Source organism: Myxococcus sp. CA040A (assembly GCF_013336725.1).
Lineage (GTDB): Bacteria > Myxococcota > Myxococcia > Myxococcales > Myxococcaceae > Myxococcus > Myxococcus llanfairpwllgwyngyllgogerychwyrndrobwllllantysiliogogogochensis.
Map to the genome: position 1 here is coordinate 57,672 of NZ_JABUMR010000006.1, position 115,343 is coordinate 173,014.

The following is a 115,343-nucleotide window of genomic DNA, read 5'->3' on the forward strand; positions in this document are numbered from 1 at the left end:
GCCCTCCTGGGACACGAGCTTCACCGTCACGTCCTTCTTCTTCGGCGTGAACAGGCGCGCCAGGAAGGTGTCCGGCTGGCGCAGCACGCCGCGGAACTTCACCTCGTGGCCCGGCTTGTAGATGGGCCGGTCGCTGTAGATGAACACGTCCGGCGCCACCGCCAGCGTGGAGTAGAAGTCCGTGTCGACAATCGCCGTGTCGGCGCCCACCGACGCGGTGGCGATGATGCGCGGCTCCGTCACGTCCAGCCGCACCTCGCCCTTGGCGTCCGTCTTCCCCGCGGGGCCCTTGCCCTTGGGCAGGTACACCTGCACCTGCGCGCCCACCGCCGGCTTCTGGTCCTTGCCGGCCACGCGCACCAGCACCTCGCCATCCGTCTGCTTCAGCTGCACCGTCAAGTCACTGACGACGAGCACCACCTGGCCCTCGACGAGCCCCTGCACCAACTGGAGGACGTAGGTGCCGGCCGGCAGCGGCGCCAGCAGCACGCGGCGCTCCTGGAAGCCGTAGCCACCGCTCGAGTTGAAGCCGGGCACGTTGAAGTCGCGCTCGGCGCCACCCAGGTCCAGGTTGAGCCACTGGCTGCGAGTCACGGTGAAGCCCGGCGGCACGCCCACCAGCTTCTTGGCGCCCTCGGCCACCTTGGCCAACGGCTCGTTGGAGCCGGGCACGTTGGGCGCGGGCGGCAGGACGGTCAGCATGTCCTCGCGGAAGCTCTGGTTGAGCCCGTCGAGCAACCACCGGCCCGGCAGGCCCACCGCGTTGACGCCGCGGCTGAGCGCGCGGCCCGGGTTGTTCATCGTCGGCGGCGTCTGGTACGCGCGCCGCAGGTCACCCTGGGCGCGGATGAACGCATCCACGTTGTCGGGCTTGAGGACGCGCAGCTCCACCGGCCCCTTGTCCTCGAAGGCCACGTCCACCGCCACCGGCTCGCCGCTGCCATACGAGCGCGGCACGGTGATGTAGAGCGGCTTGGCCATCGCCACGCCGGACAGCGCCACCGCCGTCAGTACCGCGAGTCGAGCTACCATCCTCATGACCCGAAACCTCCAGGAACCAGCGAATCGCCCTGCACGGTGCCGCGCAGGCCCAGGTACGGCAGCGACTCCAGGTCGCGCCGCGCCGCTTCGATTTCAGGGGGCGCCGCCTTCGGAATCGGCGCGTTGCGCCCCACTCGGGACTCGGACAGGAAACCGTCCATGGTGAGGCCGCTGAGCAGCCGTCCCAGATTCACCCCGAAGGCCAACGAGCCCGGCTCACGCAGCCCCGCCAGCACCGGCCCCGGCGCGGCGAGCATGCTCGGCTTGCTGCCCGCGCACGACATGCGCAGCGCGTTCAGCTCCGCCTCGCTCGACGCCAGCACCACGTGGTTGCACAGCGTGGCCTGCTGCAGCCTGCTCGACCCTCCGGAGAAGAAGCCCTCCAGCGCGGTCCCATCCTCGGGCCGACCCCACAGCACCGCCACCTCCTGAGGCAGCGCCGAGTCCCCGCGCGGCGTCCACACCACCGCCACCTGCCGCGTGCGCGTCGCCCCCTCGCCGCCCGACTTCCAGAACGCCTTCAGCGTCTCCGCCGACAGCGTCTCCGGCAGCTTCAGCTGCATGGCCAGCAGCACCGGCGTCTCCTCCGGCACCAGCTTCAGCAGCTCGTCGGACAGCGCCGCCTTGTCCAGGCGCACGGTGCCCTCCATCAGCTCGCCGGCGATGCCCCGGCCCACCAGGCGGTCACCCTCCACGCCGAACTGGAGGCGCGTGTCCGGCGACAGCCCCAGCACGTGCGCGAACAGCTGCGCGTCGCGGCCGAACGACTCGGGCTGGAAACCCAGCTCCACGTCGACGTTGTCCTCGGCGCTCAGCTCCGGCACCTCGGCGCACAGGCCCTGGAGCACCGCGACGGGGTGGCGCGCCATGACCAGACGGTCCGGCGTCTTGCCCGCCCACAGCGTCTGCTCCGCCACCAGCCAGCGCTTCAGCTCCAGCCCCTCGGCGACGGCGGTGGGCGTGCCACCCGGGCACGTCTTCGCCGTGAGGGTGCCTCGGCTCGCCACCGCGTCCAGCGCGTTGAAGGCCGCCGTCGCGGACTTCGTCGCCTTGGGAACGATGAACGCGGGCGTGCTCGCGCGCGCATCACCGGCGAACCACGCCACGCGGAACGGCGTGTTGCCCACGCGACCCACCAGCAGGTCCAGCACCGCGCCCTTGAAGTCGCCCTTCAGGTCCTCGCCCGTGGAGCCGAAGAACGCGGCCCAGCCGCCCACGAAGCCCTGCCCCAGCGGCTGCGACAGCTGCGAGCGCAGCCACGCGTTGCGCGCCAGCGCGTCACGCACCTTGGGCGGGTGGTGCACATCCAACCAGACGGCCTGGGGAGCGACGGTACCGGGCACCTCCAGCTCCGCGGTGGTCGGCTCCGGCAATCCCTCCACCTGCGCAGCCGCGACAGGGTTCGTGCTCGCGCCGCTCATCAGCGGAGTGCTGGGGCCCTCGTCACCGCCGGAGGACGAGCTGGAGCGACGGCCGAGGACAAAGGCCCCCGCCACCGCCGCGCCCACGACGACAACGCCCACACCAATCAACAGGCCCTTGGGAGGACCGCCGCGACCAGGCGGTGGGCTCGCCGGAGGCGGCGTGCCCGGGGAAGGGCTCGACGGAGATGTCATGGCATCCACTCCTTGAAACGAAAGAAGCCGAGGAAGGCGCCGTTGGTGGGCACCGGACGCCACTCTCGTGGCGCCTCGTCGGCGAGGTTGTGGAGGAGCCCGGTGCGCACCGCGGCGCCCTTCTCCCCCGGATGGTAGACGACTCGCGCGGGTGCATGGGCCCGGTCCTCCGGGCGCACCACCAGCATGAGATGGAAGTTGGGACCTGAGTCCTGCTCCTGGCGGAACGCGAGCACATCACCGGTGCGCACCGCGTCGCGCGTGGCCTCGTCACGGCCCAGGAACACCAGGCTGTGGTGCAACAAAGTCTCCGCGTCCGCGAAGTCGGAGGGCTTGCCCCGCGCGTCCGTCCACAGCGGCGTGGCGAGGCGCTCCGGAGCGATGCGCTTGTAGGCGGTGCGGAAGGCGAAGCGGATGAGGCCCGCGCAGTCGCGCTGGTCCGGGTGCCACAAGGCGTCCTGCTGCTTCAGCTGCGCGAGCGCGACCTGGGCCACCTGCCGGCGCAGCAGCACGTCGCGCGACTCGGGCGCGGGCGCGGCGGCCTCCAACAGCAGGAGCAGGGACAGGGCGAGCATGGCGGTGGACAAGGGCGCGTCAGGCAGCGCGCGTCAGTAGTCGCCCTCGCCGCCGCCGTCGCCATTCGTCTGGAGTTCCTTGAGGGCCGCGTCCAGGTTCGTGGGCCAGCCCTTGCGCGTGGGCTTCGGGTCCTGCGAGGGGACGTAGACCTCCGCCTGGCCGTCGCCGAGGACATTCACCCAGGCGAGCACGCGCGTGGTGCCGGGCGTGGCCAGGGGGATGCGCACCATGCGGCGGACCTCGTTCGGCGTGCCCTCGAAGAGCGCGAGGTTGAGCGTGGCCAGGGTGTGGGCCTTGTCGCCGCTGGGCCAGTAGTTGGTCGCCACCAGGTACACGCCCTTGGGCGGCGCGCGGTGGATGTAGAGGTAAGGGCCATACGCGGGCTGGTCGAAGTCACCGCCCTGCGAGTTGAGGAAGAAGGTGCCGCCGGACGGGCTGGAGGTGTCCGCCCAGTACACGTGGGCCATGGAGGAGACCGCGAGCTGGCCGTCCTTCTCGCTGGTGTCGGTGGGCTCGTAGACGTGCAGGTCCGTGTACACGCCGTCGGTGTCGCTGGTGAGGATGACCTTGAACGGGACGGGCGGCACCTGCGCGTAGCTGGTGGCCTGGGTGCGCGCGGTGCCGGCCTGATTCGTGGCCATCACCGTGACGACGTTCTTCCCGCTGGCCGCGGGGAACTTGCGGCTGAAGCGCCCGTTGAAGGTGCGCATCAGGTAGCGGTCGCCGTTGAGGGACACGACGATGGGGTCGATGGAGGGGTCGCTGACGGTGCCCTCGATGAGCAGCATCCGGTCCACCGTCCAACCGCCGGAAGGCGCGCTGAGGCGCACGGTGGGAAGCACCTTGCCCTTGCCGATGGGCACGCCTTGCTGGCGCGGGTTGGCTGCGGGCGGAGTCTGCGACAGGAGCAGGGCGAGGATGACGGGAAGCATCGCGCGTCCTTGAAAGGGAAAGGGGTCCGACAAAGGCGTCGGAGATGGGCACACTGCGCCCGCTGCACCTTCCATTTCAAGTCGCCTGCCAATCGTCAATAGGGGCGGAACCCCGTGGAATCACGGCCACGCGCGTCACCAGGCGCGGGCCTGGGGACACGTGGCTGGGGCCAGCACGAGGCCCTTCTGCCGCACCAGGAGTCCCGGCAGACTCACGCGCCACGACAGGGGGAGCGGCGAACATGATTCAAGGGCTCGATCACATCCAGCTCGCGATGCCCCGAGGCGAGGAGGCAAGAGGCCGTGTTTTCTACGGCGACCTGCTCGGGCTGCGAGAGATTCCCAAACCCCCAGAACTCGCGAAGCGGGGCGGGCTCTGGTTCGAGCTGCCGGACGGGCGGGGGCTTCATCTCGGCGTGGAGGAGCCGTTCATCCCGGCGAAGAAGGCGCACCCGGCCTTCCGCGTGGCGACGCTGGATGCGCTGGCCTCGCGCATGTACGAGGCGAAGCGTCCGGTGACGTGGGACTTCGCGGTGCCGGGGGTGCGGCGGTTCCACGGCGAGGACCCGTTCGGGAACCGGCTGGAGTTCCAGGAGCAGCCGAGCGAGCACAAGCTGACGGAGGACGAGGTGCTCGCGGTGCTGTACGCGCTGGAGCAGGGTGAGGTCACGATATCGACACGGCAGCTCCAGCTCGTGGAGGATTCCGGAGGTGGCGACACGCCGATTCTCTGCTCCAACGGGTGGTGCTTCGTCATCTTCAACGACTCGTGCGAGTGGGACTACATCTCGCGCGTCACCGCGCCGGATGGACGCTGGCTGACGTACGAAGACATCGCCGGTGGACCGGGCGAGCCCGTGCCCATGCCTCGGCTCGAGGACTACCGGCCTCCGCCGGACATCGCGATGGACGTGTGGGGATTGCCTTCGTGAGGGTGTGCGTCGCCCAGGTACGGAGCGTCAGGAAGGAGAGTCCGTCACGGGCCGCATGAGGTCAGCCCTCGACAACAACTCGCGCACTGTCTCAGCCAAAGCCACATGCTCTGGGTTGGACGCGGTGAAGCGCTCAGGGGTGAGGATCACCAACGTGCCCTTGCCTTCGACCTGCTCAATGCGCACCGGAGCAGGCAGCGGAGGCACCGTCCCACGTCGCAGGGACACGTACGTGACCCAACCGACGAACGTCCCGGTCCTGAGTTCTGCTTCGAGCAACTCGCGATGTTCCCACGACGTAGCGAGCGCCCAGTCCGCATCCCAGGCCGAGGCCATGCCGCGCACCACTTCCGTCAGCACAGATGCCGAAAGCACTCGCTCCGCGTTCGCTCCACGCTTGGGGAGCATCATCACGCACGAGTTGGGAATGGCTTCCGAGAAAGCCCCACAGGTGAGCCGCAGTTCCGCACTGTCCGCCCCCTCGCCACCGTTGCCGAACCAGAAGTTGAAGCCCAGTTGCTCGATGACCGGGCCTCCCCGTTCGCGGTTGACGCCTCGCCGGAACTCCTCGGCGAGGGCAGGCACATCGGGCGGCATCAGGGGGTACTTGCGCGCATCCTTGAGCGATTGAGTCGGTTTGTACCAATCAGCCAGGAACGAATCACAGGTGGCCAGATGGGTGAGGAGGTCCGCGGTGCGCGTGGCACACTCTTCCGGCGTTTCCCTGCGCGGTCCCCAGTACGCACCTGCATAGTAGGCTTCGGTTGCTGGCTTCTTCGCCACGATGCGCTCCACCTAGTTCACCGGAGTGTGGAGGATCTTTATGCCCTCGACACCCGCCCCGTCCAAGAGCCTTCGGATGGCTTTCGCGGCATCGGATTCGGCCACGTGCCACTCAATCCGGAAACCCATGCCACGGACCTTGTCGATTTGGCGCTGGGCTTGTTCCACAAGCTGACGGGCTCCCGAGTTCTTGAACCACCGCTTCGGGTCAAGGTCTTCAAAAAACTTCGCGTAGCCGGGCCCCTTCGCTTCTTGGAGCACTCCTTCTTTGAAGCCGTCGAACTTCACGCCGCCCGCCTTCGTGCTAGTGCCGCCAACCCAATAAGCATCATCAGCGGAATGCCCCGTGATTTGTTCCTGGTAGCTCCGAGCGCGTGCCTTCATGGACTCGCCAGCGGGTGCCCATTGCCCTGGCCCTTTAGGCTGCGTTCCCTCCTCCGCCGACGTGCTCGCTCGATGAAGGATGATGGCGGCACCAGGGCCGCCGCCCAGCACCGCCGCCGCTCGTCCCACTGGCACCGCTATCCGCTCGAGGGTCAGCGCCCCCTGTGCGGACAAGGTCAGCACCGGCACCGTGGCTTCGGCCCCCGCCAGCGCTCCGGTCACCGTGCGCGTCGTCGCCACGGCGGTGCCCGTCGTGAGCAGGAGGTTCGTGGCCAGCTCCGCCACCGCCTGAACCTGTTCGCCCCGCGTCATGTACCGGAAGCGCTCGAAGTATTCCGGTGATGACTGGATGAGCGCTGCCACGCCAGCGGGCAGGTGCTTGAGTGAGGCAATACTGTCCAGCGGGTAGGTGAAGAAGTGGCCGAGGGAGAGCGCCAGCTTCACGAACGCCATCTCGGCCCCATCCAGCGTGCGGCCCACGTAGTCCGCGTCGTCATGAACCTCCGCCAAGAGACGCCCATCCACCTCCCGCAGCTCGTCATCCAGCAACCTGAAGACACCCGTGCGCCCGTCATAGAAGCGGCCCAGCTCGAAGCCGTGCGCGCGGAAGGCGCCGTCCTTCCATTGGACAGGCGCGACTCGCTGTTGCGTCGCCCCACTGCGCACCCACGCAAGGCAGCCGTCAGGACGAAGTACCGCCAGAGGCGTGAAGCGCCCCACTCGACGCACCAACTCGGCGCGCGACACCTCGCCCCCCTTCAGCACCTCACGCAGCAAGTGCCCCACCGCGAGACGCGAGGGAAACTGTCCCAGCGTGACGGGCTTCCTCAACAGCCCTCTCAGCAGTCGCGCCGCCAGTGATGGGGTGAGCGGGCCTCCTGGAATCGGACGCTCGTCCCGTGCCTCGAACCCTGCATTCGTGAGCAGCGACTCCCACGCGTCCGCCTGAGAAGCCGCGCCCATGGAGGCAAGCGGCGAGCCACGGTACGTGAGTTCTCCACTCCCACGTGTGGTGGCCACTCGCTGCGCGTGGTTCAGAGTCCTCCCCCTGCTCGACGCGGAGGTGCCCGCCCCACACCCCGTGGTGATGGCCAGCAGCACGACTCCCAACAACCGCACGTCAGCGCGCATGGCCCATCCCAGTCTCATCGAGGCGAGGCTCTTCGACCGTGGGACTCATTCCTCCATGAGGATGAGCCACGGCGGCCTCAAGCTATCGCCAGCCCACGCCAAGCTGAACGACACGACAGGTCTGGTGCGCTCCAAGACCACGCCCACGCTCGACGTTCCCGGCGGAAACCAATGCCAACGCTCGACGTGTGGAGGGCTCCCTCATCCGAGCCATCTGACCCGAACCCCCTAGCGCTCCGCCGCCCGCGTGCTGGGGCTTCGCGACGACGAGCCCTGGGCCCGAATTGCATCCGAAGTGTCGGCGCCTACCTTTCCCGCACAACGCACAGACATGCCCAGGGGGGATGAAATGGCTTCGACAGAGACCGTGCAGACGAGGGAGGCCCCGAGGACAGGGTGGGGCAGCGAGACCCAGGCGGAACCAGGCCTGCTCATCGAGGACCATGCGCTCCTGGGCGACCTGTACACCGCCGCGCTCGTGGCCAAGGACGGCTCCATCGACTTTCTCTGCCTCCCGGACTTCGACTCGGACGCGTGCTTCACCTCGCTCCTGGGAACCGCCGACAACGGGCGGTGGAAGGTGGCTCCGACGTCACTCGTGCGCGAGGTGAAACGCCGCTACCGCGGCAAGACGCTCATCGTCGAAACGGAGCTCGTGACGGACGAAGGCGCGGTGCGACTCGTGGACTTCATGCCCATCCGGAAGGGCAGCCCGCACCTGGTGCGCCAGGTGGAAGGAATCCGAGGCACCGTGAAGATGCGCTCCGATCTGCGTCCCCGTTTCGGCAACGGCTACACCGTGCCCCTGGTCAGCAAGCGAGACGGTGCCTCCGCGGCCGTCGCCGGCCCGGATGCCCTCTACCTGCGAGGCGGAGCCGGTGAGGCGCCCCCGCCGTTCGAATCGGAGTTCACGGTTCGCGCCGGCCAGCGGATTTCCTTCGTGCTCTCCTGGGGCCGCCCCTACAGCGACATCCCCGACGTGCTGGACGCGGAGGCCGCCCTGCGGGAGACGCAGGCCTTCTGGGAGGACTGGGCCTCGAAGATTCGCCTGCCCGCGAAGTACCAGGACGAGGTCATCCGCTCCCTCATCACCCTCAAGGCATGCAGCTTCCAACCCACGGGTGCGCTCGTCGCCGCGCCCACCTTCGGACTCCCGGAGACTCCAGGCGGAGAGCGCAACTGGGACTATCGCTTCTGCTGGATTCGCGACGCGGTCCTGACGCTGAACGCGCTCATGCTCGGCAACCTCACCGACGAGGCGGAGGCCTTCGGCAACTGGCTGGTGAACGCCATTGGAGGCGCCCCGACCCAGCTGCAAATCATGTACGGCATCCGGGGCGAGCGCCGCCTCACCGAAGTCTCGCTGGACTGGCTGAGCGGTTACGAAGGGGCTCGCCCCGTGCGCATCGGCAACGGAGCCTATTCGCAGTTCCAGCTCGACATCCTCGGCGAGTTCGCCGGCGTGCTCTACCTCCACGCGAAGCTGAAGGGCACCTTGCCGGAGCGCGCCCGGAAGGCCCTCAAGAGCGTCGCGACGCGCGTCTCCGAGGTCTGGACACATCCGGACCATGGCATCTGGGAGATGCGCGGGCCGAAGCACGACTTCACCGCCTCCAAGGTGTCGGCGTGGACTGCCGTGGACCGCTGGGTGCGAGTGATTGAGGAGTACGGCTTGAGCGAGGACAAGGCGCCGTGGGTGAAGCTGCGGCAGACCATCTTCGACGAGGTGTGCAGCAAGGGCTACGACGCCAAACGCAACACTTTCACCCAGTACTACGGCTCGAAGGGAGTGGATGCGAGCCTGCTCTTCATCCCCCTCACCGGCTTCCTCCCGGCGGACGACCCTCGCGTCGTGGGAACGGTGCTCGCCATCGAGCAGGAGCTGATGCCGGACGGGCTGGTGCTGCGCTACCTCACGGAGGACAGCGTCGACGGGCTCGAGGGCGAGGAGGGCGCGTTCCTCGCATGCTCCTTCTGGCTCGCGAACACCTACCACCTCATGGGCCGGACCGAGGACGCCCAGCGGTTCTTCGACAAGCTCGTGAAGCTCAGCAACGACGTGGGCCTGCTCGCCGAGGAGTACCTGCCCAAGGAGCGCAGGTTGTTCGGCAACTTCCCCCAGGCGTTCAGCCACCTGGCGCTCGTGAACTGCGCCTACCTCCTGGCCACGGGACACACACCCCCGATGCATTCGTAGACGGGAGGGTGAGGGAATGATCGACCCGTTCGTCATCATCGGCGCCTCGGGAGACCTGACGGCGCGACTGCTCCTCCCCGCCGTGGCGGAGCTCGTCGAGCAGCAGAAGACTCCCGAAGGGCTGACCCTCACCGGGGTCGACCGGATGGACTGGACCGAGGAGCAGTTCCGCGAGCGCATGCGCGAGGCCCTGGACGCGCATGCGACGCGCGCCTCCGCGCGGACTCGCACGGAGGTCCTCCGCCGCCTGCGCTACCGGCGAGCGGATGCCACGCGCGGCGAGGACCTCCGGCGCGCGCTTGGCGGCATCCACCCGTCGGTCCTCGCCTACCTCGCCCTGCCCGCGCATCTGTTCGAGCCGGTGCTCACGGCCCTCTCCGAGGCGAGCCTCCCGAAAGGCAGCGTGGTGGCGGTCGAGAAGCCCTTCGGCGTCGACCTCGCCTCCGCCCAACGCCTCAATGAACTGCTGCGGCTGCGCTTCCCCGACACCCTGGTCTTCCGCATCGACCACTTCCTGTCGGATGAACTGGTCCAGCGCGTCTTCGCCCTGCGGTTCGGCAACCGCGTGCTCGAGTCCATCTGGAATCAGCAACACATCGAGCGGGTGACCATCACCTGGGACGAGCCGCTCACCGTCGAGGGCCGTGCGTCGTATTACGACCGCGCCGGAGCGCTCCGGGACATGATTCAGAACCACCTCCTGGAGGTACTGGCGCTGGTCGCGATGGAGCAGCCCGCCCGCTCCGACGAGCGCTCCATCCGGGACGCCCGCGCCGCCGTGCTCCGGACGATTCCGACCATGACCGCGGAGCAGGTGCGCCAGCGCAGCGTCCGCGCCCGGTACGTGGACGGCGACATCGATGGACACAAGGTTCCCGCCTACGCCCGGGAGCGGGGAGTCGAGGCCTCGCGCGAGACGGAGACCTTCGCGGAGCTCACGCTCGAACTGGCGAGCTGGCGCTGGGCGGGCGTGCCCTTCGTCCTGCGTACGGGCAAGGCGCTGGCCCAGTCACACGCCGAGGTGGCGGTGTACTTCCGCTTCGAGCCGGACCACGCCTACCGAGGCCAGCCTGGTGGCCAGAACGTGCTGCGCATCGGCCTGTCGGAGCCCTACGTCCGCCTCGCGGTGAACATCAACGGGCCGGAGCTGACGCTGGTCACCCAGGACCTGGAGCTGCGGTCGCATGCCACCGGACGGCTCGCGTACTCGAACCTGCTGCTCGACATGTTGAGAGCACAGCCCATGCTCACCCTCCGGGACGACGAGGTGGAGGAGGCGTGGCGAATCGTCGAGCCGGTGCTCGCGGGCTGGCGGCGAGGTGAAGTCCCCCTGCGCGAGTATCCGGCGGGAAGCGCGGGGCCCTCCGGTCGCTGAACAGTGATGCCAGACGGGAGTGCCGCGCGCTCGAACGTCCCCTTGACGGTAGGGAAACCCCTCATAGCTTGTCGTCGGAGCAAGGGGGCGGACATCATGAGATGGCCAAGGGGGGCCACCACCGCGCTGCGATGGTGGGGGCTGGCGGCGTGGGCTCCGCGTCCAGCGCACGCGTCGCTTCTCAGCGGCGACGCGATGGACACCGCGGCGGAGGTGTTCAGCTGGATTGTCATCATCATCGGCCCGGTGATTCTCATCTCCGGGTTCTGGCTGCTCCACATCCTCCCGGAAAAAATCGCGGAGAAGCGCCATCACCCGCAGCTGGATGCCATCAAGACCCTGTGCCTGCTGTCGCTGTTCTTCGGCGGGCTCCTGTGGCCGCTGGCATGGCTCTGGGCCTACTCCAAGCCGTCCCTGTACAAGCTGGCCTACGGGCATGACCGGGTCCCTCCTCCGCACGGCCCCGACGCCGACGAGGCCGCGCTTCCGGCCCCCCCAGGCGCACCCTCCGAAGGACCGTCCCCCGACGAGAGAGGGGAGCCGCACTGATGGAACTGCTGCTGCTCCTCGTCTACGCGGGCGTCGTCTGGCTGATCTTCTTCAAGCTCAAGCTGCTGCCGTGGAACTTCGTCTCCCAGGTCATCGTCATCACCCTGCCCATCATCGGCATCACGGTGCTCATCCTGCTGGCCAACGTGTACGCGCCGTCCTCGTCGGACGCGCGGGTGATGAACTACGTCGTGCAGGTCGTCCCGCGGATCTCCGGACGCGTCATCGAGGTGCCCGTCCAGCCCAACAGCGCGGTGAAGAAGGGGGACGTGCTCTTCCGTATCGACCCTGAGTCCACGCAATTGGAGGTGAATGGGCTGAAGGCCAGGGTGCGGGAGCTGGACGCGAAGGTCGCGGGTGCTCGCGCCATCGAGAAGCAGCTGTCACTGGAACGCAAGACGGCCCAGGGCAGAAGGGCCTCCGTCGCGGCCCGGCTGGACCTGGCCCGGCGGCGCGTGCGGCAACACAAGGTCCTCGCCTCCAATGGCTCCGGCACTCAGTTCGACTTGCAGCAGGTGGAGACAGAGGTCCGCAACCTGGAGGGTGAGCTGGCCGCGGCGAACGCCGCCGTGGGGCAGGTCACCCAGAGGCTCGAGGCGCGGACGGTGGACGGCACGCTCGTGGAGCTCGCCCAGGCCGAAGCCGGACAGCAGCAGGCGCTCGCCTCGCTGGCGGATGCGGAGTGGCGCCTCCGGGAGACCGTGACGTACGCGCCCGCGGATGGAACGGTGGTGAACCTCCAGCTTCGCGCGGGCTCCTACGCGGCGGCGCTGCCCATCTCGCCTGTCATGAGCTTCGTGGAGGACGAGCAGAACGTGGTCGCCTACTTCCATCAGAACGAGCTGCACCAGGTCCAGCCGGGCGACGAGGCGGAGGTCACGCTCCAGGCGTTCCCGAACCGCGTCATCAAGTGCCACGTCAAATCCGTGGTCTGGGCGACCGGACAGGGGCAGCTGCCCACCTCGGGGGTGTTGCCCGAGACGGGCGGGGAAGCCCTGCCTCCCGGACGCTACGCCGTCACCCTCACGGTCGAGAAGTCAGAGGAGAACGAGATCCTCCCGGCGGGAGCGCGCGGCCACGCCGCCATCTACACCCAGTCGTTCCACCCGGTGCACGTGCTGCGCAAGGTGATTCTCCGGGTGGGCACCAAGCTGGACTGGCTGATTCTCAAGCTGCACTGAGGAAGGGTGGAGCATGTTCGAGCGCCGGCGGTGGGGATGGCTCCGGGCCTGGACGGTGCTCGTCGTGGGCGGGGGCGTCTGCGGCTGCCCCACACGCGCTCCGCCGCGAGGACCCGAGGTCGTCAAACAGGCACTCCCTCACACCTCGCTCGCCACCGCGTGGTCGTCGGCGGGCGCACCGGAGGGCGGCATCCAGGACGGGTGGCTGGCGACGTTCCAGGACGAACAGCTCCAGGCGCTGGTCGCCGAGGCGCTCGGACACAACCCGGACCTCCGCTCCGCCTCGGCGCGGGTGGACCAGGCGTCGGCGATGCTCGGCGTCGCCCGCGCGGGGCTGCTTCCCACGGTCGACCTGCAGGGGAAGGAATCCATCGGGTTTGGCCAGGGGCTGGAGGGTGTGCTGCGCGGCATCGAAATCTCCGCCGGCTGGGAGGTCGACCTGTGGGGCAAGCTCCGCTATCGCCGCAACGCGGCCCGGGAGACGCTGGCCGCGGCAGAGGCCGAGTTCGAGTTCGCCCGGCAGTCCCTCGCGGCGACCCTGGCCAAGGGCTGGCTGCTGGCCACCGAAGCCCACCTCCTGCAAGGCATCGCCGTCGAGCGGGTCAGGATGGGAGAGGAGCTGGTCCAGCTCACCACCACGCGGCTGCAGGTCGGCGTCATCAGTGAACACGAGCTGGCGCTGGCGCAGGCGAACCTGGACTCGTACCGCGACACCGTGAAGCAGTTGGAGCTGACGCGGGTGCAGGCGGTGCGCGCGGTGGAGCTGCTCGCGGGGCGCTATCCCTCGGGGACCCTGGAGCCCAGGGGCACCCTGGTCGAGCTGCCCGGCCCGGTGCCCGCGGGCATTCCCGCCTCGGTGCTCGAGCGGAGGCCGGACCTGATGGCCGCAGAGCGCCGCGTGGCCGCCGCGTTCAACCACGTGCAGGAGGCCAAGGCCGCGCGGCTTCCCTCGCTGCGCCTCACGGGCGCCGTGGGCCTGGTCGACAGCGACGTGGTGGTGCTGAAGGAGACGCTCACCAATCCCACGGGCGGCGTGGCGGCGGGATTGCTCGCGCCCCTCTTCCACGGCGGGGCCCTGGCGGCGCAGGTGCGCGCGCGGACGGCGGAGCAGGAGGCGGCGCTCGGCGCGTACGCGTCCGCGGCCCTGCGCGCCACGAACGAGGTGGAGAACGCGCTGACGAGCGCGCGCGTGCTCGGCGAGCGTCGCGTCATCCTGGAGCGGGCCGTCGCCGAGCACGCGCGCGCGTTGGAGCTCCTGAATGTCGACTACCGCGTCGGGAAGGTCGACCTGCTCGCGCTGCTCCAGCAGACCCTCCTCGCGGACGCGGCGCGAGTCGCCCTGCTGCGCGTGCGCAGCGAGCAGTTGATTCAGCGCATCAACCTCCACCTCGCCCTGGGCGGCGGCTTCTCCGTCCCGGCCGAGCCCAAGCCCGACGCGAAGTAGCGCGCGTGACATCCGGTAGCGACGGACTGTTCCTGTCGCGTCGAACAGTGGCAGGTGCCGCGGTTCACTCGGAAGGGGTGGGTGTCCGGAGCCGCGTGCTGTAACGTGTCCAGCCCAGACACACCACCCCGCGGTCTCTCTGAGCCTTCGATGCCAACCCTGATTCCCGCTCCCATGCGCGTGACAGCCGTGGGCAACAAACCGAAGCTCATTCATGAGTTCGTCGGCCGGGCCACCACCAAGACCTCCGACGTCAGCGTCGCCCACATGAACAGTCCGGGCGGCTGGGAGGAGCCGGGCCAGAAGCCCGAGTTCAAGGAAATCACCCTCGTCCTCGCCGGCGTCCTGCGCGTCGAGCACAAGGGCGGGTTCCTCGACGTGCGCGGCGGACAGGCCGTCATCTGCGAGCCGGGCGAGTGGGTCCGCTACAGCACCCCCGAGCCCGAGGGTGCCGAGTACGTCGCCATCTGTCTGCCCGCGTTCTCCCCGGGCACCGTCCACCGCGACGCGTAACGCGCCTTCAGCGCGCGTTCACCATCGTCACGAAGAACTCGCGCAGCGCGCGGAACAGCCGCTGCGTCACCCGCTCGTACCAGGCCTGGTCCTCGTCGGACTCGAAGAACTCGTCGTTCCACGAGCCCATGCCGCCAAAGACATCCGCCACCGAGCACGCCATCAGCCCCCTCAGCCGTTCCTCGGACGAGGGGAACACCTGGAACAGCGTCACGAGCGAGAAGCGCCGCTCGAACGCGTCGCACGCCCGCTCTCCCAGCCCCACGCTCCGCAGCGCCTCGCGCACCGCGGCCAGCCGCTCCGGCGCGGCGTCACGCAACTGGAAACCGGTGTTCTCCAGGATGAAGCGCGCCAGTCCAAAGGCCTCGGCGAAGGGCGAGCCCTTGCGCGTGGCGAACTCCTCCGCGTCCTTCAGGCTCGACAGCAGCTCCGCCCGCGTGTTCGTCGTCGCGCGCGGCGACAGGAGCGGCGAGCGCGCCACCTTCAGCGCGTTGAACAGGTACATCTGGTAGCGCGAGTCATTGGGCACCAGCCGCAGTCGCTCCCGCTCCGGAATCAACCCGGGGTCCTTCGCCTGCTGCTCCTTCGTGTACCCCTGCGCCCGCACGCGCTCGCGCAATGGCTCCGGAATGATGAGCTCCGCGCCACGCGCCTTGCAGGTCATCTGGAGCTCCTCCATCAGATTGCCGGAGGGAATCCCATGCACCGCCGCCGGCTCCGCCGTGGCCAGCAACTCCTTCAGCGACTGGGAGGTGTATGGCGTCGCATCCGGCGCGGTGAACCGGTTGAGGTTCTCCGCCGCGCGCGCCCAGACCTCCTCCGCGAAGGGCTGCGCCTCCACCAGCGCCACGAAGTCCCGCCCGAAGTCATCGCCCGACAGGTACACCCGCTCGTCCGACGGGACGAACTCCGCCAGTCGCTCCGGCGGCAAGAGGCTCCGCTCGAAGTCGTCCGGGTCCAGCGTCTGGAAGAAGGGGCGGAAGTCCTCGGAGAGCACCATCGCGCCGCCGTGGCGGAGCACCGTGGACTGGAGCTCCTTGAGCAGGTCCCCGCCAATCAAATCGAACAGCGCCGCCCCCTCGCGCGAGCACAGGTAGTCCGCCACCTGTGACGCCGACACGGCGGGACGCTGGTTCATCGTATTGGAGTCGGTGATGACAAGTGAGAGTGCCTCCAGCACGCGCTCCGCGTTCGGCTGGGCCCGCGCGAAGTCCACGAACTGCCGGGGAGTGATGAGCGAGGAGCTGCTGAAGACAACCTCCAGTTGGTAGAGGGTGTTGCCCTGCTTCGTGCGCACGTCCAGCACCAGGGCCTCCGAGTTGACGAAGGCCGCGGCCACGTGGTCCGGCAGCTCACCGGGCCCCAGGCCCCCCAGGTCCATGGCGCGGACGCTCACCAGCTCCTCGCCATCCAGCACTTCGCGCCACGCCTCCAGCGGCAGCTCGCGTCCCTCTCGCGTGCGCGCCCCCACCGAGTACGTCCCTGGCACCTCCAGGAGCCGCAGCGTCCACCCCGACCCCAGGTTCGTCTCCAACCGCGTCAGGACGTCCAGCCACTGCTCGCGCTCCACGCGAAGCAACGAGACAGTCAACGCCAGCACCAGGTCATCCAGCTTCATGCACGTCCTCTCACCGGGCCCTGGGCCCTGCCCGCGCGTCCCTCCGGTCGCGCGCGCCGTCCGTCCGCCAGGGTTATCCCATGCGCAACGCCCGGCGGGCGCTCCTCTTCCTGCTATTGTCCATCGCCCTCACCTCCGCCCGCGCCGAGGAGTCCACGTCCCAGGATTTTTCCCGGGGCGCGCGGGACACGCGTCCAGCTCACGCCCCAGGACGCGGTGAAGGAAGCGGCGACGCTGCCCGAGCCCTGGAACACCCTGCCGTGCGGGCTGACGAAGTCGTCCATGGCGGGGTGGCAGTGGACCGGCGGAGAGGAAGAGGCGATGCGCTCCATCGCCGTGCGAGGCGTGGAGCTGGCCGCGCGGACGAGGGGACTCCTCCCTTCGGTCGAGGGCGGCTTCGAGCACACCTTCCCCTCACGCAAGGAGGCCGAGCACATGCGGGTGGCGGTGGAGCCCGGCGCGAAGGCCTCGCTCCGCCGCGTGCGTTGAAGCGCGGTGACTATCCCTGGCGGCGGCGCGTCAGCCGCGTCTCCACCGCGCGGTCCTCGCGGCCCTCGGGCCAGATGTTGAAGGACTCCAGGACCACGGTGTCCGCGTCCGGCTGGTGAATCACCGTGCGCCAGCCCCAGCGCTGCTTCTGCGTGACGCCCTGCTCGTCGCACATGCTCGCCGTGTAGCTTCCGAGCATCGACACGCGTCCGTCGTCCCGAGGCGCGCCGGTGGAGACCATCATGTTCGCGCTCATGTGGAAGCTGTCCACCCAGGCCGCGGTGTAGTGCTCCTCCGTGCGGTCGAAGCCGAGGATGAACTGGCCCGCGTGCGGCTTGCCCATCGCCGTGGAGTGGTAGTCGATGCGCACGAAGCGCCCGCCGAGCAACGGCTCGATGCTCGCGTGGGTGCGCGACTCCTCGGGCGCACCGGACGGGTCGAACCATGTGCGCGTCAGGCCCTCCCAGGCGCCCACCATTCCGGTCAACACCCGGTGCTCCGCGCCCGGGTCGAAGTCCGCCGTGGGCGCGTTCGTCGCATTCCAGTCCTGGCTCATGCCCTCTTCGTAGCCCCGAGCCTCGTCATCGTCACCACAAAGACTCGTGACGCATGCCATCATCGGCACCCCACGGGAGCCCACGCCTGAGCACACTCGCCACGACCCTCTCCGCGCTGATTGCCGGTCTGCTCGAACAGTTCGCCGCCGAGGGCATCCCCGTCCCCAGTCCGCCGCCCCTCCCTGCTTCACCCGAGGAGGCCGCGGCGGCCCTGTTCTCCATCGCCGCGCGGACGCGCACCCTCGTCTTCTCCGTGTGGGCCGACGCCGACGGGGACGACCTCACGGCTGGCGCCTCGTTCTTCACCGTCCGCGCCGATGCACCCGGGCATCAGGGCATGCTCGGACAAGACCGGCTGCCCGTGCGTCAGCCCTTCGCTCCCGCGCTGCATGCGTCGCTGAGCGAGGCCCTCCACACCCTGTCCCAACGAGGCCAGGACGAGGCGCGCCCCGCGCGTGGCACCGTGGCGTATCCGCCCAGCGCGGAGGACCCGGACGTCCTCTTCTGGGTGACGTTCCAGGAGGGCCCTGTCGCCCCCAGCGTCACCGTCTACGCCCGGGACCGTCAGCTCCGCGACGCGCAGCCTCCCTTCACCTCGCTGGGTATGAAGCCCTCGGAGGCCGCGTTCCTCACGGAGCGCTTCCTGCGGCTCGATACGCTGTTCCAGGGACAGCCGGTGGTGTTCTCCGGCGCGCGCGGCACCGGGCGAAGCACGTCCCTCCACGCGGCGATGGAAGCACTGCCTGACTTCACCAACGTCCTCGTCGCGCTGGAGCAACCGCGCGCCGTGGATGCGCGGCTCGGGATGGTGAAGGTGGGTGACACCGCGCCGCTCGCGCAGGTGGTCCGCGCGTTCCTCCGGCAGGACCCGGACGTGATTCTGGCGGACGAGCCTCGCGGCCCGCAGGACCTCCAGGTGCTCATCAACTCCGCGCTCACCGGCCACGCCACCGCCTTCGTCCTCGAGGCCGAGAGTCCCGAGGCCGTCCTCGCGAAACTCCACGAAGCCCTGCCCGAGGTCCCCGTCACGCCGCTCATCGTCCACCACGTGCTGGACGCGGCCACCGGCAAGCCCGTCCGCACGCTGCACACCGTCACGCGGGACGACTCGGGACGAAGCCACGCCGGGGCGTGGGCACCTCCCGCCGTGGCCGAGGACTGAAGCCCGAGCGTCTTGGCGCGACGCACGCGCGTCTTCCGCGAACGCGGGCCCTGCATCCTGGCGGGGACACCCGTCCTCTCGGGCCCCTCGTACATGCCTTGCTTCGCGGACCCAGGTCGTCACCGGGCGCGGCACCGTCATCCACTACATGGAAGTGAAGGTGAATGACGCGCAGTGCTCGAAAGCCCAGCGCAATGCCCAGGAGTTCGTCGAGGACCGCCTCAAGAACGCGCTCAACGGTCAGTACGGCATCCCCGCCCAGCAAGGCGCGCAGACCATCGAGCAGGCAATGGGACGAGGCGCGGACTTCGAGCTCCATCTCATCCGGGTGTCCATGCCCCGCAACGGCACCTTGGAGTACCAGCAGGGCAACCCCATCACCGCCACGTGCTACCCCTGGGGCGAAACCGGCGGACGCGGCGGGCAGCCTGTCGTCATCCTCCAGCGCTGCGACAGCATCACCTACATGGACAGCGCCTGGATTGGTGACACCGGGGAGCGCATCGCCCACGACTTCCTCAAGCACCTCGGCTTCGACGTCCGGGGCGCGGTGCAGAACAACACGGGCAATGGCGTGGACCTGGCCGCCAGGCGCTCCTGCACGCCGACGAGCCCCCGGTGGGCCTTCTTCGAGGTGAAGGCCAGCACCGTGAAGTTCCAGACGGCGCTGGAGCACCCCGAGCATCCCCACCCCCCTCTTCGTGGGCTTCTCCAACACCACCTCCGGGTCGACATTCAGCGTCCCCAAGGTCTCCGTGCAGACGCTCGTCCCGCACCCCTTTGGCGGGCGCTATGACAACCAGCACAGTTGCTTCGTCCTGAACTGTGACTGCCGTCAGTTCGTCGCCGCCTCCGGTGATGCGAGGCAGTGCCGGAGCTGCGGCCACCCTCACGGGTCCTGAAGTGAGGTCTGGTGGACACGTTCCTCATGGAACGCGCATGAATCGGGCAGGAATTCAGCACTGTCGCCTGGCGCCCTGGGGCAGGTCCCCTTCACCGCGACGAGGACCGGCACTACCCACGTGTCAGGTGGATGGGGCCTCCCGCTAGACTGTCGTTCCAAGCGGGAGGAAAGGGGGTTGGGACATGCCGGACGAAAGTCCGAAGGACGGCCACGCCGAGGCGCCGCTTTTCGCCTCCGTCGCCCACGCGCGCTCACGCCGTGTCGCGGACAACTCACGCACCTTCTGGGTGGTGCCGCTCGCGGTGGCCATCCACGTGCTCGCGCTCGTGGGCCTGGACACCCTCTGGCACGGCTCTACCCTCGTGCCCCGGCTCGTCACGAAAGACGAGGACATGCTCGTCCTGCGCCTGCTCGCCGCGCCTCCGCCGCCGCCCCCCGCTCCCGCCGCCAGCACGCCGTCCACGCCGCGTCAGGCCTCCGCGCGACGCGCACGCCCCTTGTCGAAGCCCCACCCGTCGAAGGCCTTCACCCGGTCCTCGGAGCCTCGGCCGCTCCCGGCTCCCGAGGCGCCACCTCCGCATGAGACAGCCGACGCGAAGTCCGCGAACGAGGCCCGCGCCACGGCCACGCCCGGCGGAGTCTCCGGTGGCGTGGCGGGCGGGGTCATCGGCGGCGTGGTGAACAGCGTCCTCGCCGCGAGCAGCGCGGGGCTGCTCCCCGTCGCGCAGCCGCCCCCCTCCCGCGAGGAGCGCAACGCCTGGGAGGAGGAGTACTTCGAGGTGATGTTCCGCGACCGCTTCGAGAACGTGCGCTACCCGCACCAGGCCGCGATGGCCGGAATCGAAGGCCGCTTCTCGCTGCGCATCACCGTCGGAGCCCGGGGCCAACTGCTCGAGCTGTCCGTCGTGGGGCACTGCCCCCACTCCGTCCTGTGCGACGCGGCCCAGGCGGCGGTGCGTGACGCGGCCCCCTTCCCGCCTCCGCCCGCCGCGCTTGGCCCTCGCGTCACGGTGGAGCTGCCCTTCAACTACCACCTGCGCTGACGCGAGCCTCCTCCACCGACTCCAGCGCCCGGCACGCCCGCCAGCGAGACAGGCTCCACTCCGGCCAGGACACGTCCTCGCACACGTCCACATAGTGCTGTTTCAGATGCGCCACCCCCTCGAGCTTCCCCGAGGAGAGCCCACGCACCAGCTCCGGCACGGCATCCCCGGAGAGCGAGTGCAGATACTCGCTATCCACCGAGGACCCCGGCTCCCCTCGCGTGAGGTTGAGCCGGACGATGAGCGCGTCGGGGTTGATGACATTCACGGCCAGCACCGCGCCCAGCGCCGTGACGAAGGCGCCCACGGCGAAGCGCTCCGGTCGCCACCAGAGCGTCACGCCGCGCCACGCGAGCACCACGCCCAGCGCGAACATGAAGACATGGGTGAACAGGCGCAGGCGCGTGTAGCCGAACGCGTCCTCGTACAGCGTCATGCGCTGCACCGCCGAGGCGACGATGACCAGCGTCAGCGCCACCATGATGGAGGCCCCCGCCTGGAAGACCGTCCTGGCCAGCGGTGACTCGCGGCGGGTCCACCGCGCCAGCGCCATGACCAGCCCCAGCGTCAGCATGGACACGACCATCAGCTCGAAGAAGCCCCGGCGCGCGTACTCCGCATACGAGTACCCGGGCGCCGGAGACGACGCGTCGCCGATGAAGAGGTACGCCACCTGGAAGCCCGCGAAGGCGAAGAACAGCGCGTCCACCGCGAGGATGAGCGTCAGCGCCTCCGTGAGCCCCAGCCGTGGCGACGCGGGCGCCACCTCCGCCTCTCCCGCCTCGCTCCCCGTGCGCCGCCGCAGCGCGTGCCCCAGCGCGCTCGCGGCCAGGCCCGCGCAGAGGAACACGCCCATCCCCTTGATGAGCGAGGCGCCCAGCAGCGCGCCCACGTCCACGCTCCACACCCGCTGCACGGCCGAGGCGAACATCGCGTCCGCGGACGACAGCAGCATGGCGAACACCGCCAGCACCGGCACTGCGAGCAGCACGCCCCTCGCGAAGGGCATGAGGCGCGGCGCCTGCCGCTTCGCGGCGCCCAGGTCCACCGAGTCGCGCACCAGCGCGGGCGGATGGAGCAGGCCGCGCAGCGCGGTGCCCAGCACCACCCCGGGATAGCCCCCCAGCCCCAGCCGCTGCACCCGGCCCGCGCCCCAGAAATGCATCAGCAGCAAGAGCAGCGTCCCCGCCGTCAGCACGTTCAGCACCACGAGCCACGGGCTGTCACGCACCGCCACGAAGCCCGCCACGGCGAGCAGCGGCCCCAGCAGCCACGCGTTGGGCCGCGCGCGCTGCCAGCCCTCGCGTCCGCCCAGGCCCACGAGCACCGCCACCAGCGACAGCGCCATCAAGGGAAAGGACACGCCCCAGTGGGGCCGGTCCAACAGCACTTCCGCCAGCCCCCCCAGCGCCAGGGCGGCCACCAGCGTGCGGCGTGGCGCGCGCGCCTGGGGCAGCCAGGGCGTGGACGGCAGGGGTGGCGGCGCGGACGGCGCCACCAGGGGCATGGGAGAGAGAGTCGAAGACATGACGGCGCACCTCGGACGGACATCGGCTCGAATGTCCGCAGGATGCGCCCGGGGCCGGGCGCCGTGCGGCCAGAGCGGGCGAGCGGTCGGCTCCCCACCCCAGCCGGCTCCCCGGCCCCACTGGTCGGCCGGCGGCTCAGCCGGCGCGCATCCAGCCCTCGCGCTCCAGCAGGCCCGCGACGCGCGCGGCCACCTCGTCGCGAATGCGGTGCACCAGCACCTCCGACTTGCCCTGCGGGTCGTCCAGCGGCCAGTCCTCGCGCTGGAGCCCCTTCACATGCGGACACGCCTCGCCACAGCCCAGGGTGATGAGCCAGTGGGCGTCCCGCGCCAGCTCCTCCGTGAGCTGCTGGGGCCGCGCGTCCTTCAAATCCAGACCCGCGTCACGCATCGCCTCCAGGACTTCCGGATGCACGCGCTCGCCAGGCTGTGTCCCCGCGGAGATGGCCCGCGCCTTCTCCGGGTCCGCCAGCACGTTGAAGAACGCCGCCGCCATTTGCGAGCGGCCAGCGTTGCGCACGCAGGCGAAGATGACCTTGTTCATCGGTACGACTCCTCCAGATTCCATGGCTCGTCGCGCCCCTCCCCCACGCGACCGTCTTGGGCCTCCCCTCACGGGCTGCCCCGCGCGGAAACTGACACATCCCGTGAAGGGAAGCTCGCAAAGAGAGCGAAAAGCCCCCTGCCTGCCCGTATGGGTTCGTCAGCCCACATCCCCCTTGCCCAGGGGTGTCTGGCCCACCCCATTCCTGACGCGGCGCGTGCGGGAACCTCCTCCGCCCGCGGGGAGGATGCATAGGTTCAGACGACGAACATGCATGCGATTCCCACATGGCTCTGGGGGGTCTTCTGGGCGGCGGTGCTGACGCTGCTCGCGGTGGACCTGTTGTCGCACCGGGGGCATCACGGAGAGTCACGCCGGGCCGCCTGGATTTGGAGCGGGGTGTGGATTGCGGCGGGCTTGAGCTTCGGCGGGCTGGTGTGGGCGGTGCTCGGGGGGCACGCGGCCCAGGAGTACGTGGCGGCCTGGCTCATCGAGAAGAGCCTCAGCCTGGACAACGCCTTCGTCTTCCTCGTCATCTTCCAGAGCCTGTCGGTCCCCCTGCGCGCGCAGCACCAGGTGCTCTTCTTCGGCATCTTCGGGGCGCTCGTCTTCCGCGCCCTCTTCATCTTCGTGGGGGCCGCCGCGCTGGCGCGCTGGAGCTGGGTGTCCTACGTCTTCGGCGCCATCCTGCTCGTCACCGCGCTGCGCGTGGCGCGCGAGGACCCGGCGAAGCAGAAGGACAACCGGGCGGTGCGCTGGCTGGCCAAGCACCTGCCAGTGACGCAGCAGGTCCATGACAAGAAGTTCATCGTCCGGCGCGAGGACGGCCACCGCGTGGCCACGCCGCTCCTGCTGGCGCTCCTGGGCCTGGAGCTGACGGACATCCTCTTCGCGGTGGACTCGGTGCCGGCCGCCTTCTCGGTGACGCAGGACACCTTCATCCTCTACAGCTCCAACGCCTTCGCGATTCTGGGGCTGCGGGCGCTGTACCTGGTGCTGGCGGGCACGCTGGGCCAGCTGCGCTACCTGCACTACGGCCTTGCGGGGGTGCTGGGCTTCGCGGGCCTGAAGATGGTGGTGGAGCCCTGGCTCCACATCCCGCCGCTGCCCTCGGTGGCCATCATCGCCACGCTGGTGGGCGCCTCCGTCATCGCGAGCGTCCGCGCCCGGCGTCGCGACACCCTGGGGCACCCCGCTCCGGCCTCCTCCGAAGGGAAGGGGCCGGAGCCGGAGACCCCAGCGCGACGCTAGTCCTGGAGTTCCCCGTCGGCGCCGGCGCCCGCGCCGCTCAGCTCGTCGGTGGCGCCACCGAGCACGAAGCCGTCGAAGGCCGCGTTGGCCATGACCTTGACGCGCTCCTCGTGCTTCTTGAGCAGCGCCATGTTGGCGGCGGCGGCCTGCTTCGCCGCGTCGGACAGGCCCTCGGCGCCGGTGCCGTTCGCGGCGTCCGACAGGGCTTCAATCTGCTCCTGGAGCCCGGTGCGGGACTCCTCCAGCTCCGCGCGCTCCTCGGCGGACAGCTTCGCGTTCTCCAGCTTGCCGTCCACCATCTTGAGCTGCTTCTGCATGGCCTCCACGGCCTTGGCGCTCATCTTCTGGACCGCCTCCGAGCCCTCCGCCACCATCGACGCGTAGACGGTGCTGGTGATGGTCTGGAACTCGTTGGGCGACATCCCGTTCTTCTTCAGGCTGGCGATGTACGCGGTGCGCACGTCCGCCATCATCCCCATCGCCAGGTTGGCGGCCTCCATCGCGGCGTTGAAGGACGGGTTCGCGTCCGCGTTCTTGGTGTCGTGCTCCTCCTGGAACGCCTTGGACTTCTCCTCGTAGGTCGTGAAGACGGGCAGCGCCGACTCGCGCACGGAGAGGTACGTCAGCAGGCGCTCCTCCCGCAGCGGCAGCACGTCACCCTCGGCGGGCGCCTCGAAGGGGTGGCTCTTGTTCAGCTCCGCCATCTCCTTTTGCTGCACCTGCATCTTCTGGACGGCCTCGATGCTGCCGCCCGCCTTCTTCGCGACCCACACGCCACCCACGACGACGGCGGCGATGACGCCAAGGATGAGGACGCCACAACCGATACCGAGCCCGATGAAGACCTTCTTCATTCACCCCTCCGAGGGAAGTAATACTGAGGCCCCCGTGCTAGCCGGGTGCGCCTCCCGGAGCAAGTGGCCGATGCCTGCCCGGTCGCTGCAGGACACCTCGCGGGCAACAACCGGAGGGCAGGCCCTCAAGGCCCTGGATTCATGGGTGTCTGGGGAGTGGGCGCGCGTGGCAGCCGCACCATGAAGAGGGTGCCGCCCTGCTGCGAGGAGCGCACACGCAGCCGGCCGCCGTGCGCATCCACGATGTGCTTGACGATGAAGAGGCCCAGCCCCAGGCCACCGCGTCCGTCCTGGGACTCCAGGCGCTCGGCGCGCTTCATGGGCTCGAACAGGCGCGGCAACAGCTCCGGGGGGATGGGTGTCCCCATGTTGTGCACGCTGAGCATCAGCGCGTCGCGCGTGCCATGCGTGCGCACCAGCACCGGGCAGTGGCTGGGGCTGTAGGCGAGGGCGTTGTTCACCAGGTTGGTGATGACCTGCGCCAACCGGTCCGGGTCCCACGCTCCCGCGCCGTCACCGCGGGACTCCAGCTCCAGGACCCGCTCGGGGTGGGCCAGCCGCACCTCATCCAGCACCTGCCGCGTCAGCTCGTGCAGGTCCTGCGGCCGGGGCTGCATGGGGATGCCGCCACCCAGCCGCGCCTGGGTGAAGTCCAGCACGTCGCGCAGCATGCGCGTGGCGCGCTCGGCGCTGGAGAGGATGCGGTCGATGACCTTGCGCTGCCGCTCATCCAGGCTTTCGCGTCGCAGCAGCGTGGTGGACGCCATGGTGATGGCGGAGAGGGGGTTGCGCAAATCGTGGCCGACGATGCCGATGAGCAGCTGCTCGAACTCCGCGCGACGCCGGGCCTCCTCGTCCGCGACCCGCCGCTCGGTGACGTCGTGCATGGCGCCCACCATGCGCAGGGCCCGTCCCGCCGCGTCGCGGACCACCTGCCCCCGGTCCTCGATGATGGCCCACGAGCCGTCTCCCCGGCGGAAGCGGTACTCGTCGCGCCAGTGGTCCAGGCCCATGTCGATGATGCGCTGCATGTCCCGGCCAACGCGCTCCCGGTCTTCCGGATGGATGGACCGCGTCCACCCCTCGATGTCCAACGCCGGCAGCTCCGGGGGCAGGCGGAACTGCTGGTTGGCCAGCTCGCTCCACTGGATGTGTCCGGTGGCCAGGTTCCAGTCGTAGATGACGTCGCTCGTTGCCAGCGTGGCCAGCCGGTAGCGCGTCTCAGACTGGCGCAGCACCTCCTCGGCGCGACGGCGCTCGGTGATGTCCAGGGACACGCCCGACACGCTCATCACCCGCCCATCCGGTCCCAGCTCCGGGGAGACGAAGGCCATGAACCAGGCACCGCCCACCTCCAGCTCCAGGGAGAACGTCTCCCCTTCCTGGGCGCGCCGCGCGGCGTCCAGCAACTCCGGCCGGCCCGCGTACACCTCGGAGGTGTTCCGGCCCACGACATCTTCTGTCCGCACACCCATGGCGCGCAGGCCCGCGCCCTCGAAGAGGGTGATGTTGCCCACCGGGTCCGTGGCCCACAGCACGACGGGCAGCTCGGTGATGACCCGGCGCAGACGCTCGCGGGCCTCGTCCCGCTCGCGCTGGATGCGTCGGGCCTCGGTGACGTCCGTGGAGATGCCGCACACCGCATGCGCCTGCCCCCCGACACCGAGCAGGGGGAACTTGAGCGACTGGTAGATGTGCCAGCCGTCCTTGAACCGCACGTGCTCGTCGGACTCCAGGGGCTGACCCGACTCGAGGACCCGCCGGTCATTGGAGGAGAACTCGGCCGCCACGTCCGGGGTGAACAGCTCGTCGTCCGTGTGGCCCACCACCTTCTCGCTGCTCAGGCCGCTCCCGCGCTCGAAGGCACGGTTGACGAAGAGATACCGGCCCGTGACGTCCTTCGCATAGATGGCGGGCGGCGCGTGGTCCAGGATGTCATGCAGCTTCGCTTCCGTGAGCCGCAGCGTCTGCTCATGTGCCGCGGCGTGCCGTGTCACCGCGTCGGCGATGCTCGCGTCGATGGCTCGGTTGAGCGCGCGCAGGCCCTTGAAGTCCGGCGGCCACCCCGACTCCTCCAGCACCTCGACGAGCACGTCGCGCAGCAGGCCGTACTCGCGCACCACCGCGGCGATGTTCGCTCCCGCCCGGTAGCGCTCGGCGCCCTGTCCGTCGGTGGGGAGCTGGACCTCGTGCTCGGCCGAGACACCGAAGCGCCGCAGGAGGTCCACCACCGAGTCCACCCACTCCAGCGAGCCCGTCGTCTGGGTCGGAAGCCGCAGCAGCCCCTCGCCGCGCGACGCCCCCGCGCGTTCCTCCCACCTCCGCGCGATGTCCTCCCGACGGGAGGACAGGAGGTCCGACAGCGGACCGATGGGCGCGGGGCAGGGATTCATGCGAGCGCCCCGCCCGTCTGGGTCCAGGCGTCGTCCATGTGGGGGTGAAGCCAGGCCGGGCAGGTTCCAGTCGGACAGCGCATGCCCCCCCGGGTGCGCGCTTCCGCTGGCCCGCCCTTCGTCGGCCACTCGCTGGAGTGGCTCGACCTGGATGATTGGCGCGTAGGCATGGCCGTCAGGATTGGAATAGGGAGCCCGAAGCTTCCAGGCTCCTGTCTTCTCGGGCCGCCTGGGTGACACCCCGCTCGGGAGGCGGGCACGTGGGCGCTCCGTGTCCCAGTGACTCATCGCGAGCACGGCACCGGCGAGCAGGCGCCCCACAGGCCCCGGCGGGCCCTTCGCGCCTGGAACTCCAGCGCCTCGAACTCGACCCGTCGGGAGTCGCCGGCGGGCGGGACATGGAGCACGCACGCGAAGCCCCGCTCCACCAGCAGCGCGCTCACGTCATGTCCATCGACGGTGACGTAGGCGAGCCGTCGGCCGAAGCGGTCCTCACACGCCTCCGCGTCGACGAGCGTCACCCGCCGTCCTTCGACGAGGCTCCGGTTGAAGGCCAGGGCCTCCTGCCCGAAGCAGTCGTGTCTGCCCGCCGTGCTCTCCGGTGTGTCCGCGAGCAGGTAGCGGATGCGCTCACCACCTTCGAGCAAGACGGTGTCACCGTCGATGACCTCCGCCACCCGGCCCGTGTCGGGTCCACACCGCGTCCCCGCGTCACCCCCACAGGCCACGAGCAGCCCCAGCAGGGCGAGCGCGGCACTCAGGGCACGCATGCGCGGTTCTCCAGGCCCGGCGTTCCCCGGTCTCCCAGGCCATAGCGCGCCGACGAGGGCGCGAGACAGAAGCTCCCCGGCGCGTCATTGCGCTGAGGGTCGCTGTTCGCCGGGCTGACCTGCAGCGACACCCCCGGCGTCGCGGCGCTCGTCCAGGTGATGACATCCAGCACCCGGCTCCCCAGTGCCAGGCGGAGCGAGTGGCTGCCCGCGGCATTGGACAGATTGAAGGAGAACGTGGCGAGCACCGAGGGAAGTCCACCATTGAGCGCCGTGTCCGCGCCGCGCGCGAGCACCCCTCGGGCCCCGGCCTTCAACGACAGACAGAGCGTCGCGTCGAGCACCGCGCTCATGCCTCCCTCATTCATCAGCGTGACGCCATTGAGGTCCACCTCGCGCAGCGCGAGGACCTCCACCCACTCCCCCGCGCTGTCCGCCACGGCGCTCGGGTCCGCCATGAACTCCGTGAGCACGAGCGAGCCCACCTCCGGTAACCGGACCGGGCGCGGGGTCCCCGTCACCCGGTCGATACACGTGCGCGCGGGGCTCCCCGCGTCCGGAACACCGGCGTCTCGGAGACCCCCGTCCTGTCCCGCATCACGGGTTCCTCCATCCGTGGAGCCCGCGTCGAAGCCACCACTCGGGTCGCGCCCTCCATCGGGAGCGCCACCATCTGGTGCACCGGAATCCACCCCGCCCCCGCCCGACGCACAGGCCCGGTTCGCGCGCCCCGGGGTGCCCAGGTTTCCGCGCGAGCCATACGCCTCCGAGGCACGACACCACGCGTTCGCTGAGTCATTGCTGGACGCATTCGTCACCCCCGCGGACACCTGAATCGCGACACCGTCTTCCGCGGCGCCATATGCGACGGCATCGACGAGCACCTCACCGGCCCGCACCTGCACGACACCTCCCGTGTTGCGCAGGTCCACGCCGAACGTGGCCACGGGCGCGGGCAGTCCTCCGTTGAGTACGGCCTCGGAGCGTCGGGCCAGCACCGCGTACCCTCCAGAGGGAAGTGACAGACAGTTCGCGCCCTGAACCTTCGTGCTCGTCGTGTCGGAGCCAAACGTCAAGCCATTGAGGTCCACGGCAGCCGTGGCCAGGACCTCCACCCACTCGCCCACCGTGTCGTCTCCGAGCGGATTCACCATCAACTCCGTGATGACCAGCTCACCCGAGCGAGGACGCTTCACCTCGCGAGGAACCTGGGAGCCCAGGGGGAGGCAGGTCTCCGTGCTCCCGTTCTCCTCGGATGCGCCTTCCGCTGGCGCACAGGGAGGATTCGCGGCGCCGGGGCTTCCCTGGGACACCCCTGCCACGTCCGAGCCCGAGCCGTCACACCAGCGCGCCGGGTCATCATTGCCAGCGGAGTCCGGCACGAGCCGTCCGTCATAGCCACGGGCCACGCCGCTCTTCGCCGGCGCGGAGAGCGAAACCTCGTCAATCACCCGCTCGCCACATCGAACACCCAGCCTCCCCGACGTGTTGCCCAGCGCGCCCAGCTCCTCGCCATAGGACTGGTCCACGTGCGCGGGCACGGGTCCCTCGCGGACATCTCCCAGCACCAGGTAGTCCCCGGGCGCCACCGACAGCGGGCCCCCGAAGAAGAACCCCTTCTCCTGCGAGCCGTCCGAGCGAGCCGCGTACAGCGTCATCGACTCCAGGCTCACGGACACCTTGAGGGGATTGTGGAGCTCCACGTACTCCCGCCCCGTATCGGTCCCCTCGGGGTCATTCAGGTACTCGGTGATGACGAGGTCCCCCGGCAACACGCCCGAGCAGGCGGCCTCCGTCCCTTCTTCCAACGGCGCGCCACACGCGCCCACGCCCAACAAGCACATCCACCCCAGCCTCCATCCCCAACCCCTCATGTCGATGCCTTCCCCTCTCGGCTCACTGCGTCTCCAGGACACGCGTCAGAAGCGCGTCTCCACTTCCAGTTGGAACAGGTGTCTCGGCGCGTCCGGCGGCGTCCTCGCCGCTCGCGCATCCTTCAAATCCACCCCCCAGACATACCGGCCACGCACCGTCGTCGCGGACAGGAGCGTCCACCCCAGGTCCACCGTCGTACGGACCTCCTGTCGAAGCCGGGTGCGCTCGGAGAGGTCTTCATCCTTCCACTGGATTCGGGCCCCCAGTCGCAAGGACTCCAGGGGACGCAGCTTCAGCTCGATGAGGGCACGGCCATCGTTTCGGGCCTTCGAGGTCCCCGGCTCGACCACGCGTGTGTAACCGGACTGCGCCGCGACGCTGACTGACTCCGAGAGCTCTGAACGAACTCGCGCGGTAACGCCCCACCGGCTCCCTCGGGAACACGCGGGCACCTCCTCCGGCTCCGCGCTGTCTTCCGTGTCGGAGCATGCGAGGGCCTGCCCCAGCCCCGCCTCACGCGCCTCCAATTGCAGGGACGGTCGCAGCCACGTCCACGCCAGCCAGTCCACGCGTGCGGAGGCTCTCACCTGCGTCAATCCCGCCGTGCCCTTCACCGCGCCATCGGCGGGCAGCGTCCAACCATCCACCTGGCCGCGAAACCGCCACGTCGCCGCATCGCGATACAGATAGCGCAGCCGTGCACCCAGCTCGTTGCGAACCCGCTGTCCTTCCAGCAGGTCCGGTCCCGAGGTGGCACCGCTGTAGGGATTGGCGAATCCACGTCCGTAGTAGCGCAGTGCCAGCTCCAGCTCCTGACCCGTGCCGGAGAGCACCGTGCGCTGAAGGGCCGCCCAGCTCCCACCACGGCCCGGCGCCGAGTCGAAGCTGCGCGAGCCCTCGAAGAAGAGGTCCACCGCTCCCAGCCCCCAGGCGGCATCGAGTCCCACCGCGCCGAAGCCGCCACCCATCGGGTAGCGTGCGTGCGGTTGGAAGTCGAGCGTGGCGCCCTTCACCGGCCACACGGGCCTCGCGGCCCAGCCCGTCACTCCCACTTGCGCTCGCGGCGACAGGGCGAGCGTCGCGTTGCCACCACCGGCCCACTCGCTGAAGACACCGGGCAGCGTGCGCGCCCGAAGCGGCTCCAGCCGAGCGCGCGACAAGGGGACGAGGACCTCTGGCGCCTCGCAGCCCGACGCGCCCATTCGCGACGACTCACATGTCGCCCGGTCCAACACAGCGGACCGCTGGAGTGAACGGCTTTGGTAGGAGCCGAAGCCCGTGAGCGACAGGTCCAGGCCACTACCCACCGCGCCGCGCACGGTGCCCGCCACGCCACGGAAGCCCTCGTCCCAGCGGAAGTCGGGGGTGACGTCCGCCTCGCGTTCGGCCTCGGCACACGCGGCGCTCGACAACAGACACTCCCGCTCCAGCGCGCCGGGAGGCCGCACGCCATCGTCCGCGAGGAAGCCCTCCGGTGAAGGAAGCGCCGTCGTGTCCAGCGTGAGGCGCTGTCCGAAGCCCAGCCGATAGGTGCCCACCAGCACGGAAGCACTCGTGCCCGTCCATTGCGCGTGAAACTTGGGCAGCAACACCGCCGAGCCGGGCGCGTCCACCACGAGGCTCCGGGTGCGCGCGTCTCGTCGAAGTGTCCCCAACCTCCGACGTGCCCACGTCGCGAGCACGCCCACGCGAAGTCCCGCGAGCCCACCGGCCCGGACCTGCAAGGCCACCGGAGGAAGCACCGAGTCCGACAGGGCGAAGGCTGTCAGCAGCCTCGCGTCCCCCGACAGTTCCCCAGGCACTCGATTCACCAGGAAGGGCGCGAGTCGACGTCGCTCCTCGTCCGTGAGGACTTCGGGCATCGAGGCCCCGCGCTCCCTCAATCGCTCATCGACCTCCGCATAGGTCAGCCCGGGCAGTGCGTAGAGCGCCGCCCGGGTCGCCTGCTCGGGCTCCACGCCCGCTCGCCGCAGCGCCACCAGCGCGGCCCACGTCTCCGCGGAGAGCGTCCCGTCCTCCAGCAGCGCGAGCAGCTCCAGCTCACCGTCGACTTCGGGCTCCACCTCGTACGGCGCGGCGAGCACCGGCGACGCGCCGAGCAACCACCCACCCAACAACCCATGGAGCAACATCCCGAGGAACCGAGGCACGAGGCGCCGGCACTGCACGCCAGAGACCACCGTTCCCTACAGGAGCGCCTCGCCCCGACGCCGTCCGAGCCTCGGACCGGCCGTCCACGGGCCAGACGCAACGGCGTCACACCCGGACATCGGGAGGCGCCGCCAGCAGCAGCTCCTCCGTGACGGACTTCGCCGCCACCGCGAGCGCCTGAGCGGCGGCATAACGCAAGCGCGCCTCTTCACTCCCATCCAAGGCGGCCCTCGCGCGACGCACGTCGGCCTCGGTCGACATCAATAGCGCGGAGAGGTGCAGTCGGTTCAGTTCCATCGAGGGGGACTCCGGAGGGGGCTGCCCGCTGCCTTGTCAGTATTGCAGGGGAGACCGACGGCCTCATGTTTCCCGACGTCCCGTGCAGCCCCGGGGCCAGCCTCCTTGCTCCAGGTGCGAGCAGCCCACGGCCTCCCGTGCGGTGTGGGGTCCATGACCACCGGCCGGCCAGGGGCGGAGCAATGGGGGGACATCCATGTATGCTGCGCCTCGCATTCATGGGCCACGTCCACATCGTCCGAGACTTCCCCTCCCCTCAGGAGGGCTTCTCCCGCACCGTGCGCATCTACACGCCGGATGCCTATGACTCGATGCCCTGGCATCGCTTCCCCGTGCTCTACATGCACGACGGGCAGAACGTCTTCGCGCATCCGGAGTCCGCCCTCTTCGACACCTGGTGCGCCAACCTCGCGCTCGAACAGGGCGTGGGCGAAGGCCACCTGGAGCCGTGGATCATCGTCGCGGTGGACTCGGGCACCGGGCGGCTGCAGGAGTACTCGCCCTGGGACGACTCGAGCGGCAAGGTGAAGGCGCGAGGCGAAGCCTACGGCCGCTTCCTGGTGGAGCACCTCAAGCCGCTGGTCGACCTGAACTACCGCACGCGTGAAGGCGCCGAGTGGACCGGAGCCATGGGCTCCTCCCTGGGCGGCCTCATCTCGCTGTACCTGGGCTGCCGCTACCCGCAGGTGTTCGGCCGCATCGGCGCGCTGTCCCCCACCGTCATGTGGAGCGACGGCCGCCTCTTCTCCGAGTGGGGCACCCACCCCCGCCGCTGGACGCGCATCTACCTGGACGCGGGCGCCCAGGAGTTCATTGACGCGGACGGCCTCCCGCTCAACTACGGCGAGGCCACGCGCGCCTTCTACGAACACCTCAAGGGCCTGGGCTACGCCGACCATGAGGTGTCGCTCGTGCTGGAGCCCGGGGGCGAACACCACGAGAAGGACTGGCAGCGCAGACTGCCCACCGCGATGCGCTGGCTGCTGACGTGAGGCGCACGGCGTGAAGTCCGGCAAGCACGTCCCGCTCGAACACCGGCTGGTCTACGTCCAAGTCGTCGAGGGCCTCATCCAACACGGCCTCCAGGGCCGCATCTCCCCCCGCCTCAAGGCGCGACTGCGCCAGGTGGGCGTCGATGTGGACCAGCCCCTGCTGCCGGCCTACCCCGTGGTCATGTGGGCGCAGTGCCTGCGCGTCATCGCCCAGGAGACCTGGCCCGGCATGCCCCTGGAGGAGTCCTTCCGCCACCTGGCCGCCGCGCACGTGGATGGCTACGGCCGCACCCTCATCGGGCGCGCCGTGTACGGCGTCATGCGGCTGTTGGGCCCGAAACGGCTGGTGCAGCGGATGCCGCAGACCCTGCGCGGCACGGACAACTACACGGAGGTGGAGCTCGTGGAGAAAGGCCCCACCACGTACGAGATGCGGATGAACTCCGTGCTCGACTGTCCCGGCTACTCGGAGTCGCTGTTCGAGCACATGATTCGCGTGGGCGGCGGCGAGTCCCCGAAGGTGACGACGCTGTCCGTGGAGGAAAGCCACACCACCTACCTGCTCACGTGGACGGAGCGCTGACGCGGCGGCGCTAGGCCGTGGCCTGGATGAAGCGCACCGCGTCCCGCATCGCGTCCAGGTCCGTGTGGCGCGTGAGGTACATCTCCTCGCCCAACAGGCTGTGGTAGATGGGCGGCAGCTCGCGGTGGAGGATGAACGCGGACCCGAGCCGCTTCACCACCTCTTCATGCGTGTGTTTGTAGCGACGGCCGTGACGGCGCGCGCTGTGACACACGTGGTAGCGCGGGGTGTAGCGGAAGTCCGCCACCGGGTCCCCCGTCATCACCCGCGCCCAGAGCCGGTACACGTCGATGTCGCACGTGTAGTTCATCATGTCGGGGATGAAGCCGCCGGGAGGCCGCAGGTTGGCCTCCAGCACGACGAAGCGGCCATCCGGCAGCCGGAAGAACTCCAGGTGGAACCAGCGCTCGCGCAGACCGAAGGCGGCCACCACCTGCCGGCCGAGCACGTCCAGCGCGGGGGGAATCTCCAGGTGGCTCCAGAAGGAGATGTCCCGCCGCTCCACCACCGTCTCCATGCCTCCGTCGCTGTACTCGTGGCTGAGGGTGAAGACGATGACGCCGTGCCGGTCGACGATGCCGTCGTACGTGACGATGGTGCCGCGCACGAAGGGCTGCCCCACGTACGTGGTGGGCAGCGGGTGCGCCAGGGCGGCGTCCACGTCCGCGTCGCTGGAGACCTTGAAGGTGTTGGCCGCGCCCACGCCCACGTCGGGCTTGAGCACCAGCGGGTAGCCCACGCGGCTGGCGAACTCCTTCACCTGCGCGGCGTCGCGCACGCGGATGAGGTCCGGGTGGGGCACGCCCGCCTGATGGAAGACCTGCGCCATGCCCGACTTCGAGCGCATGCGGTGGATGTCCGCCGGCTGGAGGCCCGGGACATGGAAGTCCTCGCGCAGGCGGGCTTCGACCTCCAGCCAGGACTCGTTGAGCGAATCGATGCGCTCCAGCCGGCCATGGCGCCACGTGAGGTAGCCGGCCGCGCGCGTGAGGGAGTCTTCGTCGTGCAGGCTGGAGACGAAGTAGTACTCGCGCAGGGAGTCGCGCAGCTCGGGGCGCAGGGACTCGTAGGCCGCGTCGCCGATGCCCAGCACCGTGACGCCCCGCTCGCGCAGCGCGGTGACGAAGTGGAAGAAGTGGGACGGGAAGTGCGGAGAGATGAAGACGAAGTTCATGGCTCCTCGGGGCGACAGTCCCGGTACCCATGGACCATAGCGCGATGCGCGCCCGCGCCCACTTCCTTGTCGTCGCCCACCTGTCGCCCCGAGGGGGGCGTGCCCGCCCGTGCCCCGGGACTCGGACCCTGAGCGGGCCGCCCGCTCGGAGTCCTTCAGCGCAGGTGTGTGAAGACTCGCGGGGCGGTGGGCCACTCCACCTCTGGAGATGGCAGCGCGCAAATCACCCGGGTGCCCCCCGCCCAGGGCAGCCACCCCGCCCCGAGCATCAGCCGACTGGACACACACGGCCCCCGGAGCATCACCGCGCAGCTCGCCCCCTGCTCCACCATGTCCCGCATGGCCACGCGCAAGAGGCGCTTCTGCTCCGCGCGCGGCACCGACGCGTGGAAGGCGAGCAGGTCCACCAGGGCGATGGTCAGCGGGCCCCGGGCATTCATCTGAAGCGTGTAGAAGTTGACCAATCCTCGCACGGCGCCGTCGCGTTCCAGGACGAGGGTGCGCGGCACGTCCCGGTACTGGAGCTGATGCGCGAGCCGCTCGGGCGTATAGGCGTATCCCAGGCTCACCGACTCCATCATCCGTTCCACCAGCGCCATGCACGCAGGCAGGTCCTCCGGACGATAGGGCCGGATGCCCTCCATTGTGTCCACGGACGGAGCGCTCCCGCGCAGCCACGGCCGCGCGAGCGTGAAGAGCGCGCGCTCGGCCGCCGTCTTGGACCAGCGCGCCACCGCCGCCGCGTCGAAGACGTGAAGCCACATGCCCAGCGTGTCGAAGGCCCGCAGGCCAGGAGTCTTCCTCCAGAAGCGCTCCGCCACACTGCCGTCCTCCATACAACCCAGCATGAGCAAGGCCCCGCGCTCGCGCTGACGCGAGGACATCGTCTCCGTCAGCTTCTGCCCCACGCCCGTTCCTCGGAACGCGGGGTCCACACTGAGCCAACTCCCGTACGTGCCTTCCACGGTACGAGTCCCCAGTCGGAGCCGGATGGGCTCCGCGAACAGGACTCCCGCCAGCTTCCCACCCGAATACGCGGCCAGACGGTACTCTCGCGTCGCGAGCCTGTTGCCGAAGAGAAACCAGTCCAGCATCCGAGGCTGGAAGTCCGTCAGCGGCCCCTGCGCTCCGTAGTATTTGCCCCAGACGCGGTTGACGAACTGGGACGCATCCACCGCGTCCCCTTCGTAGGTCCGCACCTCAACCATGCAGGCGCTCCGACGGAGCGGGGACGCTGGCGGTCTGCGCCGGATGTGGACCGAACAGGTGCGTGTAGAGCGCGCGGGTGGAGGGCGTCAGCGCCTCCCACTCGGGAAGATGGATGCGCTCCGACTCCACGAGGACCTTCGAATAGAGCGCCTCGTAGACACGCTTCACCTTGCCCGGGGCGATGGCATCCACGTCGAAGGCGGGCACCAAGCCCACCAGCTTGAAGCCCTGGTTCTCCGCGTTGCGCTGCGCGCGCGCCGTCTTCAGCGTGGAGTAGTAGAGCACCACCTCCGCGCCGATGTTGCGGCCCACGATTTCCAGCGCCGCGGTGCCCAGGAAGCCGATGCCCAGCCCGCGCCGCGAGGGCTCCAAGACACCCAGGGCCGCGGAGAGCTGCAGCCCGCGCACGTTCCGCTCCATCGTCAGCAGGCCGATGATGTCCCCGCTCGCGCGGTCACGCACGAGGATGCCGTACAGCGAGCGGTCCGGAGACTCGCCTCGGAGGAAGAACTCCCGCTCGTAGAACGAGGGCTCCAGGTGACGACTCTCCGTGCCGACCCGGATGTCCGGATACCAGCTCTCCAGCAGGGCCGTCAGGCGAGGGAGGTCCTCCCGCGCGAGCTGCTCCGCGGAGCAGCCCTCCGGTGTTTCAATCCCCGACAACATCTCCTCAAGACTCAGCCAGCGCATCAGGTTCATGCGCGCCACGGTAGGGTGCGCGGATGCGGAGCAAAGACCCGCGGGCCGGAATCCTCGCGGGTCTGTTTTTGATGAATCAGCCCTTGCCCGCAATCGTGACGTGCTCCACAGGCAACACGTCTCGGAGTGGGGCACCGCCGAAGCGGCCTCTCGACTTCTCAAGGACCGCTGTCCCCGAGCCGACGAGCCCACGCCTCGCAAGGCGCCGCACGCGAGTCTCGGGCGCGGTGGACTGGTGGACGCAGCCTCATCCCGGGGGACATGACGGCACGAGTGGACCGGCGTATGAAATGGGTGTCGCGCCCACACGTTGGGAACAGACAGTGATTTCCGGAGGAGCACCCAGGTGAGCCCTTCATGACTCTCGGCGGTCCCGTGACATCCCCGCCCGGACCCCAGCCCGCGCTCGTGCCCGCGCGGCCCGCCTCGCCGTGGAAGCTGCCCACGGTGCTGCAGCCGCACGCGAGCCTGCTCACCAACTACCTGCTCGGCTCGCTGCTGGCGGGACCTGGGTTCCCCATCCTCGCGCTCCTGCGCTACTTCAAGTTCCGCACGCTGCGCTACGAGCTGGACGAGGAGGGCATCACCATGCGGTGGGGCATCCTCTTCCGACGCGAGGTGTCCCTCACCTATGCGCGCATCCAGGACATCCACCTGTCCAGCCATGTCGTGGAGCGGTGGTTGGGACTCGCGCGCATCCAGATTCAGACGGCGAGCGGCAGCGCCCAGGCGGAAATCACCATCGAGGGCATCCAGGACTTCGAGGCGATGCGCGACCTGCTCTACTCGAAGATGCGCGGCACCCGGGACCGGGGCTCCGCCGTGGCGAAGTCCTCCTCGCTGGCGACAGGTGAGTCGGAGGCACTGGCGGCCGCGCTGCGCGAGGTCGCCGCCGAGGTCCGCGCGCTCCGTCAGGAGCTGGGCGCGCGCAACGCGAAGGAGCAGGCGGATGAGTGACGTGCCCCACGCCTGGCTCCTGCGGTTCTTGAAGGTGGACCCCGAGCCCCAGCTCCCCGAGGGCACGGTGCGCGTGTTCCGCGCGGCGCCGCAGTACCTGCTCTATCGACGGGTGCTGCTGGGGTTCAAGCACGTGGTGGCCGTCGTGGGCGCGGTGGTGGCATGGGCCTTCCTGAGCCAGATGCTCACGCCCATGCTTCGCGGCCTTCCCGCCACGACGCTCGTGACGACGCTCATCTACGCGGTGGAGGTCGTCGCGTGGCTGGGCTTCCTGGTGCTGGTGCTGCCCTTGAGCTTCTTCGTGGTCCGGCTCGACTACGAGCTGCGCTGGTATGCGCTGACGGACCGGAGCCTGCGCGTCCGCGAGGGCGTCATGTCGCTGCGGGAGAAGACGATGACCTTCGCCAACATCCAGCAGATCTCCATCCAGCAGAACCCCCTCCAGCGGATGCTGGGCATCGCCGACGTGAAGGTGGAGACGGCGGGCGGAGGCAGTGGCTCGCGCTCCCGCGAGTCGGACACGGACATGCAGGAGCACCTGCACGAGGCCCGCTTCCGAGGCGTGAGCAACCCCGAGGCGATTCGCGACGCCATCATGGAGTGCGTGCGGCAACACCGGGACACCGGCCTCGGCGAGCCCTCGGAGCTTGCCACGAACCCGGCGCCCACAGTCGCGCCGGCCCCGTCGACACTGGAGGCGGCGCACGAAGTGCTCGCCGAGGTCCGCGCGCTGCGAGGCACGCTGGCGGAGCGACCTGCGGCGCGCGCGACTCCTCGGGCGTCGTGAGCGGCACGCCTGGCCGGTGCGCTGGCGGGGACGCCCTCTCGCCTCGCTCGACTCCTCGGAACTCGTGAGCGGTGCCGACGAGCCACGCCGCTCCAGTTCTTGGACATGAAGAAGCCCGGTCGGCCACCTGGGCCGCCGGGCTTCTGTCCTTCCGCGCGTCAGGCGACGACTACGCGTTGGGGCGAATCATCGACACGTCGAACTGGCGGCCGACGACGTAGCCCGTGCGGGGCCCCGGGCGGGTGAGGCCGCCGGTGTTCTCGTCGACGTAGAAGCGGTTGTTCGGGTTGGTGTCCGCGCCACGGCTCTGGTTGCGCGTCGCCGGGTCGTTGAACGTGTAGTAGGTGCGGCCCTGCTGGTCCACGCCACGACCGGTGATGACGACGAAGTGGTCGGTGATGCCGTCGGCGTTGCCCACGTTGGCGGTCGACTTGTGGTTGACGCCCACGACGACCGGCTTGCCCGCGGCCAACTGCTGGTCGATGTAGTTCCGGCCGCGCTCCGCCGCCTGGCGGTCCACGGTGATGCCGTTGGGGCCCTCGCCCGTGGCGACCTGGATGCGGCGGGTGACGTCCGTCACGTTGGCGCCGCTCTGCCGAGCCATCGCCGTCGCCGCGCGGAAGCACGCCTTGTCACCAGCGCGCTCCACCTGGCTGGCGTCGTACTGGCTGATCCACGGGGTGCGCGTCTGCACGGCCGCGCGGTCCGTCGTCGCCGCGACGCGCTCGGTGTCGTTGAGGTTCGTCGGCGTCGCGCCGTTGGTCGTGGTGGTGGGGCGCTCGGAGGCCGGGCGCGGCGTGGGCGCGGCCGTGGGGCGCTCGGAGGCCGGGCGCGGCGTCGGGGCGACCGTGGGGTTCTCCGAGACAGGGCGCGGCGTGGGCACCGGGACCTGTCCCTGGGGAACACCGTCGGCCTGCGTCGTACCGGAGCGATAGCCACGCGCATCCAGCGCCGTGACGAGCGCCGTCTCGCGGCGCGTCTGGTCGGCGCGCAGGCGGGACTCGCTGTGGTTGAAGCCAGCGGCGCGCAGGACACCCTGGTCGTTGCGGTACGCGTTCACGCGCGCATCGATGAGCGAGTCGCGGGTGACGCCGCGCGGGTCCTGCGCCAGCCGGGGCATCTCACGGTTGATGAAGTTCTGCGCGGCGCGAGGCGACTGGGTGTGCAAATCAAAGTACGTGGACGCCAGCAGCGCATTGTTCGGATCCAGGCCCGCGGCGCGGGCGGCGGCCTCGTAGCGCGGCGTGGCGTTGGTCAGCTCGCGGTTCCAGATCTGGTCGGCCTGCTGCGGGGTGTTGGCGCCCGTGCCCTGGTAGGAGAACGAGCCACGGTTGTGCGCCGCGTTGCCCGGGTCCGTGTGGCCGCCGTAGCTGGCCGTGAAGGAGCCGTCCGGACGGCGGTTGCCCTCGGAGGTGCCGACGACGATGGCCGCCTCGGAGTTGGAGCCGCCGCGGGTGAAGGCGCCCAGGTCCTGGATGTTGCGGTAGCCGTTGTTCGTCCCCGACGCGTTGGGGGACGTCAGGCCCGCCGCCGCGGTGGTGCCCGCGTCAAAGGTGTCGCCGGGATTCTGCCGCGCGCCCACGTTGGTCTGCGTGGGGTTGGCCGTCGTGCCCTCAAACCCGTCGCGGGCCGAGGGAAGCTGGATGGTCGTCCCCGCCCGAATCCGGTTCGGGTCGGCGATGTTGTTGAGCTGGGCCAGCGCATCCACGGTGGTGCCGTTCCGGGCGGCGATCTTGCTGAGCGTGTCGCGCTCCCGGATGCGGTAGCTATTGCTGTTGTCCCTGTTGCTGACGTTGTTCCTGACAGTCATGTGGATGGCTCCCTATGAGGTCCGAGGCGCCCCTCCCCAATCACTGCCACCTGGGAGGGCATCCACAGACACCTCCCGGATTTTCAAGATCATCCGCGAAAAGTTGCGAACCCACCGAACTTCGCCCTGCCCCAGAGGGAGCGCTACAACCCCGCACGGGCTGTCCGCCTGTTAATGCAACGCGTTAATCCAGTAAATCCGGAGATCCCGTGACCAATCCGTCACAATTCATGTTCAGCCTCACGACTATTTTTTGATCAAACTGATGTAATTAATTGCGGGCCGGGAGTCTGGGCTGACCACGAGGGTGTCTGTCCTGAAGACAACAATGCCCCGCCGGCCGAAGCCAGCAGGGCACTGTGATTGAAAAGATTCCATACTGCGGTATCCACGTCAGCGCGGCTTCGGACGTGGGAATCCGCGGGACTGCCGGCTACTGGCAGTTCGCGGGCTCCTTGCAGGAGTACGTGCGGGTGATGCTCATGCGGAAGCCATCCGTGCGGTTGGGACCCAGCGGGACGCAGGTACCCAGGGAGTCAGAGATGGCGCAGCCACCCGCCGGGCACCTCGCGGCCACGGTGGAGGTCAGCAGGCTGCGCGCCTGGGTGGCCGCGGCGCCGCAGGTGGCCCCTTCACCAGACCGGGTCGCCGTGTAGCGCGTCGTGCCGCAGGTACACGCCGGAGGACAGTAGGTGCGCACGCCGTCGCACTCCACCCAGCCACCGTTGTCAGGGCCCGAAGTACAGCCTGTCGTCGGAGAGGAGCACGTCACCGGCGTCCCGCTCGGACACGTCTGCTCCACACTGCAGAGCGCGGCCTCGGACGTCTCCAACGAGCCAGTCTCCTCGCCGCTCACGTCCCCCGCGTTGCAGGCCGCCAGGCCCAGCGCCACGGCAATCACTCCACTCCACATCCATCCGAGTCGAAGGTTCATTCCCCAACGGTAGAACCGCCAGTGAACCTTCATCAAGCCCCGGAAACCCGGGGCTCCGCTCCCTCTGGGAGAGAGCGGAGAGATTCCCGTCTGACTAGTTCTTTGAAATGGGGCGGTAGCGGATGCGGTGCGGCTCCAGGGCGTCGGGGCCCAGGCGCTTCTTCTTGTCCGCCTCGTAGTCCTGGAAGTTGCCCTCGAAGAAGAACGCCTTGCTGTCGCCCTCGAAGGCGAGGATGTGCGTGGCGATGCGGTCCAGGAACCAGCGGTCGTGGCTGATGACCACCGCGCATCCGGCGAAGCTCAAGAGCGAGTCCTCGAGGCTGCGCAGCGTCTCCACGTCCAAATCGTTGGTGGGCTCGTCGAGCAGGAGCAGGTTGCCGCCGCTCTTGAGCATCTTCGCCAGGTGCACGCGGTTGCGCTCGCCGCCGGACAAATCCTTCACGCGCTTCTGCTGGTCCTGCCCCTTGAAGGCGAAGCCCGCCAGGTACGCGCGGCTGGGCACCTGCCCCGCGCGGCCCAGGTCCAGGTGGTCCAGTCCGCCGCTGACCTCCTGGAACACGCTGTTGTCGCCGTTGAGCGCGTCGCGGCTCTGGTCCACGTAGGCCATCACCACCGTCTCGCCAATCTTCAGCTCGCCCGCGTCCGGCTTCTCCGTGCCCGTCATCATCCGGAACAGCGTCGTCTTGCCCGCGCCGTTGGGGCCGATGACGCCCACGATTCCGCCCGGCGGCAGCTTGAAGTTCAAATCGTCGATGAGCAGCCGGTCACCGTACGCCTTGCGCAGCCCCTTGGCCTCCACCACCAGGCCGCCCAGCCGGGGGCCGGGAGGGATGATGACCTCGCCGGTGGCCTCGCGCTTGTCCTGCGTCTGGTTGAGCATCTCCTCGTACGCGGAGATGCGCGCCTTGCTCTTGGCCTGACGGGCCTTGGGCGACTGGCGCACCCACTCCAGCTCGCGCTTGAGCGTCTTCTGCCGCTGGCTCTCCGACTTCTCCTCCAGCTCCAACCGCTTCTGCTTCTGCTCCAGCCAGCTGGAGTAGTTGCCCTTCCAGGGCACGCCCTCGCCGCGGTCCAGCTCCAGAATCCACTCGGCCGCGTTGTCCAGGAAGTACCGGTCGTGGGTGATGCAGACGATGGTGCCCTTGTACTCCTTGAGCGCGACCTCCAGCCACGCGACGCTCTCCGCGTCCAGGTGGTTGGTGGGCTCGTCGAGGAGGAGCAGGTCCGGCTTCTCCAGCAGGATTCGGCACAGCGCCACGCGGCGCTTCTCACCGCCGGACAGCTTCGTCACGTCCGCGTCGCCCGGGGGCAGGCGCAGCGCGTCCATGGCCATCTCAATCGTGCGGTCCAGCTCCCACCCGTTCGCCGCGTCGATGGCGTCCTGGAGCCGGCCCTGCTCGGCGAGCAGCTTCTCCATCTCCGCGTCGCTCATGGGCTCGGCGAACTTCGCGCTCACCTCGTTGAAGCGGTCCAGCGAGGCGCGAATCTCCTTCAGCCCCAGCTCCACGTTGCCCTTCACGTCCAGCGAGGTGTCGAGCTGCGGCTCCTGCGCCAGATAGCCGACCTTGGCGGTCGGGTCCGGCTTCGCCACGCCGAAGAACTCCGTGTCCACGCCGGCCATGATGCGCAGCAGCGTCGACTTGCCGGAGCCGTTCGGGCCGATGACGCCAATCTTCGCGCCCGGGAAGAACGACAGGTAGATGCCCTTGAGGATCTCCTTGCCATTCTTGACCTTGCGCAGGTCCTGCATCGTGAAGATGAAATTCTGGGCCATCTGGGGCTTCCTGCTCTGGAGCGGGTGGGGGCTCGCGGATACCAGGGTGGAACAGCGCACTCAAGGCGAGAGAGTCCCGCGGTCACCCACCCTCTCTGCACCGGACGTCCGCCGCGAAGCACCCGGGCCCTCGTCAACCGCGCCTTCGGTCCGCACTGAACGATTCCATCAATATCCAGGCTTCATTGAATTGTTTGAATTACACCCTTAGCCTCCCGCCTCCATCCCGTTGCCCTGGAGGCAGTCATGAAGGTTTCGCCGAGCGTCCATCTCCCCCTGGTCCTGGCCGCGGCCCTGCTGTCAGTGGCCTGTGGAGGCGCGCTGGAAGAGGGGCCCGACGAGGTGGAGGAGACGGCCATTGCCCAGGGTGAGCAGGCCCTGGCGCCGCTGGCCTCGAGCATCTCGTTGTGCACCCCGCAGGGCGCCACCAGCCCCACCGCCTTCCCGTCGTTCCGGTGTCTCGGAAACGCCAGCGGCGGCACGCCCCCGTACAGCTATTCGTGGACGGGCCTCACGCACAGCCTCGTCACCTCGTGGACCACCAACACGGCGAGCTCGCGGGTCAGCGGGCTCTGCGACCCGGACGTGACGGCCCGGGTGGAGTTCACCGTCACCGACTCGCTGGGCGCCACGGCCTCCGCCACCCGGTCCTTCTTCTGCTTCGTCGTCGTGCCCTGACGCGCACACACCGCGCACCGCCTCCGAGGTGTAACCCCCGGAGGCGGTGTCGGTCCGCTTCACCTCACCCGAGACTCAGAACGGGCACGGGTCGGCGGGCGTCCACCCGGAGATGCCCGCGTTGCCCAGGACGTTGGGCTGGTGCGGCGTCGTGCTCAGCCAGAAGTTCTGGTACGTGCGCTTGGCGTGGGGCATGCGCCGGAACGGCGAGCACACCGCGAAGTAGATGCTGCCTCGCTCCTGGAAGTCGTTGTTCGTGCCCGCCAGGCTCCAGTACCGCCAGCTCAACTGGTTCTCACGCGTGCTGTGGCAGGCGCGGCATGACGGCCCCTGCACCTGGAGGTACTCGTTCGTCTTGCCAGCCAGCGCCCAGTTGGGCTGCACGTAGGTGGAGTTCTGCGTCGCGGAGGGCAGCGTGGCCCCGCCGTACCAGCCCTGCACCAGCTCCTGGATGGTCGTCGTCACGTTGGTCTCCAGCACCGCCTTGTTCAGCTCCCGGAACTGCGCCTCCTGGCTCGCGCGGGAGAACGGGAAGATGCCGCTGACGGGCGGCGATTCGATGGTGGAGTAGCGATAGCTCTCCAAGTCGAACGGGATGAAGCGGGCGTTGAGGTCCCCGCGCGGGTCCGCGGAGAACGGGTCTCCGGCATGGCAGACGTTGCACAGGTGGGGCACGTACTTGTCGCCGTTGCCGTCCAGGTCCGCGCGGTCCACGCGGTTGCCCACGGCGTCGAAGACGTAGAACTTCGTGTACTGCGCGCCCGGCAGCGTCGGATGCGGGCTGTACTCCATGGCCACCGTGGCGATGGGCGCCACGTTGGCGGTGGCGAAGTCCACGCTGGCGTGGTTCGTCACATAGAAGGCCCGGTTCGCTCCCGCGCGCTTCATGTGCATGCTGCGCCCGAAGCCCAGGTCCCCGTTGTTGAAGTAGTAGGCCGTGGCGTCGTCCGCGCCGAAGCCGTTGAGCGTCTTCCACGTGGCCAGCGTCAGCTTCGCGCTGCCCGGGTCGATGGCCGCGTAGTAGGCCGCCGCCGTCACCGCGGAGCCATCGCCGTAGTTGTTGAGGAAGTCGGTGCCGGTGGGCACGCCCAAGGTCAGCGTCACGTCCGACGTGCAGACGGAGTACGGATAGGGCACCGTCAAGTCGTTGGTGCCCGCGTTGCCGGGCCCCGTGGTCGGGTTCACCGTCGCGGTGCTGATGACCAGCCCGTTGGAGTCGAGCACCTCGATTTTGATGACGGTGCTGGCCGGCAGTCGGGTGACGGCGTTGAGCGCCGCATCCAGGGTGGTGGTGTACACGGTGGGGGTGATGGTCCCGTTGGGGATGGTGAGGCGCACCGTCAGCGGCACCGGCAGCCGCCCGGTGTCGATGTGCACGCGCATGCAGTCCGCGCCCGTGGAGACGATGTCCGCGTTGAACACGGAGAAGTGCGGCACCGCGCCCACGTACGAGTCCCCCTGCAGGAACAGCGTGCCCTCCTCGCCCCATACGCCCTTGCTCTCGTCGTAGAACCACAGCGGCATGGACTCGGGCAGGCCCGCGGGCAGCTCCGCCTGCCTCGGGTCCACAGGGAAGAACACCTGCGCGGGCGTCTCCTTGCGCAGATTGAAGCGACGGCCCTCGTCATCGAAGATGTTGACGTCCAGCGCGCCGAAGCTCGTCAGCGTCACCACGTTGCCCTCTTGGGTCACCGCGGACAGGTCTCCGGGCATGCGGCCCTCCGGGTCCCTCAGGTCCACCGGCGCGAGCCACGCCGTGAGCGGCTGGTTCGCCGGATTGCCTTCCGCATCCACCAGCGAGTTGGCCTGGAGCCTGAGCACCACGGGGCGCTGGTCGCCCGACACGCTCGCCTCCAGCGTCATCTCCTCCTGGGGAATCAGCGTGAAGCGCTGCGCGGGCACCAACCGGTACTGCCCGTCCGGCGCCTGGTCCAGCAGCACGCGCGACAGGAGCTGGAAGCCGGTGGCGCGCACGTTGAGCACGTACCGCGCCGACTCCTCCACCATGAGCTGGAAGCCGCCCCGAGCGTTGGTGATGGCCTCCTTGTTTCCCACCGTCACCCGCGCACCGGCCACCGGCTGGTTCAGCGCGTTGAGCACCTGCCCGCCGAAGTACGCCACCGGCCCCTGCGTGCTCACGCGCACCTCGCTCGTCGCCACGCCACCGCGTCCGTCGGAGGCCACCGCCCAGACGCTGAAGCGCCCCTGCGCCGAGGGCAGTGTCCACAGCACGTCCGCGTTGGGCTGCGCCGACACCGCGCCCGAGCCCGCGGACGCCACCCAGCGCCACGTGAGCGCGTCACCATCCGAATCGCTCGCCAGCGCAGTCAGTCGCAGCGTTTCACCCGGCTGCGCGTTGCGCACAGCCTGCGTGCCCCGCCACGCCACCGGCGCGCGCAGCACCGGCCGCGCGTTGCGGAACGTCAGGTCCCGCCGCACCACGACGCTGCCCACCTGCACCGACGCCGCCGCAAGCTCCGCCTCCACCCGCGCCACCACGTTCCAGCTTCCCGCAGGCGCATCACCCACCGCGTACTGGCCCAGGGCATTGACCTGCACCTCCGAGGACACCGTGGCGTTGGTGGCCGGATTCACCAGCCGCACCCGCGCCGCGACATTCACGCCCAGGAAGTTGTTGCGCGACAGGGGCACCGAGCCATCGCGCAGGAGCGCCCGTCCCCACACCAGCGGACGCACCGGCACCAGCGGCAGGTGGATGGGCATGACGAACGTCTCGTCCGCCAGGCTGAAGTTCGTCGTCTGGCATCCGCTCACGAAGCCCGGCGCGCTCCAGCACAGCCGGTACGTTCCCGCCGGCTGACGCGGCACCCCGAAGAAGCCATGCACGTCCGAGAACACGTGCACGCTGTCCACGCTGGTCGCGACGTTGCGCACCCACAGCTCCACGTTGGGCAGATACACCCGCCCCGCCCAGCCCGACCCGAAGGCCTGCGTGTAGACGTGGTTGTGCACCTCCGCTCCATCGTTCTGCGCCGCCTGCGCCACACCGCGTGTCGTGTCCGCGCGAACAGGCGCGGCCGGCTCCCGACTGCACGCCACCGCGACCACCATCACACTCAAAGTGAAAAACGCCCGCGCACTCGCGCGTTGCAGACCTGGCATGAGGTACCCCCAGCTTCCGTTGGAAGACTCCCGGTTTCGGGCGCCGCGTCCCTCGGGGGACTCCCGCGCCTCCCCACCTCCGGGCCGGCGTGGAGGCTCAACCGTGTCAAAACAAGAACATTGTGGAAAGCCACTATTTCATGACGCAAACCGCCACGCGGAGTGCGACCCGGCGAGACCTGCAGCGGACGCCCTCCATGGCGGGGCAGGGAGTTCTGACGGCGAAGGTCCGAGGTGTTAGGAGAAGCGCGCCATGTCGACGCCCACTCCCGCCCTCGAGCTCACGGGGCTCACCAAGCGCTACGGTGACTTCACCGCGTTGCAGCAGATGGACCTCACCATCCAGCCCGGAGAAATCTTCGCGTTGCTGGGGCCCAACGGCGCGGGCAAGACGACGATGATTGGCAGTGTGTGCGGCCTGGTCCGCAAGACGGCCGGCACCATCCGCGTCTTCGGGAAGGATTTGGACCAGGACCCGGTGGGCCCGCGCTACCAACTGGGCCTGGTGCCGCAGGAGATCAACTTCGACCCGTTCTTCACCGTCGCGGAGTCCTTGCGCATCCAACTGGGCTTCTACGGGCAGCGCCAGGACGAGGCCCGGGTGGACGAGGTGCTCACCGCCCTCAACCTGCACACCAAGAAGGACTCGCTCACGCGCGCGCTCTCCGGCGGCATGAAGCGCCGGCTGCTCATCGCCAAGGCGCTGGTGCACAAGCCCAAGCTCGTCTTCCTGGACGAGCCCACCGCGGGTGTGGACGTGGAGCTGCGCCGCGACCTCTGGACGTACGTGCGCAAGCTCGCCTCGGAGGGCACCACCATCCTTCTCACCACCCACTACCTGGAAGAGGCCGAGGAGCTGGCGGACCGGGTGGGCATCATCAACGAGGGCCGCCTGCTGATGGTGGAGAACAAGGCCACGCTCTTGCGCCGCTTCGGCGAGAAGCGCGTGGTCGTCACCTTCCAGGAGCCGCAGACCACGCTGTCGGAGGCCACGCGCCGCTTCACGCCGCGCCTGTCCGAGGACGGCCGCTCGCTCACCTACGTGGAGCGCGAGGGCGTGGCCCCCGCCGGAGACCTGCTGCGCGTGCTGTACGCGGAGGGCCTGCCCATCGCCGACGTGGAGACGCGTCGCTCCCGCCTGGAGGACGTGCTGCTGGAAGTCCTCCGGGGACGTCCCTCGCCCCAGGCCGCCTGACCCCTTCCCTTCTTCCGCGCCCCCGCCCCACCGCGAGGCCCGTCACGGGCGCGCGAAGGCGGCGTGCGCCACGCAAAGACACCACCATGAACGTCCTCGGGATGCAGACGCTGTTCGTGAAGGAGGTCCGGCGCTTCATGCGAGTGCCGGGGCAGACCGTCCTCTCACCGCTCATCAGCACCACGCTGTACTTCATCGTCTTCGGCTACAGCATCTCCGGCCGCGTCCACGAGGTGGAGGGCTCGCCCTACCTGCACTTCATCGTGCCGGGCCTCGTCTTCCTGGGCATCGCCAACAACGCGTTCCTCAACAGCTCGTCGTCGCTGTTCATCACCAAGATTCAGGGCACGGTGGTGGACCTGCTGGTGGCACCCCTGGGGCCCGGGGAGCTGATGGCGGGCTTCATCGGCGGCGCCATGGTGCGCGGCCTCGTCGTCGGCGGCCTGACCTGGGCCGTGGCGGGCGCCTTCACCGGCTTCAGCCTGGAGCACGCGTGGGTGGCCGTGTACTTCCTGCTCATCGCCTCCTACGTCTTCAGCGTGCTGGGCATGCTCGCCGCCGTGTGGGCGGAGAAGTTCGAGCAGATCAACTTCTTCCCCACCTTCGTCATGCTGCCGCTCACGTTCCTCGGCGGCGTCTTCTATTCCGTGCGCGAGCTGCCCGCGCCCTGGAACACCATCAGCCTCTTCAACCCCATGGTCTACATGGTGGAGGGGCTGCGCTACGGCATGCTCGGCCGCAGCATGTACTCGCCGCTGTTCGGCGGCGGCATCCTCGCCGGCGTCGCCGTGGTGGCCACCGTCGTCGTGTACTTCGTGCTCCGCTCGGGTTACAGGATGAAGGCGTGAGTCCCACCCAGACCTTCACTGTCCCGTGTCAATGTGGGGTGACAGCCGACCGGTCATTTCCCGCACGGTGAGAAAGGGAGATATTCTCCCGAGCACATCATGGCGGTGCCATTCGGTAAGTACGAGTTGCTGCGGAAGATTGCCTCGGGAGGCATGGGACAGGTGTTTCTGGCCCGTGAGCACGGAACGGGCTTCGAGCGGCTGGTGGTCCTCAAACTCATCCTCCCGCACCTCGCGGAGGATGATGAGTTCCTCTCCATGTTCCTGGATGAGGCCGGGCTGGTAGCCCGCCTCACCCACCCCAACCTCATCACCATCCTCGACCTGTCCCAGATTGAGGGTCGGCACTGCCTGGCCATGGAGTACGTCCAGGGTGACGATGTGCGTCGTCTGGAGAAGTTCTCCCGGGCGCAGAACAAGCCGATGTCGGTGGGATTGATTCTGCGCGTCATCGCGGATGCCGCGGCGGGGCTCCACTACGCGCACCAGGCGCGGGACGTCCAGGGCCGGCCCATGCGGCTGGTACACCGCGACGTGTCACCGCAGAACATCCTGGTCGGCTTCGACGGCGGCGTGAAGGTCATCGACTTCGGTGTGGCCAAGGCTGCCACCAGCAGCGCCAACACGGCGACGGGCGTCCTCAAGGGCAAATACCCCTACATGTCCCCCGAGCAGGCGAGCGGCCTGGCCATCGACGCGCGCAGTGACTTGTTCGCGCTGGGCGTCGTCATGTGGGAGATGCTGACGGGCAAGCGGCTCTTCAAGGGTGACTCGGACTTGATGACGCTGCGGCTGGTGAAGGACTGCCAGGTGCCGCGCCCCTCGCAGCTCAACCCCAAGCTGCCGCCGGGCCTGGACGAAGTGGTGCTCAAGGCGCTGGCGCCCACACCGGACGAGCGCTACCCGGACTGCGGCGCCTTCCGGTTGGCGCTGGAGGACTACACGCTCAACCTGCGGCTGCCCTCCAGCAGCGCGCACCTGTCGGCGTACCTGCGGGAGCTGTACGCGGACCGCATCTCCACGGAGACGGACCCGGCGAAGCTGGACCAGCTCGCGGAGGACGCGGACCTGGACTCGCGCTCCAACTCGTCGCTCAGCGGCGTGGGGGGCCCGGGCGGGCGCACGTCCGCGTCGCGGCAGCAGCCTCGCAACGTCACGCCGGGGACACGCTCGCGGCAGCAGCTGGCGGCCGCCGTCGGAGGCCCCGTGGTGCAGGACCGCACGCGCGGCACCGCACCCATGGAGCGCGCGCCCAGCGCGGAGGTGCGCCGCATTCCATGGGTGCCCGTCGTCGCGGCGGGCGCGGGGTTGCTGGTGGCGGCCGTGGCCGTCATCTTCCTGCGCGGACCGGCGGGCGCGGCGACGCTGCCCGTGACGACGACGACTCAGCCGGTCCACGTGGAGCGCGAGCTGCCTCCGACTCCACCCAAGCCCACGCCGGAGCCGGTGAAGATGGTGGAGCTGCCCGTCATCACCGAGCCGCCCGGCGCCACGGTGAGCATCGCCGGCGAGGAGCGCGGCGTGACGCCCATGAAGCTGGAGCTGGAACAGGGCGCGCCCATGGTGGCGGTGACGCTGGCGCTCAACGGCTACGAGCCGGTGACGCGCGAGGTCTCCGCCGCCGACGACGAGCTGCGGCTGGAGCTGCGGCGCCAGGGCGGCAAGTCCCCTGGCTCCACGAGCACCAAGCGCCCCGGGAATTCCCAGCAGGGTGGGAACCTGGGCATCAAGACGGGCCGCTGAGGCGGCGGCCCGGGTCCGCGGGCCCTCTTAGGGGGTGGCCTGCGGACGCGGCTTGCCCTTCGCGGCCGTCGACGACGTCGACGAAGTCGAAGACGCCTTCGGCAGCGCGGGCGGAGGCGGCTTGGCGAAGGAGTCGATGAGCGGCATGACCATCTGGGCCACGTCCAGGATGGGCCCCTCGAAGTTGTCCACCATCCTGACGGTGGTATCCAACCTCAAGAGCTTGTCGCTCTCCGCCGTGTGCTCGTTCCAGGCGACGCCGCCCACGGGCCCTGGCGTGCCGGTGCGCAGGAACTGGACCAGGGAGTCCACGAGGTTGCTGGTGAACTTCCGGTCCTCGTCCCCGAAGAGGTCTCCCGTCGGCGGGACGTGGTCCGCCGTCTCCAGGAAGAAGGAGACATCCCCGCCGTGGGGCACGCCCAGGGGCTGCCGGGGCGCGAGCATCTTCGCGCGGTACTCGAAGTAGTAGCGCCAGGCGTGGGCCCCATGGTGGGAGTGGAAGGACGCCAGGTGGCGCGGCGTGACGGAGAAGACGAAGTCGCGGCACATCCGCCGGCCAATCTCCCGGTCGTCATTCACGTCGGGGTAGAGCTGGCGAATCATCTCGCCCAGGGGGCCCAGCTTCTCGATGATGGTGGCCGGGTCGATGCCGAACGAGGACACCACGCTCGAGTCATCGCTCGTGCTGCCGAGGATGAGCGGCAGCTTGAGCTGCGAGCCCGCCTCGAAGCTGGCGCGAATCGTCTGGGGGAGCACCGAGTCCCCGTAGATGGGGCTGGGCGCGTTGCCGCTGTCCGAGGGGAGCGCCCAGAACTTCTCCGGGTCCAGCTTGCGCAGCTTCTCCATGGTGGCCTGCTGCCAGGGGACGCCCTGATGGTGGGCGAAGGCCACGCCCGCGAGCTTCGCGTCGGCCACGGACTTCTCCTGGAGCACGTAGGAGCTCATGGCCACGCCGCGGCGGAAGGGGTTCTTCTCCCGGATGAGCGGTGAGGTGAAGAACGCCAGCACACTCTTGGCGCCGGCGGACTGGCCCATGATGGTGATGTTGCTGGGGTCTCCTCCGAACTGGGCGATGTTGTTCCTCACCCACTCCAGCGCGAGCATCTGGTCCAGGATGCCGAAGTTGGCCGGGCCGCCCGGGTTCTCCTTCTCCAGCTCCGGGTGCATGAAGAAGCCCAGGTGTCCCAGGCGGTAGTTGAAGGTGACGAGCACCACGTCGCGGGCGGCGAGCTGCGTGCCGTCATAGGGGGGCACGCGGCCCGTGCCGATGATGAAGGCGCCGCCGTGAATCCAGAACAGCACGGGCAGCTTCGCGCCCGGGTCCGTCTTGGGTGTCCAGACGTTGAGGTAGAGGCAGTCCTCGGCCATCTTCCCGGGGTCACCGCCGCCGCCCGCGATGCAGGCCTCGCGCGACTGGAGCGCGGAGGGACCGAAGTCGAGCGCCTCGCGAGGGCCGGTCCACGCGGGGATGCGCTGGGGCTCGCGCCAGCGGAGGTCGCCCACGGGGGGCTTCGCGTAGGGGATGCCCTTGAAAACGGAAACCTTCCCTTCCACCTTGCCTAGCAGCTGGCCTTCCTTGGTGGTGACCGGGGGTGTCTTGATGACATTCATTGTCTGGCTCCGTTGGGGGTGAATGGGGACGTGTCCACGTGCGGGGGCACACGGTCGGAGCCAGGAGAGGGACTACCTGTCGAGGAGCTACGCGAGCGAATCGCCTGACCACCGTCCGGGTGGGGTGCGTGACATAGAATTTCGCCGCAATGTCTAGCAACCCGCGTGGCGAGAGGTTCAGCCCAAGCGCGGGTTATGAAACAGAGCCGGTGTGACGCACCTCCCTGGGGGCCCTGGCGACTGTCGGCCGAAGCGCGGAGAGGGTGCCCCGTGGGGCGCGCGTGTCGTCTGAATGTGACACTTCCGGTGAGGCCCGCACCCGCCGCTCAGACTTCCTCGAACTTCGCCCCTGTGACCTTGGCGCGTTCCAGGGCCAGCTTGAGGTCCTCGGAGACGATGAGGGCAATCTCCCACCCCCAGGTGCGGAAGACCTTTGCGCCGCCCACCTTCGTGCGGTCGATCCGCATCCCGTAGACGCTGCGGTACTGGCCGAGCTTGTCCGGCCGCTCGTCCTCGGGCTTCCAATACAGTATCTCTTCCGAGGCTTCGTCATCGATGCAGCGGATCAGCTTCGTGGCGACGAGCATGACATGCTGTTCCGGGCGTCCTTCGACATCGACGGGAATCAATTGCACATCATCGGGCGCCAGCTCCGCGAAGAGGTTGGCCACTCGGACATGGACAATTGGAGCCATGCCAACTCCCGCCGTACAGAAATCCAACCACTTTCCAGGCTCACTGATGGGAAACTTCAGGCGACCCGCATGCTGGATGGGCCGCCCCCGGGCGAACTGCCAGATGTCTTCAACCTCGGTGCCCGTCTCATCGAGCGGGTCTCCCAGGTACCAATACCCACCCCGCACGTCTTCTCTGAGCATGTAGTATCGCGACGGATTCGGCATGGTGGACTTCCTAGAGTCCTCACGGGTCCCGAGTCAAAAAGCCGTGGATTTTGGTACCTGGGGTCTGCGCTTCACTTGCGAGCTTGCGTAGCTCACTCGTGAGGGCCTTCCGGCACTCTTCCACCTTGCGGCACTCTCCCAAGGCCGACCTCAGTCGTCGATAGACGTACTCGTGATACCGCTGCGGATGCGGCCCCTTGTGGCCCACGACTTCGACAACATTCTCGGGGTCCTTCAACTTCATCCCGGCTCGTGTGAACAACTCCCTGAATCTTGGCGTCCAGGGCCCGCCGCGCGCGGCGGAGACATCGTTCTTGTTCGTGGCGATGTGATGACGCTCGCTACGCCCTCCCCGGCTCGCCATGGCCACGGCATTCGGAGCGAGCGCGATGGTGAACCCCTCCGCCGTCAAGGCGACCGAACTCACGCTGCCCACGACCGCGTACTGAAATCCCGCCTGGGACTCCACGGCCATGGCAGCCTGGGCGGAGCCCGGCAACCCCACTGACTTCGCCGCCAGCCCCGCTGTGCTCCCAATGGCCACCGTGGCCAGCATGACGAAGACGCGCGCCGCGTTCTCCCCGAGCACCTCGCCGTACGCCTCACCCGCCGCATGGAGTTGCTCGAAACTCGTCGCCGTATCCACCTGGCGCACCAGCGTCAGCCACCCGTCCAGCATGCTCCACACCGTGTCCACGCCCAGGTAGGCGATGAGGCAGGCCGTCAAGGTGGCCGCCACGCCTTTACTCACCGGCTCGGGCAGCGACCACAAGAGCAGGTACATCGTCGCGGAGGCGGCGATGCCAGCCACGACTGCCTGGGGGTCCGTCATACCCTCCAGTGCTTCGGAGGTCTCCTCCCACACCGAGTCCATGGCGATGGCCAGGGCCCAGGTGTACTTGCCATCGCTGGCCAGCAGGGGGCCCTCGTCCAGCAGGCGCAAGCAGTCCCCGGGTCGGTCCTTCCGCTTGCACCACTGGCCGTAGGCACGCGTCAGCGCTTCATCCGCGTAGTCCTCCAACAGACGAGGCCCATCCACATCCCCTCCACGCTGGGGGATGAGTCGCGAGGAATCACGCTCATACCCATACACTCCACTCCGGGACGGAACGCCGAAGCGCTCCCGCGCGACCTGCATGGGATTACGAGAGGGAGGAACATCCCGTGCCAGCTCGGTGAGGGCCTCCTCGAATTCGTCGTCTTCGAGTACCGCCGCACTCACTTCCGCGTCAGGCTCCTCGCGAGGAGTGACGAGGAAGGAGTCCTCCCCGGTCTCCAGCCGCACGACTCGGCCCGTCGCGCATCCAGTGACAGCCATCAACAGGAGCAGCGACACCACCCAACGAAGCGTCATGGTAGGCCCTGGCGAGAGGCCCGCGGCGAGGCGGGCCCACCCGGCAATACCAGACGACACTGACAGGCGACCCGAGGCGTACCTCGGGCCACCTGGGTCCACGTCAGCGCTTGAAGTGGTCCGCGATGACGCTGGCCACGCAGCACGTCAGCTTCTTGCCGGTGGGGACATGCAGGAACTCGTTGGGGCCGTGCGCGTTGCTGCCCGGGCCCAACAGACCGGTGATAAGGAATTGCGCCTCAGGGAAGCGCTCACCCAGCATGCCCATGAAGGGGATGGTGCCGCCCTCGCCCATGGCCATGGCCGGCCGGCCGAAGTACGTGCCGGACGCGGACTCCACCGCGCGCGACAGCCAGCTCGCGAGCGGCGGCGCATCCCAGCCGACACTGGCCTTGTCACCCTCGAAACTCACCTTTGCGCCGTACGGCGGATCCTTCTCCAGCGCGTCCTTGAGCGCCTTCTGCGCCGACTTCGGCTCCAGCCTCGGAGGAATGCGCATGGACAGCTTCACCGTGGTGAAGGGCCGCAACACGTTGCCCGCGCTCTGCAGCGGAGGCATGCCGTCCACGCCCGTCACCGACAGCGCCGGGCGCCACGTGCGGTTGAGCACCAGCTCCCCACCGTCGTCCGACATGGGCCGCATGCCCGGCATCCACGGGAACTTGCCGAAGACCTCCTCACCCAACACCTTCGCCGCCGCGCTCGCCTGCTCGCGCCGCTCCTTCGGAATCTCCACGTGCAGGCCCTGCACCGTCACACGGCCCGTGCCCTCCTCCTCCACCCTCGACAGCACCTGGCGCAGCACGCGGAAGGACGAGGCCACGATTCCGCTCGCGTCTCCGGAGTGCACACCCTCCGTGAGCACGTCCACGCGCAGGTTGCCCGCCACCATTCCGCGCAGCGACGTCGTCATCCAGAGCTGGTCATAGTTCGCGCAGCCTGAATCCAGACACACCACCAGCGACGGCTTGCCGATGCGCGGCGCCAGCGCCTCAATGTACGCCGGCAAGTCGTAGCTGCCGCTCTCCTCGCACGCCTCGATGAGCACCACGCAGCGCGCGTGCGGCACGCCCTGCTCGCGCAAGAGGCGCAGCGCCGTCAGCGACGCGAAGGCGGAGTAACCGTCATCCGCGCCACCACGGCCGTAGAGCTTGTCGCCCTCGCGCACGGGGGCCCACGGCGTCAGGCCCTCACGCCAGCCCGTCATCTCCGGCTGCTTGTCCAGGTGGCCGTACATCAGCACGGTGTCGTCGCCGCGCGTGCCGGGCACCTCCATGTAGATGACCGGCGTGCGGTCCTTCCCCTGCTCGTCCTTGAGGCGGATGACCTCCAGCGTGAGGCCGGGCAGGTGCGGCGCCTGCGCGCGGCACCACTCCGCGACGAGCTGCACGGCGGCTTCCATGTGCCCGGCCTTCACCCAGTCCGGGTCGAAGGCAGGCGACTTGTTGGGGATGCGGATGTAGCGCTCGAGCGCCGGGAGGATTTCCTTCTCCCAGATGCGGTCGGAGGACTCGGTGGCGGTCTGGACATTCATGGCCGCGATGCTGAGCACGGGACGCCGCCCCTGTCGACACCGACAAACCCCAACTGAAGCCGGTAGCGCCTCGCCCCACCGGCCCCGCCCGCGCCTGGCCTGATGGCCTCCATCTGTGGGCCTGTCGAAAAGCCCTCCAACGAACCGAGGGCGCGAGGAGCCACCGCCCCTCGCGCCCTCCTGGAAGCACCGCGTCAGCGCCTGGGCGTCACGGCTGGATTTCGCGGACCGTCAACCACTTGAAGTCCACGTCGGTGGCGTTGTCCCAGCGGAACGTGGCGATGGGACCTCCCCACGTAATCGGCATGGCCCCGGTGGCGCCGCCGCAGTGCTGCGCATCACCGCCCCAGCTCCCTGAGTCGACCATGTCGTAGACCTTCTTCCACGTCACCTTGTCGGCGTTCTCGTTGACGTACATCTCCAGCCGCACCGCCTCCTTGCCGCTCACGGTGGTGTTGCGCATCACCGCCTTGAAGCCCACCCAGCGGCCCTTCAGCGCCGACGTCGCCGTCTTGTAGGAGGCCTGCTCGTAGGAGACGTGCCACGTCTCCTTCTGCCAGCGCGCGCGGCCGTCATAGTGCAGGCCCGCCTTGTAGCTGCTGCCCTCGCAGCCGGAGTGGTCGTCGTTGTGCTTGCCGCCGCGCGCGTACCAGTCGAAGTTGTCCTTCGCATCCGACGTGGCGTTGAGCTTCACGAAGCCCGTCATCTCCACGTTGCGCCAGTCATTGGCCGCCTGCATGTAGCCCCGGCTCGCCAGCACGTCCCGGTCATACGTGGGAATCTTCCGGTCGTCGTAGCCGGTGGAGGTGTAGACGAGCAGCCGCACCGCGCTGTTCTTCATCTTCCAGGAGCCGTCCGAGTTACGGGTGATGGTCTTCTGCGGATTGAAGCGCGCATCGGACGTCGCGTTGTCCGCCAGCGCCCACGCCTCGCCCCCGCTCTTCGAGGGGTAGAGCATCGTCACGCCGAACTTGTCCTTGCCCGTGGGCTGCGGCGTCCCGGTGTCGGTGGTGATGGCCGAAAGCTCGGAGATGCTCGCCCAGGTGTTCATCGTGCTGCCATTGACGGTGATGCGCACGTAGCGCGCGTTCACCGGCGAGAAGGAGACGCGCTCGAACGCCGTGCTCTTTCCGGACGAACTGCCCGAGGACACCTGCGTCCAGGCGGCGCCATCCGTGGAGGTGGAGATGACGTAGTGACTGACGCGCTCGTTGCCCCGGAACCAGGCGATGTCCACCGCGCTCACCGACTTCGCGGCGCCCAGGTCGCCACGAAGCCACTGTCCCACGCCATCGCTGGACCAGCGCGTGGCGGTGTTTCCGTCGATGGCGTTGGCGGGCACGTTGCCGTCATGCCCACTGGCGGTGACGGCGACGAAGCCGCCGGCGGCCAGCACGGGCGTGGAGAGCGCGAAGGCCATCAGCGCGAGCGCACCGCACGGCATGCGCCAGCGAAATCCCAGCCGGGATGAGGTCCTGTGGTGTGGATTCAAGTTGCTACCTCGAGTGAGGCCACCGAGGGCCACGACCCACCGGACGGACAGCGCCGCCCTGGCACGCCGCGTTCCCCCCGCGGCGCGTTGGCTTTCCTCCGTCGACTCGCGCCAGGGAGCTCAGGGTCTCCTCGCGGCACGTCGCCCACGGTGTTGATGACTCAACGTTCGGAACCTGCGGGCGCCAATACCCGAGGGGTCGACAGGTCATTCCCATCATCGACGCCCTCGGGCGGGCCCGCGGTCGTCCGCACGCCAGGGCAGCTACTGCTGGCTCTTGAAGCGCAACACGACGGCGGACGGCCCTTCCAGGCGCACGACTCCGTCCTGAAGCGGCGGCGTCCGCGTGTCGCCGCCAAAGCGCGGCTCCTCGCTCCACAACACCACTTCGGCGTCGGGAGGGACGCGGTGCTCCACCGTCCCGCCCAGGCCGAGCAGCACCTGGAGCACCTGCCCGCCCCCTCGCCGCTCCAGCACCAGCGCCCGAGGCCCCACGGCCCGCGCGTCATATGCGCCGCGCCGGGCCTCCCGCATCACGGAGTCCATCGCGCGCAGGCGGAGCAGCTCGCGGTAGAGCACACGGATGCCCGCGTGCTCCGGCTCCTGGGCCTCGCTCCAGTCAAGCCGGGAGCGCGCGAAGGTGTCCTCGGCCTGCGGGTCCGGCACCTGCTCACCCGCGAAGCGAGCGAAGCCCGCGAACTCCTTGCGCCGCCCCTCGGTGACGAGCCGCCCCAGCTCCTCGTGGTGGTCCGTGAAGTAGAGGAACGGCGTGCTCGCGTTCCACTCCTGTCCCATGAAGAGCAGCGGCGTGTAGGGCGACGACAGCAGCAGCGTGCTCATCGCGCGGAAGGCCGCGGGGGACACGTCGTGGCCCAGGCGCTCGCCCAGCGCGCGGTTGCCCACCTGGTCATGATTCTGGAGGCAGTGCACGAAGCGCCACGGCTCCAGGCCCTCCGCGCGCGTGCCCCGCGCATGTCCCTGGTTCTTCGACACCTGGCCCTCGTAGAACCACCCCTGGCGCAGCGTGCGCGCCAGGTCCTCCGCGCTGCCCGTGTAGTCCTGGAAGTAGCTCTCGCTGTCACCCGCGAAGGCGCGCCGCATCTGGTGATGGAAGTCATCCGCCCAGACGCCGTCCAGCCCGTGGCCTCCGTCGGACGCGGGCAGCATGAGGCGGCGCTCGTTGCGCTCATCCTCGGCGATGAGGACGACTCGCCGCCCCGGCGCGCTGGCCCGGGCGCGCTCGGCGATTTCGGTGAGCAGGTGGGGCTGTGTCTCATCGAGGATGGCGTGCGCCGCGTCCAGCCGCAGGCCGTCCAGGTGGTAGTCGCGAATCCACATCTCCACGTTGGAGAGCACCATCTCCCGCACGGGCCGGCTGTCCTTGCCGTCGTAGTTCACCGCGTCGCCCCACGGCGTGTGGTGGCGTCCGGTGAAGTAGTGCGGCGAGTACGCGCGCAGGTAGTTCCCGTCCGGACCGAAGTGGTTGTAGACGGCGTCCAGCACCACGCCCAGGCCCTGCGCGTGCGCGGCGTCCACCAGCGCGCGCAGTCCCCTCGGCCCGCCGTACACGTGCGCGGGCGCGAAGAGGTCCACGCCGTCGTAGCCCCAGTTGCGCGTACCGGGGAAGCTGGCCACCGGCAGCAGCTCCAGCGCGGTGATGCCCAGCTCCTTGAGACCGGGCAGCTTGGGGATGAGCGCCTCGAAGGTCCCCTCGGGCGTGGCGGTGCCCACGTGGACCTCGTAGAGGACGAGCGCCTGGGGCTCCACGCCCTTCCAGCCCGAGTCCGTCCACGCGAAGTCCGGCACCACGACTTCCGAAGGGCCGTGCACGCCCCCGGGCTGCGAGCGGGACCATGGGTCTGGGAATGGCCCCGCGCCGTCCACGCGCAGCTTGTAGAGCACGCCCGCGCCCTGCCCCTCCAGCACCGCGACGAAATAGCCATCGCGCTCCGGAGTCATCGGCAGCACGCGCCCCGGCTCGCCGCGCGCGTCGTGCAGCACCACCTCCACGCGTGGGTGTCCGGGAGCCCAGACCCGCCACCGCACCCTCGGGCCCGCTTCCACCCACGCACCCAGCGAGGGAACCTTCGCCTGCTTCGCGTCCGCCTTCTCCGCCAGAGCACCCATGTTCGTGTTCCTGTAATGCGCCCGCACGCATCAGGGGAGCACTTGTGCGCGGACGAGGCCCACTCTCCCATGAGAGATGTTCACGGGTGGGCGTTCACGCGATGAGGGGCCCCTCACGTCGGCCGCCCACTCAGGGAGTCGAGGGCTCGCGGTGCAACAGGAAGGGGAACGTGAGGCGGCGGAGCACCGGCAACTCCAGATGGGTCATCGCCAGCAGCGTGCGCCCCTCCAGCCAGCGCAGCTCGTCCACGAAGGGACGCCACTGCCACCCCACCTCCGGCGTGTACTCCACCTGGAGCGAGGTGCGCCCGTCCACCCGCGACGTCCCCTCGCGCAGCACCAGCGGCACGGCCCGCCACACGCCGCCCACGCGGTTCACCAGATTGGCCCCCTCGCGTCCTCCAGGGGCGATGTCCTTGCCCCACCAGCCGCGCATCCCCAGGACGCCGAGCAACCGGTGCGCGAAGCCCTGGAACCAGGCGGGCCCCAACAGCTCCGCCCGGTAGCGGCCCGGCAGCGAGTCCCGGGTGGGGGTGGGAAGGCGGGTGAACAGCAAGCGCCACTCGCGCAGCTTGCGGCGCTCCGTCACGAGCGCGAGGGGGGTGGTGACTGGCGTCGAAAGGCTCATCCCCGGACGCTATGCAGCCTGTCCCGGCGCGCGCAGTCGTCCGTGCCCGCTCGCCCGTCCCGCGAGGGGGCCCTCCGTGAGTCGCTCCACGGGCCGGTGTCGCGAGCGCGTGAGACACGAGGTCGTCGGCCTGCTTGTGGACGCAGCGGGCCGCCAGGATGATGCGGCCCGGCCCGGAAGCCTTCCGGTCCCCCCTCCCTTGGAGCCGCCTGGAATGACTGTCGCCCGCCATGGCCTGGAGTCACGGCCCGTCCCTCGCGGTGAGGATGTCCGCGAGCGGGTCGCGGCCATCGAGGTCCTGTCCCCCCGCGAAATCGACGCGCGACTCACGGACCTGGGCTACCGGGGACAGGAGGAGGCGCGGCGCGCGGCCTCCGTGCTGGCCTACCGCCACCTGCGCCGCATCCGCAGGCTGCACCTGGAGGGGCTCGCGCCCGAGCCGGGCATGCGGGAGAACTGCATGTTCCTGGGGCCCACCGGCTCCGGCAAGACGTTCCTCGTGGAGCTGTTGTTCCGCGAAATCCTCGCCGTGCCCACGGTGCTGGCGGACGCCACCCAGTTCTCCGAGACGGGCTATGTGGGCGACGACGTCAACACGCTCCTGTCGCGCCTGTATGAAGTCGCGGACAAGGACTCGGACTGGGCCGCGTGCGGCGTCATCTGCATGGACGAGTTCGACAAGCTCGCCACCAGTCGCTCCGACAGCCGCTTCGCGGGACAACAGACCACCAAGGACGTCAGCGGCTTCGGCGTGCAGCGCAGCCTCCTGCATCTGCTGTCCGCCGCCAGCGCGGACTTCCCCCCGGACTTCGGCTTCACCAGCCGGCTCCAGCCGGACACCCTGGAGCTGTCCTGTCTGACGTTCATCGCCTGCGGCGCCTTCAGCGGGCTGCGCGCCACGGCGGAGGGCATGACGCGCACCGAACACCTGGGCTTCGGCCGTGAGCCCCAACATGCGCGCGAGGAGTCCATCGCCGTGGCCGTCACCCAGGAGCAACTGGAGCAGACGACGGCCTTCGCGCGCTACGGCTTCATCCCGGAGCTCATCGGCCGCTTCAACCGGCTGGTCTCCTTCACGCCGCTGGACGCGGCCACGCTGGGCGACATCCTCCAGAACCACGTGCTGCGCTCCTACGAGCGCGAGTTCGAGCAGGAGGGCCTGCGCCTGCTGGTGGAGCCCTCCGTGCGCGAGCACATCGTGGCGCGCGCGCTCAAGCGCGAGACGGGCGCGCGCGGCCTGCGCACCACGCTGGGCCCGCTGCTGGAGCAGACCGCCTACGAGCACTTCGGCCGACAGGGCACCGCCTCCACCGTGCGCCTGGTGCTGGAAGGCGACGCGGTGCGCTCCCTCACCGAGTAGCCAGTTCGGGCCAGCGGGCCACCGGGAGCCCGACGGCGGCTCGTGTGGCGAGCAGGAAGGCGGGCCTGTCTCTCATCCAGCCCGCACGCGCCTTACGGTCTACCGGGAACGCCAACACCGGAGGGCCACACACATGGCGCACACGGACCACACGCGAGAGATTCCCCGGGAGGGCTGGGCGGACTATCTGGCCCTGCTCTCCACCATGGAGAAGGAGCACCCGGTTCGCATCGAGGTGGAGGGCATGGAGCTGGGGGACCAGCCGCTCGCCGAGGGGCTTCCGCTCGTGGAAATCAGCCTCGAGGAGAAGGGCAGCGACAAGGGCGTCGTCGAAATCATCGTGGGCGGCCCGGGCGGCGAAATCACCCACCGCATCCAGAAGCCGGAACGCATCTACGCGGACGAGAGCGAGAGCGGCGAGCTGGAGTGCCTCGACATCGAGAGCAGCGAGGACAACACCAAGACGCTCATCTACTTCGGCGAGGCCCTCACGGCCGGCGCGCGAAACATGGACTGAGCCCCGTCCTACACACCGCGCAGAAAGGCCGGAAGGCACCCCCCTCCGCGGGAGAAGGAACCTTCCGGCCTGGGGCCTCGGCCCCCACCGCCACTCACGTGACGAGGGGAGCCTTGGCCGGGTGAGTCGAAGTCAAATCACGGGTACAGCGCGCGAGCGCCCGTCTTGTCCAGGCTGGTCAGGATGAGGTCGCCCGTCTGCGTGCCGTTGCACTGGGGGTAGTGCATGACCGACGAACGGTCATACGCCGTCAGCGCGCGCCAGTTGTTGTCCTCGAAGCAGGGAGTGGACTGGCGGGTGTGCTCGTGACGGAAGCCGAGCACGTGGCCCAGCTCGTGGCGCAGGATGCCCGCCAGCGTCCACGGCGCGATGCTGCCGAAGGCCGTGTTGTCGACGAGGACGTTGCGGCCCGAGCGAGCCGAGCCGGGGAAGAACGCGCGCGCCAGGTACTGGCCACCGGAGTTCACCGGACGCACGTCGAACAGCACGCCCGCCTGCGACGCCGTGCAGCTGGCGTCGTAGCTGGTGCTGTGGATGAAGTTCACGCTGGCGGTGGCCTCCCAGGCCGCCGTCGCGCTGTTCATCGCGGTGACCAGCTTCGCCTTGTTGGTCGTGCCGAAGGTGTTGCTGATGCAGTAGGTCAGGTTGCCCTTCTGCGTGGCGCTCCACTTGCGGTCGTTCGCCGCGCCACCACCGACGTTGTACACGGCCAGACCCTCGTGGCTCTTGCCCTGGTCCGGGGTGACGTTGTTGTCGAAGTAGGCGCGCAGCTCCTCCTCGTTGTCCACGGACTGGTCCATGTCGAAGATCCACTTGCCTTCCGGATCCTGCACGGCACTCGCGCGGAACTCCTCCCACGTCATCTTCGGCGCCTGCGTCTCGGAGGCCTCGGGGCCACCACACGCGGTACCCAGAAGAGCGACACCAGCCAGCAACGCCATGGAGCGGAACTTGAGCATCGGTATTTCCTCGGAACGAGCAACTGCGGGGGATGCGCCGTCCGCCTGGTTCCTCCACCAGCCGCGGCCCGACGCGACCCGGCCTTGAGCAACTGTCGGGCCAAGAACGGCCCATAGTGGCAAAAGCCGCTCTCAAGGTTTAATCTGGAGTATCCGTACTCCAGGTCGTGAAACCCGAACGTAAACGGACCTGACACACAGCCGTGGAACCTGCTGTCGGGATTGGGGTTTCCGCTCGCGACGGGGACTGTTCAGGAATCGGACAGTGCTGTCCGCGAATCAGTCAGCTGCCCTGGGGTCGTATCAAACCTGGACAGGTCGCCTCGCACTCGCATCGGGAGCGGAAAGGGTCAGCGAGGATGCACCCGCCGTCAGGCTGCGTCAAGCGGGCCCAACGCAGCGCGGCCCCGCGAAGGGAGTCCGCACCGCGCTGCGCCGTGGCGGGCGTCCCGTGTATAGCCGGAGCGGTCCGTGTCTCCTCTCCCGTTCGACATGTCCGCGGTGCTCACCTGGCTGGAAGCGGCGTGGCCGCATGTGGCGGCGGTGCTGACGGTGCTGGTGAGTGTACTGGCCAGCACGCACGTGGTGCTGCGCAAGCGGGACGTGCGCGCGGCGGTGGGCTGGGTGGGCCTGGTGTGGCTGGTGCCGGTGCTGGGCGCGGTGCTCTATCTGTTGTTGGGCATCAACCGCATCCGTCGTCGCGCGCGCTCGCTGTCGCCTCGGCGTGAGCACGGGTTGTTTCCGCCCATCCGCGGCGTGGAGGCCGTGGTGGCGGAGGGCGTGTCGCGGGTGAAGCCGGAGGTCGCGCACCTGGCGCCGTTGGCGCGGCTGGGGGACGCGGTGCTGCACCGGCCGCTGTTGCCCGGCAATCGCGTCACGGTGCTGGAGTCCCGGACGGATGCGTACCCGGCCATGCTGGAGGCGATTGAGGGCGCGCGCACGTCCATCTCCCTGTGCAGCTACATCTTCGACAACGACGTGGCGGGCCGGCACTTCGCGGGGATGCTGGGCGCGGCGGTGCGGCGCGGGGTGGAGACGCGGGTGTTGGTGGACGCGGTGGGCGCGCGCTACACGTGGCCCACGATTCTGGGCCGGCTCAAGCGCGAGGGGGTGACGGCCGCGCGCTTCCTGCCCTCGTTGATGCCCTACCGGCTGCCCTTCATGAACCTGCGCAACCACCGCAAGGTGCTGGTGGTGGATGGGCGCGTGGGCTTCACGGGAGGGATGAACATCCGCGAGCAGTTCTGGCCGGGCGAGCGCGCCGCGCGCGACCTGCACTTCCACCTGGAAGGCCCGGTGGTGGCGCAGTTGCAAGAGACCTTCGCCGAGGACTGGGTCTTCACCACGCGGGAGAAGCTGAGCGGGGACGTGTGGTTTCCCGAGCAGGCCCCGGCGGGCGCGGTGCTGGCGCGAGGGATTCCGGACGGGCCGGACGAGGACTTCGAGAAGCTGCGCACGGTGTTGCTCGGGGCGCTGTCCACGGCGCGCACGTCGGTGCGCATCGTCACGCCGTACTTCTTGCCGGACGCGGCGCTCATCACCGCGCTCAACGTGGCGGCGCTGCGCGGGGTGCGCGTGGACGTGGTGCTGCCCAGGAAGGGCAACCTGCCCGTGGTGCAATGGGCCAGCACCGCGCAGCTCTGGCAGGTGCTGGCGGCGGGGTGTCGGGTGTTCCTCACCGAGCCCCCGTTCGACCACACCAAGCTGATGGTGGTGGACGGCGAGTGGGGGCTCATCGGCTCCGCGAACTGGGACCCGCGCTCGCTGCGGCTCAACTTCGAGCTGAACGTGGAGTGTTACGACGCGGAGCTGGCAGGGCGGCTGGAGGCGGTGGTGGAGGAGCGACTGTCACGCTCGCGTCCTCTCACCCGGGAGCAGGTGGATGCCCGGCCCCTGCCCATCCGGTTGAGGGATGGGCTGGCCCGGCTCCTGTCTCCGTATCTCTAGCGAACGCGGCGGCTCACAGGAGCGCGCGCCGCACCTTCCAGAAGGTCTCCTTGGCGGTGCGGAACGCCGTGGAGTCCGACGGCAGCAGCGTGCGCAACAGCTCCGCCGACTGCGTCTGGAGCGGCCTCACGCAGTGCGCCTCCACCTGGCCGCGCAGGAAGCCCACCGGGTCCCTGCGGCGGTATTCGGAGAAGTACGTCTTCAGCTCGTTGCGCGTGCGGGCCTTGCCGTTGTCCGCGTACTTGGCCACGTAGGGGCTGAAGTCCGGGTACAGCCGTCCCTCGCCGAAGTCGCCGTGCAGCGTCGTCTTCATGAAGTTGCCGATGAGCAGGTCATCGAAGACGCGGTAGCGCACGGCTGTCATCAGCGAGTTGCGCGGGGCCTCGAAGGTGATGCCCCGACGGAAGCGACGGTGATGGAACTCGATGACGTGGTCCTGGCCACCCACGCGGAAGCGGAGGAAGTCGAGCACGGAGCCCAGGTGCTCAATGGCGCCGAAGTACTCGCGCAGCGTCCGGGCCTCGTCCGCCTCCAGCATCTCCCCCCAGTCGTCGCCAAACTCCTTCGGGTCCACCGGCAGGAGCGCACGCTCCTTGGGGCGGATGAGCTGCTTGTCGTCCTTGGCGAAGTCGCAGCGGACGAAGGCGGGCAACAGCGTGCATGACTCCGACTCGAAGCCGCGGCCGTAGTCCTCCAGCGTCGTCGTGTACTCGGAGGCCCAGATGGAGTCCGCGCGCTGGTACTTGTGCATGGAGCTGAAGGGCACGAAGTAGCGCGCGCCGTAGAACTCCGCCTGCCGGGCGATGGTGCGCCCCACCGGCGTCTTCGCCGCGGCGTAGGGGATGATGCGCTGCCCGTCCTCGGTGAAGTAGTTGATCATGTCCGCGTCGCCGTAACCGGACAGGGCCAGCAGGTACGACTCGTCATACCGGCGCACCATGCTTCGCACGAAGCGGCCCCAGCCCCGGTCTCCCGCGTCGTTGAGGTTGACGAGCAGCCGCCCGTCCACGTCGACCAGGAGCACGGCGTCCTGATTCATGTCGGGGATGCACAGGACGCGGATGCGCGGGGACAGCTGCGTCCACACGCGGTCCACCAGCACGTGCACATTGAAGCCCTGCTCGCGCAGGTCGTCGCGAATGCGCCCGCCGAAGTGGTTGGGCACCAGGATGGTCTGCTCGCGCAGCTTCTCCAGGGACTCCGCGCTCAGGTGGTCCGGGTGTCCATGGGACAGCCAGACATACTGACAGCGCTGGATGGTCTCACGCATCTCCTCGGGAATCTCGTGGGACAGCGTCCAGCTCCCGAAGTATGCGGCGCCATGAGTCCATGGGTCGGTGACCAGTACGGGTCCGTTGTCGTGGCAGATGAGTGTGGCGTTTCCGATCGTCTCGAATCCGAGTTCCATCTTCCGCTCCCCCCTCGTGCTGCGGTTGCTCGCCATCGCGGTAGCTGGGCCGAAAGGTGACGCGGGGACGGAGGGCGACACAGTGCCCTCGCGGGCAGGGAAAAGGACTTCGCGCCCGGCAGGTTGCTCCGAGCAGGAAGCGAGAGAAGATGTTTTCCATGGGCGCACCGTCACGGGTGTCCGCGCGCGGCGGTTGCGCGGCCTCGAGGACGCAAGCAGCCCTCTTTCGAGGGCGGGGTGAAGGCGAGGAAGTACTCCGCGTTACCCGTCAATGGCGCGAAGCCGCGGGTCTGCTCGGCCGCCCTCGCGTGAGGGGAGGCGGGCGAGTGAGCCCGTGGCACGTCCTCCCTTGCGAGGAGCGAAGGCCGACCTGGGCGTGTGTCATGCCAGCCCCGCGAGAGGCCACGGGGCCTCGCGCGAGAGCCCGCCAGGTCGTCAGCGCTTGCGAGCGACGAGCGAGAGAATCTGGGAGCCGTAGCGCTCGGTGAGGGCGGGCCCCACGCCGTGGATGGCCATGAGCGCCGCGCCGTTCTCCGGCCGCGCCGCGGCGATGGCGCCCAGCACCCGGTCCGTGAGGATTCGGAACGCGGGCACCTTGCGCTTGCGCGCCTCCGCCAGCCGCCACGCCTTCAGCGCATCCACCAGCCCGGGAGGCGGCGCCTCCACCTGCTCCACCGCGCTCGCCCCCCGACGCCCCCTGCCCCGCGTAGCGACCTCCTCGGGAGCGGAGTCGTCCACCTCCACGCGGCGGCTTCGAGTCGCGCCCCACGGAGCCTCGCTCGCGGACGACGCGGCCCGCCCTGCCGGAGAAGCACCGGAGTCGGTCCGCTCGCCTGCGCCCCCCCGGGAGGCATTCCACGAGGAGCGCTGGTCGTAGTCCTCCGCTGGCGGAGACGCACGCCACTGGCGCGCACCGGCCTCTTCACCCGCGCCACGCGCCCGGCCACTGGGGCTCCGCGTGCCACTCCGGGTCGAGCGCTTCGTCGCCTTCCCGCTGCCTGCCTGGGTCTTCCCGCGCTTGCGCTTGGCCGCTTTCTCCAGCGCGAGCGGAAGGACGACGTGCCGAGGGTCCACCGCGCGGGTGCGCCGTCCCTCGTCCGTCAGGGAGAGTCGCTGGAAGGAGATGACCTGTCCGTCCTTGTCGAACGAGTCGACCTCCAGTCGCGCCAGCCCGGCGCGCACGAGGCCTCCAACGAGCCGCTCGAAGTCGCGCCGGGGCAGCGCATCACCGAACAGCTCCCGGTGGAGGCGTCCGGTGGCCTGCCCATCCCGCTCCTGGAGCGACTCCAGGATGCGCTCCAGCCAGTGACGCTCCGACGCCGAGGGCTCCGCGAAGCGCAGCGTGGCGCACGACTCCGGCGCGCACACGTCACACAGGCCGCACGCCTCACCGGAGTCCTGGGTGTCACCGAAGTGCCCCACCAGTTGCTTCATGCGGCAGCCATGGGCCTCCGCATAGCGCCCCATCTGCTCCAGGTGCAGCAGCTTGCGGTCACGCTGCGCCGTATACGCGGCCGACCAGGTGGGCCGTCCACGCCGCACCGTCTCGTCGGGCGTCATCACCACGCCGCCGTGAATCCACAACTGCTCCAGCGCCTTGTCGAAGACCTCCGGGTCTCCGCGCACGCGGCCCTGGAGTGCCTGTTTCGGCTCCGGCTCCAGCGCCGTGGACTGGAACAGTCGCTCCAGGACGTAGGCCTCGGGATAGTCGCGCTTGTGGAAGAACTCGTGCGTGCGCCGGTCGATGTACGAATGCAGCAGCACCGCGCGAGACGGCTTCCCATCGCGGCCCGCGCGCCCCAGCTCCTGGTAGTACCCCTCCAGGCTCGCGGGCAACGCGGCATGGATGACGGTGCGGACATCCGCCTTGTCGATGCCCATGCCGAACGCCGTGGTGGCGACGATGACCTCCAGCGAGCCTCGGAGGAACTCGGCCTGGACCCTGTCCCGGTTCTCCGGGGGGAGCCCCGCGTGGTACGCGGCCGAGGGGAAGTCCCCCGCCAGGGTCTCCGCGAGCTGTTCGGCGTGCTTGCGCGTGGCCGCGTAGACGATGGCGGGGCGGTTCTCCTCGTCCTGGAGCAACCCGTGGATGGCATCACCGCGAGCACCAGGGTTCAGCTCACGCACCTCGATGGCGATGTTGGTGCGGCGGAAGCCGTGGATGAAGGTGCGCGCGCGGCCTCCCGCGCCCAGCAGTCCGAGCTGCTGCACGATGTCCCGCTGCACGTCGGGCGTGGCGGTGGCGGTGAGTGCCACCACGGGCGCAGGGCGAAGCAGCGGGAGCCGTGCGCCGAGCAACCGGTAGTCGGGCCGGAAGTCGTGGCCCCACTGGGAGATGCAGTGGGCCTCGTCGATGGCGATGAGCGTGGGAGGGCGGCGCGCCAGCAACTCCACGAAGCCCGGCACACCGAGTCGCTCTGGAGCGATGAACAGGAAGTCGAGCTTCCCCTCCAGGTAGTCGAAGCACACCTGCCGCGAATTGGCCCTGTCGCGTCCGGAGTGGATGCGGTCCGCCGCGAAGCCGAGCGACTGGAGCCGCAACACCTGGTCCTCCATCAGCGCGATGAGCGGGCTGACGACGATGGTCGTCCCGGCGCGAGCCAGCCCGGGGAGCTGATAGCAGAGCGACTTGCCCGCGCCCGTGGGCATGACGAGCAGCAGGTCCTCGCCTGCGGTGGCCGCGCGACAGACAGCCTCTTGGTAGGGGCGGAACTCGGAGAAGCCGAAGGCCTCTTTCAGCAGCGGGCGAAGCTTGTCCGGCGGAGTGGGCGCGCGATTCACCCGCTCGGGCCGCTGGCCCGGGGGTGGAGCGAACCCGCCCCGCGAGGACGACGCTCCTCGAGACACGCCCGCGCTCAACGAGCCCTGCGTCCCCGTACGCCTCGGAGTCGTCACCACGGCCGAGTCCGAGAAGGCCGCGCTCTGCGCACGGCGAGAAACCGGCGGCGCGCTCGAATCCGAGAACGACAGCGATTCCGTACGACGAGCACCAGCGCTCGCGCTCAAGTCCGAGAACGACGCGGCGTCCGGCCGTCGAGCACCACCTCCCGCGCTCGAGTCCGAGAACGACAAAGACTCTGAACGACGAGCACCACCGCCCGCGCTCAAGTCCGAGAACGACAGCGACTCCGCGCGCCTTGCACCACCGCCCGCACTCGAGTCCGAGAACGACGCGGCGTCCGGCCGTCGAGCACCACCGCCCGCGCTCGAATCCGAGAACGACAGCGACTCCGCGCGCCGCCCACCACCGCTCGCGCTCGAATCGGAGAACGACAAAGACTCCGCGCGCCTTGCCCCACCGCCCATGCCCGAATCCGAGAAGGCGGCACTCCGAGCACCGCGTGGGTTCGCGCCTCCGAGTGAGTCCGAAGCGATGGGCCCCGCCACATGCTGGGCACCGCGCCCCCCACTCACATCGACACCAGCGGCCTCGCCCGTACGACGCGAGGCACCCATGCTCGCCTCGGCGTATCCGCCACCCCCGGCCCCCGACCGCTCACGAAACGCCACTGTCCCCTCCCCGCCCCCATCCATCCCTCGCCCTGCCCCCACGACACGCGAAGTCGAGGCCCCGTACGGCATCGCCTGAGCCGGCCCCGTGGGCCCATGGCCCACCACCTCGGTGACATACTTCTCGATGCCCCGGATGAACTCGTCGAGCCGTCCTTCCCCTCGCTCGATGCGCTGAAGCCACGCTTCCCACTGGCCCGTCATCGCCGGCGTCTTCACGTCCGGGTGCACCACCTGGATGAGGTGCAGCCCCTTCTCCGTGGCCTCCAGCACCTTCCCCGAGCGGACCAGGTACTCGCGGTCCAGCAGCACCTCGATGATGGACGCACGCGTGGCGGGCGTCCCCAGCCCCGTCTCGCGCATCGCATCCGCCAGCTCCTTCTCGTCCAGCGCCCTTCCCGCCGTCTCCATCGCCGTCAGCAGCGACGCGTCCGTGAAGCGCGGAGGCGGACGCGTGCGCTTCTTCACCGCCTTCACGTCCTCCACCTTCTGCGGTTGCCCTCGCTCCAACCCCGACGGCAACGACTGAGGCTCGTCGTCCGGCTCCGCGTCCTCGTCACCCTTGCGTGACTCGGCCTTCGGCTTCGGCGCCTTCTTGCCTCCGCCGATATCGAGCACCTTCCAACCCACCCGCTCCACCTGGGTGCCCGTGCTCTGGAAGCGGTCCACCACGGGCACCGCGCTCTGCGGCCCCGGCGACATCACCGCCGTCACCACCGTGGTGACCCGCCACACGTGGTCCTCGTGCCATGCCTGGAGCAACCGCCGGCACACGAGGTCGTAGATGCGCTGCTCGTCCGGAGACAGCCGCAGTCCTTGCGGCGACGTGGGCGTCGGAATGATGGCGTGGTGGTCCGTCACCTTCGCGTCATCCACGTAGCGCCGCCCCAGGGGCCGCGCGCCCGTCCCCGGCGCCAGGTCCTCCTCGTACGGCCCGCGCACGGTGCCCACCACTTCCGGCAGCGTGTCCGCCACCGTCTCGGACAGGTGCCGGCTGGCGGTGCGCGGATAGCTCAGGAGCTTGTGCTTCTCGTAGAGCGCCTGCGCGACCTCCAGCGTGCGCTGCGCGCTGAAGCCATACAGCCGGTTGGCGTGACGCTGCAGCTCCGTCAAATCGTAGAGCAGCGGAGGAGCCATCTTCTTCTCCTCCGCGTCCAGCGACTCAATCGCCGCCCGTCCACGCTTCACGCGGTCGATGACGGCCTGCGCATCCACCCCATCCGCGTCCAGCCGCCGGGACTCGCGCACGCCCTCCATTCCCGGTGGCACCACGGGCTTGCCATCCGGCCCGGAGCGGAACCACGTCCCGTCGTACCGAGCCCCCGCCGCCACGCCCTTCCCCTGCGGCGCGAAGGTGGCCACCACCTCCAGATAGTCCCGGGGAACGAAGCTCCGGATGGCCAGCTCCCGCTCCACCACCATCGCCAGCGTGGGCGTCTGCACCCGCCCCACGCTCAGCATCTCCCCCTGCCCTCCGTGCGCCAGCGTGTACAGGCGCGACAGGTTCATCCCCACCAGCCAGTCCGCGCGGCTGCGTCCCATGGCCGCCGAGGCGAGCGAGTCATACTCCCGCCCCTCCTTGAGCTGCCGGAAGCCGTCCCGGATGGCCCGCTCCGTCAGCGACGACACCCACAGCCGCCGCACCGGCTTGCGACACCCCGCCGCCTCATAGATGTAGCGGAAGATGAGCTCGCCCTCGCGGCCCGCATCCGTGGCGCACACCACCCCGCCCACGTCCGGCGAGGTCAGCACCCGGCGCACCACGTCGAACTGCGAACGCGTCTGCTCGGAGACCACCAGCGGCCAGTCACCCGGCAACATGGGCAGGAGCGACCGGCTCCACTTCTTCCAGTCCGGCCGAATCTCGTGCGGCTGCGCCAGGCCCACCAGGTGGCCAATCGCCCACGTCACCACATAGCCGTTGCCACGCAGGAAGCCGTCGCCGCGCTCCTGCGCGCCCAGCACCCGGGCGATGTCGCGCGCCACGGACGGCTTCTCCGCCAGCACCGCCAGCAGGGACGCACGCCCCGAGGCCCGGCCCGCCGCGCCCTCCGTACCGCCTCGCCTGTCCTCGCCGGGCGACTCGCCCATCGCTTCCCACCTCATGAAACCAGTCCCCTCCCGCCCACCCGCCACCACCCGGGAGCCAGCCCCGAGCCCACGTCGCAACCCTCTTCCCTACCGCGTCAGGCTGACATGCCCAGCCCCTCGCTGTCCCTACCCGTCACGCCCGTCCGCCGCCCGTCCAGCCGAGGAAAACCGCGCCACTCCACCACCCCTCGCGCCTCAACGGCCCGACGACCTCCCGGGTCGCCACCACCGAGGGTGGAATCCGGCACGTTCCGCCCGCCGCCAGGTCGCCCGACAAGCTGGCGCTTTCGCGCAAGCGTTTGGCGCTAACGAGGAAAACTCATTCTACCGGCTGAGCCAGTATGCCCTGGTCGACACGCGCCACGGCGCGAGTCACGGGGGGAAGGCAGTCAACGATGGTGCGAAGGGAGAGGCGAATGTCGCACGTCGCGCAGGAGTCGGGCCAGCGGGTTCCGGGGGGAAACGCGCGGCCGGACGGTGTGAAGCGTGGGGTCAGGGGACGGGGGGCCACGGCCCGGAAGACGGGGGCTCGCAGCAGGGGGGAGCATCCGGGCGCGCTTGAAGCACCAGAGGGGGACATCGCGGCACCAGGGCTTGCCGTCTTCGCGGGGGCGAAGCGCAGGCAGTTGGCGGTGCTGACGAAGTCGAGCGCGCTGGGGTTGCTACGGGGGGAGATGGAAACAGTCACGCGGGTGGCGTCCATGCGCCCGCAGACGTTTGGCTGGGCGCAGACCCTGGCGCGATTGCGAGCAGTCTCGCGTCCCGCGGAGTACTGGCCCTAGGCCCGATTCAAAGGGGTGTGGGTGCTTGGGGGCACTCGAGACATCCCGAAAGCAGTGCAGTCAGCACGCGCACCGGGGGGAGCGCACTTTCGCTTCGCTGGAGGGGTCCAAGGCCCTCCGGAAAAGATGCACGGCGGGTAGGAGGATGGCGTCGCGGGGGCGGCGCCATCTGTGGCAGGGGGACCCGGGGGTGACGCTCTTCAGAGGGGGAGAGCGAACCTGAGCAAGGGTCATACCGGGGGGTGCTCCGAGTTCATCGGGGCATCCCCCGTTGCTTTTTCAGGGCCCCGAATCACTCCACGCGCAGCGTCGCGGTGCCGGTGAGGGTGCGGTTCAGGGTGAGCCACAGCGCATCGCCCGCGTCGTCCACGGAGGCAAAGCAGTCCACGTCGGCGGCGAGGACCTGGTCGTCCAGCAGCACGCGCGCGGGCGGCGTGGAGGCGGTGTAGCCGCGCAGCACCACCACGGGGTGCACCAGGGAACCACGGCCCACGTCGAAGCGCAGGCGCGCGCGGTTGCCCGTCACGCGGGCTTCCCACGTCGCGTAGACGGGGTTGTAGCCAGGCACGTCATAGGGCACGGCGTCCGAGCGACCGACGCCGCCAGGGCCGTGCGTGGCCGCGGTGCCCTCGGTGGCGGACAGGCGCACGGCCTGCCAGGACTCGACCTCCGAGGCGCGCCGCCGCACCGGGTCCTCCGAATGCGGCCCCAGCACCATGAAGACGGAGTAGCTCTGGTAGGGGTGGCCGGAGAGCATGCCGTCATCGCCGTAGCGCGCATACTGGCGCCAGCCGAGCGCACCATAGTTGCTGCCCCAGGCCATGCGATGGGAGCGAGTCGTCGTGGGCAATTGGTACTGATTGAGCTGGTAGGTCCAGTTCCAGTCGTCGGGCAGGGGGCCGTCCGCGGCGCGCTGTCCCCAGCCCTGCTGGTAGAGCCAGTAGCCACCGGCGGGCTTCTGGAGCCAGGGCTGCGTCTGCACCACGCCCATCTCCGCGTCCGGCGCGGTGGTCCACATGCGGGTGTAGGGGACGACGTTGGGCTCGCGGTAGTCCCAGCCGCTGGCCCTCGTCACGGGGGAGGACAGCGTCACGAAGCGGTGACGGTCTCCCCAGCCAAGGCCGGCGATTTCGGCGTTCGCGTTGCCGTCGAAGAGCAGGTCGCCATAGGGCGAGCGCACGTCGGCCTCCAGCGCATCCGGCGGGATGCTCGAGATGTCGTGGGTGATGGCGTAGAGCGGGTGGTCCCTGCCGGTGGCGAAGAGATAGTGCACCGTCACCTGGACGACGTGGCCACCGAGCGGCAAGGGCCAGCGGAACTCGTGCAGCGCGTGGTGACGTCCCGCGAAGAGGGTGCGGCCGGTGCCCGTCACTCCCTCCGTCCAGTTGCCCCAGGTGGCCCCGGCGCGGAGGTGACACGTCACCATGCCCCAGCCGGGGACACCGTCATTCGCGCCGTCACAGGTGCGCGCGGCGCCGTCCGCTTCGTAGACGTAGCGACGGACGTAGCCACCGTGCCAACCCGCGGGGTCCAAGGAGTCATTGCGCACCAGGAAGGCCGAGCGCGGCGCGCAGTCTCCGTCGCGCCACGTGTAGCGGTCCGTGTGGAAGCCCTCCAGGTCCACGTTCCGCTCCAGACTCAACGGAGCGCAGAGATGCGCCTGCCCAGGGCCCGCATCCGGAATCCCAGCGTCGGGCTCCGCATCTGGACGAACGTCCCTGCCGCCGCAAGCAACGAGTGACACGGCGAGCAGCACGGCGGCGCCGCGCCGCCCGGGCGCGAGCAGGGCCCGCTGAGGCATCATCGTGAGTCCTTTCGAGTGCGCTCCCGCGCGACAAACCATGCCCCGCGCTTTCATCCCCGGCGGACGCATCGCGGACCATCATCGCATGGGGTCCGCACCGTGGGTTTCACCTCGGGCACGGCCCGCTTAGAGTCGCGGGACGCCGCCCTCGTGGACGGACGGCACGCCCCAGCAGGCCCGGCTCTTTCTTCGAGGTGAAGTGGTCATGATGGAGCTCGACAACGTCCGTCTCTCCTTGATGGGGGGCTGGGCGGTCTTCGCGGTGGGGTGCTGCTGGTTCTTCGGCTACTGGCTCCACTCCCGCTGGAAGCACGAGCAGGTCCGCCAGCATGGGATACCCGCCGAGGCCACGTTGCTGCGCCTGGAGCGGACCGCGATGCGCATCAACAAAGCGACGGTCTACAACCACCTGCTCCAGGTGAGAGTGCCAGGTCGCGCGCCCTATGAAGTGTGGTTGCGGAGCCGGGCGCACGACTGGAACGTGCGGGTGATGGAGCCGGGCCTGGAGCTCAAGGTCAAGGTCGCTCCGGAAGACCCGAACCGGGTCGCCGTCATGGGGCCCCTGGTTCCGCAGGACCTGGGCCATCTGGTCCGACTCATGACACAGCCACCCGTCCCCCCCGCCGCCAGCCGACCCGGTGAAGGCCCTGACGGACCTCCAGCGGATGGCCGGCGCGGGCCTCATCACGACCGAGGAGTTCGAGCAGAAGAAGGCCGAAATCCTCGCGAGGCTCTGAGGCTCCGCGCCCGAGCGCGTCTCAACCCGCGTGGGCGTTGCCCTTGTCGTGCTCCTGGTGCCACGCGGCGAGCACTTCCTTCTCCCGCTCCGGCTTGATGCCCGACCGCAGCTTCGCCTGACGCTCGGGCGGCTCCGCGTTGAACCAGGCCACCGTGTCGCGGACCGTCTCCTCCAGCGGGCGGAAGGTGAGCCCCGCCGCCAGCGCCTTGTCGATGTTCACCCGCAACAGGCCCGCGTCCTCGCCCGTGGGCGACACCCAGACCGGCATGTCACCGAAGGGCTCCACCTTGTGCTTCTCCAGGAAGGACGGATGCGCCCAGATGAAGCGCGCGTCGCTGTTCAGCGCCTTCTTGCTGCGCTCCAGGAAGTCGCGCATCACCAGGGGCTTCGAGGGCCCCGTCGCGGTGTAGGGCCCCGACAGCTTCTGCTCCACCCCCAGGATGATGAACGCGGCCAGGTCGCGCGCGTCGATGAACTGGGTGGTGTCATGCCCCGTGCCGGGCGCGAGCACCTCGCCCCCTCGCGCCACGCGCACCGGCCAGTACGTGAAGCGGTCCGTCGGGTCATCCGGCCCGACGATGAGGCCGGGACGGACGTTGAACGTGCGGCCGGGCATCGCCTTCTCCGCGGCCTGCTCGCACAGCGCCTTCAGGGCGCCATAGTGCGTGTCCACGTCCTCCGTCGTCACGTCCGCCACCGTGGCGACGGGCGCCGTCTCCGTGAGGCCGGGCTTCGACGCGTCCTTGTAGACGGAGATGGTGGACACGAAGGTGTAGTGCCCCACGTTGGGCGCGAGCAGCTCCGCCGAGGCCTTCACGATGCGCGGCACGTAACCCGACGTGTCCACCACCGCGTCCCACTTGCGGCCCTCCAGCGCCTTGAGGCCCTCCGCCTTCGTCGGGTCCCGGTCCCCCTGCAGCTTCTCCACGTTCGGGAAGAGGCCCGGATTCGTCTTGCCCCGGTTGAACAGCGTGACGGTGTGGCCTCGCGCCTGCGCGGACTCCACCAGCGCCGGACCCAGGAACTTCGTGCCGCCCAGGATGAGGATGCTCAAGGGCTTGCTCGCCTTCGCACCCGAGGCCCCCTTCTCCGGGGAGTCCGACTCACCGGACGCGCCACCCGACGAGCCCGACGTCGCACACCCCAGGGCCCACAGCGAGCCCACCGTCACAGCGCCTTGAATCAGGTCTCTGCGAGACAGCTTCATGTCGTGTCGTCTCCTGCTGCGAGGTTCGTCTCAACCCCCGCTCCCCGCGACCATCCCGAGGAGCGACGAGGAAGCACTGCGAGGCACACTTCAGCGGGCGGCGGCATTATCGGCGGCGACGGGCGCGAGCGCACCCCCGGCCTCCCGGGACAGTCGCCGCTGCTCCCGCCCCAGGTACAGCGACACGCCGAGCCACAGCCCCGCCAGGGGCACCGCCGCCAATGACAACCCCGTCATGCCCAGGCCCAGCGCCGTGAGCCCACCCTGCAACCACGCGCTCACCGTGTCGCTGCCCCGGTACACCACCGTGTCGATGAAGCTCTTGGACTTGTAGCGCGCCTCCCGGTCCACCGTGGTGAAGAGGATTTCGCGCGAGGGCCGCTCCAGCGCGTAGTGACTGGCACCCCGCAGCGCCTTGAACGCCACGAGCACCCCGAGCACCGGCACCGCCGCCAGCCCCAGGAAGCCCAGCCCCGTGAGCACCGGCGCCACCGCCAGCGCCGCGCCCAATCCCAGTCTGGAGATGATGCGCCCGGTGACGAGCGTCTGGAGCGCCAGCGTCAACAGCTGCACGTAGAAGTCGATGTCGCCGAACAGCGCGGTGCGCGAGGCCGCGTCCTTGCCCACCTCCGCCACCAGCTTCACCTCCTGGAAGTACAGGAAGGTGGACGTGGCCGCGTAGAGCAACACCTGGAGCCCGAGCGCGAGCAGGAGGGGCGACGCGACCAGGAGCCGCAACCCGGCCAGCACCCCGCCGCCCACGGGCGCTTCCGCCGACAGGGGCTGATGCTGGACGTCCCGGGCCCAGCGGCTCAGCCAGCGCACGCACTGCGCGCTCACCTCCAGCAGCACCGCGGACACGAGGATGAGGTTCACCGGCCCCACCGGCTCCGCCAGCCGCCCCACCAGGAAGGGCCCCACCAGCATGCCCGTGGTGCCACCCGCGGCGATGAAGCCGAACAGCCGCTTGCCCTGCTCGCTGGCGAACACGTCCGCCATGAAGCTCCAGAAGATGGAGACCACGAACAGGTTGTAGACGCTCAGCCAGATGTAGAAGACCCGCGCCACCGGCTCCCTCGCCACGTCCACCTTCAGCAGCACGAAGAAGGCCAGGAGGCTGACGAGGAAGAAGCGGTAGATGCGCGGCAGCACCACCCGCCGGGGCCAGCGCGCCACCAGCGCGGAGAAGGCCGGCACCGCCAGCAACATGACGATGAACGTGGCGGTGAAGAGCCACGGCAGGCCCTTGACGCTGCCCGCCGTCCCCATCTCGTTGCGGATGGGACGGAGGATGGCGTAGCCGCACATCAGCGTGAAGAAATAGACGAAGGACCCGAGGACCGCGCGAACTTCCTCGTCACGTACATCCACGAATCGCTTGAGCATTGGCACGAAGTACCCGGCTGAACTCCAGCCCTTTCCGTGTATTCCCGAACCCCGCGCCCATCCAGGACGCCGCGCGGGGCCCGGCACCGACGGCGACTACTTCGCGGCGAGCACCTCGCGCAGGGCGGCCTCCACGCGGGGCAGGGCCTCCTGGATTTCCGCCACCGACGTCGCGCCCACTGACAGGCGGAACCAGCCGGTGTCCTCGCTCAGGCCGAACGCCTGGAAGGGCACCACCGCGAAGCTGGCCTTCTCCAGGAGCAGCTTGCGGATGTCGTCATTCGTCTTCAGCCCGCCCTTGCCCACCAGGTCGAACTGGACGGACAGGTAGATGGCGCCCTGGGGCGCGATGTGCCGCACCGGCAGCCCCGCGTCGCGCATGCGCGTCAGGCCCGTGTGCAGCGCCTCCAGGCGCGCGTCCACGCGCTGGCGCATCTCCGTCAAGAAGGACTCGGTGGCGGGCACGTCATCCAGGTAGCGGGCCACCGCGACCTGCTCCGCCTTGGGCGCCCACGCCCCGACGTGGCCGAGCACGTCGCGCATCCGAGCGATGATGGCCGGCGGGCCCACGCCCCAGCCCACGCGCACGCCCGTCGCGGCGAACGCCTTGGAGATGCCGTCCACGAACACGGTGTACGGGGCGACTTCCGGCACCAGCTCCACCGGCGTCACGTGCTTCACCGCGCCGAAGCTCAGCACCCAGTAAATCTGGTCGTACATCAGGATGAGCGGCTTCCTGCCCTGCTTCTCGCGCTGGCGGTTCTCCGCGACGACGCGCTCGCAGATGGCGCCCAGCACGTCGGACGAAATCATGGTGCCCGTGGGGTTGAGCGGGCTGCACAGGCACAACAGGCGCGCGGTGCCCAGGTGCGGCGCGAGCTGCTCCAGCGTGGGCATGAAACCGTGCGACGGGTCCGTCGTCACGACGACGCCCTTGGCGTTCATCATGTGGACGTAGTGGTTGTTGTTCCACGACGGCACCGGGTAGACCACGGTCTCCCCGTCATCGAGCACGGCGCGGTAGGTGCCGTAGATGATGGGCCGGGCGCCGCCCGCGATGACGATGCCCTCCAGCGGATACTTCAGGCCCAGGGCGCGCTCGTAGAAGCGCTGCACCGCCTGGCGTAGGTCCAGCACGCCGTCGGAGGGCGGATAGTTCGTCTCGCCCGCCTGGAGCGCGGTGGCGATGCCCTGGCGCAGGCCGTCGGGGATGGGGAACTCGCGCGGGCTGAAGTCGCCCACGGTGAGGTTGCACACCTTGCGGCCCTTGGCGACGAGCTCACGGACTTCCGCGGCGATGCGGAGAATCTCGCTGCCAACGAGGCCCCGCGCCATCGTGCCAATGGAGGCGTCGTCCCGCGAGGGACGTGGGAGGGAGGTGAGGTCGAGAGCCATGGGGAATCTGTCTCCGGTTCGTGCGCGTAAGGGGGGACGCGGGCTGCGGCCGGGCGCGGACCATACCCGCCACCCGGGCCCTTGTGGGGCGCGTCTGAAACTTCTGGGGGAGTGCCACAGCTACAATTTTCCCGGAAGCGAGATACGCGGGGCACCGGGCCAGCAGGCCCTCCTCGGGTCGTCGGTCCTCGCCATGAATCCAGAGCTTGACGGCCGGCACGGGTCTCCGAGTCTTCCCGATATGCCTTGAAGCGACGTGGCGTTCATGGAGCCAGAAGTTCCGAGGAGCGGGCCGGACCCGAACCTCGGTGTCTCATCGCGCACACCCAACCCCAGACATGAAGGGTCTCATCCGCGTCGAGCGGTGGTTGCTCGGCCCCGGCGGAGCCCTGCCCCGAGGTACGTGCATGAAGCCGTTCAAGCGTGGCCTGCTCGTCGCTGCGTCCGTGTTGCTTGGCTCCACCCAGGCATCCGCGGCGGACCGCCCCTTCAACCCGAGCATCTTCGGCACGCGCGCCGTCGTGGCGTGTGACCCGGTGGAGAAGTCGTGCGGCATGGCCGTCATCTCCTTCCCCAGCGGCGTCAGCGGACTGGTGCCCTATGGTCGCTCGGACGTGGCGGTGGCCACCATGGCGCTGCCCTCGGTGGATGACGCGCAGGCGGTCATCGCGCGCATCGACTCGGGCACCGCGCCCCAGGAGGCCATCGACATGGTGCTGGCCTCGGACCCGTATGCCCCCATCCGCCAGCTCGCCGCGGTGAAGCTCCACCCGGATGGCAGCGTGACGGTGGGCCAGCGCTCGGGCTCGGAGAACAGCGAGCACACCTGCTCCATCAAGGGCGACACGTTCGTGGTGCAGGCCAACAACATGAGCACCCCCGACATGTGCCGGGCCATGGCGGACGGCTTTCGTCAGGCGCGGGGCAGCCTGCCGCAGCGACTGTATGCCTCGCTCAAGGCCGGGGCGCGCGTGGGTGGGGACCGCAATGGAGAGCGCTCGGGCGTCATCCGCGTCTGGAACTCCACCATCGAGACCGCGTTCTATACCCACGTGCTCGCGGAGGCGGTCGTCCACGGCAGCACCCGGGCGCTGCAGGAGCTGGGCGTGGAGCTGAATCGCTACCAGGGCACGCTCGCGGATGTATTTCCCGCGGACCGGGTGACGCTGGATGCCGACACGGCGCGCGACGTGAAGCGCGTGCTGCGCAAGCTCGGCTACTACCACGGCCGCATGGATGGGAGCTGGTCCGACGCCGCCGAGCAGGCGCTGTATGACTTCGCCTGGAACAACCTCTTCTTCCTCAAGCCCACCGTGGTGGAGAACGGCACGCGGAAGATTGACGGCGTGCTGGTCCACTTCCTGCGCGACGCGGACCTGGGCGCCTTCGTGCGCGCGACGCCCTCGGCAGACTGAAGTCCCGGGCGTCCAAGGACCCTTCGCCCCGAGTGCGCGGGCGGAGGGTCTGTCGTCTTCTCGTCATCGAGTCCCTGGCGGGAGGCTGGCACCGCGCCTCCTGTCGTGAGAGAGGGAGTTCCTCACGGCCACTGTGGGCCGACAGGGGAGGAACGATGAAGCGTGCCGGACGATGGCTGTCGTCGCTGTGGCTCGCCGGGTGCCTCGTGGCCACCGGTTGCTCGAAGAAAGAGGAAGCGCCGCCCCATCCCGCGGCCGAGCTGCCTCCTCCCGATGACACCCCCGCCCTGCCCTCGAGCCCGCCCGAGGGGACGCTTCCTCGCGAGGGCGAGGCCGCCGCGAAGCCTCCCGTGCATGTCGTGACGACGGGGAGCACGGGGGTGCCTGTCCGCGGTGGCGCTCAGGACGAGGAGCTTCCCGTTCCTGAGGGAGAGCCCGCCGAACCGACGGAGCCTCCTGGAAAGGAAGCACCCGGCAAGACGCCGCCGAGTGGTGGTGGGTACACGCCCGAGGACCCGAAGAATCGCGAGTGGACCTCCGGGGTCGTGGACATGAAGCGGCAGGATGCACCCGAGGCCACGCTGCGCTCGGTGCGCGCGGGCGCGCATCCGGACTTCGACCGCGTGGTGTTCGAGTTCGAGGGGACGCAGCTACCCGGCTACCGCGTGGGGTACGCGAAGGAGCCGGTGGTGCAGTGTGGTTCGGGAGACCCGGCGTCGCTCGCGGGTAAGGGGCAGCTCCAGGTGACCTTCACTCCCGCGCGAGCACATACCGATGCGGGCCAGCCGACGGTGGCCACGCGCGAGATGAAGCCGGCGCTGCCCGTGCTCCTGGAACTGGAGCGCACCTGTGACTTCGAGGGCGAGGTGACGTGGGTGCTGGGCAACAAGAGCGTCCAGGCGTTCCGCGTCCTGGAGCTGCGCGAGCCCACGCGCCTCGTGGTGGACGTGCAGCACTGAGCGGTGACGTGAAGCGGGGCGCGAAGTCCCGCTTCACGAGCGCGTGGGGGCGGACGGGAAGCGAGAGTGGGACACACCTCGCTTCGCGGCCCGTCGGTCGCACATGGCGATGCCAGCCCCGGGCGCGCGCGGAGGCGTCACGGCATGCCGCGCGGGCGCAGTCGAGGCGAGCGCTACCGGCCTTCCCTCAACGCCTCCGCGAGCCGGTCGAGCCCCGCGAGCAGCTCACGGTGTTTCTCCCGCGCGGGCTCCCCTCCTGCTCGCAGCGCCAGGGCCAGCACGCCGGGGAGGTTCATCGCGGCGTCGCCTCGCAGGCGCTCGCGATACTCCCGCATCCAGTCCGTCGGCGCGCGCAGCGACCAGTTGCGCTCATCCACTGTGCCCGGCTCGTTGTACGTCTCCGGTATCCCCAGCAAGTCCGTGAAGAACACCATGACATTGCGCGCGCGACTGGCGAACAGGTCCGCCAGCTTCGCCTGCGCGAGCTTCCCCGGGTCCGCAGCCAGCGCTCGCGCGAAGTCCTCTCGTCGCTCGGGCTCGGGACACAGTCGGGTCGCCAGATAATCCGCCTGCGCCCGCAGCGTGCCGCGCCACTGCCAGTCCCCCACCAAACGCCACAGCGACTTCGTGTCGTGGTTGCCCACCATCATCCAGTCCTCGGGCGCCACGTTCTCGCTGCGATACACGTCCGCGGGATTGCGCAGGTCCGCTTTCTGCGTGACGCGGAAGCGGCCCAGCCCATAACGCGCCATCACCCGCCCCAACGGATACGGCAGCGTGCTCAGCACCTCGCCCAGCAGGTCGCCCAAATCCCGGCCGTTGCGCCGCGCCGCCGCGACCACCGTGTCGAAGAGGACGCTGAAGCGCTGCACCTGCTCGGGCGTGAGCGACTTCACCTCGCCATCCGCGTACCTCGGCAGCGAACGGTCCAACTGCTGGGGGCTCACCAGCGCGTAGCGCGCCAGCTCCAGGTGGTCCGTGAGGTCCGGCGAGGAGAAGAGGCGCGCGCCGTGCTGCACCGCCCCCAACGCGTCCCACTCCCCCGCGCGGTAGACCCACGGACACACCAGCCCATGGGGATGGTCCAGCCGCAGACCGTCGTACTCCGCGAGCATCTTGTCCATGCGCGCGTCCATGAAGCGCAGCACGGCTCCGGGCCGGAAGCCCAGCGAGGGACCTTCACCGCCCTCCGCGAAGTACTGCTCCGGGTCCAACACCGGATAGTTCCACGGCTGGCCCTCCGGATTGGTGCGGCTCGGCGGAGCGCCCATCAGATAGGACCGCAGGAACAAGCCCTGCCACGCCCACGCATCGCGCGGTGAGAAACCAATCTGCAGGTCGCCGTAGAGCTTCAGCCTCAACGACGCCGTGCGCTCGCGCAGCACTTCATGCTGTGCATGCACCAGGAACTGGAAGAAGGCATAGCGCTCCAGGGTCTCCGCGTACTGTGCCTCCAGCGCCTGCACCCGCGCGGCCGCGACACCCTCGGCGCCCGGGCGAGGACTCCACAACCGTCCATCCAACGAGTCCGCCCACGGCCTCCAGTCCAGGACACCCTTCTCCGCGCACAGCACGTCGAAGAGCGCGTCACGCAGCAGCCACGCGCGGTGGCGCTGACGGAAGGTGTTGAAGCGCGCGGACACTTCGCGCACGGCGGCGGAAGCATCGGGACTGGCGCGCTGGTGACGAAACGACGTCCACGCCTCATCGAGCGCCTCGAGCTGCGCACGGAAGGCCCACCGGTAGCGCTCTCCGGGACTCGAGGACCGTGAGCGGGCCTCCGCGAGCGCGGCCACACGTCCTCGCGGGAGCAACGCTCCCCAGGACGCATCCTCCAGCTGAGCGAGCGCCACGTTGAGCACGTTGCGCGAGAAGAGTGTGCCGTCATACGGCGAGGCGTTCGACTCCGACGTCTGCCCCTGGGGCCCCAACTGGATGCCCGTGAAGCCCAGCGTGTGCGCGGTGTCCAGGAAGCGGGCCGCGCCCTCCGAATAGGGCGAGCCTCGGCCCGTGTCCTCGTGCGGAAGACTGGGGAAGCTGGGGTCGTGGATGCTCAGGACCAGGTTGCGGACATCGAGTGCGGCCAGGGCTTGGGTGACGAGTCGACGATGGTCTTCAGGCAGCAAGGCTCGGGACATGGTGGATGGCGACCGACCCTAGGTTCCTCCGAGGGACACGCCAACCCGCTTCTCGGGCCGACGTTCAACATCCGTCCGAGGCGGACACTCCGCGAAGCTTCTCGGACACTCCCAGCAGCCCGGTGTCACTTCTGTCGGGACTGCGGCGCCGGACGGGGCTCGCCGCCTCCGCCCGTGGGGTGCCCGGTTCCGGGTGCTCGGAAGTGGAAGACCTTGCGCAGCTTGCGGCCCATCCACGTCCGCCCATCCACCAGGATTTCGTACACCGTCGGAATCACCAGCAGCGTCAGCAACGTGGACGTAATCGTGCCGCCAATCACCGCGCGGCCCAACGGAGCGCGGAAGTCACCGCCCTCGCCCGCGCCGATGGCCACGGGAATCATGCCCGCCACCAGCGCGAAGGTCGTCATGATGATGGGGCGCAAGCGGATGCGGCCCGCCTCGATGAGCGCCTCGCGCAAGGGCATCCCCTTCTCGTGGGACCACTTCGCGAAGTCGATGAGCAGGATGGCGTTCTTCGCGACGATGCCCATCAGCAGGATGACGCCGATGAGGCTCATGATGTTGAGCGTGTCCCCGGTGATGAGCAGCGCCAGCACCACGCCGATGAGGGACAGCGGGAGCGAGATGAGGATGGCCAGCGGGTCCAGGAACGAGCCGAACTGGATGACCAGGATGAGGTACATCAACAGCACCGCGACGCCCAACGCGAGGAACACCCGCGAGAAGACCTCCTCCTGGTCGGCGGACTCACCGCCCGTCGTCAGCGTGTAGCCCGCGGGGAGCCGCACCGCGCCCACCCGCTCCTGGATGTCTCGCATCACCTCCGTCAACGAGCGGTCCTGCACGTTCGCCTGCACGTTGATGACCCGCTCCCGGTTGAGGTGCGTGATTTGCGCGGGGCCGAGCGCCTGCCGGATGTCCGCCACCTGCCCCAGCGGCACGAGCTGGGGTGCGCCTCCCGGCGCCGCGCCCACCCGGATGGGGATTCGCGCCAGGTCGTCCGGGTTGTCACGCGCCTCGGGTGCCAGCCGCACCATGACGTCGCGAGTCTCACCAATCGGGTCCACCCAGTCCCCCACGTCCAGGCCCGCGAAGGCCGGCCGCAGCACCTGGGCCACCTGCCCCACCGTCACCCCGAGCTGCCCCGCGAGGCCCCGGTTCAGGTCCACCTCCAGCTCCGGCTTCTGTCCCCGCGTGGAGAGCCCCACGTCCACCGCGCCGGGCACCTGCTCCACCTCGCGCTGCACCTGTTGCGCGAGTTCAGTGAGCTTCTTCTGGTCGGGCCCGCTCAGCTCCAGCTGAATCTGCTTGAAGGCGCCGCCAAAGCCCGACGTGAAGACAGACACCTTCGCCCCGCCCACGCTCGCCAGCTCCTTGCGCAGCGTGCTGCCCAGCGCATCCTGACTCACGTCGCGGTCCGCCTTGGGCGTGAGCCGCACGTACACGAGCGCCTGGTCCACACCGGGCGCACTCAGCGGGAGCGGCACGCCGATGGTGCTGTAGGTATAGGCGACCTCCGGATGGGCGCGGGCGACGCGCGCCACCTCCTCCACCTTGCGGCGCGTGTACTCCAGGCTGGAGCCCGGCGGCGTCTCCACCAGCAACTCCACTTCCGAGCGGTCACTCACCGGCACGAAGCCCGCGCCCCCCACCGTTCCCTGGAGCACCAGCGCGCCCACGAGCGAGCCCACCGCCACGAGCACCATGGCGAGCCGATGGTCCAGCGCCCAGGCGATGACGCCCTTGTAGCGGTCCGCCTGCCGGTCGAACCACGTGTTGAAGCGGGCGAGGACGCGGGAGATGAAGCCGCGCCGCGCGCCCTTCTCCACCTGCGGGTCCGCCCAGTACGCGCTCAGCATCGGGTCCAGGGAGAAGGACACGAACAGCGACACCAGCACCGCGCAGGCGATGGTGAGTGCGAAGGGTTTGAACCACTGTCCGGCCACGCCGTACATGAAGGCGACGGGCACGAAGACGGCGACGATGGAGAACGTGGTCGCCGACACCGCGAGCCCGATTTCCGAAGTGCCCTCCTTCGACGCGGTGTAGTGGTCCTTCCCCATCTCGATGTGGCGGACGATGTTCTCGCGCACCACGATGGCGTCATCGATGAGGATGCCGATGGCCAGCGTCAGGCCGAGCAGCGACATCGTGTTGAGCGTGAAGCCGAAGGCCCAGACGCTGATGAACGCCGCCAGCGCGCTCACCGGCAGCGCCAGCCCGGTGATGACGGTGGAGCGCCACGAGTTGAGGAAGATGAACACCACGAGCACGGTGAGCAGCGCGCCTTCCACCAGCGCCGACTGGACGTTCTCCACCGCGCTCTCCACCCGCACACCCGCGTCGCGGACGATGGCCAGCTTCACGTCCGCCGGGAGCTTCTTCTGCAGCGCCGCCACGCGCTCGCGCACCGCGTCCGCCACCTCGGTGGTGCTGTAGCCCTTCGTCTTCAGCACTTCGATGCCCACCGCTTGCGCGCCGTCATAGAGCGCCAGCGTGCGAGGCTCCTCCGAGCCCACGAAGACGTCCGCCAACTGCCCCAGTCGGATGACCTGACCGTTGCGCGTGGTGACCACCATGTCGCGAAAGGCCTCGGGGCTCTCCAGGCGTCCCTTGAGACGGATGGACTCCTCTTCGAGCTTCGAGTTGATGCGGCCCACCGGCGCGGCCAGATTCTGCGCCTGGAGCGCGGTCACGACTTCCGCCAGGGAGATGCGCGCGGCCTGGAGCGCCTCGGGCTTGAGCTGCACGGTCATCTCCCGCTCCACGCCGCCGACGACGTCGGCCTGCGCCACGCCGGGCACCGAGCGCAGCTCGCCCACCACCAGCGGGTCCGCCACGCGGGACAGCCCGGCGACATCGAGCCGCTCCGACGTGAGGGTCAGCGAGACGATGGGCGCGTCCGCCGGGTCGAACCGCGTGAGGACGGGCTCCTCCATCTCCCGAGGCAGGTCGGCGCGTTTGCTGGAGATGGCATCGCGGATGTCCTGCGAGGCCTCCTGGATGTCCTTCTCGAACTCGAAGAACACCGTGAAGGTGGCCAGGCCGTCCGTGGCGGTGGCGGTCGTCTCCTTCGGGTCCACGCCGCTGATGGCGAAGATGGCGTCCTCGATGGGCTCGACGATTTCGCGCTCCACCGTGTCGGGTGCGGCGCCTGGGTAGACGATGCTGACGGCGATGACCGGCGCCTGGACGTCCGGGAACTCATCCGTCTCCAGTTGCCACAAGGCGACGATGCCGAAGATGACCAGCGTCACCATCGCGGTGATGGTCACGATGGGACGCTTGATGGCGAAGTCGGAGATGAACACGGGGTTTCTCCCGGAAGGAGTCGAAGGGACGCAGCGAACTCAGGGCGCGCGTGGCGTCGCGCCCTCCGAGGACTCGCTCGGTGACGGGGAGGGACGTGCGGGCGCGGTTTCATTTCCGCCCTGGCGAGTGTCGGACTCGGCGCCGCCACCACCGACACCAGGGCCTTCGTCTCCTGCTACCGGCGCTCCCGGACGTGGCGCGTCCACCTTCACGCGCGCGCCCTCGCTCACCTCGTCGCGCGCGGAGCCGAGCAGCACCACGTCTCCCTCCTGCAACCCCTGGCGCACCTCCACCCGCTTCTCGACTTCATCGCGCAGCCCCAGCGTGATGGGCACGCGCTCCACACGCTCGTCTCGCACGCGCAGCACCGTGGGCTTTCCCTCGGAGTCATCCACCGCGCCCAGCGGAACCGACAGCCCTCGCACGGCCCGCGCGGCCACGCGCCCTTCGGCGAACAGCCCCGCGAGGAGCTGGAGGTCCGTATTGGGAATCGCCACGTAGATGCGCACCTGCCCCGTGTTCGGGTCCACCACCGGATTGATGCGCTCCACCTGTCCCGTGAACGAGCGGTCTCCGTAGCCGGTGACCTTGAACTCCACCGGCGTGCGCACCTTCACCTGGTCCAGATTCGCGGCCGGCACCGACGCCTCCAGGCGCAACGTGCGCGGGTCCACCACGGTGAACAGCGGCGAGCCCAACTGCACGACGTCACCCTCGCTCACCTGCCGCTCGCTCACCACGCCCACGAAGGGAGCCACCACCCGCGTGCGCCCCAGTTGCTCCTGTGCCAGCGATTGACGGGAGCGCGCCTCCGCGAGCTGCCCCTTCGCCTGCGCCACCGACAACTGCGCCCGCTCGAACTCGCGCTGGGTGATGACGCCGGCCTTGGCCAGCTTCGCGCTGCGCTCCACCTCGGCCTCGGCCACTTGCAAGGCATTGCGCGCAGTGGACACCGCCGTGCGCGTGGCGATGACCTGGGCCCTCAACGTCGCATCGTCGATGCGCGCGAGCGCCTGGCCCTTCTTCACCACCTGCCCCTGCTGGGCCTCGATATCGAGGACCGTGCCAGCCACCTGTGCGCGAACATCCGCCGCGGTGCGGGCCTGGAGCGTGCCCGAGATTCCAGGGCCGGAGCGCAGCTCGCTCGGCTGTGCGAGCGCCACGTTCTCCTGCCCCAATGTCACCGTGGGCACCTCGGGCTGCGCTGGCTCGCCCGAGCTCTTCTTGCAGCCGGCCACCACACAAGCCGCCGCCAGCAGCAGGCACCACGTCCCGCCAGCCGCCATCCGTCTCGTCCGTTGGGCTCGTCTCACCGCGCGTCTCCGTCCTCCGCCGGTCCCTCCCCTGCCCCCGGCGGGCCGGCTAAACGTGGTGTCGGCCCCTTGCCGCCGGAAGTCGCCCGCCTCCGCTCCTCGCCCCAGGAGACAGAGGCAGGCAGGACGCCCGCTCATGCACATGGCCAGCAGCCGGGCTCACCAGGCGCTCGGCTCCGGAGTCGCCAGGAGGACGGGGCCCTGCGTCGCCGCGGCCGGGATTTCGCTCATCAGCAGCGTGCCGAGCAGGAAGTTCGTCGGCAGGCCACACGTCGGCAGAATCGTCCCCGAGGAGCACGCCACCTGGCGCTCGCGGGCCCGCGTCGTCGGCGTGCGACAGCGCGCGCCCGAGGCGTCCCACTCCGCCTCCACGCTCCAGCCCTCGGAGTCCTGCTGCACGCCCGAGGCGTCGTACAGGTTCACCCAGCTCCCATCCACCGTGTACGAGGTGCCGTCGCCGCAGAAGTCCGCGCGAACCATGCGCGTGCAGGCCTGGTGCAAGGGAGCCAGGCTTCGCCCCATCACCGTGGTGGCCCAGGGGCGGTAGCCAAAGCGGACGCACTTGGCGATGGCCGCGCCCTCGCACGCGAAGGTGAAGGCCTGCGTGTCCTCGATTTTCGCGCCGCCGCCAGCGACACCCTGGCGATAGTCCCAGCGCCCTTCCACGGGGATGGCCCCGAGCGCGGAGCCATCCTCGGCCTGACACGCGGGCTTCCACGTGTTGTCCGCCAGGGAGTAGTACGAGACGCGATAGACCCAGACGTCCTCGCTCGCGCCCGTGCCCGGCTGGATGTCGTCCACGCGCAGGGCGACGGTGTCGCCGCTCCCGAGTTCCCCGACGAAGTGCGTGCCGAGGAAGTCCATCCCGGACATCACCGTGCCGTCATGGGACTCGCCGCGGAGCACGCTGCCGTCCAGCCACGTCCGCGTCAGCGCGCCCAGGTCCGCGCGCGCGGCACCCATGAAGCGCACCCCCACCAGCATCTGCCCCAGCTCGGAGCCATTGAGGTTGCGCCCGTTGAGATTGCGGCCATTCAGGTTGCGCCCGTTGGGCGCGGACAGCTCGGCCACCTGGGTTCCCAGCGTCTCGGGCTCCCGGTCGTCCACGGCGCTTCCACACCCCGCCAACCCACAGGCGATGACCATCGCCCCCACCATCCGCCTCGCCACCATGCCCCGAACCTCCCCGGCCCAGCTCGACTGGACACAAGGTTCGCAGGAGCCTGTCCGCTTGCAAGCCGGACTGATGATTCCAGGACACACGCATCGTCCGAACGGAGGCAGCAAGCAGTCAGGGGCAGGACTGACAGGCGGTTCCATCGTCCGGTAGCCAGGGTGCTCCCTCAGTGACCGACCGAGCGTCCCTCAAGGCGATGATGTGGGCAGGTCCGCGCACACGCGCAGGCCCATCGTCACGTCGCGCAGTGAGGGCTCCGGCAGCTCCCGGTTCGTCGCGCGCGCGGAGGTGGCCGCGAAGGCGAAGCTCCCACCCCGAGCCACCGCGCGCCCCGGCTCCAGCCACGAGCGCGTCCACTCCCAGACATTGCCAGCCATGTCGTCCACACCGAAGGGGCTGCGCGACGCGGGATGACTGCCCACCTCGTCCGGGCCGAAGCCTCCGGGCTGCTTGCCGTATGTGGCGTCGATGTTGGCGTCGTCTGGGCCCAGCCTGTCGCCGTGCGGGAACTCGCGTCCATCCACACCCCGCGCGGCGCGCTCCCACTCCAGCTCCGAGCACAGCCGCGCGCCAGGAACGCGGGCACTGAACGACAGCCAGGACACGTACGTCTCCGCGTCCGCGAAGGAGATGCCGCTCACCGGGAAGCGCAGCCAGTCCTGCTCGCCCCGCCGCGCGCGATTCGCGTAGCGCACCGGCTCTCCCGCACGCGCCTCGTACGGCACATTGCCCGGCTGGAAGCGCAGTCGCCAGACGTCGTCCACCCGGTCGAGCGAGAGGTGCCCCGCATACCCGCCCGTGCCCACGTGAGGCAGGCGCGAGGCGCGCAGCTCGGGAGACATCGACTCGAGGAAGGTGAGCCAGTCGGCGTACGTCACCTCGTGGCGGGCGATGAGGAAGCCCGGCACCTGCACCGCGTGCTGTGGCACCGCGTTGAAGAACTCACGGACGCTGGCATCGGCGGCGCTGCCAAAGCGCACCTCACCCGGTGGCACGAAGACGTAGCCCGCGGGAATCGAGCCCGCGCGAGGCAGCCGCAATTCCAGCCGCCGAGCCTCTCCGCGTCGCAACAACAAGGGCTGCGTCACCGGCTCGTGGTGTGACGCGCGCAGCGTGAGCTGGTACGGCCCGGGCGGGACGGAGACGTCCATCCAGGGCTCCGACTCCAGCGGCAGCGCAGGCCCTGGCTGCTCATTGCCGAGCCCATCCCGCGTCACGGGGCGCAGCTCCACCTCCACGTCGCGCGCGGCGACATCCAGGGTGAGGCGCGCGGGCGCGGTCCACCGCTTCCAGCGCTCGCCTTGGGTGTCGTAGAGCCGCAGGCGTTGCAGGAGCGTGGGCAGCGCCGCGGACTCGCCGTCCTGCTCGGCCCACAGCGCGCGCTCGAACAGGAAGTCCGCGAGCGCGTCGCGCACGTCCGGCCGCTCCGGCGCCAGGGCCAGGGCCCGCTCCAGCCGTCCCGAGACACCATCGAAGCGATGCCGCAACTGCGCGGCGCGGGCGACGCTCTTGCTCCACAGCCGGTCCGCGTCGAGCTTCTGGCCACTGCCGTAGAGACGGAAGGCCTCGGCGCGCTCGGAGTGGAGCAGGTCCTTCGTCTCCACCACCGTCTCCAGGGAGTGCCGGGCCTCGTCCAGTTCCGCGCGCACCTGACGCTCCAGGCTCCAACGCTCGCGCAGCTTCAGCCCGCCGTACACCAGGCCGAGTGACAGGATGAAGCCCGCGGCCAGGGCATGGCGGACGCCGCGGCTGCGCACAAGGGTGCGGCGCGAGGCGCGCAGGAAGTACTGCTCGCGGCGCGTCAGCTCGCCCGAGTCGAGCACCGCCGCCTCGGCGAGCTGGCGAGGCCCCCACAGCAGCTCGCGCGAGTGGTTGTGTTTCTCCCAGTGCGCCGCGGCGGTCTCCAGCAGGGCCTGGACCTCGCGACGCTCGGCGGCCTCCGCGAGCCAGCGGGCCAGCGCGTTCCAACCGGAGAGCAGGGCCTCGTGAGCCAGTTCGTAGGAAGTCCCCTCCGATGCCTCGCGCGCCACCAGCAGTCGGGCCCGGACGAGCGCCTCCAGCGCCGCGCGGTAGCGCACGTCTTCTCCCGCGAGCTCCCGGTCCGTCTTGCGCGCCCGGGTTCCGTCGGCGGTGACCAGGCGCAGCAGCACGCCCCGCGCCGCCACGCGCTGGTCCGGCAGCAATCGTTCCACCGCCGCGTCCGCGTGCTTCGCCAGCGCGCCCGCGACGCCGCCCAGTGAGTCCAGCGCGGCCTGGGCAATCACCTGGGCCTTCGCGTCGCGGGCCTCCCACAGCTCCGCGAGCGCGAACTGGAGCAGCGGGAGCCCACCCTCGGCCGCGGCCGTGACGAGCGAGTCGACCAGCGCCTCCGACTCGAAGCGCACGCCCTTCACGCGCGCGGGGCCGGTGACGGCCTCCCGTGTCTCCTCGGACGTGAGGGCGCGCAGCAGGTACAACGCGCGAGGGACTTCCGCGCCCAGGCCCGGCACGGACGTGAGCCGGGTGAGGAAGTCGCTGCGACTGGAGGCCAGCAGGCGCACGCCACTGGCGCCCTCCGCGAGCCCGCCCAGGGCCTGTCCCGCCAGCGCCGCCTCCAGGGGCTCGGCCAGGGTCGCCAGTTCTTCGAGCTGGTCCACGTAGACGAGCAGTCCCTCGCGGGCGCCCAGGCGCGCCCGGAGCCTGCGCACCAGACACGAGGGCTCGGAGCGGAGTGCCTCGGCCAGGGGCTCCTCGTCCACGGCCAGGAGGGGCGCGAGCGCCGCGGCCAGCGCGGCGACGGGCTTGCGGCCCGGCACCAGTCGGACGGAGTGCCAGCGCCGTCCATCCTCGAGTCCGCCCTCGGCCACGGAGGGGAGGATGCCGGCCAGACACAGGGAGGACTTGCCCACGCCGGAGTCGCCGGTGATGAGCAGGAAGGACTCGGCGCGCAGCCGCTCCAGCACGGCGCGGCACTCGCGGCGGCGGCCGAAGAAGAGGGCGCGATGCTCGGCCTCGAAGGCGCGCAGGCCCCGGTAGGGATTGCCCTCGGGCACGTGGGTGGGGGTGTCCTCGCGCGACAGGGCCTCGAGGGCCTCCAGGAGCAGCGCGGCGGAGGCGAAGCGTTCGGAGGGCTCGCGGCGCAGGCAGCGGTCGATGACCCCGGCGAAGGCGACGTCGACGTGGGGAGCGACATCCGCCAGGGGGAGCGCGTCCTGGGTGCGGACCACATGCGGGAGCTCGCGCCAGACGACGTCCCGGAAGGGGCCACGGCCCACGCAGAGTTCGTAGAGGACGACGCCGAGCGAGTACACGTCGCTGCGGGCCGTCAGGTCCTCGCCCGCCCAGGCCTCGGGAGACATGTAGTAGGGCGTGCCCACCAGCGCGCCCTGGGGGAGCGAGGGCAGGAAGACGCCGTCCAGGGAGCGCGCGGAGAAGTGCGGGTTGGCCTCCGGGTCCAGGTCCGCCGGCAGCTCTGGGGGGGCGGGATTTCGCAGAGGCGGGGCGTCATCGGCTCCGGCGGCGCTGTCCAGGAGCTTGGCGAGCCCGAAGTCGAGCAGCTTCACGGCGCCGCTCTCGGTGAGCACGGCGTTGCCGGGTTTGATATCGCGGTGGAGGACACCCCGACGGTGGGCGGCGCTCAGGCCCCGGGCCAAATCACGGCCGATGGTGAGCACGCGCTCCCAGCGCAGGGGTTTCACGAGCCGGTCCAGGCTCACGCCCCGGATGAACTCCGAGATGAGATAGGGCTGCTCGTCGAGCTGTCCCACCCGGTAGAGGGTGACGACGTTGGGGTGCTGGATGCGCGCGGCGGCGCGGGCCTCGACGAGGAAGCGGGCCAGGGCATTGGAGCCGAGCGCGGGGATGAACTTCACCGCCACCGGGCGTTCAAGGAGCGTGTCCTGGGCGAGATACACACGGCCTGTCCGCCCTCGACCGATGGGCCGCACGATTCGGTACTCGTCGAACTCCTGGGGCGGAGCCCACGCGTCCGGCTGCGGCGAGGCGGCAGGGATTCCCACCATGAGGGCGTATGCATCCCAGGTTGGAACGGCAACCCTGGCCCGGCTCGTTGCGACGCCGGCACGGTGGGGGGCTCAGGGAAGTGTCGGGTGGTGGGCACTCACCCTTCGCGAAGGACTCAGCCCTCCTGCCCTTCCCGCTTACGAGCCTTGCTCGGCTTGAGCATGTTTCGGATCTTGTTTTCCAGGTCCTGAGGCAGGCACGGCTTGGCGACGAACTCGTCGGCACCCGCTTCGCGTGCGTGTTCCGCGTTGCCGGCGAGGACGTGGCCGGTCAGGGCCATCACCGGGATGTCGCGCGTGCGCAGGTCCTGCTTGATGCGCCGGGTGGCCTCCCAGCCGTCCATGACGGGCAGGGACAGGTCCATGAGGATGATGTCCGGCTCGCTCGACTGGGCCTTCTCCACCGCCTCCATGCCATCCCGGGCGGTATCCACCTCGAAGCCGACGAACTCCAGGTACTCCGCATACATCTCCCGGGCGTCGTCGAAGTCGTCGACGACCAGGACCCGCTTGCGTCCCCCGCCTGACGCATCCGACGTCGCGGTGGAGACCCTGTCTTCAGAAGTGGGGGTGGCCGTGTGCTTCATGGAACAGGCGCCTCACGTGTGGGGAAACAGCGGTGGACAATCTATGCACGCATCCACCATCGCGCCCACCCCACTACGACTCGAGCCCCCCCTGCCCACCGTTCAATGGAGAACGGTGGGGACCGCGAGGACGAAGGTGGACGCGTCACCGCCGCACAAGCACATCGGGCTGCTCACTCGTTGGAGATGTAGACGCGGAGAGGCTGAATCTTCGGCGCGGTGTACTCGGTCCTGGCGATGAAAAGCCGACCTGAAGGGGCCATCCCGAATACGGGCGGCCTGCCCACAGGTACATCGGGGAGGGGGCGAAACAACCCGCTGATCGACTCCCAAGCGCCTGCACGAAGACGACGGACATAAAATGTCTCGGGCTGGCCAGGGGCTTCCGCTTCACGCAGCAGCGCCACCAGCACTCCCGTGGAATCCAGGGTAAATCCGCGCACGGAGACTCGAGTTCCTGCCGCAGGGAAGCGTCCCTCAATCGGCGTTCCCACTTCGGCCCAGGTCTCTCCACTCACTCCCCACACCTGGGAGTCTTCGTGTCCCAAAGAATTGACGATCAGGATGCGTCCCGCAGCATCCACACCGGTCGTTGTTCCGAAATCCTGAAACGGAAAGGGAACGGGTCTCCAGTCTCCCGCAGACCACCGCCGCATATACACCGTATCGATGAACGCAGAATCTCTTTCGCTCCAAAAGACGACAGGATTCCCAGCTGCGTCAACGTCCATCTGCATACCGGAGATAGCCATACTCGCGTTGACCTTGAGCGCCGTGCCCAATTGAGTCCAGTGGTCGTCCACCCACTTCCAGACCCATACCTGAGAACCCCCTACGTTGCTTGCTGGGCCACCCAAGAACCACTGCCCAGCACCATCCGTCCTGAGGAAGAGGTTCCAGAGAAGAAGCGGACTTTGGATGGCTTCTCCCATCGCAACCCAACCCGTCCCATTCCAACGGCGAACATGAACCGTGGACTCCATTTGCTCGACCCAGGCAACGACAGGTTGACCGTTCGCATCCAGTTGGAGTGAGCTTTGGGAGGGGTTTGCATCAGCGGTCCCAGAGTTCAGACCGGACCCCAGCAACTCCCACGACGCCCCCGTCCAGCGCCGGACGAACACCGCATTTCGTTCACCATCGTGCCAGGCGACGACAGGGCGTCCCAAGCCATCCACTCGCATGTCGATATCGCTTGGGATCGTGTGATTTCCCGAGTCCGGGAACAATGGCTCGCCCAAGGGAATGAAGCCCGGCACGGTCCAACTCCACTCCTGCTCCATGGTCCGAAGTGGGTTACCAGCCAGATCTGTCACTCCGGCGCCAAGTGACACCTTCATCAGCGCATCGACAGGCCACTTCGAGGTGGAACGTGCAGTGACGATGGTCCCATCTCCGGACAGAGAGATTTCGGACTCGACGGCTTCGGCGTCCGCGAACATCCGAATGGAGTTCACATGAACCGTCGCCGGATCAAGAGGCTCCGAGAATACGGCCTGCGCTTCCTGCCCCACCGGGACGAAGCGAGCCCCTGACCCGGGGCTGGTAGAGAGTGCTATCGGAGGAGACCGGTCCACCATGAGCTGCTGCGGCTCACTCAGGAATACCCTCGCCCCCAGGGTTGCCCTCACGCGCAGGTCGTGTTGTCGCTCCTCGAGCGCCTGGGTATCCCACCACATCTCGTATGGGGGGAGCAGCGTCTCAACGGACCTGCCATTGACCAACAACTCCACCCGCTCTGGGGTGGGTCCACTCAGTTCGGCCCTGACGTCGACAGGGCCGTTCGTCACGTGCCGCGATAAAACAAGCCGCACCAGCACGGATGGCTCACCCGCGTCGGGCGTCGAAGCATCTGGTGACGTGTCGGGACCCCCATCAGGTTCCTCGACCACCTGCTGGATTTCTGGGACGTCGATACAGGCCCCCATCAGGAGCCCCAGACAGACAATCACTGCACGTTGCGGGAATGGATGCATGACTCACAGAGAAGGCAATCCCTGTTCCAGTGCGATGTCACCATCGCTCGCCCTTGGGACATAGGGGCCGGGGTCACTGTTGGGAAGAGCCGAGCAGTCACTGGTATCTCGTCAAGCGGACCCACGTCTACTCCATGAGATTCAGAGCCAGCCGCGCGACATCAACCACGTATCTCCGCGCTCGCTCGTCGTGCGAGCCCATCAAAAACACAAACGCCCCCGTGGGGTGTCCCACGGAGGCGCAGTCATCCATCAACGAAGCAGTTTTGGCGAGGCCTCGTAGAATCGGGTTACTACGGAGGAGTAACAGGAGCGGGTTGAATCGCGATCCCAGTCACCGTCAGGTCCGCGGTGATGGGCTGCCCCCAGATACTCTCGTAGTTGCCGATGAGGCCTCGGCGGCCCAGGCTGGAAAACGCAACCACGAGACTCACACCGTTGGGTGCCAGCGTCGAGTACGGAATACCACCCGACGTGTAGATGAACGAGTAACGCGTGCTGTACAGCGAACCGGTGATGGGAAAGACAGGCAACTCAGGCCGATCCGTACGCGTTACGTAGGGACCAGCCGGCTCATCCCGGATCAGAGGGAAGCCCCGAGCGTTGCCCTGCTCACCCCTGACATTGCCCTGAATCGAGTCGCCGTTCAGGTCCGTGGTGAAGAAGACCTCCGCACTCTCAAACCCACCTTCAAAAGGCGACCAGACCGGAGCGCTGAAGTTGATGTACACCCGCTCACCATCGTTGAGGTTCTGCACATTGGGGGGAACCAGGCTCTCCTGGTACCGCGCCTCCGCGATGGTCACCGGTGAGATGGACCCGGGCTCGCCACCGAAGAAGAAGCCCCTGGTCGAGTAGAGGTCCCCGTTCTCCGCGGAGACAGCGCGCAGGTCCAGGTTGTACTCCTTGCCCGTCTGCACCACCCCGTTACCCGGAGTGATGGTGGCGGTATAACCACCATTGCCCAGGGCCACCGTGACGGGCAGCGACTCCTTGGCGTACTCGTCCGTCAGGCGCACCAACAGGGAGCTCTGCTGCACGGGCTGGTTGAAGTACAGGTAGATGGGCTCGCCCGACCGCACCATGTTGCGCAGCGGATGCGAATCCGAGGCACCCCGCAGCATCGCCACGTTGCTGCCCTCGACGTTCAGCGGGAGGTTGCTCACCTGCGAATACGGCAGGGTGATGAGCCGCGTGGTGCCAGAGGCCACCACGCTGGAGGCCGAGTAGGAGTCCACGTAGCCGTTGGTCTCCGGCACGCCGTCGCTGTTGGAGTCCACCGCGGACACCCACAGCTTGTACGTGCCGAGCTGGCCGGGGGTGGAATAGCGCGCCAGTTCCTGCGCGGTCGGGATGCCCTGGAAGTTCAGCACGCCCTGGTCGTCGGACGTCGCCTCCACGACCACCGTGCTCATCACGCGCGTGGTGTTGTCGGTGTTCGACAGGATGATGGTGCCCGCGGGCGAGGCCTCGAGCGTCGCGCGTACGTTCGCCGCGGGACGGCCCTGCGGCGTCACCAGCAGGAAGCGCAGCGAGCCGTCCAGCCGCGTCAGCGTCACGGGACCAAAGCTCACGTTGGCGTTGTTGATGGGCACGTTGCCGGCCGACGAGGGAATCGTCGAGCTCGCGCGCAGCGTGGCATAGCCCGTCTTGGTGAAGGTCAGCAGCACCTGGGAGCCAGCCGGGACGTCCTTGAACTCGAAGTTGCCCTTCGCGTCGGTCGTCGCCGAGAGCGGATCCGCCGAGCTGCCGATGGTGACTTCCACCGTGGCCTCGGACAACGCCTTGAGGTCCGTGCTCAACACCTGGCCCGACACCGTCCCCTTCGGCGTCGCGGGCGTCACCACCGTCACACTGTCCGGCTCACGAATGCCGTCGGCGATGCCATCCCCGTTCTCATCCTTGAAATCATCACCGCACCCCAGCGCCAAGAACGGCACCACGGCCATGACCAGATGCTTCTTCATCATCCCCACCTTGAAAAGATTTGCTTGAGCTCTCACGCCCCCAAGAGCGTGGGGCGGACACTCTCCGACCCGGCCCCTCCACGTCAAGCAGGCGACAGTCTCACTCACACCCCTCCCACAACCGATACACCGCACCCCTAGGGATCACATCACACCCCTCCCATTCTCTTACTTTTCAGCGGGTCCCATGCGACCCGCCCTGGTGCGATGCGCCTCCGCACGCGGCTTCCCCGGCGAAAACCGACTGCTACGGTGGCTCCATGGTGGATGTGAATGAACCGTGTCTCGGCTGTGCCATTGCTCGCGGCGAGCACCGTCCCGTGGGCGGCATCCTGGCCCGAGCCCCGGGGTTGGTGCTGCATGGCGTCGCGGGCCCCAGTCCCGTTCCTGGCTGGGTCGTCATCTCCAGCGAGCACCATGCACGTGCCTGGTACGAGCTGGATGACGCCACGGCTCGCGAGCTGGGCGCGTTCGCCGCGCGGGTGATGCGCGCCCAACGCGCGGTCCTCGGCGCCGAGCACGCATATGCGTTCGCCATCGGCGACGTGCTGCGCCACTGCCACCTGCACCTGGTGCCTCGCTTCCGGGACACGCCTCAGCGCCTGTGGGGCCGCGCGGTGTTCGATGCCGCCCCGGCGGATCATCTCCCGGCCGAGACACTGGAGGCCGCCGCCCGCTCGCTCGCCGCCTCACTGACGGACTGAGGCCCCTCTCCGGGCCCCATGGTAGACAGCGACCTCCCTCCTCTGGAGAGAGGTACCGCCGTGTCGTCCGAGTCCCGCAACCGCGTCCTCGAGAAGATGCTCGAGCGGCTGTACGCCGCGCTCGCGTCCGGACCGAGCATCAACTGTCGCCCCCACCACAGTCGGCAGCGCCTGGACCTGTCCGTGCTGAGCCGACTCGACGGCACCCCGCCCCACGCGGTGCTGGCCGCCCTGCTCGGGGACAAGGCCTCGGCCCGACTCGCGGTGAAGCCTCCGGACACGCTCCGGACATCCCCTGTCACGGCACGCACGGGACCCAAGTCCTCCGTGAGCGAGAAGCGCGCGCGCCCGAGCCCCGAGGCTCCGGACGACCTCGCGGCGACTCGAGCCACGGCGGAGGTCGACATGGACCTGAACGAGGCGCCGCCTCTTCGGACCGAAGTCCTCTCCACGTCTCGCACCGGGACCTCGCTGGATGACCTCACGACCTCCGGCGACACCACGGACCTCACGACCGGTTCGGGCTCCGAGGACGAGAGCCCCGCGAAGACTCGCGCGGAAGAGGAACAACAGGCCCTGCTGCGCAAGCTCGCCGCCATCGTCGAGGATGCTCGCATCTTCGAGCAGGACACCGGAGCGCATGTCCTTCACGTCGGCTTCCCGCTGCTGCACCTGCCCCCGAGCGCCAAGGACAAGCGAGGCTTCGGCACCCGGCGCATCCTGGCGCCCATCGCCTTTGTCCCCGTGCGCATCACCCTGAAAAAGGGACGCGCGCCCTCCGTCGAGCTGGCGGGGGCCGAAGAAGGCGTGGACCGCGTCGCACCCAACACCGCGCTCCTCGCCTGGCTCGAACAGCAGACAGGTCAGCGCTTCGGCGAGCTCTTCGCCGATGACGATGGCATTGAGCCGTGGCGCGAGGTCAACGAGCTGGTCGCCCTCGTCTCCAAGGCCCTGGAGCTGCCAGCCCCCGCGACCTTCACTGCCGACACGCTCCTGACCGCTGTGCCTCGCACGGATGAGGACGGCGGCCCGCAAGCCTCCATCCTCCCCTGCGCCGTGCTCGGCCTGTACCCGCTGTCCAACCAGAGCCTCGTGGATGACATGCGCGCCCTCGTGGACGGTGAGCCCATCTCGGGACCGCTGGAGAGCTTCCTGCGCGTGGATGTGTCACTCGGGCAGTCAGCTCACACGGGCGGCGGAGAACGGAACCTGGAGGGCCTCAAGCTCGCCGCCGAGGAGCGACTCGTTACCATCGCGGACCCCTGTCAGGCCCGCGCGGTGCGACTGGCGCGCAGCCGCCAGGGACTCGTCATCCACGGCCCTCCTGGCACCGGGAAGTCGCAGACCATCGCCAACGCCATCGGTGACCATCTGGCCCGGGGTGAGCGGGTGCTGTTCGTCTGTGACAAGCGCACCGCGCTCGACGTCGTGAAGCACCGTCTGGACCACCTGGGGTTGGGAAACCTGTGCGCCGTCGTGCATGACGCGCAGAGGGACCAGCGAGACCTCTACATGGGGATCCGCGAGCAGCTCGACACCCTGCCCGAAGCACGGACAGATGCCGCCGTGACGAAGGAGCTGTCCCGCGTGGACGATGAGCTCCAAACCCTCCACGACGAACTCACCACCGCCGAGCGCGCCCTCTCCGAGCGCCCCGCGGGCGGCACCGCGCCCTCCTTCCACGAGTTGGTGGGCCAGTGGCTCTCCCTCGAGACTCCCGCCGAGCTCACTCCCGCCACGGCCTCCCTCGCATCCGCCCGGCTCGCGGACGTGACTCCGCGCGAGCGAGAGACCCGCGAAGTCCTCGAGCGCGCGCTCAAGGAAGGCTACCCGGACGACCCCTGGCGCGAAGCCCTGGGCGTGGACCTGGCCACGTATCTCGCCACGCCGCTGGCCACCTACCGTGAACGGCTGAGCACCACCGTCAGCGCGGCCCGCGACGCCGACGCCCTCGCCTCCCCGCACGTCCCGTCATTTGGAGCGGAGCCCGAAGCCGAGGGCAGCGCGCGCGCCAACTTCGCCGAGCAACTCGCCCCGCTGCTGGAGGCCGCGAGCCCAGAGGTCCTCTCATACTGGAGCGCGGCTTCCACGGACTCGGTGCGGACCGCGAAGACCCAGCTCGACGGACTGGCGCCCCAGGTCAGGGTACTCTCCGAGGGGCCTCTCGACACGGAGCTCGCGCTGATTCATCGCGAGCAGCCTCAGTCCCTGGGCGTGCTGTCCACGGCGCTCGCCACGCTGGGCGCGTACCTGGGCATCGCTAGCAAGTGGTACGCCTTCTTCTGCTTTGCGCGGAAGGCAGGCGCTCGCAAGGTGCTCCAGCAGTTTGGCCTCACCTTGGGTGCCGACCCCGCGGAGCGCGTCAGCCGCTTCCTCACGGGCGCCCGCGCACGCGCGCTGCTGAGCGAGTTCCACCGCTCCACCCTCGCGCCGGGCGCTGCTACCGCGAGCGGCTCTCACTCCACCACGGCGCGGGGCGCTGCGACCTCGAGCGGCTCTCACTCCACCATGGCGCAGGGTGCTGCTACCTCGAGCGGCTCTCACTCCACCAGGGCGCAGGGCTCCACTGCCGCGAGCCTCCCTCCACCCTCCATTGCTCCGAGTTCCTCCGCCGTGGGCCTCGCCCACTCCAGCGTGGAGCCGGGCTCCACCGCCGTGGGCATCTCCCGCTCCACCTCCGCGAGCCTTCCCGATGAGCTGCTGTCTCGGGACCTGCGCACGCACAGCGCCCTCTTCGATGTACTGGGCACGCTGGACAGCACACCCCTGCTCGCCTCGTGCCGCGACGCCGTGCGCCGGGCCCTGACGGGAGATGCCGCCGCGCGCGAATCGCTGCTCACGGGCCTCCGTCAGTCCCCGGCACGAGGCGCGGCGGTGGTGAAGCTGGAGAAGCGACTCGCCGAGACCGGACTCCTCCGCGCTCCGTGGCTCTCCACCCGCTCGCGCGAGCTGCGCGCCGGTGCCCAACTGTCCCCCATCGCCTCCGCGTTTCAGTCCCGTCTGTCCACCGTGGAGGGAATGCTGCGCATGCGCTCGCTGCTGTCCGGCATGCCGCCCACGCTGGAGCCCGCCGTGGAATCCCTGGCGCGCCAGAGCGTGGACGCGGACTCCGGCTGGACGGCCGTGCTCAAGGCCACGCTCGCGGCGGAAGTCTCCTCACGCCTGCGCGATGACCCCGCCCTCCAACATGTCGACGCCGAGCGCACCCAGGCCACCCAGGCCCGCTACCGCGTCCTCGAGGAGAAGAAGCGCGGTCTGGTTCGCGACGCCATCCTCCACCGATGGACGCAGCGCCAACGGGAGCGTCTGCTCGCGACCACGGGAGGAAGACTCAACGGCCAGGGCGCGGAGCTACGCCGTCGGCTGATGCTCCGAGGCGAGCGCGCCATGCGCGTGCGTCAGGTCATCGCCACTGGCCTGACACTCGAAGGAGGAGACCCGCTCTTCGACGCCCGCCCCGTGTGGATGGCCAGCCCGCAGACGGTGGCGCAAATCTTCCCGCGCCAACCCATCTTCGACGTCGTCATCTTCGACGAGTCCTCCCAGTGCCGACTCGAGGAAGCCCTGCCCGTCCTCACCCGTGCAAAGCGCGTCGTCATCGCCGGAGACCCGAAGCAGCTTCCTCCCACGCGCTTCTTCGAGTCCGCCGTGGTGCAGAGCCAGGACACCGAGGCCGAAACGGAGCAGGGCCTCTTCGAGGACCAGCAGTCCGAAGTGGAAGACCTGCTCTCCGCCGCCCTCAACCTGGACATCGACCAGTGCTACCTCGACGTCCACTACCGCTCGCAGAACGCGGACCTCATCGCCTTCAGCAACGAGCACTTCTACGACAAGCGCCTCCAGGCCATCCCCGCGCATCCCTCGCACCGCGCACCCCACGCACCCCTGCGACTGCTGCCCGTGGGCGGCACCTACGAGAAGCGGGTGAACCACACCGAGGCCCGCGCCGTGGGCCAGCTCGTGAAGGAGCTGCTCGCACGCGCTGAACCTCCGTCCATCGGCATCGCCTGCTTCAACCTCTCACAGCGCGACGCCATCACCGACGTCCTCGACGAGCTGGCGGCGGAGGACGCCACCTTCGCGGCCCGGCTCGCCACCGCGCGCACCCGCCGAGGCGCCGGCTCCTTCGAGGGCCTCTTCGTCAAGAACCTCGAAAACGTCCAGGGCGACGAGCGAGACCACCTCATCATCAGCACCACCTACGGACCGGACCGACAGGGCCGCTTCTACCGACGCTTCGGCCCGCTCGGCAGCGCGGGCGGAGGACGGCGCCTCAACGTGCTCGTCACCCGCGCCCGCCAGCAGGTGCACCTGGTCACCTCGATTCCACGCGACGCCTATACGGCCCTGCCTCCGGTGGAGGCCGGACGTCAGCCCAACGGAGGCTGGCTGCTCTTCGCCTATCTCCAGTTCGCGGAAGCCATCGCCCACGCCCACGCGGAGGACTCTCGCGAAGACGCCCTGCCCACGTCCGAGCCCTCCGCCCCACGAGAACTCGTCGTGCGCGAGCGGGAGACCGACGCGGGCTCCACCTTCGCCCGCGCACTGGCGTCACATCTCGCGCGGCGTCACCTCATCTCCTCCGACGTGAACTGGGGCAACGACGGCTTCTGCGTGGACGTGGCCCTGCATCACCCCACCGTCCCAGGCGAGGTCACCGTGGGACTGCTCTGCGACGGCACGCGCTACCCCAAGGCCGCCGACCGCGTGGAGTGGGACCTCTTCCGCACCGCCGTGCTGGAGGGCCAGGGTTGGAAGCTCGTCCGACTCTGGACGCCCCACTTCTTCAGGGACCCCGAGGGCGCCACCACCCAGGTGCTCCAGACGGTGGGCGACCTCCTCATGCGCCAGCACCCAGCGGCGCAGGCCGTGGACACCTCCAGCAAGCGCGTCATGCACTGAGCCTCAGGGCGTCTTCGGCGTCGACTCCGGCAGCCACAAGATGCCCAGCTCCAACTCCAACGCCTCGAAGGGCTCGGCACGCACGCGCTCGTCCCCTGTGTACGTGCCCAGCTCCACCCAGCGACGGCCCTCCAGGCGGAACACCTCCAACGTCCGCGCCTTTGGGTCCACCAGCCAGACATGGCCCACGCCTTCTCGGGCGTAGATGCGCTTCTTCTTCACCCGGTCCAGCGCCCCCGTGGACGAAGAGAGCACCTCGCAGACCCAGTCCGGTGCCAGGGTGAAATACGGCACGTTCGGCATCTCCGGCATCCGCTCCCGACGCCAGCCCGCCAAGTCTGGCACCAGGACGTCCTGGCCGAAGTGCAGCTCCGGCTCCACCAGCAACCACCACCCTCCAGGTCCTCCTCGGCCCCGCTCGAAGGGCCCGTAAAGCTCGCCATACAGACGAGAATTCGCTCTCGCATGCGGGCTCGCCGGCCGAGGCATGGCGATGAGCTCCCCGTCGATTATCTGCCCGACCATGTGCTCCGGCAGTGCGAGCAGGTCCTCATATGTCGCCGGCCGCTTCGGTCCCTCACCCATTCCCTCGCTCCTCTCCCCTCTGACTTCCCACCCCTCCAACATCCCCGCCACCTCCCCGAAGTGGAACCCCACCCCATACCGCGTGTCCACTCCTTCCTACTCAGGAGGTCTGACATTCGGCGGCCCACCCAAAGGCCCCCATGGACCTGCCATTCCATAGAAGGAAGAATGTCACCGCCCCATGCTTCCTTCTCGCTCTGGCCTTCTCGTCCTATCGCTCCTGCTCCTGTCCGTGCCCGCGTACGCGGACAACAACGCCGACGAGGCGGACATCGCCTTCGAGCTGGGAAACGACGCCTACGCCAAGGGCCAGTACACCGAAGCCCTGCGCTCCTACTTCACCAGCTACCGGCTGGTGCCCAACCGCAACGTGCTCTTCAACATCGCCCGCTGCTTCGAGGCGCTGGGCAAGTTCAACGAGGCGTACCGCTACTACAACGACCTGCTCACCGAGGACCTGCCCACGGAGGACGCCTCGGAGGTGTCGCGCTCGTTGGACCGGCTGCGCCCCAAGGTGGCGCTCGTCAAGGTCACCACCGTCCCCAAGGGCGCGGACGTCTACGTGGACCGCATGGACCTGGGCAGCCGGGGCCGCTCTCCGCAGACGCTCGCGCTGTCGCCGGGCCGTCACAAAATCATGGTGAAGAAGGACGGCTACCGTCCCACCGAGGCCACCGTCACCGTGGCGCGCGGTCGTGAGACGGAGCAGACCTTCGACCTGTTCCTCATCACCGGCGGCGTGGAGCTCACCGGGACCCCCGAGGGCGCCGAGGTGCGCGACGCCCCCAACGGCCCCGTCATCACCAAGCTGCCCGGTCGCGCCCGCCTGCCTCCCGGTCAGCGCATCCTCTACGTGCGCGCCCCCGGCTACTCCCCCGGCCAGTACGTGGTGGACGTGCCCGCCGATGGCAGCGTCCCGCTCTCCGTCGCGCTGCGCGTGCAGGACCGCCCCTCCGGCCGACTCGTCGTCACCGCCAACCGCGACGGCGCCACCGTGCGCGTGGACGGCAAGCCCGCGGGCTTCACCCCCACCGTCGTCACCCTCCCCGAAGGTGAGCACGCCTTGGAGGTCGAAAGCCGCGAGGTGCGCCCGCTGCGCCAGAAGGTGACCGTGGTCGCGGACCAGGAGGTGAAGGTCCACGCGGAGCTGCGCTACGCCCCCCCGCCCGTCCGCGCCGCATCCAAGAGCCTGGTCGCCGTGGACGACGCGCCCGCCTCCACCACCGTGCTCACCCAGGAGGAACTGCGCGCGTTCGGCTGGCGCACCCTCGCGGAGGCGCTCTCCGGCGTGCGCGGCTTCTACATCACCGACGACCGGACCTATACGTACCTGGGCGTGCGCGGCTTCTCGCCCCCGGGAGACCTCAACACCCGCGTCCTCATCCTCTGGGACGGCCACGCCATGAACGACGTGTGGGCCGGCCAGGGCTACGCCGCCCACGACCTCAACGTGGACCTGATGGAGGTCGAACGCATCGAAGTCGTGCGCGGCCCTGGCAGCGCCCTGTACGGCACCGGCGCCTTCTTCGCCGTCATCAACGTGGTGCCGCGCGAGTCATTGGGCCCGGACAACCACCTGGAAGTCACCGGCGCGGTGGGCGCGCTGAACACCACGCGCGGACACGTCACCGCCTCGTGGGAGGACGGCAATCGCTCCATCCTGGTGAGCGCCTCGGCGCTGACGGCCTCCGGCGCGGACACCACGCGGTTGCGGCGCCTGGACCCGTCGCTGGCGGACGTGCTCGTCAACGGCCTGGACGCGGAGCGGGCCGCCACCGGCTCCATGCGCGCCCGTCTGGGCGATGTGTCCTTCCAGGCACAGCTCAACGTCCGCTCGAAGGAGCTGCCCACCGCCCCCTACGGCACCGTGCCTGGCGCAGAGGGCAACACCGTGGAGGACCTGCGCGCCTTCGTCGAGGCCCGTTACGAGCGCGAGTTCACCGAGCGCTTCAGTTTGTCCGCGCGCGCCGCGTTCGACATCAGCCGCTACGAAGGCATCTACGTCTATCCGGAGGACGCCGGTGGCTCCAACAAGGAGGGCGGCGCGGCGGATTGGGTCAGCGGCGAGGTGCGCGCACGCGTGGGCATCTTCGAGGGCAACCGACTCACGCTCGGCGTGGAGGCCCAGGGACAGCTGAGCGTGCGGCAGACGGCGAGCAACGCCCCCCTGGATGAGAAGTCGCGCACCCTCTTGTCCGCGTATCTGCTCGACGAGTGGCGACTGCACCCGCGCCTGAGCCTCTCCGCGGGCCTGCGTCTGGACAAGTACCTGGACCTGGACACCACCCCCATCACCCCGCGACTGGCCCTCATCGCCCGTCCCTATGACGCGGGGCTCACCAAGCTGGTGGCCGGCAAGGCCTTCCGCGCGCCCAACGTCTACGAGCTCTACTACACGGACGGCATCACCCAGGCGCCCCCGGGCTCGCTGGAGCCGGAGACCATCACCACCTTCGAGCTGGAGCACTCGCACGACCTGACGGACGAGCTGCGCCTGTCGGTGGCCGGCTACCACAACCGCATCTCCAGCCTGGTGCAGCTGCGCACCGACGACGCCCCCTCCACCGAGTGTGGCGGCACCCCGTGTCTGCGCTTCGTCAATGACAGCGGCACCACGCTGGCGTGGGGCGCGGAGGCGGGTGTGCACTGGCAGCCGGGACGCTGGCTGCTGGTGGACGTGAGCTACTCGTACGTGAAGCTGCGCAACGCGGCGGACGTGGTGGCCTCCGCGTCACCCGCGCACCTGGTCTCCGGACGCCTGCTGATGCCCGTGGGCAACGGCGACATGCGGCTGGCCACCCAGGCCACCTACCAGAGCGCGCGCCCCACCGGCCCGGGTGGAGCCGACAGCGGTGAGGCGCTGCTCGTCGGCTTCGGGCTCTCCGGTGACTATGGCCCGCTGCGCTACTTCGCCGGCGTCCACAACCTGCTCGACTCCGAGTACCAGATTCCCGTGTCGGACGAGAATTCCATCGCCCCCGTGCCGCAGTACGGACGCACCTTCACCCTCCAGCTCACGGGAACGTTCTGACGCATGGGCGAGGCCGACTTCGAGTTCACCTTCATCCAGCCCGGGCACGCGCTCTACGAGGCGGAGCTGGAGCTGCGCTTCCGCGTGCTGCGCGAGCCTTTGGGCCACACGCGGGACGCGGTGAAGTTTCCCTTCGAGGCACAGAGCCTCCACCTGGTCGCCCACCAGGGTGACAGCGTGCTGGGGTGCGTCCTCTTCCACCCCGAGGACTCGCACGGTGGACGCCTCTTCCAGATGGCGGTGACGCCCCACCTGCAGGGTCAGCGCCTGGGTGCTCGACTGGTCCATGCGCTGGAAGCGGAGCTGGTGCGACGCGGCGTCACCCACGTCCACCTCCATGCACGGCAGGCGGTCGTCCCCTTCTACGAACGCCTGGGCTATTCCGTGTATGCGGAAGCGTTCACGGAAGTGGGGATTCCCCACCGACACATGGAGAAGTCACTCGCGACGTAGGCCGGGGCGGGTGCTCACCACTCGACACCGCCGAATGTCTTCGGGCACCCGGGCGGACCACCGCCCCGTTGCCCCCTGACCTCAACAGGCAGGGGATGCTGGTAACCTTTCGCGAGAGGTCAGCGGGCCAGCGACACCGAGGAGACATGATGAACGGAACGAACGACGGACGCGCCGCGCCCCCTTCCCACCGGGCCGGCCCCTCGGGGGGTCCTGGGGACAGCGAGCTGGATGACGAGGGCTCGCCAGCCGAGTCGGACGAAGGCCGCGCGCCTCGGCGTCCACCCATCCACGTCCTGGAGGACAACACGCTGCACACGCGGCTGACGCGTGATTTGGGCGTGCACTATCCCTTCGTCAGCGCGGGCATGGCCTTCGTGGCGCTGCCGCCGCTGGTCATCGCCGTGTCGGAGGCGGGAGGCATCGGCATGCTCGGCTCGGCGCCGGAGCCCGCGCCCTTCCTGCGCTCGCGCATCCAGGCCATCCGCGCCGGCACGCAGCGCCCCTTCGGCGTGGACTTCATCCTCGACCGCGCGCGAGCAGGGGACTTCACCACGCGCGAGCACATCGACACGTGCATCGCCGAGCGCGTACCGGTGGTCGCCTTCCACTGGGCCCTGCCGCCCGCGGACTGGGTGAAGGACCTGCGGGCCGCGGGGACGAAGGTCTGGGTGCAGGCCAGTTCGGTGGAGTTCGCGAAGGAGGCGCTCGCGCTGGGCGTGGACGGACTCATCGCGCAGGGCCGACAGGCGGCGGGCTACAACCGGGGCACCACGCCCACGCTGAAGCTGGTGCGGGAGCTGCGCGCGCTGGTGGGTGAGTTGCCGTTGCTCGCCGCCGGTGGCATCGCGGATGGGCTGAGCGCGGCGCGCGCGCTGTTCCATGGCGCGGACGGCGTCTGGGTGGGCACGCGCATGGTGGCCTCCGTGGAGGCGTACGCGCACCCGGGCTACAAGCAGCGTGTGGTGGACGGAGACGCGCGCGACTCCGACTTCACCACCCTCTTCGGCCCCGAGTGGTCCGGGCCGCGTCAGCGCGTGCTGCGCAACCGCGTGGTGCGCGAGTGGGCGGGCCGCGAGGCACGTGCGCCGACGAACCCCACGGACTCCATTGGCACCACGCGGCTGTACCCGGGGCTGTCGGGTGGCGATGCGCTCTACACGATGCCGCGCTTCAGCGCCTTCGTGCCCACGCCCGACACGCAGGGTGACCTGGAGGAGATGGTGCTGCCCGCCAGCGGCTCCAGCATGGCGCGCATCGAGAGCGTGCTGCCCGCCGGTCAAATCGTCGTGGAGATGATGGAGGGCGCGCACCGGCTGCTGGCGAATCCGTACGAGCTGGAAGCGGACGCCGACGAGAACGACCGCTCCTGAGTCGAGGTGCCCGGCGGACGGCGCCCTGGTGCTCCGCCCGCCGCCATTCCCGCTGAAACGGGTGAAGCGGCCGGGGAAGTTGGAGTAGGAACCCACGGAAGACAGGTGGGTCCCATGACGATGACGACGACACAGGCGCGCTGGCGGCGCGTGGCGGTTTCGGGCTGGATGGCCCTCGCGCTGTGTGGCGGCGTGGCGGTGGCGCGGGCGGTGACTTCGGAGGTGAGGACGCCGTCGCGGCGACTGTCCGCCGAGGAGCGTGTCCTCGTGGGCCGGGCCGCCGCGGAGGCGGAGCCCCACTGGCGTCGGCGCTCGATGCACTCGTTCCCCGGAGACCACTGGTCCCAGGACGACGACTTCGGCGCGTCGGAGCGAGGCTGGGTGATGAGCGAGGCGCGCCGGCGCGACGTGCCGGTGACGGACGTGTTCGACGCCATCGACACCGAGCTGCGCTCGGCGGCGCCCATCCTCCCGCCGCGCAAGGCCTCCGCCAGCCCGTGCAAGCCCCGTCCGTTCTACGACTGATGCCCGGCACGAACTCGACCCTCGCTTCGCGAGGCCATCGTCGGCCCGCGCTCGCCACGACCCTTCGCCGAGGCCCGAGGCCCGACCCCGTCGTCCTCCCGCGAGGTCGCCGCCGCTCCGTGCCTGACTCCTGCTGCTCGCGTCCCTTGATGCCCGGCGCGTCCCCCGTCTTCTCGCGCATCGGCGCGCTCCCTCTCGAATGACGACCTCCTCCCACGGACTGCTCCGCGCCGCCCACCGCGCCGCCTCGCTCACGAGCGTGCGCCTGGCCCTCTTCGGCGTCCTCGCACTCGCCGCGTGCTGGCATTCCCTGTCGCTCGCCGGAGGGATGAACGACTTCCGCGACTCGCACCTGCTCGACTCGTACGAGGACGCGGGCACGCGCAGCGTGACGCACTACGGACAACTGCCCTTGTGGAACCCCTGGTCCTGCGGTGGCCAGTACGCCCTGGGCAGTCCGCAGACGCGCGTCTTCGCGCCCACCGTGGTGCTGTCCTCCCTCGTGGGCCCGCGCCGCGCGGAGCCGATTCTGCTGTGGGCCTTCCTCGTGCTCGGCATGGAGGGCTTCTTCCACTACGCCCGACGGCGCGTGGGCTCCGCGACAGGCGCACTGGGCGCGGCTCCCCTCTTCGGGTTGATGGGCTTCACCGCCCTGTCCTGGTCCATCGGCTGGCTCAACTTCGCGGGCTTCCTCCTGCTGCCGTGGCTGCTCGTGGGCACGCGTCGCGTCGCGGAGGGGAAGCTGTCTGGCGTCGCGCTCGTGGGCGGCGTCTTCGCGCTGCTGCTCAGCTTCGGTGGCACCTACCCGGTGCCCATGGGCGCCCTCTTCGTCGCGCTGGAGACCGGACGCACGCTGTACGGGATGCGCGGCATGCCTCGACGGCGCGAGGCGCTGTGGGCCCTGGGCATCACCGCCTGCTTCACCCTGGCCGCGTGTGCCTTCCGGCTCTGGCCGCTCATCGAGACGATGCGCTCCTCGCCGCGCGTCATGGCGGGTACGCCGGGCAACGCGCTCGTGCCGCTGACGAAGATGCTGCTCCAGCTCCCCGCGCGCTCCGGCTACAGCGACCCGGGCAACTTCTACTTCGCGCCCGCGGCCCTCCTGCTCGCGCTGCCCGCCCTCGCCCTCGCTCGACGCCGCGCGCTCTATCCCGCCGTCATGGCGGGCCTGTGCGCGTGGATGGCGGCGGGATACTCGGCCACGCCCTCGCTGTTCGCGGGGCTGCGCACGCTCCCCATCTTCGAGACGTTCCGCTACCCCGAGCGCTTCCTCGTCCCCACCTGCTTCTTCCTCGCGGAGCTGGCCGCGCTGGGGCTCGCCGCGCTGCTCGCGCGCACGTGGCGCGCGCCCTCCCGGTGGACCTGGGCCGCCGTGGCCGCGTGTGCCGTGGCCATCTCCAGTTGGGGCTTGCAGCTTCGCGCCTTCGACAACCTCTCGCGCTGGGCGCAGATGACGGCGATGCCCGCCGAGCGGGAGCAGCCCTTCGCCCAGGCGCGCGGCAATCGCTGGTCGCAAGGACACCTGCTCGCGCTCAACCGGGGCTCCATCGCCTGTGGCGAGGCGTGGCCCGTGCCCATGTCCTCCAAGCTGCGCGGAGACTTGAGCCAGGAGGAGTACCTGGAGGAGCCCGGCGCGGGCACCGCGAAGCGCGTGGAGTGGACGCCCAACCGCGTGTCCATCGACGTGGACGCGACGCGGCCCACCGTGCTGCTCGTCAACCAGAACTGGCACCCGGGCTGGAAGTCGTCGCAGGGCGAGGTCATCTCGCGTGACGGACTGCTCGGCGTGCGCGTGCCGCAAGGCCGTCAGCAGGTGGTGCTGAGCTTCCTGCCCCGCTCGGGACTCGGAGGCACGCTCGTGTCGGCGCTCGCGTGGGCCGGGCTCGCCTTCCTCATGTGGCGCGAGCGGCGCGGTCATCGGCTGCCGTGGCCCGGAGCGCTGGGCGTGTCCGCCGTGCCCCTCGCCGTGTGGGGTGTGCTCGCGATGGCGTGGCCTGAGCCCGTCGCGAAACCGGACCCGCGCAACGCGGATGGCTCGCCGTTGACGGTGGCCGCCCTGCCCCCCGCGGCGCGGCCGGTGAACGCGCGCTTCGACGTGCCCGTGGAGCTGGTGGCGGCGGAGGTGCCCGCGGAGCCGGACGCGGAAGGCATCACCCCCCTGGTGCTCCACTGGCGCACGACGGGGCCGGTGCCCCGCTCGGTGGGCATCTTCGTGCACGTGGTGTCGGCGGAGGGCCAGCGCATGGGCTCGGACCATCCGGTGCTGGGCGGCACCTGGTTCTTCGCGGATGCGCCTCGGGACACGCTGCTGCGCGACGCCTTCTCCCTCTCCACGCGGGGCTGGCGGCCCGGAACGTGGAACGTGCTGGTGGGCCTGTGGCACGCGGGCGGCGACCAGTCCCGCGTCGACGTGCTCGGCACGGGCGGAGCACAGGTGTCCGAGGGCCGCGTGTACGTGGGGACGTTCACCGTTCCACGGAACGTCCGGGCCAATGAGTCTTCCGTGAACCCGTAGTCCGGGAGCCGACAGCGCGCCGAGACGCGCGACGCTCCCGGGGTTATGAAGCGCGCATGCGAATCCTGCACACCATGTTGCGCGTTGGGGACCTGGAGAAGTCGCTCGACTTCTACACGCGGGTCATCGGAATGAAGCTGCTGCGCCGCCACGACTATCCCGACGGGAAGTTCACCCTGGCCTTCGTGGGCTTTGGCCCCGAGGACACCCACCCCGCGCTGGAGCTGACGCACAACTGGGGCGTGGAGAAGTACGAGCTGGGCACGGCCTATGGCCACGTGGCGCTGGGCGTGCCGGACATCCGCGCGACGTGCGACGCGATTCGACAGGCGGGTGGCAAGGTGGTGCGCGAGCCCGGGCCGATGAAGCACGGCACCACCGTCATCGCCTTCGTCGAGGACCCGGACGGCTACCGCGTGGAGCTCATCCAGAAGGACACCTAGTCCCGTCGCCAGTTCGTCACCCGCACCGTGGCCGCGTGCGCCGTTCACCCGTGAAGCGCCACGGGTGCGCTCCGCCCCTCCCCCCGGGCGCCTGGGTGACAACGAAGCCTGCGTCGCCCGTCGCGGGCCATTAAGGTGGCCCCGTGAGCCCCAGCCCTTCCTTCCTCCCCAGCCACGAGCCCCCCAGCCGACCGCGCGACAGCGCCCTGCTCTTCCTCTCGCGCGGCATGGAGCTGCTCATCATCGAGCGGGAGGGCGCCATCAGCCTGCCCACCGGCTCCACGCTCCCCGAGTTCGCCGCGGCGGCCCACTACCTGGGCGTGCTGGACGGCGTGGACTGCTACGCCGCGCCCCTGCCTCGGGACTTCGCGCCCTCGGAGGGCACCACCCTCGTGCCCGCGCGCTCGCTCTACAAGCGACTGGACGAGGTGCGCTTCGCCGTCGCCGGCCGCGCGCTCGCCATCGCCGAGTGGGACATCCAGCACCGCTTCTGCGGACGCTGTGGCCAGCCCACGCAGCTGGTCTCCGGTGAGCGCGCCCGCCGCTGCACGGTGGACAACACGCCCTTCTACCCGCGCATCTCCCCCGCGATGATTGTGCTCGTCACCAAGGGCGACACCATGTTGCTCGCGCGCAACTCCACCCTGCCGGAGCCCATGTTCAGCACGCTCGCGGGCTTCGTGGACGCAGGTGAGTCACTGGAGGAGTGCGTCGCGCGCGAGGTGAAGGAAGAGGTCAACATCGAGGTGAAGAACATCCGCTACTTCGGCTCGCAGCCCTGGCCCTTCGGGCGCTCGCTCATGGTGGGCTTCACCGCCGAGTACGCGGGGGGCGACATCCAGGTGGACGGCAAGGAGATCGCCGAGGCCCACTGGTTCCACCCCGACGAGCTGCCCCGCGTCCCGCCGCGCCTGAGCATCGCCCGGCACCTCATCGACGCCTTCATCGAGCGCGTGAAGGGCCCGACGCCCAGAGGCTGACAGCGACCGGGGGTGCCAATAAGCAGGCCCTGGCGCCATCGGCTAGCGTCCCTTCTTCCTTCGCGGGAGGGACCTGGATGAATCGCTTCGCACTGCGGGACCGCACAGACGGCCTCGATGCCCGGACGCAGCACGAGGACATCGTTCGCATCCTCGCCACCCAGGAGTTCCCCTGGGACATCACCCAGGCGCTCAGCTTCGCGCTGTTCCGCACCTACGCGGTGCCGAGCATCGGGATACTGCTGCACGAGACGGGGGAGTTCACCGAGCGCACCCAGAAGCGCTACGACGACACCGTGCTCATTCTCGACGCCATCCTCGAGCACGGCATCGCCAGCCCCACGGGCCACAGCGCCTTCCGCCGGATGAACCAGATGCACGGCGCCTATGACATCTCCAACGAGGACATGCGCTACGTGCTCTCCACCTTCGTGGTGACCCCCGTGCGCTGGGTGGGCGAGTTCGGCTGGCGGCCCTTCACTCCGCACGAGGCGGAGGCGTGGACCCACTATTACCGCGCGGTGGGCCGCCACATGGGCATCCAGGACATTCCGGAGACCCACGCGGACTTCGTCGCGCTCATGGACGGCTATGAGGCGAAGCACTTCGCCTTCGATGCGCGCAGCCAGGCGGTGGCCGACTCCACGCTGGAGCTGCTCACCACCTTCCCGCCGTCCCACCTGGCGCCCAAGAAGCTCGTGAAGCTGTTCGCTCGCACGTTGATGGAGGACGCGCTGCTGGACGCGTTCCACTACGCGCGCCCCTCCGCGCTCACCCGGAAGGTGTTCCGCACCGCGCTCAAGCTGCGCGGGAAGTTCGTGCGCTACGCCCTGCCTCCGCGAGAGGTGCCCAGGTTCGGCCGCGAGAACTCCAGCGTGCGCACCTACCCGAAGGGCCACGTCGTCGAGCAGCTCGGCACCTTCCCCAAGACCTGCCCCGTGCACCATCACCGCCCGGCCACGGCTTCGGAGGAAGAAGGACACGCCCCACGGGCCCAGGGGACGGGCGGCTCCTGAGCCCGGACGGCCGCAAGTGCTCCAGATTCCACGGACTTCGCCTCGCCCGGGCCGCTTCCCGAGGCGACGTCCAGGGTCCGGGAATCCCGGGCCACTCCCGGGACGTTGGCTCCGGATTGGGGTGACGGCTTGACCTCCCGGGCTGACTGGGGTTGAAGCGCCGCTCCCTTCGCCTCACGAAGAAGCCATGCCCGCCGCGCGTCCCCACATCGAGCCCCGCCTCGTTCCCACCGCTGACTCCGTGGTGGTGAAGGAGATCTACCTCTCTCTCCAGGGCGAGTCCTCGCACGCCGGCCTGCTGTGCGCCTTCATCCGCCTCACCGGCTGTCACCTGCGCTGCACCTACTGCGACAGCGAGTTCTCCTTCCACGGCGGCGCGCGTCGGAAGAACGCGGACGTCATCGAGGAAATCAAGGCGCTGCGCACCCCGCGCGTGGAAATCACCGGCGGCGAGCCCCTGCTCCAGCCCGGCGTCTACCCGCTGATGCAGTCGCTGCTCGACGAGGGTTTCACGGTGCTGCTGGAGACCAGCGGCGCCATCGACGTGCGGCTGGTGCCTCCGGCCGTGCACAAAATCGTCGACATGAAGACACCGTCCTCGGGCGAGGCCGCGCGCAAT

At 69.4% G+C, this 115,343-nt stretch carries 84 protein-coding genes (2 of these 84 cut by a window edge); 38 read left to right on the plus strand and 46 right to left on the minus strand.

Features of this window, described 5'->3' with window-relative positions; all coding sequences use genetic code 11:
• The 4 genes in view from HUA75_RS26280 to HUA75_RS26295 are tightly spaced (at most 33 nt apart) and all read right to left on the minus strand, a layout consistent with a single transcriptional unit that may run on beyond the window.
• Window positions 1-1,038, minus strand: the 5' end (the start) of a protein-coding gene (locus HUA75_RS26280) for an alpha-2-macroglobulin (protein ID WP_174487931.1). Its footprint begins 3,681 nt before the window's first position; the window shows 1,038 of its 4,719 coding nt (coding positions 1-1,038); it begins with the start codon at window positions 1,036-1,038; its stop codon lies off the left edge, out of view.
• Window positions 1,035-2,657 carry a hypothetical protein gene (locus HUA75_RS26285; protein ID WP_217439213.1) on the minus strand — a complete coding sequence of 541 codons (1,623 nt, stop codon included), beginning with the start codon at window positions 2,655-2,657 and terminating at the stop codon, window positions 1,035-1,037. The genes HUA75_RS26280 and HUA75_RS26285 overlap by 4 nt, the downstream gene beginning before the upstream one ends.
• The gene (locus tag HUA75_RS26290) at window positions 2,654-3,232 is read right to left on the minus strand and encodes a DUF1175 family protein (protein ID WP_141643096.1); all 579 of its coding nucleotides are present in this window, start codon (window positions 3,230-3,232) and stop codon (window positions 2,654-2,656) included. The genes HUA75_RS26285 and HUA75_RS26290 overlap by 4 nt, the downstream gene beginning before the upstream one ends.
• Before the next feature lie 33 nt (window positions 3,233-3,265).
• Window positions 3,266-4,165 (minus strand): DUF2135 domain-containing protein, encoded by a 900-nt coding sequence (locus tag HUA75_RS26295; RefSeq protein WP_141643095.1) that lies wholly within the window; start codon window positions 4,163-4,165, stop codon window positions 3,266-3,268.
• A gap of 242 nt (window positions 4,166-4,407) precedes the next feature.
• Here HUA75_RS26295 and HUA75_RS46245 point away from each other — a divergent pair, with 242 nt between their 5' ends.
• Window positions 4,408-5,097 carry a hypothetical protein gene (locus HUA75_RS46245; RefSeq protein WP_217446290.1) on the plus strand — a complete coding sequence of 230 codons (690 nt, stop codon included), beginning with the start codon at window positions 4,408-4,410 and terminating at the stop codon, window positions 5,095-5,097.
• 27 nt (window positions 5,098-5,124) lie between these two features.
• Here the strand turns inward: HUA75_RS46245 and HUA75_RS47975 are convergent, their stop codons facing one another.
• Complete coding sequence (locus HUA75_RS47975) at window positions 5,125-5,880, minus strand: immunity 52 family protein (protein WP_371746195.1); 756 nt, start codon at window positions 5,878-5,880, stop codon at window positions 5,125-5,127.
• A gap of 12 nt (window positions 5,881-5,892) precedes the next feature.
• The gene (locus HUA75_RS47765; RefSeq protein ID WP_174487932.1) at window positions 5,893-7,395 is read right to left on the minus strand and encodes a Tox-REase-5 domain-containing protein; all 1,503 of its coding nucleotides are present in this window, start codon (window positions 7,393-7,395) and stop codon (window positions 5,893-5,895) included.
• Between the two features lie 349 nt (window positions 7,396-7,744).
• Between HUA75_RS47765 and HUA75_RS26315 the strand changes: the two genes are divergently transcribed.
• From HUA75_RS26315 to HUA75_RS26340, 6 genes are all read left to right on the plus strand, one after another.
• Window positions 7,745-9,592 carry a glycoside hydrolase family 15 protein gene (locus HUA75_RS26315; RefSeq protein WP_141643093.1) on the plus strand — a complete coding sequence of 616 codons (1,848 nt, stop codon included), beginning with the start codon at window positions 7,745-7,747 and terminating at the stop codon, window positions 9,590-9,592.
• Between the two features lie 16 nt (window positions 9,593-9,608).
• A complete protein-coding gene (locus HUA75_RS26320; RefSeq protein WP_141643092.1) occupies window positions 9,609-10,967 on the plus strand; it encodes a glucose-6-phosphate dehydrogenase in 1,359 nt (452 codons plus the stop codon).
• A 96-nt stretch (window positions 10,968-11,063) separates the two neighbouring features.
• The gene (locus tag HUA75_RS26325) at window positions 11,064-11,516 is read left to right on the plus strand and encodes a DUF3302 domain-containing protein (protein ID WP_174487933.1); all 453 of its coding nucleotides are present in this window, start codon (window positions 11,064-11,066) and stop codon (window positions 11,514-11,516) included.
• Window positions 11,516-12,697 (plus strand): HlyD family secretion protein, encoded by a 1,182-nt coding sequence (locus tag HUA75_RS26330; protein WP_174487934.1) that lies wholly within the window; start codon window positions 11,516-11,518, stop codon window positions 12,695-12,697. The genes HUA75_RS26325 and HUA75_RS26330 overlap by 1 nt, the downstream gene beginning before the upstream one ends.
• A gap of 13 nt (window positions 12,698-12,710) precedes the next feature.
• Window positions 12,711-14,141 (plus strand): efflux transporter outer membrane subunit, encoded by a 1,431-nt coding sequence (locus HUA75_RS26335; protein ID WP_141643089.1) that lies wholly within the window; start codon window positions 12,711-12,713, stop codon window positions 14,139-14,141.
• A gap of 150 nt (window positions 14,142-14,291) precedes the next feature.
• Window positions 14,292-14,654, plus strand: coding sequence for a cupin (locus HUA75_RS26340; RefSeq protein WP_141643088.1), 363 nt, complete (start codon window positions 14,292-14,294; stop codon window positions 14,652-14,654).
• Window positions 14,655-14,661: 7 nt separating this feature from the next.
• On the opposite strand, the gene HUA75_RS26345 is transcribed toward HUA75_RS26340, so the two are convergent.
• A complete protein-coding gene (locus HUA75_RS26345) occupies window positions 14,662-16,272 on the minus strand; it encodes a hypothetical protein (RefSeq protein WP_141643087.1) in 1,611 nt (536 codons plus the stop codon).
• 216 nt (window positions 16,273-16,488) lie between these two features.
• On the opposite strand from HUA75_RS26345, the gene HUA75_RS26350 reads away from it, so the two are divergent.
• Window positions 16,489-16,761 (plus strand): hypothetical protein, encoded by a 273-nt coding sequence (locus HUA75_RS26350; protein WP_174487935.1) that lies wholly within the window; start codon window positions 16,489-16,491, stop codon window positions 16,759-16,761.
• A gap of 10 nt (window positions 16,762-16,771) precedes the next feature.
• On the opposite strand, the gene HUA75_RS26355 is transcribed toward HUA75_RS26350, so the two are convergent.
• A complete protein-coding gene (locus HUA75_RS26355; protein WP_174456910.1) occupies window positions 16,772-17,380 on the minus strand; it encodes a DUF1579 domain-containing protein in 609 nt (202 codons plus the stop codon).
• Between HUA75_RS26355 and HUA75_RS26360 the strand changes: the two genes are divergently transcribed.
• From HUA75_RS26360 to HUA75_RS26370, 3 genes are all read left to right on the plus strand, one after another.
• A complete protein-coding gene (locus HUA75_RS26360) occupies window positions 17,371-18,480 on the plus strand; it encodes an ATPase, T2SS/T4P/T4SS family (RefSeq protein ID WP_174487936.1) in 1,110 nt (369 codons plus the stop codon). The two genes, HUA75_RS26355 and HUA75_RS26360, sit on opposite strands and share 10 nt — an antisense overlap.
• A 160-nt stretch (window positions 18,481-18,640) precedes the next feature.
• Window positions 18,641-19,276, plus strand: a complete 636-nt coding sequence (locus HUA75_RS26365; protein WP_217446291.1) for a hypothetical protein — start codon at window positions 18,641-18,643, stop codon at window positions 19,274-19,276.
• A 290-nt stretch (window positions 19,277-19,566) separates the two neighbouring features.
• On the plus strand, window positions 19,567-20,427 hold the full coding sequence (locus tag HUA75_RS26370) for a TonB family protein (RefSeq protein ID WP_174487938.1): 861 nt from the start codon (window positions 19,567-19,569) through the stop codon (window positions 20,425-20,427).
• On the opposite strand, the gene HUA75_RS26375 is transcribed toward HUA75_RS26370, so the two are convergent.
• Window positions 20,408-21,955, minus strand: coding sequence for a DUF4153 domain-containing protein (locus HUA75_RS26375; RefSeq protein WP_174487939.1), 1,548 nt, complete (start codon window positions 21,953-21,955; stop codon window positions 20,408-20,410). The two genes, HUA75_RS26370 and HUA75_RS26375, sit on opposite strands and share 20 nt — an antisense overlap.
• 136 nt (window positions 21,956-22,091) lie before the next feature.
• The gene (locus HUA75_RS26380; protein WP_141643080.1) at window positions 22,092-22,499 is read right to left on the minus strand and encodes a low molecular weight phosphatase family protein; all 408 of its coding nucleotides are present in this window, start codon (window positions 22,497-22,499) and stop codon (window positions 22,092-22,094) included.
• 270 nt (window positions 22,500-22,769) lie between these two features.
• On the opposite strand from HUA75_RS26380, the gene HUA75_RS26385 reads away from it, so the two are divergent.
• Window positions 22,770-23,750: a TerC/Alx family metal homeostasis membrane protein gene (locus HUA75_RS26385; RefSeq protein WP_141643079.1), complete on the plus strand. Its 981-nt coding sequence runs from the start codon at window positions 22,770-22,772 to the stop codon at window positions 23,748-23,750.
• Here HUA75_RS26385 and HUA75_RS26390 read toward each other — a convergent pair.
• From HUA75_RS26390 to HUA75_RS26415, 6 genes are all read right to left on the minus strand, one after another.
• Entirely contained in the window at window positions 23,747-24,604 is an 858-nt protein-coding gene (locus HUA75_RS26390) for a hypothetical protein (RefSeq protein ID WP_141643078.1), read from the minus strand. The genes HUA75_RS26385 and HUA75_RS26390 overlap by 4 nt on opposite strands.
• 125 nt (window positions 24,605-24,729) lie before the next feature.
• A complete protein-coding gene (locus HUA75_RS26395; protein WP_174487940.1) occupies window positions 24,730-26,997 on the minus strand; it encodes a PAS domain-containing sensor histidine kinase in 2,268 nt (755 codons plus the stop codon).
• A gap of 284 nt (window positions 26,998-27,281) precedes the next feature.
• On the minus strand, window positions 27,282-27,767 hold the full coding sequence (locus tag HUA75_RS26400; protein WP_174487941.1) for a thermonuclease family protein: 486 nt from the start codon (window positions 27,765-27,767) through the stop codon (window positions 27,282-27,284).
• The gene (locus HUA75_RS26405; RefSeq protein WP_254627792.1) at window positions 27,755-29,611 is read right to left on the minus strand and encodes a lamin tail domain-containing protein; all 1,857 of its coding nucleotides are present in this window, start codon (window positions 29,609-29,611) and stop codon (window positions 27,755-27,757) included. Before HUA75_RS26405 ends, HUA75_RS26400 begins: the two co-directional genes overlap by 13 nt.
• Window positions 29,612-29,686: 75 nt before the next feature.
• Window positions 29,687-31,792: a hypothetical protein gene (locus HUA75_RS26410; RefSeq protein ID WP_371746196.1), complete on the minus strand. Its 2,106-nt coding sequence runs from the start codon at window positions 31,790-31,792 to the stop codon at window positions 29,687-29,689.
• Window positions 31,793-31,898: 106 nt separating this feature from the next.
• Window positions 31,899-32,090 (minus strand): hypothetical protein, encoded by a 192-nt coding sequence (locus HUA75_RS26415; protein ID WP_141643074.1) that lies wholly within the window; start codon window positions 32,088-32,090, stop codon window positions 31,899-31,901.
• Window positions 32,091-32,308: 218 nt separating this feature from the next.
• On the opposite strand from HUA75_RS26415, the gene HUA75_RS26420 reads away from it, so the two are divergent.
• The gene (locus HUA75_RS26420; protein ID WP_141643108.1) at window positions 32,309-33,082 is read left to right on the plus strand and encodes an alpha/beta hydrolase; all 774 of its coding nucleotides are present in this window, start codon (window positions 32,309-32,311) and stop codon (window positions 33,080-33,082) included.
• A gap of 10 nt (window positions 33,083-33,092) precedes the next feature.
• Window positions 33,093-33,665 (plus strand): TIGR02265 family protein, encoded by a 573-nt coding sequence (locus HUA75_RS26425; protein WP_141643073.1) that lies wholly within the window; start codon window positions 33,093-33,095, stop codon window positions 33,663-33,665.
• Window positions 33,666-33,675: 10 nt separating this feature from the next.
• Here HUA75_RS26425 and HUA75_RS26430 read toward each other — a convergent pair whose 3' ends face one another.
• From HUA75_RS26430 to HUA75_RS26440, 3 genes are all read right to left on the minus strand, one after another.
• On the minus strand, window positions 33,676-34,839 hold the full coding sequence (locus tag HUA75_RS26430) for an acetyl-CoA carboxylase biotin carboxylase subunit family protein (protein WP_141643072.1): 1,164 nt from the start codon (window positions 34,837-34,839) through the stop codon (window positions 33,676-33,678).
• 155 nt (window positions 34,840-34,994) lie between these two features.
• A complete protein-coding gene (locus HUA75_RS26435; RefSeq protein ID WP_174487943.1) occupies window positions 34,995-36,047 on the minus strand; it encodes a GNAT family N-acetyltransferase in 1,053 nt (350 codons plus the stop codon).
• Window positions 36,040-36,747: a hypothetical protein gene (locus tag HUA75_RS26440; protein ID WP_246137801.1), complete on the minus strand. Its 708-nt coding sequence runs from the start codon at window positions 36,745-36,747 to the stop codon at window positions 36,040-36,042. The genes HUA75_RS26435 and HUA75_RS26440 overlap by 8 nt, the downstream gene beginning before the upstream one ends.
• A 357-nt stretch (window positions 36,748-37,104) precedes the next feature.
• Here HUA75_RS26440 and HUA75_RS26445 point away from each other — a divergent pair, with 357 nt between their 5' ends.
• Both HUA75_RS26445 and HUA75_RS26450 read left to right on the plus strand, forming a co-directional pair.
• The gene (locus HUA75_RS26445; protein ID WP_141648600.1) at window positions 37,105-37,704 is read left to right on the plus strand and encodes a PH domain-containing protein; all 600 of its coding nucleotides are present in this window, start codon (window positions 37,105-37,107) and stop codon (window positions 37,702-37,704) included.
• On the plus strand, window positions 37,697-38,491 hold the full coding sequence (locus HUA75_RS26450; RefSeq protein WP_174487944.1) for a PH domain-containing protein: 795 nt from the start codon (window positions 37,697-37,699) through the stop codon (window positions 38,489-38,491). Before HUA75_RS26445 ends, HUA75_RS26450 begins: the two co-directional genes overlap by 8 nt.
• 169 nt (window positions 38,492-38,660) lie before the next feature.
• Here the strand turns inward: HUA75_RS26450 and HUA75_RS26455 are convergent, their stop codons facing one another.
• The 3 genes from HUA75_RS26455 to ettA form a co-directional block, all read right to left on the minus strand.
• Window positions 38,661-40,301 carry a LysM peptidoglycan-binding domain-containing protein gene (locus tag HUA75_RS26455; RefSeq protein ID WP_141648598.1) on the minus strand — a complete coding sequence of 547 codons (1,641 nt, stop codon included), beginning with the start codon at window positions 40,299-40,301 and terminating at the stop codon, window positions 38,661-38,663.
• Between the two features lie 433 nt (window positions 40,302-40,734).
• Window positions 40,735-41,235 carry a hypothetical protein gene (locus HUA75_RS26460; protein WP_141648597.1) on the minus strand — a complete coding sequence of 167 codons (501 nt, stop codon included), beginning with the start codon at window positions 41,233-41,235 and terminating at the stop codon, window positions 40,735-40,737.
• A 94-nt stretch (window positions 41,236-41,329) separates the two neighbouring features.
• Window positions 41,330-43,009 carry an energy-dependent translational throttle protein EttA gene (gene ettA / locus HUA75_RS26465; RefSeq protein WP_141648596.1) on the minus strand — a complete coding sequence of 560 codons (1,680 nt, stop codon included), beginning with the start codon at window positions 43,007-43,009 and terminating at the stop codon, window positions 41,330-41,332.
• 246 nt (window positions 43,010-43,255) lie between these two features.
• Here ettA and HUA75_RS26470 point away from each other — a divergent pair, with 246 nt between their 5' ends.
• Window positions 43,256-43,687, plus strand: a complete 432-nt coding sequence (locus HUA75_RS26470; protein ID WP_141648595.1) for a hypothetical protein — start codon at window positions 43,256-43,258, stop codon at window positions 43,685-43,687.
• Window positions 43,688-43,762: 75 nt separating this feature from the next.
• Here HUA75_RS26470 and HUA75_RS26475 read toward each other — a convergent pair whose 3' ends face one another.
• Window positions 43,763-46,759, minus strand: coding sequence for a carboxypeptidase-like regulatory domain-containing protein (locus HUA75_RS26475; RefSeq protein WP_174487945.1), 2,997 nt, complete (start codon window positions 46,757-46,759; stop codon window positions 43,763-43,765).
• A gap of 304 nt (window positions 46,760-47,063) precedes the next feature.
• Between HUA75_RS26475 and HUA75_RS26480 the strand changes: the two genes are divergently transcribed.
• The 3 genes from HUA75_RS26480 (at window position 47,064) to HUA75_RS26490 (ending at window position 50,596) form a co-directional block, all read left to right on the plus strand.
• The gene (locus HUA75_RS26480) at window positions 47,064-48,005 is read left to right on the plus strand and encodes an ABC transporter ATP-binding protein (protein ID WP_141649503.1); all 942 of its coding nucleotides are present in this window, start codon (window positions 47,064-47,066) and stop codon (window positions 48,003-48,005) included.
• An 86-nt stretch (window positions 48,006-48,091) separates the two neighbouring features.
• Window positions 48,092-48,853 carry an ABC transporter permease gene (locus tag HUA75_RS26485; protein ID WP_141648493.1) on the plus strand — a complete coding sequence of 254 codons (762 nt, stop codon included), beginning with the start codon at window positions 48,092-48,094 and terminating at the stop codon, window positions 48,851-48,853.
• 99 nt (window positions 48,854-48,952) lie between these two features.
• The gene (locus tag HUA75_RS26490; protein WP_174487946.1) at window positions 48,953-50,596 is read left to right on the plus strand and encodes a serine/threonine-protein kinase; all 1,644 of its coding nucleotides are present in this window, start codon (window positions 48,953-48,955) and stop codon (window positions 50,594-50,596) included.
• Window positions 50,597-50,623: 27 nt separating this feature from the next.
• Here HUA75_RS26490 and HUA75_RS26495 read toward each other — a convergent pair whose 3' ends face one another.
• The 7 genes from HUA75_RS26495 to HUA75_RS26525 all read right to left on the minus strand — a co-directional run bounded on the left by HUA75_RS26495 (window position 50,624) and on the right by HUA75_RS26525 (window position 60,244).
• Window positions 50,624-52,207, minus strand: coding sequence for a carboxylesterase/lipase family protein (locus HUA75_RS26495; protein WP_174487947.1), 1,584 nt, complete (start codon window positions 52,205-52,207; stop codon window positions 50,624-50,626).
• Window positions 52,208-52,533: 326 nt separating this feature from the next.
• Complete coding sequence (locus HUA75_RS26500) at window positions 52,534-53,109, minus strand: imm11 family protein (protein WP_174487948.1); 576 nt, start codon at window positions 53,107-53,109, stop codon at window positions 52,534-52,536.
• 19 nt (window positions 53,110-53,128) lie between these two features.
• Window positions 53,129-54,463: an AHH domain-containing protein gene (locus HUA75_RS26505; RefSeq protein WP_174487949.1), complete on the minus strand. Its 1,335-nt coding sequence runs from the start codon at window positions 54,461-54,463 to the stop codon at window positions 53,129-53,131.
• A gap of 103 nt (window positions 54,464-54,566) precedes the next feature.
• On the minus strand, window positions 54,567-55,997 hold the full coding sequence (locus HUA75_RS26510) for a M20 family metallopeptidase (RefSeq protein ID WP_141648488.1): 1,431 nt from the start codon (window positions 55,995-55,997) through the stop codon (window positions 54,567-54,569).
• Window positions 55,998-56,205: 208 nt separating this feature from the next.
• On the minus strand, window positions 56,206-57,441 hold the full coding sequence (locus tag HUA75_RS26515; protein WP_174487950.1) for a discoidin domain-containing protein: 1,236 nt from the start codon (window positions 57,439-57,441) through the stop codon (window positions 56,206-56,208).
• A gap of 312 nt (window positions 57,442-57,753) precedes the next feature.
• Complete coding sequence (gene treZ, locus HUA75_RS26520) at window positions 57,754-59,616, minus strand: malto-oligosyltrehalose trehalohydrolase (protein ID WP_174487951.1); 1,863 nt, start codon at window positions 59,614-59,616, stop codon at window positions 57,754-57,756.
• Window positions 59,617-59,746: 130 nt separating this feature from the next.
• Complete coding sequence (locus HUA75_RS26525; protein ID WP_174467168.1) at window positions 59,747-60,244, minus strand: hypothetical protein; 498 nt, start codon at window positions 60,242-60,244, stop codon at window positions 59,747-59,749.
• A 214-nt stretch (window positions 60,245-60,458) separates the two neighbouring features.
• Between HUA75_RS26525 and HUA75_RS26530 the strand changes: the two genes are divergently transcribed.
• Both HUA75_RS26530 and HUA75_RS26535 read left to right on the plus strand, forming a co-directional pair.
• A complete protein-coding gene (locus tag HUA75_RS26530) occupies window positions 60,459-61,604 on the plus strand; it encodes an AAA family ATPase (protein ID WP_141648846.1) in 1,146 nt (381 codons plus the stop codon).
• A 133-nt stretch (window positions 61,605-61,737) separates the two neighbouring features.
• On the plus strand, window positions 61,738-62,121 hold the full coding sequence (locus tag HUA75_RS26535) for a DUF5335 family protein (RefSeq protein ID WP_141648847.1): 384 nt from the start codon (window positions 61,738-61,740) through the stop codon (window positions 62,119-62,121).
• A 137-nt stretch (window positions 62,122-62,258) separates the two neighbouring features.
• Here HUA75_RS26535 and HUA75_RS26540 read toward each other — a convergent pair whose 3' ends face one another.
• Window positions 62,259-63,080, minus strand: coding sequence for a matrixin family metalloprotease (locus tag HUA75_RS26540; RefSeq protein ID WP_174456934.1), 822 nt, complete (start codon window positions 63,078-63,080; stop codon window positions 62,259-62,261).
• Window positions 63,081-63,572: 492 nt separating this feature from the next.
• Here HUA75_RS26540 and cls point away from each other — a divergent pair, with 492 nt between their 5' ends.
• On the plus strand, window positions 63,573-65,027 hold the full coding sequence (cls, locus tag HUA75_RS26545; RefSeq protein ID WP_141648850.1) for a cardiolipin synthase: 1,455 nt from the start codon (window positions 63,573-63,575) through the stop codon (window positions 65,025-65,027).
• 13 nt (window positions 65,028-65,040) lie between these two features.
• Here cls and HUA75_RS26550 read toward each other — a convergent pair whose 3' ends face one another.
• A complete protein-coding gene (locus HUA75_RS26550; RefSeq protein ID WP_141648849.1) occupies window positions 65,041-66,435 on the minus strand; it encodes an MBL fold metallo-hydrolase in 1,395 nt (464 codons plus the stop codon).
• A 435-nt stretch (window positions 66,436-66,870) separates the two neighbouring features.
• Complete coding sequence (locus tag HUA75_RS46945; protein WP_254627793.1) at window positions 66,871-72,051, minus strand: DNA topoisomerase 3; 5,181 nt, start codon at window positions 72,049-72,051, stop codon at window positions 66,871-66,873.
• A gap of 401 nt (window positions 72,052-72,452) precedes the next feature.
• Here HUA75_RS46945 and HUA75_RS26565 point away from each other — a divergent pair, with 401 nt between their 5' ends.
• Window positions 72,453-72,818 carry a hypothetical protein gene (locus HUA75_RS26565; RefSeq protein ID WP_174487952.1) on the plus strand — a complete coding sequence of 122 codons (366 nt, stop codon included), beginning with the start codon at window positions 72,453-72,455 and terminating at the stop codon, window positions 72,816-72,818.
• Window positions 72,819-73,110: 292 nt separating this feature from the next.
• On the opposite strand, the gene HUA75_RS26570 is transcribed toward HUA75_RS26565, so the two are convergent.
• Entirely contained in the window at window positions 73,111-74,622 is a 1,512-nt protein-coding gene (locus tag HUA75_RS26570; RefSeq protein WP_174487953.1) for a hypothetical protein, read from the minus strand.
• 638 nt (window positions 74,623-75,260) lie between these two features.
• Here HUA75_RS26570 and HUA75_RS46250 point away from each other — a divergent pair.
• Window positions 75,261-75,359, plus strand: coding sequence for an SHOCT domain-containing protein (locus HUA75_RS46250; protein ID WP_217446292.1), 99 nt, complete (start codon window positions 75,261-75,263; stop codon window positions 75,357-75,359).
• A 21-nt stretch (window positions 75,360-75,380) separates the two neighbouring features.
• Here HUA75_RS46250 and HUA75_RS26580 read toward each other — a convergent pair whose 3' ends face one another.
• From HUA75_RS26580 to HUA75_RS26590, 3 genes are all read right to left on the minus strand, one after another.
• A complete protein-coding gene (locus HUA75_RS26580; RefSeq protein ID WP_174487954.1) occupies window positions 75,381-76,568 on the minus strand; it encodes an NAD-dependent epimerase/dehydratase family protein in 1,188 nt (395 codons plus the stop codon).
• A gap of 90 nt (window positions 76,569-76,658) precedes the next feature.
• Window positions 76,659-77,954, minus strand: a complete 1,296-nt coding sequence (locus tag HUA75_RS26585; protein WP_174487955.1) for an NTP/NDP exchange transporter — start codon at window positions 77,952-77,954, stop codon at window positions 76,659-76,661.
• Window positions 77,955-78,050: 96 nt separating this feature from the next.
• Window positions 78,051-79,349, minus strand: coding sequence for a pyridoxal phosphate-dependent aminotransferase (locus tag HUA75_RS26590; protein WP_141649003.1), 1,299 nt, complete (start codon window positions 79,347-79,349; stop codon window positions 78,051-78,053).
• 407 nt (window positions 79,350-79,756) lie between these two features.
• Between HUA75_RS26590 and HUA75_RS26595 the strand changes: the two genes are divergently transcribed.
• On the plus strand, window positions 79,757-80,764 hold the full coding sequence (locus tag HUA75_RS26595; protein ID WP_174488329.1) for a DUF1028 domain-containing protein: 1,008 nt from the start codon (window positions 79,757-79,759) through the stop codon (window positions 80,762-80,764).
• Between the two features lie 155 nt (window positions 80,765-80,919).
• Entirely contained in the window at window positions 80,920-81,723 is an 804-nt protein-coding gene (locus HUA75_RS26600) for a hypothetical protein (RefSeq protein WP_174487956.1), read from the plus strand.
• 173 nt (window positions 81,724-81,896) lie between these two features.
• Here the strand turns inward: HUA75_RS26600 and HUA75_RS26605 are convergent, their stop codons facing one another.
• The 8 genes from HUA75_RS26605 to HUA75_RS26640 form a co-directional block, all read right to left on the minus strand.
• Window positions 81,897-83,861 carry a 4-alpha-glucanotransferase gene (locus HUA75_RS26605; protein ID WP_174487957.1) on the minus strand — a complete coding sequence of 655 codons (1,965 nt, stop codon included), beginning with the start codon at window positions 83,859-83,861 and terminating at the stop codon, window positions 81,897-81,899.
• A gap of 125 nt (window positions 83,862-83,986) precedes the next feature.
• Window positions 83,987-87,175, minus strand: a complete 3,189-nt coding sequence (locus tag HUA75_RS26610; RefSeq protein WP_141646723.1) for an efflux RND transporter permease subunit — start codon at window positions 87,173-87,175, stop codon at window positions 83,987-83,989.
• A gap of 39 nt (window positions 87,176-87,214) precedes the next feature.
• Window positions 87,215-88,462 carry an efflux RND transporter periplasmic adaptor subunit gene (locus HUA75_RS26615; protein ID WP_141646724.1) on the minus strand — a complete coding sequence of 416 codons (1,248 nt, stop codon included), beginning with the start codon at window positions 88,460-88,462 and terminating at the stop codon, window positions 87,215-87,217.
• A gap of 186 nt (window positions 88,463-88,648) precedes the next feature.
• Entirely contained in the window at window positions 88,649-89,662 is a 1,014-nt protein-coding gene (locus HUA75_RS26620; protein WP_174487958.1) for an ADYC domain-containing protein, read from the minus strand.
• A gap of 192 nt (window positions 89,663-89,854) precedes the next feature.
• Window positions 89,855-93,664, minus strand: coding sequence for an SUMF1/EgtB/PvdO family nonheme iron enzyme (locus HUA75_RS26625; RefSeq protein WP_371746224.1), 3,810 nt, complete (start codon window positions 93,662-93,664; stop codon window positions 89,855-89,857).
• Window positions 93,665-93,783: 119 nt separating this feature from the next.
• Window positions 93,784-94,254, minus strand: coding sequence for a response regulator (locus HUA75_RS26630; RefSeq protein WP_141646727.1), 471 nt, complete (start codon window positions 94,252-94,254; stop codon window positions 93,784-93,786).
• Window positions 94,255-94,427: 173 nt separating this feature from the next.
• Window positions 94,428-96,230, minus strand: coding sequence for an Ig-like domain-containing protein (locus HUA75_RS26635; RefSeq protein WP_174487960.1), 1,803 nt, complete (start codon window positions 96,228-96,230; stop codon window positions 94,428-94,430).
• Window positions 96,231-96,523: 293 nt separating this feature from the next.
• A complete protein-coding gene (locus HUA75_RS26640) occupies window positions 96,524-98,197 on the minus strand; it encodes a carboxypeptidase-like regulatory domain-containing protein (protein WP_254627794.1) in 1,674 nt (557 codons plus the stop codon).
• A 260-nt stretch (window positions 98,198-98,457) separates the two neighbouring features.
• Between HUA75_RS26640 and HUA75_RS26645 the strand changes: the two genes are divergently transcribed.
• Both HUA75_RS26645 and HUA75_RS26650 read left to right on the plus strand, forming a co-directional pair.
• Window positions 98,458-98,901 carry an HIT family protein gene (locus HUA75_RS26645; protein ID WP_174456948.1) on the plus strand — a complete coding sequence of 148 codons (444 nt, stop codon included), beginning with the start codon at window positions 98,458-98,460 and terminating at the stop codon, window positions 98,899-98,901.
• A gap of 60 nt (window positions 98,902-98,961) precedes the next feature.
• The gene (locus HUA75_RS26650; RefSeq protein ID WP_174487962.1) at window positions 98,962-103,803 is read left to right on the plus strand and encodes an AAA domain-containing protein; all 4,842 of its coding nucleotides are present in this window, start codon (window positions 98,962-98,964) and stop codon (window positions 103,801-103,803) included.
• Window positions 103,804-103,806: 3 nt separating this feature from the next.
• Here the strand turns inward: HUA75_RS26650 and HUA75_RS26655 are convergent, their stop codons facing one another.
• Entirely contained in the window at window positions 103,807-104,388 is a 582-nt protein-coding gene (locus HUA75_RS26655; RefSeq protein ID WP_174487963.1) for a Uma2 family endonuclease, read from the minus strand.
• A 181-nt stretch (window positions 104,389-104,569) separates the two neighbouring features.
• On the opposite strand from HUA75_RS26655, the gene HUA75_RS26660 reads away from it, so the two are divergent.
• The 9 genes from HUA75_RS26660 to HUA75_RS26700 all read left to right on the plus strand — a co-directional run.
• On the plus strand, window positions 104,570-107,419 hold the full coding sequence (locus HUA75_RS26660; protein ID WP_174456951.1) for a TonB-dependent receptor domain-containing protein: 2,850 nt from the start codon (window positions 104,570-104,572) through the stop codon (window positions 107,417-107,419).
• 3 nt (window positions 107,420-107,422) lie between these two features.
• Window positions 107,423-107,872: a GNAT family N-acetyltransferase gene (locus tag HUA75_RS26665; protein WP_141648674.1), complete on the plus strand. Its 450-nt coding sequence runs from the start codon at window positions 107,423-107,425 to the stop codon at window positions 107,870-107,872.
• Window positions 107,873-108,021: 149 nt separating this feature from the next.
• Window positions 108,022-109,245, plus strand: coding sequence for a nitronate monooxygenase family protein (locus HUA75_RS26670; RefSeq protein ID WP_141648676.1), 1,224 nt, complete (start codon window positions 108,022-108,024; stop codon window positions 109,243-109,245).
• A gap of 114 nt (window positions 109,246-109,359) precedes the next feature.
• Entirely contained in the window at window positions 109,360-109,770 is a 411-nt protein-coding gene (locus tag HUA75_RS26675; RefSeq protein ID WP_174456952.1) for a hypothetical protein, read from the plus strand.
• A gap of 199 nt (window positions 109,771-109,969) precedes the next feature.
• Window positions 109,970-112,285: a hypothetical protein gene (locus HUA75_RS26680; protein WP_174487964.1), complete on the plus strand. Its 2,316-nt coding sequence runs from the start codon at window positions 109,970-109,972 to the stop codon at window positions 112,283-112,285.
• A gap of 56 nt (window positions 112,286-112,341) precedes the next feature.
• Entirely contained in the window at window positions 112,342-112,728 is a 387-nt protein-coding gene (gene gloA / locus HUA75_RS26685) for a lactoylglutathione lyase (RefSeq protein WP_141648671.1), read from the plus strand.
• Window positions 112,729-112,871: 143 nt separating this feature from the next.
• Window positions 112,872-113,708 (plus strand): NAD(+) diphosphatase, encoded by an 837-nt coding sequence (gene nudC / locus HUA75_RS26690; protein ID WP_174487965.1) that lies wholly within the window; start codon window positions 112,872-112,874, stop codon window positions 113,706-113,708.
• A gap of 77 nt (window positions 113,709-113,785) precedes the next feature.
• The gene (locus tag HUA75_RS26695; RefSeq protein ID WP_174460060.1) at window positions 113,786-114,724 is read left to right on the plus strand and encodes an oxygenase MpaB family protein; all 939 of its coding nucleotides are present in this window, start codon (window positions 113,786-113,788) and stop codon (window positions 114,722-114,724) included.
• 187 nt (window positions 114,725-114,911) lie between these two features.
• Window positions 114,912-115,343, plus strand: the 5' portion of a protein-coding gene (locus HUA75_RS26700; protein ID WP_141648668.1) for a radical SAM protein. 261 nt of this gene lie beyond the right edge of the window; the window shows 432 of its 693 coding nt (coding positions 1-432); its start codon is at window positions 114,912-114,914; its stop codon lies beyond the right edge, outside the window.

What these genes read in the sequence shown, in the direction of transcription:
- HUA75_RS26400 (WP_174487941.1), bottom strand. Translation starts at nt 27,767, where the DNA reads ATGCGTGCCCTGAGTGCCGCGCTCGCCCTGCTGGGGCTGCTCGTGGCC.
- HUA75_RS26535 (WP_141648847.1), top strand. Translation starts at nt 61,738, where the DNA reads ATGGCGCACACGGACCACACGCGAGAGATTCCCCGGGAGGGCTGGGCG.
- treZ (WP_174487951.1), bottom strand. Translation starts at nt 59,616, where the DNA reads ATGGGTGCTCTGGCGGAGAAGGCGGACGCGAAGCAGGCGAAGGTTCCC.
- HUA75_RS26395 (WP_174487940.1), bottom strand. Translation starts at nt 26,997, where the DNA reads ATGAATCCCTGCCCCGCGCCCATCGGTCCGCTGTCGGACCTCCTGTCC.
- HUA75_RS26490 (WP_174487946.1), top strand. Translation starts at nt 48,953, where the DNA reads ATGGCGGTGCCATTCGGTAAGTACGAGTTGCTGCGGAAGATTGCCTCG.
- HUA75_RS26550 (WP_141648849.1), bottom strand. Translation starts at nt 66,435, where the DNA reads ATGGAACTCGGATTCGAGACGATCGGAAACGCCACACTCATCTGCCAC.
- HUA75_RS26570 (WP_174487953.1), bottom strand. Translation starts at nt 74,622, where the DNA reads ATGATGCCTCAGCGGGCCCTGCTCGCGCCCGGGCGGCGCGGCGCCGCC.
- HUA75_RS26330 (WP_174487934.1), top strand. Translation starts at nt 11,516, where the DNA reads ATGGAACTGCTGCTGCTCCTCGTCTACGCGGGCGTCGTCTGGCTGATC.
- HUA75_RS26320 (WP_141643092.1), top strand. Translation starts at nt 9,609, where the DNA reads ATGATCGACCCGTTCGTCATCATCGGCGCCTCGGGAGACCTGACGGCG.
- HUA75_RS26505 (WP_174487949.1), bottom strand. Translation starts at nt 54,463, where the DNA reads ATGACGCTTCGTTGGGTGGTGTCGCTGCTCCTGTTGATGGCTGTCACT.
- HUA75_RS26590 (WP_141649003.1), bottom strand. Translation starts at nt 79,349, where the DNA reads ATGGCTCTCGACCTCACCTCCCTCCCACGTCCCTCGCGGGACGACGCC.
- HUA75_RS26525 (WP_174467168.1), bottom strand. Translation starts at nt 60,244, where the DNA reads ATGAGCCTTTCGACGCCAGTCACCACCCCCCTCGCGCTCGTGACGGAG.
- HUA75_RS26645 (WP_174456948.1), top strand. Translation starts at nt 98,458, where the DNA reads ATGGTGGATGTGAATGAACCGTGTCTCGGCTGTGCCATTGCTCGCGGC.
- HUA75_RS26640 (WP_254627794.1), bottom strand. Translation starts at nt 98,197, where the DNA reads ATGAAGAAGCATCTGGTCATGGCCGTGGTGCCGTTCTTGGCGCTGGGG.
- HUA75_RS26580 (WP_174487954.1), bottom strand. Translation starts at nt 76,568, where the DNA reads ATGAAGCTGTCTCGCAGAGACCTGATTCAAGGCGCTGTGACGGTGGGC.
- HUA75_RS26385 (WP_141643079.1), top strand. Translation starts at nt 22,770, where the DNA reads ATGCATGCGATTCCCACATGGCTCTGGGGGGTCTTCTGGGCGGCGGTG.
- HUA75_RS26430 (WP_141643072.1), bottom strand. Translation starts at nt 34,839, where the DNA reads ATGAACTTCGTCTTCATCTCTCCGCACTTCCCGTCCCACTTCTTCCAC.
- gloA (WP_141648671.1), top strand. Translation starts at nt 112,342, where the DNA reads ATGCGAATCCTGCACACCATGTTGCGCGTTGGGGACCTGGAGAAGTCG.
- HUA75_RS26635 (WP_174487960.1), bottom strand. Translation starts at nt 96,230, where the DNA reads ATGCATCCATTCCCGCAACGTGCAGTGATTGTCTGTCTGGGGCTCCTG.
- HUA75_RS26675 (WP_174456952.1), top strand. Translation starts at nt 109,360, where the DNA reads ATGACGATGACGACGACACAGGCGCGCTGGCGGCGCGTGGCGGTTTCG.
- HUA75_RS26660 (WP_174456951.1), top strand. Translation starts at nt 104,570, where the DNA reads ATGCTTCCTTCTCGCTCTGGCCTTCTCGTCCTATCGCTCCTGCTCCTG.
- cls (WP_141648850.1), top strand. Translation starts at nt 63,573, where the DNA reads ATGTCCGCGGTGCTCACCTGGCTGGAAGCGGCGTGGCCGCATGTGGCG.
- HUA75_RS26605 (WP_174487957.1), bottom strand. Translation starts at nt 83,861, where the DNA reads ATGTCCCGAGCCTTGCTGCCTGAAGACCATCGTCGACTCGTCACCCAA.
- HUA75_RS26480 (WP_141649503.1), top strand. Translation starts at nt 47,064, where the DNA reads ATGTCGACGCCCACTCCCGCCCTCGAGCTCACGGGGCTCACCAAGCGC.
- HUA75_RS47765 (WP_174487932.1), bottom strand. Translation starts at nt 7,395, where the DNA reads ATGCGCGCTGACGTGCGGTTGTTGGGAGTCGTGCTGCTGGCCATCACC.
- HUA75_RS26495 (WP_174487947.1), bottom strand. Translation starts at nt 52,207, where the DNA reads ATGAATGTCATCAAGACACCCCCGGTCACCACCAAGGAAGGCCAGCTG.
- HUA75_RS26290 (WP_141643096.1), bottom strand. Translation starts at nt 3,232, where the DNA reads ATGCTCGCCCTGTCCCTGCTCCTGCTGTTGGAGGCCGCCGCGCCCGCG.
- HUA75_RS26420 (WP_141643108.1), top strand. Translation starts at nt 32,309, where the DNA reads ATGGGCCACGTCCACATCGTCCGAGACTTCCCCTCCCCTCAGGAGGGC.
- HUA75_RS26335 (WP_141643089.1), top strand. Translation starts at nt 12,711, where the DNA reads ATGTTCGAGCGCCGGCGGTGGGGATGGCTCCGGGCCTGGACGGTGCTC.
- HUA75_RS26295 (WP_141643095.1), bottom strand. Translation starts at nt 4,165, where the DNA reads ATGCTTCCCGTCATCCTCGCCCTGCTCCTGTCGCAGACTCCGCCCGCA.
- HUA75_RS26440 (WP_246137801.1), bottom strand. Translation starts at nt 36,747, where the DNA reads ATGAACCTGATGCGCTGGCTGAGTCTTGAGGAGATGTTGTCGGGGATT.
- HUA75_RS26655 (WP_174487963.1), bottom strand. Translation starts at nt 104,388, where the DNA reads ATGGGTGAGGGACCGAAGCGGCCGGCGACATATGAGGACCTGCTCGCA.
- HUA75_RS26370 (WP_174487938.1), top strand. Translation starts at nt 19,567, where the DNA reads ATGCCGGACGAAAGTCCGAAGGACGGCCACGCCGAGGCGCCGCTTTTC.
- HUA75_RS26475 (WP_174487945.1), bottom strand. Translation starts at nt 46,759, where the DNA reads ATGGTGGTCGCGGTGGCGTGCAGTCGGGAGCCGGCCGCGCCTGTTCGC.
- HUA75_RS26670 (WP_141648676.1), top strand. Translation starts at nt 108,022, where the DNA reads ATGAACGGAACGAACGACGGACGCGCCGCGCCCCCTTCCCACCGGGCC.
- HUA75_RS26315 (WP_141643093.1), top strand. Translation starts at nt 7,745, where the DNA reads ATGGCTTCGACAGAGACCGTGCAGACGAGGGAGGCCCCGAGGACAGGG.
- HUA75_RS26620 (WP_174487958.1), bottom strand. Translation starts at nt 89,662, where the DNA reads ATGGTGGCGAGGCGGATGGTGGGGGCGATGGTCATCGCCTGTGGGTTG.
- HUA75_RS26565 (WP_174487952.1), top strand. Translation starts at nt 72,453, where the DNA reads ATGTCGCACGTCGCGCAGGAGTCGGGCCAGCGGGTTCCGGGGGGAAAC.
- HUA75_RS26470 (WP_141648595.1), top strand. Translation starts at nt 43,256, where the DNA reads ATGAAGGTTTCGCCGAGCGTCCATCTCCCCCTGGTCCTGGCCGCGGCC.
- HUA75_RS26510 (WP_141648488.1), bottom strand. Translation starts at nt 55,997, where the DNA reads ATGAATGTCCAGACCGCCACCGAGTCCTCCGACCGCATCTGGGAGAAG.
- HUA75_RS26515 (WP_174487950.1), bottom strand. Translation starts at nt 57,441, where the DNA reads ATGCCGTGCGGTGCGCTCGCGCTGATGGCCTTCGCGCTCTCCACGCCC.
- HUA75_RS26360 (WP_174487936.1), top strand. Translation starts at nt 17,371, where the DNA reads ATGCCATCATCGGCACCCCACGGGAGCCCACGCCTGAGCACACTCGCC.
- HUA75_RS26540 (WP_174456934.1), bottom strand. Translation starts at nt 63,080, where the DNA reads ATGCTCAAGTTCCGCTCCATGGCGTTGCTGGCTGGTGTCGCTCTTCTG.
- HUA75_RS26695 (WP_174460060.1), top strand. Translation starts at nt 113,786, where the DNA reads ATGAATCGCTTCGCACTGCGGGACCGCACAGACGGCCTCGATGCCCGG.
- HUA75_RS26445 (WP_141648600.1), top strand. Translation starts at nt 37,105, where the DNA reads ATGACTCTCGGCGGTCCCGTGACATCCCCGCCCGGACCCCAGCCCGCG.
- HUA75_RS26345 (WP_141643087.1), bottom strand. Translation starts at nt 16,272, where the DNA reads ATGAAGCTGGATGACCTGGTGCTGGCGTTGACTGTCTCGTTGCTTCGC.
- HUA75_RS46245 (WP_217446290.1), top strand. Translation starts at nt 4,408, where the DNA reads ATGATTCAAGGGCTCGATCACATCCAGCTCGCGATGCCCCGAGGCGAG.
- HUA75_RS26615 (WP_141646724.1), bottom strand. Translation starts at nt 88,462, where the DNA reads ATGGCGGCTGGCGGGACGTGGTGCCTGCTGCTGGCGGCGGCTTGTGTG.
- ettA (WP_141648596.1), bottom strand. Translation starts at nt 43,009, where the DNA reads ATGGCCCAGAATTTCATCTTCACGATGCAGGACCTGCGCAAGGTCAAG.
- HUA75_RS26500 (WP_174487948.1), bottom strand. Translation starts at nt 53,109, where the DNA reads ATGCCGAATCCGTCGCGATACTACATGCTCAGAGAAGACGTGCGGGGT.
- HUA75_RS26485 (WP_141648493.1), top strand. Translation starts at nt 48,092, where the DNA reads ATGAACGTCCTCGGGATGCAGACGCTGTTCGTGAAGGAGGTCCGGCGC.
- HUA75_RS26340 (WP_141643088.1), top strand. Translation starts at nt 14,292, where the DNA reads ATGCCAACCCTGATTCCCGCTCCCATGCGCGTGACAGCCGTGGGCAAC.
- HUA75_RS26380 (WP_141643080.1), bottom strand. Translation starts at nt 22,499, where the DNA reads ATGAACAAGGTCATCTTCGCCTGCGTGCGCAACGCTGGCCGCTCGCAA.
- HUA75_RS26355 (WP_174456910.1), bottom strand. Translation starts at nt 17,380, where the DNA reads ATGATGGCATGCGTCACGAGTCTTTGTGGTGACGATGACGAGGCTCGG.
- HUA75_RS26665 (WP_141648674.1), top strand. Translation starts at nt 107,423, where the DNA reads ATGGGCGAGGCCGACTTCGAGTTCACCTTCATCCAGCCCGGGCACGCG.
- HUA75_RS26585 (WP_174487955.1), bottom strand. Translation starts at nt 77,954, where the DNA reads ATGCTCAAGCGATTCGTGGATGTACGTGACGAGGAAGTTCGCGCGGTC.
- HUA75_RS26530 (WP_141648846.1), top strand. Translation starts at nt 60,459, where the DNA reads ATGACTGTCGCCCGCCATGGCCTGGAGTCACGGCCCGTCCCTCGCGGT.
- HUA75_RS26375 (WP_174487939.1), bottom strand. Translation starts at nt 21,955, where the DNA reads ATGTCTTCGACTCTCTCTCCCATGCCCCTGGTGGCGCCGTCCGCGCCG.
- HUA75_RS26405 (WP_254627792.1), bottom strand. Translation starts at nt 29,611, where the DNA reads ATGTGCTTGTTGGGCGTGGGCGCGTGTGGCGCGCCGTTGGAAGAAGGG.
- HUA75_RS26595 (WP_174488329.1), top strand. Translation starts at nt 79,757, where the DNA reads ATGAAGCCGTTCAAGCGTGGCCTGCTCGTCGCTGCGTCCGTGTTGCTT.
- HUA75_RS26460 (WP_141648597.1), bottom strand. Translation starts at nt 41,235, where the DNA reads ATGAACCTTCGACTCGGATGGATGTGGAGTGGAGTGATTGCCGTGGCG.
- HUA75_RS26680 (WP_174487964.1), top strand. Translation starts at nt 109,970, where the DNA reads ATGACGACCTCCTCCCACGGACTGCTCCGCGCCGCCCACCGCGCCGCC.
- HUA75_RS26455 (WP_141648598.1), bottom strand. Translation starts at nt 40,301, where the DNA reads ATGACTGTCAGGAACAACGTCAGCAACAGGGACAACAGCAATAGCTAC.
- HUA75_RS26630 (WP_141646727.1), bottom strand. Translation starts at nt 94,254, where the DNA reads ATGAAGCACACGGCCACCCCCACTTCTGAAGACAGGGTCTCCACCGCG.
- HUA75_RS26415 (WP_141643074.1), bottom strand. Translation starts at nt 32,090, where the DNA reads ATGGAACTGAACCGACTGCACCTCTCCGCGCTATTGATGTCGACCGAG.
- HUA75_RS46945 (WP_254627793.1), bottom strand. Translation starts at nt 72,051, where the DNA reads ATGAGGTGGGAAGCGATGGGCGAGTCGCCCGGCGAGGACAGGCGAGGC.
- HUA75_RS26285 (WP_217439213.1), bottom strand. Translation starts at nt 2,657, where the DNA reads ATGACATCTCCGTCGAGCCCTTCCCCGGGCACGCCGCCTCCGGCGAGC.
- HUA75_RS26325 (WP_174487933.1), top strand. Translation starts at nt 11,064, where the DNA reads ATGAGATGGCCAAGGGGGGCCACCACCGCGCTGCGATGGTGGGGGCTG.
- HUA75_RS26600 (WP_174487956.1), top strand. Translation starts at nt 80,920, where the DNA reads ATGAAGCGTGCCGGACGATGGCTGTCGTCGCTGTGGCTCGCCGGGTGC.
- HUA75_RS26390 (WP_141643078.1), bottom strand. Translation starts at nt 24,604, where the DNA reads ATGAAGAAGGTCTTCATCGGGCTCGGTATCGGTTGTGGCGTCCTCATC.
- HUA75_RS26435 (WP_174487943.1), bottom strand. Translation starts at nt 36,047, where the DNA reads ATGGTTGAGGTGCGGACCTACGAAGGGGACGCGGTGGATGCGTCCCAG.
- HUA75_RS26450 (WP_174487944.1), top strand. Translation starts at nt 37,697, where the DNA reads ATGAGTGACGTGCCCCACGCCTGGCTCCTGCGGTTCTTGAAGGTGGAC.